The following is an 81,367-nucleotide window of genomic DNA, read 5'->3' on the forward strand; positions in this document are numbered from 1 at the left end:
GGCGAGGCCCCGAAGCCGTCACCACCGATGGCCGATACCGTCGGCGACGAACGTCCCCGGGGCGTGGCCGAGCCCACGCCTACCTCGACCGCAACCGTGCCACCGGCGGTGATATCCCTACCGCAGGATTCACCTCCGGCGACCTCTGCCGATTCTCCGCAGGTCGCCACGCCCAGCGCCGCCGAGGGCGCCGCTGCGGTGGTCTCGTCCGGACCCGAGGCCGAGGCTTTGTCGGACACCTTCGACGTGTCCCCCGTCCTCCCGGCCCGACTCCAGGCCGCCCAGCAAGGCGACTCCATCGCCGCGAGATCGCTGGTGCAGACCTTCTGGCCCGCCGCTCTCGCACAGTCGAGCACCCAGCTGGGCTGGGACACCACGTCCGGCGCACCACTGGATCCGGTGCGGCAGTTGGCTCATGCGATGACCTTCGCCGGATTCCGGGCCGTGGCACTGGACGGGTGGTCGGTGCCCAGCGGTCAGGATCTGGGCGAGTGGCTTCGCGAGAAAACCGGTGACGCACTGCTCGACGGTCTGGGCCGGTTGGATGCCGCCCAACGCGGCTTGGTGGCGCGCGTGCTCCAGGCACCTCCGGGCGCACAGCAGCCGAGTACGGACCAGCTCGACGCACTGGAACAGCTGACCTGCGCCGTGCACGCGCAGTACCGCACCGAGGGCACGCCGGAAACCGGGGTGCCGGCTGCAGATACGCCCTCGCGGACGACGGCGGACGCGCCCGAACCTGCTGCTGTATCGGCGAGTCCCGTCGGCACCACGGCCATAGCACCCGCCGGACCGGCACCGGTCGCGAATGCACCGGCTGCTGCCGACAGCCCGGAGGCAGATCGACCCGATGACATTCCGGTTTCCCCGGTGACCGGTGCGGACGCCATGGCTCCGGCCGCGCCGACGTCGCCGGCCCCGGGGACCCGGTGGGATCTGCGGGCGCTGCAACGAGGAGTAGTGGCCGCCTACAGGTCCCTCGAAGGCCTGACGGACGCCGATCCGGTTGTCGCCGCGCTCGCCGCCTCTCCGGTCGAGCTGTTCGGGCAGTTCGTCGACCAGCTGTATCCGAGTCAGCGCAGGGTCCTCGAGCTCCGCTTCCGTACGGGGCTGAACGAGGAGCAAACCGCCTACGGACTCAATGCCCGGAGCACTTCGCAAGAGCACTGGACCGCGACCACTGTCGGCACTCTGGCCGCGGGTGGGCTGCGTCGCCTGGCGCGCTCGATCGCCGCGGCACACGGTGTCCCGGGGGTCGAGCCGGCCGTCGGAACCACCGAGCTCGCGGTCCTCGATTCGGCGGCCCAGGGTTTGTCCCGCGCGGTGATAGCCCAGCGCTCCAACATTCCGGGGCCAGCGGTGGCGGCGATCGACAGGCGGACAGCGCGGCAACTCGGCGTGGCCAACCGGGCCGCCGCTGTCGCCGAAGCGACTCGCCGCGGCGAACTCGATCCCGCCGCCTTCCCCCTGCCGCAGAACCCTGCGACAGTCCGGTTGTCCGACCGGGAAACCGCGGTGCTGGCGCTCACCGCGAAAGGCCGCCCGCCCACCGCCATCGCCGCGATCCTGTCGCTGGAGACCGCAGATGTGCACACTCACCTCCGCGAAATCGGCCGCGTGCTCGGAACCTACATACCCGCCGCGATGGTCGCGACGGGTATCCGGGCGGGGATTCTGCAGGTCGACGGGCCCCAGTGGTCGAGGTGGGACCGGGCGGCCGGTAAGAGCACCGCGGATGGTGCGGACTCGGACTCCCGCGCGGGGGTCACCGCCGACGGTGCCAATGGGAGGGCGGTACCGGTCGACCCGGCCGCGCTCGGCCGGACCACCGGCGACAATTCGACACTGACCCGCGCCCGGGCCGGCGACGAGGCAGCGCGGCAGGCACTGAACACGCGGTACGGGCATGAGAACATCCAGCGAACGGTGGCCATGCTCGGGTGGGAGCCTGGGCGAGGGACCCCGCCGATCCAATTGACCCGGTTGGCGCATGCACTCCATTTCCGTGTCATGACATTCGCCGCCGACAATCGGTGGCCGGTACCGGCCGGCCGAGACATCGCGGACTGGTTGTTCGAGGTAGCCCAGAACACATTGTTCGAATGCCTCGAGCAGGTGGAAACTTCCGATCGTCGAACGATCGGAGCCGCGGTCACACGATTGCACTGCGGTGACGACGTGACCGACGAGCATATCGCGGCGATCCAGCGACTCGCGACCGTGGCGAAGCAGGAGTTTCGCGCCGCGGAGTCCTCGGATTCGGCACGAGGCGGTAGGCCATCCGGCGGGACCACTTCGTTGCCAGGCGCCGCGCGGCGGCGTTCCCGCGTGCGAGGGGATCGGTCCTATGAGGAGCCGGGAGTTGCCGCAACGGCCAACTCCTTCGACCCCGCTCTGGTGACGGCGGTGAACCCCGACGATCCCGTTGGTTCGCATACGGTCATCGGGCGTGGTGGAGCAGGTACAGATACCGGATCGAAGACTCCGGCAGACGATGGCCGGGCGTCGGTGTCCCGGGCTCTGGGCTCGCCCGCTGCACGGGTGCCCATGTCGGACGGCTCCGAGCCCGGCTACGTCGAGTTGTCCGCGGGTGAGACGCAGGTCGTCCGCCTCGTCGCCGATGTCGCCGATGCCGGCGGTGATCCGGCCCGCGTTCTCGGGGCGGGGCTGGGGCTGCCACCGGCGCGAGTGAACCGGCTGCTTCTGCGGCTGAATGCGAAGCTCGCGGACGCGACGGCGGAACAAACAGCTGCTTTGTCCGGGGAACGCCGTGCCCTGGCAGATCTCGACCTTTCCCCGGCCCAGATCGAGATGCTCGATCTGCTGGCGGACGAATTACCCGGCCGGCCCGTCGAGGGCGAAACCCCGGTGCCCTCGCATACCGTGCGTACCTTCCGAACCCACGTCGCGAATCATATCGATCCTGGATTGACCGACCGTGAGGTAGATGTCCTGGAACTGTTCAGGTTGGGGCAGTCGGCCGGTACAAACCTGCCGACCCTCGGTCTCACACGCAGTGCGATCAATGTCCATCTGGCTCGCGCCCAGCGCAAACTGCGCACATCCGGAGTGATACCGACCGTCCTGGCGGCTGTGCGTGCCGGGGTTCTGGCCGACGAGAATCGCGGGGTCGACGGGATCGAGGTCTCCGAGCCCGAGGCTCGGGCCCTCCGGCTCGTGGCGGAGGGTAGGTCGAACCGGGCCATCGCGGCTGCCCTCGGGCGGGGCGAGCGGTACCGGCAACGACTCATGGCGGAGCTGTACGAGAAATTCGACGCCGACGACGATATGAGTTTGGCGTTGGCCGCCCAGCGGAGAGGGATGCTCGACGACGCGGCAACGGCGCTCGCGCAGCCTCGGGTCGCCGCCCTCACCGGCAGGCCGGTGCGTCACACCGAACGCCCGCTCTCCGATCGCCAGCGAACCGTCCTGGCCGGGATCGTCGCGGGCCTGTCCAACACGGAAATCGCCGACCGATTGAGAATTTCGGAGAGCGCGGTAAAGCAACAGGTCAAGCGAATCTACGACATGCTCGGAATCACCGATCGCGAGCAGCTGGTGGGAGCCGACGGCGCCGCGGTGGCGGGGCCGGCGGATACTCGCAGGTTGTCGACGGCCGAACTCGCTGTCCTCCGGCTCATCGTCCAGGGGATGACGAATCCCGTCATCGCGCAGAGCTTGCACATTCCGGGATCGACCGTAACGTCCTATGTGAAACGTATCTACGACAAGCTGGGCGTGACCGATCGAGACGTCCTGGTCGGCAATATCGGAGTTTTTCTCGCCGAAGTGGTGCAGCGGGCCACTGGTCCGCTCTCCGTGCGCCAGTTCACCGTGCTCCGCCTGATCGCCCAGGGCTATACGAATGCGCAAATCGCCCGGCTGTTCCACATCGGCGAGGAGACGGTCAAGACCTACGTCCGCAGAATTCGCGAGAAACTCGATATCGCCCGGCGCGACGATCTGGTGGCCGCGTCCGTGCGTGACTCCCGGCCGAACGCGGACACCGAGACCACTGCCGCGATATCGGAGATCTCCGACCACCAGTTCCTCCACCTACGACGGGGGTTGGTGCTCGGCTATCTCGTCGGCAACCGAATGGTCGCTCCGGACTCGGCGTCGGTCCTCGACCAGGCCTCCGACGGTGAGCTGGTGGACCGAATCCTCGAGCACCACGACGATTTCGAACTGGTCGATACCGCGCTCACCCTGGCGAGCGCGGACAAGCCCACCGTTTTCCGCGCCGCGCTCCAGTTGGATTCGGTTCAACGGGAGCGTGTGAACCGCGCTGTCGCATCGGTCCGGGCAGGCCGCCGCCCGGACGCATTGAAACTCAGCGCGGTCAACAAGCTCGCCCAGGAAACGGCCGGTCTCTTGGTTCCGGTTCCGGTCGCCGCGGCTTCCGATGACAACCTCTCCCCTCCGGAACTGGATGTCCTGGATTTGCTCGCAGAGAGCAGGTCGAATGGCGAGATAGCGACAAGCCTCGACACGACCGAGGACGCCGTGAAACGGCATGTGTCGAGCATTCTGCAGAAGTTGGATGCCGCGGATAGGACCCATGCGGTCGTTCAGGCTTTGCGCCTGCGTATCCTCCGGCTGGAAGATCTGCCGGAGCCGGATCCGTCCCGCGCGCGACCGCTGAACGACCGGGAGGACCGTGTCCTGGTCCTGCTGGCTGTACACGAGACCTACGAGGACATCGCCACAGCCACAGGACTGTCGGTACCCACAGTGTCGGCAGCAGTCCGAAACATCGTTCGTACTTTCGGCGCACGCAATCAGACCGAGGCGTTGATCCGGGCCCTGCACGTCCGATATCTCCAGCTGGACGAGATTCCGATGACGGAGGCCGTCGCCACCCGCGAACTGTCCCCGACCGAGCTCACGGCCCTGGCACGGGTCGCGGCCGGCGAGTCGGTCGACGGGGTGGGCGAGATCGTCCGCGCGCTGGGTGCGGGCAGCCGGACCGAGGCGGTGGTCCGGGCATTGCGGATGTCACTGCTCGATCTCGACGGCGTTCCGTTGTCGGACCGGCCTCTCCGGTTTTCCCCTCGGGAAACGGAGATACTGACGTTGGTTGCCCTGGGGTGGCCGAACGGTGCGATTGCGGAGTCTCTCGGGGTGGCCGTCGAAACCGTGAAATCCGCTCTGGCACTGCTTTTCCGGAAGCTGCGGGTGGGCGACCGGACCGGCGCTGTTCTCGGGGCACTGCGTCGTGGTGCCCTCGATCTGAACGAGATACCGTTCGCGGCGCAGAACACAACCGGAACACCCAGGGCCAGGACCGGACCGAGGCATCCGGGTGCCGGGGCCACCGGCGGTATCCCGGGACCGGTGACCGGGTTCGACGGCGCGTGGGTGGTCGACGCTTCCGGCAATCGAAATCGTCGCGGGGCGCGAGCCACTTATGTGCCGGGGGACGCTCCGATGGGTGTGCTGGCGTTCAACGTCGATCCGAACACCGGCATCCCCTGGGGTGAGCCGGAGCCCGGGTCGCAGTCCCCGGAGGTACGTGAGTCCGGTACGCAAGGAGAGGCGCCGCGCGAGTTGCTCGCGGCGCCGGACGCGGTCCCGACGCCCCGTACCGATTACCGCCCCCTGCCATGGTCGCCGCCCGCACCGGGCCGGGAACGCCCGCAACGCGGTACTCCGTGGAGCGCCGCGGCGGTGTCGGACGGTTCGGCCGAGCACGGTGAAGGGGATGCCGCGCCGGTACCGGCCGGCGCCTCCACGCTCACACCCTGGAGCGGCGGCCGGTCCAGCTCCCGGAGCGACGAGCAGCCGCAGGTCCTACCCGAAGTGCTGCTACGCGACGTGCTGGAACGGCACGGCATCGACAGCCCGGAAGCACTTCTCAACCCGGTTCCCGGCGCCGACCGGGTCGCCGCGCGGCTGCGCGGGCAGGTGGTTGCCGAGTTGGTCGAGGAGGCGACCCACCGAGGCGTCTACGACGAGCTGCGAGCGCGATACCCGGGTCTGTTCGGGGTGATCGGCGAGCTGGGACAGAATCTGCGGCAGCTTCGTCTCGAATGCCAGGTGGCCGGGGCGGCACTGCACTCGACCCGGGCCGAGTCCGAGACGGTGGGACGGCTGATCGACGGTATTCACGCTCTCGAAGTCGCCGTGACGACCACCCACAGGTACCAGCTCGCGGCCAGGGTGAAGTTCGCGGATCTCAATCGCGAACTCGGCTCCCCGGTAACCGGACCGGAGGCGGTGCGGCAGCTGCGTGATCGGCTCGCCGGGGCGGGTGGTGCCGATCCGCGGTCGGCCGCCGGGCTGCGGAAGCTGATCGATTCGGCCGAGGACCATGCTCGGCGACAGCAACAGCTCGCCCGGCTGGATCTGCACGCAACGGGTCTCGAAGCGCTGGCCGCCGAGTGCCGCGCCGCGAGAAACGAACTGGCCGGGGAGACCGGTCATCGCACCGGGCAAGTCGACGCCGTCACGGCGGCGAGCGGCGCCCGGACCGCCGAGGTCCGCGAACTCGAACAGCGACTGCTCGTGGGTCTGGCCGAAGTGTCCAGGATCGCCATGGGGACAGGCGCCGAGCTGACCGAGGCGCCCGCCGGCGCGACCGACGGTATCCGGGTGGTGCGCCATGTCGCGCGGCCCCGGGCCGTCACCACGATCGCCGACGCGGAGGGTATGGCCGGATACCAGCGGCCGCACGCACTGGAGGGACTCGACGATCAGTGCGGGCGTGCCGCGTTGGCCGCCAACGCGGCACGGACCGGGCGTGATGCCGGGGAGATCGAGCCCGCGGTGCCGGGTGAGGGGACGCTGTCCAGCTATATCGAAGCGCGTACGCAGCGACCGGGCCGGCCGGTCAAGGCGCATCAGGTGCGCACTATGCGGGCGGCCTTCGACGAACTGCACTCATGGGCCGGCGCGGCGGAGCGCCGGCAACCCGGCGCCGGCCACGGCAAGTCGATTTTCGTGCTGACCGCGGGCACCGAGGGCCTCGGGCATATGGTCGAGCTGGTGTCGGTCGTGGACAACGGCACGATCCGCATCGACTGCTGGGACGCGGGGCACGACAGTATCCAGCAGAACTTCAGACCTGCCGACGAAGCCGCCGAGCAGAAGATGGTCGCGGTGTGGGTGGACGAGCACGGATTCTCGGTCGACCCGCCGCCGGAGCTGCTACCGCGGCCGGTGGAACGCGACGAGGACATCGCCGTCGCCACCTCCGACACCGGGGACGCCGCGGCGCGTGCGCGGCAGATAGCGCTGGCGTTGGCGCGCGCGGGAATCGACCATATCGAACAGATGGTGCACCACGACGGCGAGACAGCGGCCGACGCGCGTGCCCGTGGCCGGAGTAACGCCCAGCTCTGGGACTGGGCCGACGATCGGTTACGCGCGGTACTGGAGGAAGAGTATCCCGCGATCCTCGGTGAAGCCGCGGGTATTCCGCGCGCCAAACGCAGCGAGTTGAACGAGCTCGAGTTCCTGCGTGAGTTCGATGACCTGCGGTCCCGCGAAGGCTCTCTCGACGAGGCCGATTACCAGCGGCTGCGGGAACTCGAGACGGTCGGGGCCCTGCGCGACGCGGGCAGGGCGCGGGCGAAGCAGATGGGCGTACCTTTCTATCTGCTGTCGTTCCCGCGCGGCACGGGGCTCGGCGGGGGCACCGGCAGCCTCCTGGTCGCCTACGGCGACGACACCGTGGCCGAGAGCGAGATCTGGCACCCGATCGTCCGCAGTGGTGTTCCGGAGGAATGGACCGAGCTGGTGCAGGCCGGCGCCGACTTCGCCGAGCTCGAGCATCGGCCCGGCCGTCCGGTGACCACGCTCGTGCTGCACTCCTACGGCGACGGTGAATCGCGCAACGCCCGTGAGGCACGTGCCGGGAACGACCTGGCGGCGTGGGTGGCCGCCGAAGCCGGGGCACGGGACGTGTGGGCGCCCAACGGCGAGTCGCCGCGGGTCGAACTGGTGTGTCGCAGCAATACCAACCGGGGCACGCAGATCTGGCGGGAGGTGGCGGACCGCCTGCGGGGCGACGGCCTGGACCTCGCGCAGGTCACCCGGGGCGAAACCGACGACGATATCGTCGGGCGCGCCCAGCGCTGGGTCGCGGACCTGCCGGGTACACCCGAACTGCTCACCCGTTCGGTCGCGCCCACTCGGCATTTTGTCCTCGGTGCGGACCCGCGGACCGCGGACAAGGTGGTGGTCTTGGTCGGAGCCGAAGCCACGGCGGCGTCCCTGCGGGCGGGTCTGCGCCGAGCGGTGGATCTCTACGTGGCAGAAGTCGGTGACCAGGGAACGGTCGCCGTCGTGCTGTGGCAGGGCAACGCGGCGCGGTCACTGGTCACCGAGCTCGCCGAACTGGCGGCGCAACGGGAGAACGCCACAGACCCGGGACGCAGGATCCGGCTGGTTGCCGATCCGCCGGCGCAAAGCCTCATCCAGTCCATTGCCACCGATACGCAGCTGAAACCACACCGGAAGGCTTTCACGAACCTCCCCCGCACGAACCCGGCGCCGCAGGGTCGGCTGTTCACGCCCGCGGCACGCTTCGCGAGCTGGGCGGTGGCGAAGATATCGGATTCGTTGCCGACCGGACAGCCCCGCGACCGGAAGGCTCGCGACCCGGCGACGGCGGCGGTCCCGGCAGCTGTCGAGCCCCGGCTGGGGGAGCTGGATACGGCGCGCCGGTTGGCGCGTGCGAGGCGAGCGGACGTGCACGATCTGCTGGCGGAGATAGCCGCTGACGAGGGCATGCCGGTGGCGGACCTGACGGCGCGCAGAGGTGATCTGGTCGACGAGCGAGCGTACGCCCAGCAGCGCCTGATCGAGAAGATCCTGGAGCACGAGGGATTTCTGCCGCCCGACGAGACCGACTTGCTGCGCGTTCATGCCGAGGATGTGCTGGCGCGGGATGACGCACCCACCGATTTGCGGGATGAAGCGGAAAGGTTCATCTGGTTCTACGATGCGATCGAACTGATCGACGCCGTCCCTTATCTGGACGATCGGATCGATCGGATCGATCGGCTGGAGGCCGCCGTCTTCCGCGCCCACGCGCTCGGCGCGCACGATGAATCGGCAGCCGGAGATCTGGCGCGGCTGGGGTCACACCTGTCGAAGCTCGAGCAGGCGGCCATCGCGATACACCGGAACGAGACGGAGCGGATCCGGGAGCACGACGGCCGGGTCTCGATCGCCGCGGTGCTGGCCGACCCGCTTCGGCGACCGCTGGAGCATGCATTCCGCAATGAGCTGGCGGCGGCGCTGAGCGTCGTTGCCACCATCCGGGCTCTCGACGGCGCCGCGGCTCCGCCGCTGATCGGCGATGAGCTCACTGCCCTGGGCGATAGGGACGCCGCTCGGCGCCGTGAGCTGCACACGGCCCGGGACAGTGCCGCCGAATCACCGGCCCTGCTGATCCAGGACCGGACGGCGCAACGGGAGCAGCGTCGCCGGGCCGCGGAAGAACTGGCGGCGCAGACCGGTACGGCCCTCGCCCACCTCACCCCGGCTCGGGTGCGCCGGATCGCCGAGATGCTCGAGCGCCAACGAGCCCAGGATGCGCGCGCCCGAGCGGCCGCGAGGTGCCGGACGCTGGATGCCGAGATCGAGTCATCGGAAGATCTGCTGGCGGTGACCACGCGGATGCAGGATATCGATCGCCTCCGCGCGGCACTGTTCCAGGCACAGGTACACCTGCCCGTTCTGGAGGGCCGGCTCGTCGCCGCGCAGGACGAGCACCGGCAACTTCTCGATGACTACGAGTACGGGTTCGGCGCCGGTCTCGTCGACACCGAACAGGTGCGTGAGCGGCTGCGCCGGGCAGAGCGATGGCGGGGAGGCCGATACGAACACGAAGGGTATCTGAAAGTCCGGGCCGCGTTGCATGAACTGCTCGCTCTCGCCGGGCAACGGGAACTGCGGCAATGGCAGATCGGACGCCTGCAGGACCTCGGGTACCGGCTCGACGCACTCGCGGGGGAGCGGACCCGCGTGCTGGACGAACGCGCGGCGGTGGAAGAGCGAATCGAGGCGCAGACCGAGCTGGACTTCGGCTGGCTGAGGGACGAGACCGGGCGCGGTGCTCGGTTACGCAGATACCAGGCGGGCCGGCGGGCAGCGCTGGCCGCGACGATCGGCTCGGATACGTTGGCCGAGCACGAGCTGACGGCAGCGGATCTGACTGCCGAACAGATCTCGATGATCACGCTGTCGCGCGCCGACCTGTTCGCCGATGCGGCGTTCCACGACCGGATCGCCGAGCTCCGGCGGCTGGAGCAACTGATCGCGGAGGTCGACGAAGCCGATCTACTCGAAGCCCGGCTGGACCGGATCGACGAGGCTCTGGCGAAGGGGCTCGCCGCCGATGTCGACGCTGTATTCGCGGCGACCGTTGCACCCGATCGAGCCGAGGCCGCCACCGAACCCGCGATCGGCACCGTCGAACACCTGTGGCAGCCGGCGCAGCGAAACTGTTTCGTCGAGTCGGGGCTGGGCGTGTACGAGGCCGCGGGCGGTACCGCGCCGGAGAGGCTACGTGGGCATATCCCCGGGCCTGCCGGAGTCCTCGCCGGGGAGTCGTTCGAGCTGCTCGGCGCCGACCCTCGCGAAGGCGGTTACCGCGACCTCGGCGAGGTCGCCGAGCATGTGGAACGGACCGGTGACGCAGTACTGGTGGTGCTGGCGTTCCGGGGATTCACCGACTCCTCGCGCGCCGGATCGCATGCGGTACAAGTGTTCTGGGACGGCGAGTTCGAGATCCGTGCGGACGGTGGCCGGGTCCCGGTGCCCAGAGCCGGTGAAGTAGTGGTGATCGGCAACGGTGAGCGCGTCGCGTTCACGGAGTGGGCCGCCGAGCAGACGGGGATACGCAGCGTATCGGGTTGGGAGATCATGCAGGGCGGCACACCACGCCGCCCACTCGTCGACGGGAAGTCCCGGGCCATAGCCGGATTGGACTACGACAATGTCGGCATCGCGGGCCGACCGACATCGTTCGCGAGCAATGCCGAGTTGCCGAACCCGGTCGATCGGCTGGGAATCGCGCCACCTGTGATCGGCCGTGATCGGCTGAATTCCGCCTTCCGCGCGGCCGGCCTGCGCAATGAGATCTGTGCCCGCCGCATGGTTCGGGTGCTGCGCGCACTCGGTCTCGCACCCGACCTCGACCTGGACGAGAGCAACCCTGCGTGGGATGCCGTGGACAACTGGCGAATCGTCGAAGACAAGATCGCCGCCGACCTCGTCGATATCGCGTCGCTACCCACCACAGACCACCCCCGCCACCCGGACGATCCCGAAGATCCCCTCGTCGCCCGGGTCGCCGCCACCCTGCGTGCCGGCGGTAGGGATGGCGACTCCGCCGTAATCGTGGCCGACGGCCACGGCCTGCTCCTCACCATGATCGCCGGTGCCCTGTACGTCCATGACACCGCTATCGACACACCCATGCCGGGCAGCACCCCACGAATCCGCCTCTATCACAAGAAGTACTGGACGCCCGAGAACAACCACACACACCTCGTGGACGACACGGGCCGGATTGCCGAGGGGAAGGCCTTCGTCGCCTACTTGACCGAGGCCGACGGCAGTCTCGTCGCTCTGAACGCCCGAGACCCCGACCACGAGAACGCGGCGCACCCATCGGAAAGGATCGAAGGCCTCCGCCGACTATGGACGAGTCGATGGCCGGGGCGCGCCGAGGATATGCGCGATCTCACGCTACTGGCCGACGAACTCGGCACGAACAGGTGGCTCGTGGGCAAACTCGATGCCGCCTTGGAGGTGAATCTCCGGTGGTCGGAGGAGTTTCGTGCCCACGTCGACTCACTGCCCGAAGCGGGCCGCGGCGAGGACCTGGGGCAGGTCGAGCGGTGGATTGCGGAACTGACGGAGATCGAACGCCGGATCCGCCGGTTGGTGGCCGGATCTGCCCGGCACACAATCGACGGCGAAGTGGTGGGTTGGGACGACGGCCTTCGGCTGAGCGCGGTGCTGGGAAAGGACGCCGGGGAGCGTATCCGATGCCTACGCGCATGGAGTGACTATTCGCTGGCGAACTTCACCCCGCGGAAGGTGGATTGGCTCGAGGGTTACTGCACCCTCGGGCAGCACCCGAACCGGGCGTTGGCCTATGCGACGGAATGGATGCTCGAAGCGAACCTCGGTGATATCGCCGCCCCTTTCGGCACGATCACCAGGGCCCGGGCGACAAGGACCGACCTGCCGCCGGTGCTCGACCTCTGGCACGACCTCGACCAGTATCCGGAGCCGGATCCGGACCGTGCCCTGTATCCGGCGACGGACACCGTATTCGCGTGGTCCTGGTTCTACAACCGTGTGTTCTGGACGTCGGGACCCACCGTGCAGCTGCGCACCGCGAAACTGCCGGACGGTGTGGTGGTGAGTGGCCGGTGGATCCACAAGGAGCAGTATGTTCTGGTTGTCGATGAGAAGGCGGGCCGCGAACAGATACGCACCGAACTGGACGAGCGTATGCGCTGGCTCATCGGTGAGGGGTATGTGCCCCGGTTGCCGCCGCCGAGCAACACAGTGGGCGGAAACCTGATCACCGCCGGCGCGGAGAACCTCGGTCATCTCGTAGGGGCCGGAGCATCGGCTGCCCTCGATCTCGGTGTCCTGCTCTGGCCGATGATCGGTTTGGTGGCAGGTAGTGTGGTGCGTCGCGGCGGTGGGATGGTCACCGACTACGCGGCGGCCAACAAGAAAGCACGGCGCGCCGTGTTCGCCGAACTCTACGATGCCGCGACAGCGGGGGGAATGGCGCCGCCCGGTTCGAAGATCATCGGCGACCAGCACCGGACTGCGAGAATGCTGCGGCCGGTTGCGGAAGCCCTCGGCCGCACGCCGTTGGAGTACGAGCCACCCGAGGATTTGGTGCCGCTCTCGGAACAGGAGCGGGCCGAACTCGGGCAACGGGCCGAGCGCCTGATGCGAATGTTCCGGCGGGCAGTGGAAGAGGGCACGTGGACGCTGCTGGTGCCGAAGTCGATGGCGGAAAGTCGCTGGGTGAACTTTCATATGCGGCAGCTGCAGCACACCTCCTTGCCGGAGGAGGACGGCAGGTTCTGCTTCCCGCTGGTCGGCAATGAGTTCGTGAAGAAGGTGACGGCGTACTACACACTCGAGGTCGGCGACGAGGTGCCGAAGAGTTATGTGAAATTCCGCAATACCGGCCGACTCGACGAGTTCGACCTCACCATCGTCTTCTCACCGAATCTCTACTACGCCACCGACGAGCAACTGACGCAACTGTTCTTCGACCAGTTGGCCAGGTCGCTCGCAACGGTGGGTAGCGCCTACGCCGATATGCCCGGGTGGAAGGCCCGCGCCAAGCAACCGGCGATCATCAATGGTGTCCTCTATGCTCCGGCCACTCTGGCGCTGGCGAGTCTGCTCGGCGTCGAATCGCTGGTGGCGCCCATGATCCTGGGGCGGGCGGGCGCGGAATTCGGCGCGATTCCCGGTGCCGTGCGGGCAGAATCGGCGACTGCACATCATCGGAAGAACGCCTTCTATGACATGCAGGGGCGGCTACAGTACCTCACCTCGACCGGCCTGGGTGCGGCCCTGGCCGGCAAGTCTCTCGAGCTGAACCGTGTTCAGCGTGAGCAGCAGCAGCAGATTCTGGATCTTCTGGGTTTATCGGCCGATTCGGAATCCGCGGATATGCTCGCCCCCGGTGAGGATGTCCTCACCGCTGTGGGTCGTGTTGTCCAGGAGTGGGCCGGACAGCAGGCCGAGATCGACGACGTCGAGGTCGAGATTCTCGGTGAGACAACCAGAACCGAGGTTTCCGGTGTTCCGGTGAACGAGGTGGCGGGCGGTGCCGACGATGTGCGGTTGGTAACCCTTCGCACAACCTTGCGGGACGGACGCCGCTTGGTCCTGTATGCCGCGATTTCTGTCAATCCCGACAAGAATTACGCAATGCCGCTGGTGTCCTTCGCGGGCGCCGGTTATCGTCGCGGCCTGTCAACGATCCGGCGTGTGCGCTGGGAGCAGCACCGAGAACGCCTCATCGACATCCGGCTGCCCGCACAGTGGCGAGGACGACTGCCGGGTGATGAACTGGCGACACTGCGTCGCACCCTGGACGATCTGCTCGCTCGTGCGCGGATGATGCACGGCCTGCCGATAGGGCAGCTGATCGAACGGGGGTTGGTGCGGGCCCTCGGCCAGGATCTTGTACCCGGGCTACTCGCCTTTTTCGGTGGCGATCCCGCGGTCGCCCTCCGAGAGCTCACCAACGGGGGGATCACCGTGAGCAACGACGGTCTCAACGTGATCATCAATTCGGTGGAGGAGCAGCGCAGCCTGAACAATCGCGTGATGGCCTACCCCCCGGGGCCCACCGCACGAACATTCGCGGATGACTGGGAACGCTCGCTCCTGCAAACCCACGACAGCATCCGCACGGCCGCGGCTCGGCTGCGACAGTATGCCGACTCACATCCAGACGATGCGCGGCTCCGGCAGCTCGCCGACAAGTGGGTTGCCCGCGCTGCGACGGTCGCCCGTCGGCCATGGGAACAGGTCGAGGACGCTCTGGCTCTGCTGGAACGGGCGGTGGCCGACGACGAGTACGCCGAAGGCACGATCCGGCTCGGCACCACCGGTGTCGTCCAGGTGATTATCGCGCGCCACGGAAAACTGCCGCCCCGCCGAGAGATCCTGGAGATCCTGCCGGGGATTCCGGGTGCCGGAACCTTCATGAGACCGAATCCGGACCAGTACGCCGATGTGGGAACCTGCATCGTGTACGACCCCGCCGATCCCCACACATTGCGTGGGCTGCTCACCGGTTGGTTCGCGGAATGGCACGGTTCTCCACTCGGCGAGGTATCGGTGCGTTCACAGGGACCCGAGGTGGGAGTGGCGGAGGGCAGTGCCCTGGCGAACAGGTGGCCCGCCGGCCGTACCGATAGCGGATCCGGTGTGGGAGATTGGTCGTATCTTGCCGCCGGGGGAATCAACGGCCTGGGACAGGCCTGGGTGGACCGCCAGTTCGCCGACCGGGAAACGCAGGCCGATCGGTTGTTCCAGGCGCTGATGCACCGCGATATCGTGACGCCCACCAAGCCGGTCGAGCAGATCATGGATTGGTTCAGAAGGGCGAAGGAGACACAATTCCGGGAGCTGGTCGCCGACACGGTCGCCGGCGCCGAGTTGGCCGGTGTTGCGGTACCCACAGGAATGACAGCCGTACTCGATGGTTTCCGGCGAGCTCCGCAGGACGACACCGAGTCGCAGGGTGAACATCGCAGGCCACGGGGAATCGCTGACCCGGGTACGGGCGACCCGTCCCTTCAGCCGCGACCGGAGTTGTTTCCGGGGCGTGATCCATGGCAGGAACACGTGTTGGGGTTCGCCGGGCACGGCGTGGATGTACTGGCCCGGCAGTTGGGCATTTCGGCCGAGGACGTGTCCACGATGCTCGGTGCGGCAATGGCGCGCACGAAGTTGCTCACCGAGCGGGAGGTGGAATCCGAGGAACAGGGGTTGGCACCGCATGTGGGTGAATCCCTTGTCGACTGGTCGACCACCACGATCTGGCTGGCGCCGCAGCGGACCGACTGTATGGCGGCAGCCTGGCTGCGGCAGGTGCTGCGGCTGCGGCGCGGTTCTCCGGTGGAGGAGATGGCGCGGACCGGAGAGACGGCCTCGGCGGTGGCGGTGCGGCGGGAACAGGAAATAACCGAGGAGCTTCGGCCGTGGCTGCGCGCGGTGGTGGAACTGTTCGGTGACGAAGGGTCTCGGACCATCCGGGCCGGTTCCGAGGAGCCGTCCGGTCCTGATCGGGCGGAGCAGATCCTGGAGCGGTTCCGGGGACTGGAGAAGTATGCGGCCCGGTTCGAGCTGGATATGGCGGCGGGCCACCCGCCGGTGGAGCTGGACCTGCGGACGAGCGAAATTCCCCTACTGCCGGAGAACCGGAGAGAGACGGAAACCGCCTCGGCCCGGCAGGACGGAGGCAACCACGATCCGGTGCTGCGCGATGCCGCCCATCGCAACGAGATCTGTGCGCGTCGCCTCGTCCGCGTCCTGCAGGCGCTCGGCAACGCCTCCGAGCTCGACGTGGAGGAGGACAATCCCGCCTGGCACGCCACCGACAACTGGCGAATGCTGGAGGACAAGATCGTCGCCGACCTGGTCGACCTGACTTCGCTACCGGTCACGGACCACCCCCCACATCCTGATGATCCGGACGACCCCCTGGCCCAGGTCGCCGCTACCCTGCGCGCAAGCGGCAAGGACGGTGACACCGCGGTGGTCGTGGTGGACGATGGCGACACCTCCCACGGATACCTCCTCACCGTGATCGCCGGAACGCTGTACGTGCACGACACGGCGATCGATACGCCCACTCCGGGCAGCGTGCCGCGTATCCGGCTCTACCACCGAGACCATTGGCAGCCCACCTACGGTCGCGAACAGCTCGCGCGCGGCAAGGCGTTCGTCGCCTACTTCGACGACAAAGGCGGCGAACTGGGCGCACGGGACGCGCGTGATCCGGCCCACGAGGACGCGGCACATCCCGGCCGGACGATCACCCGGTCGGGTACCACCGAGCCGGAGTCCGCCGGCGTCTCGGCCGAGCAGGCCACGCGGGCCCGGCAGTTGTATGCCGAGTACAGCAAACCGGTCCTGGCCCAGGTGGTACCGAGGTCGGGAGGGGACCGGGAACTGGTCCGGGCGGTACTGCGGGATACGTTCCTGCGCTTGGCCGGTGAGGCCGGTGAGCAGGACGGCGGTGCCGTGAATCTGTCCGGCCGGGCGGTGGAAATCGCGCTGGAAACGCTCGAATACGAGCAGTTCCAGCGTGGTTTCGACGAGTTCCGGCAGCGGATGTGGGCGGCTGCGAAGACCGACCGGATCCGCACGGCGCTGGCGGCGGCCACCACGGCCCGGATGTGGCAGGCGATCACCGAGCTGCCTGTTGCCTGGCGGCAGGCCACCCTGCTGCGATACCTGAACGGCATGGACCTCCCGACCGTCGTCGAAGTGATGGAACGCGATGGCCGTCTGGTCGAGGCCATGCTGCGCGACGGCCTGCTGCAGATATCGGCGAGACTCGCCGAACAGACGGACGAGGCGGCCGGCTCGCCGGTGCAGCAGCGGCAACCGAAGGCGCGCCCGCCCACCCTGGCCGATATCGCCCGTGTGGCAGGGGTCGCCATCTCCACGGTCCACTTCGCGGTCAACGGGCGCGATATCCCGAACATATCGAAGGAAACCAGTGAGCGTGTCCGGCGGACAGCCGTGGAGATGGGTTATCCGGTCGGCAAGAAAGTCGACCGGGCGGCCGGAGTCGGCCGGGCGTATACGCTCGTGGACCGGGCCGAAGCGACCGGGGTGAATCTGAGCACGCTGAGTCGTGCACGCTCGGGCCTGCCGATCAGCGAGAAGACCCGGCAGCGGCTGGCAGAGGCTCCGGAAGACGGCGTGGTCGCCAAACCACGGGTCACTCTGGCCGACGTAGCGCAGCGTGCCGGTACCAGTGTGACCACCGCCAGCCGGGTGCTGCGCAACGAACCCCAACCGGCGGGCGTGACGCAACGGGTGATGGCAGCGATTGCCGAACTCGGCTATGCGGCAAGTGTCTACACGCGCCGTGCGGCGGAGCCCGCACCGCCGGCCCGGTGGAGTCCGCCGCGCCGCGGCGGTGGTCGCCGGCCCGGCGCGGGTTTCGACGGTGTCGACGCATTCGAGGAGTCCCGCGATCCGCGGGAAGATCTGGGGCTGCCGATCCGCAGGCGTCGCGTATCGGGGCCGAGGTATGGACCGGAAGTCTTCTTCGCCCGCGATCCGAGAATCCCCCGCGGCCTCGGTGCGCGCGCGGACGAGCAGGTGCCGAGGGACGACGGAGCGAGAACGAACCGTGCCGCCGACTCGCGGCCCGGACGCGAGTCGGTGTCGTCGGCCTCCCCGGAGCAATGGCGGGCACGTTACGAGGTGGACGTGACGCAGCGGGTCGCGGCGGTGCGTAACCAGAGAGTCGTCGCCGAGCTCGTCGGTGAGGTCTTCCGGCGCGCGGGTACCCGCGCCGCCCAGCGGCCCCGTGCCCAGGACATGCGGCAATGGCTGTTGTTCCTGGTCGACGAAGTGCTCACGGTGCCGGTCGAGTTCGTGCGTTTCCGCAATGCTGTCGAGAGAGCGGCCCAGGGTGAGGTGCGCAGGGCGCTGGAGCAGGCGAGCTATCCCGAGTTCCGAAGGGCGGTCGCCGAGCTGCGCAAAGGCCGCCGGCGAATGCTCATGGCGCGATACGGGGCCAATGGTTCGGTTGAGGCCGCAGCCGCCGCTGTCGGTGTGGGTGCGGACGTGGTCGTTCGGGTCCTTCCGGAAATACTGGGTGAGCTGGCCCGTGCACTGAGCGGTGATCTGCCCGCCGAGTCACTCGACGACGCGGAGGGTTTCCCCACCCAGGGCGCGGCGCTGGCGGAGTTGCTCGCGGGGGGAGGGGTGACTCTTGCGATGGCCGCCGGCCGGCTCGCGCCCGCGATCGAGGTATTGCGAACGGCCCGCGACCAGCATCTGGATCTCTTGCGCCGGCTTGTCGAAGAGCTACCCGAGAAGGCCCGCGACACTTTCGTTCCGTGGTTTCTGGGATACTCGGTCCCCGAGATCGCCGAGGGCGAAAAGCGCAGCCGGGACACGATAGAACAGCGGTTGAATGCTCTTGTCCCCGACCTGGCAGCACAGCTGTCCACCGCGATGGCGAATCTGCGAGCCACCGCTCCCGCACCACCTACTCTCGCGGATATTGCACGAGAAGTGGGAGGCTCGAAAACAGGCGTCTCCCTGGTGCTACGCGGAGCGAGGTCGCAGGACACCGAGTACGCACGGAAAGTTGTTGCCGCCGCCGCTCGTCTCGGGTACAGCCCACCTGGTGCGCGTGGCAGCTCGGCCGAGTCGAGGCCGCGCGGCACTTCGCGACGGCCGGGACAGGGCAACAACCGTGACCTCGCGTGGGCGGCCTGGCGTGCCGATGAGCAGCTCTGGGAACGGTGCGTCACCAAAGCTCTGGACAAGCAACAGCAGCGGTGCCTGCGGCTGATCGTCCGCGACGGTCTGTCGATCCGGGATACCGCACAGGTCATGGCCCGGGGGGAACAGGCGATCTCGCGTCTGTACACGGATGCGGTGGATCGGTTGGCGCCTGAGATCCTCGACGCATTCACCGATCGATTCCCGAACCTGACCGAGATCAGAATTCCGTCACGAACCGACGTTGCCCGGGCTGCCGGTGTGGATGCGAAGACCGTCTTCAACGTGTTGCAGGGCAGAAGAGCGACCGACACGGCTGTGGCCGCAGCAGTGCTGTCCGCTGTCGCCCGGCTCGGATACCGGGCGCCTCACTACCGTGGTGCCACGGGTGCCGAGAGTCTGTTGCGATCGGCGGTGAACGGCGACCCCGCGGCATTGGGTCTGCTGCGCGCCCGCTTCGAGTCCACTGTTCACGCTCGACTGCTGGTTGCGGGCGTGAAGGAGAAGGCGGTACCCGAGGTCGTCGAGGAAGTCTTCGGCTATGCGGCACAACAACTCGCCGCTGTGCGGCCGAATCAGGACCTCGAGGAATGGTTCCGGTCGGTCTCCGATAGAGTGCTGGAGCTTCGCCGCCTTCGCGCCCGAGTCGGCAGGGCATCGGCTGCCGACACCGCTTGGGTGTCCACCCCGGAGTACCGGACGGTAACGACTGTCGACCTGGCAGCAATGGAGCGGGCGCTACAACACAGGCTTCCAGAACGACAACGCCTGTGGCTGCTCATGCGTTTCGGCCAGAGGAATGTCGCTTCGCGCACCACGATTGCCGCGAAGGCCGGATTTCTCGCGGATGCGGGCGAGGAGGCGGTCACACGTTTCGAGCGCCGCGCGCTACGCGCCTTTCTCGGCGCGGCTGCCCAGGAAGAGGCCGAGAGCACAAGTGCGGCCGTCTTCCCCGAATCCAGCCGGAAGCTCTACGATCGGCGCTGGCATCATCTCCGGGCCGCTGCCCTGGCAGGCGTTGCGGGTGCGCTAGGGGAACAACTGCGCTTCGCGGAGCTCCGGCAACACCTGCACCATCTGTTCGTGCTCGGGGATGTCGAGCCCGGGGGCGGGGTGTTGAGCCGGGCACTGGCTGCTGCCGGTCGATCGGCATGGCACCGGGCCATGGAACATTTATCGGCCGATCAGTACGCGGCGATATCGGGAATGGCGGAATCGGCCACGGCGGAGGCGGTCACCGCTCGAGATCGAGCGACGCTGCGCCGGCTGGCGTTGACGCTGGCCGCCGAACGGCACAACCCGGCGGTGGCGATGCTGGACGCCGGTCGATACGACCGGCTCCGGCAATGCGTGGACGAATTACCGCCCGCGCTGCAGGAGGTCGGGTCGCACTGGTTCTTATACGGCAGAACGCTCAACGAGATATCGGTGGCGACCGGAAAGAGCCGCAAGCGGGTCCGACAACTCTGCGGTGCCATGGTACGGCAGATGGTCGATCGACTCTCGGGTATCGAATTCATGACTCACACCGAGTCTTCCGAGATCATCGTGCAGGCGCTGAACGAAGACTCCGATGCGCTGCGCTCCTACCGGCGGTCTTTCACGCCGCAGCAGTGGAAATGTCTCGAGCTGGCATACCTGCGCGAAACTCCGGCAACGGACGGTGAAATCGCGGGTGCGCTGAATATTTCGGTCAAAGCAGCGGACAATCTGCGGCGGCGTGCGGTTGTTCGTGCCGCCGAATTGCTGACCGTCGGACGCGCCGATACGGAGATGTCCGCCGAGTCGGCGAAACTCCCCGCCACCGGTGGGCCGGAACTCGACTTGGTCCGCAACACTTCATCGGACACTCTTCGGCTCGCCATCCGGAAATTCACACCTCGCCATCGTGAGTTCATCCGGCTGCGGTTCCTTGTCGATCGGCCGCTGTCCATCCCGGACATCGCGAAGCAGATGGGGGTGTCGGAGGCCGCCGCGGGAGCTCTGCAGGACCGGTTGGTTCCGAAGATCGCGACAGCGCTGACAACCGGCGAAGTCTCCACTGCCGGGGGACGGGCGCTGGCACTGGTGATGTCGGAGTGGCTGGATGCTCGACCCGCGTTCCGGCGTGCCTTACGGAAACTGCCGGCCGACGAGCGCGCGACCATCGAATTGCGGATCGTCCAGGAGAAGACCCGTGACCAGATGGTGGCCGCTCTCGCGGGAACCGGGCGCACCCCTCAGGGCCTCGCCCAGCTCTACAAGCAGGCGGTGCGTCATCTCGCCGAAGAGATCACCGGGTTCCGACGGCGCCTTCCAGGCGACGCGATGGAGCGGATCGAGGCGGCCGAACGTCACGACCGACCAGCGCTCGAGCGATTCGTCCGCGAACTGAGTGCCGAGGCGGTCAGCGAGGACGAGCGGCGATACCTCGAATTGCGTTACCTCGACCGCGCCGCACCGGACGATATCGCCGTCGCGATGGGCAAGACCACGAACTCGGTCAACCAGCTGCGGCGGCGTGCGGTGGTGAAGCTCGCGGATCTGCTCGTCGCCGATCTGCTTCCCGGCCCGGCCGCCGGCAAATACACGGTTCTCGATACCGTCCGCCCGGTAACGGCTGCCGACGTCGCGGCTCTCGCCGGCGTGAGTGTCACCACCGTGCACCGCGTGTACCGCGGCGTGGTCGCTTCACCCGAGGTCAGCTCGGCGATAGATCGGCTCGGCTTCCGGGGTCGGGCCCCCGGAACGCGACCGTGGTCGTTGCCGGACCCCGCCGCGCCGCATACGACAGCTACTCGGACCGCGCCGTCGGTCGTGGCGTCCGATGGGGGCGGCGAGTACGCCGCGCCCGCCGATTCGACCGGTGCGCGCGATGCGGGGCATCTCGCCAACACTCCTACGGCCGGTTCCGACCTCGGCGCGCCGCCGGCGAAACCCGAACCCGTCGCCGGCTCCACGCCGGCGAGCCGTGCGCGCCCGCCGGCCGCACCGGCGGAGGTTCGCGCCGTGCTCGGTCCCCTCGCCCGCAGATTCCGGTTCAGCAGACGTGGGCGCGTGCGTTTTCTCGGTGGCGGCATGGAACGCGCCGAAGCCGAGGCGTTCGAGGCGCAGTTCACCGCCCTGCGGCCACAGTTCGAGGCCGTCGGTGCGCAGGACTGGTACACGCACACGCTGGACCGAGTCCATCGCAACACCGAGACCGCGCCGCTGGCGCGTTATGCCAACAGGTACGGCCTGGAACCCGAGCGTGACGATGAAGGGGAGGCCCTGCATCCGGACGAGGGCATAAACGGACGCGTCGCTGCCGATGGCACGTTGTCGTTCGAGATATACGGCTCGGATCGCACACCACCCGGTCGGACGATGTTCGAAGACCTCTGGAGCGCGGTCGGCGGTGCGGTGACCCGTATAGGCGCCACCTGGCGGGCCGGGACCGGCCTGACCGACAACCTCGACACGTTCAACCGCGGTATCACCGGCGGGCTTTCGATCAGCGAAGCCGCCTTGGCCACCTGGACCGGGAAGATGGCCGCGCGCCGGGGATTCACCGAGGTAGTCGTCGTCGCGTTGAACGGCCCCGAAGGCGCCTACGACGACGTGCGGCTGTTGTTCGTGGCGGAAGGCACATCGGACCGGCACACGGCGGCAGTCCCCTATGACAGGGCCCGGACGGACCCCATGGTTGCCCCGGAGGTGGACACTGACGGGACCGCTCGGCCGGCGGCCGGACTCGAAGCGGAGATGGAAGCCGTGTCCCCGGCAGACGAGACCGAGGCCCGCCGTCGCGGTCTGTCCCCACGAGACCCCGCCGCCACCAGGGCTTCCGCAGCAGAGCAGGCAACAGCGAAGCCGGCTACCGCCGGCGACAGCCGCGCGACACCACCACCGGCGGGGGCGGTCGTTTCCGGGAATGGAACCGGAACGCGGGCGGATTGCGTGACCCGGGCATCGGAGGACTACTGGGCGACACTGGGGGTCGAACCTCCGGCGGGTGTGTACGAGCCGAATCTGGGCGGAGTGCTGCTGAAGGATGTGTCCGGGGTGGTCGGTGCGGGCTGGGATCCCGGCATCACCTCGCTGCAGCAGGCGAAGGATCGGGTGGCGCGGACCGGCAAGCCGATGATCGTCGTGGTCGTGTACGAGGGTGCCGACGGAGAGGCACCGCGTTGGGGGCACGCGGTGAATGTGAAGCGGGCAGCCGATGGTTCGGTGGTGGTGCACGAATCCGGTGTGGACGAGACCGAATGGTCGCCCGCGGCCCCGGTGGCCGCGGTTCTGGGTATGCGGATCGCGGAGGGGCCGCACGATCGGGTCGTGACCGAACTTCCGGAGCATGCCCTTGGTTTCGAGGAGGTGCGGATCGGGCTCCGGGCGGGGCTGGCCGCGCTCGGTCCGGAAACCTTCGCGCGCGTGGACGCCGCCAAAAAGGAACTCGCCGCGTTACCCGGCTATTGGTACATCTCCGACCTGCCGATGCCCGAACCCGGCGACATGTTCGGCGCCGATTGGGTCAGTAAACGGGGAGAATGGCTGAGTGCGCTGTTCGACGGGAAATTCGATGAACTGCGCGATATCGAATTCACCGAGAAGGACATGCTCGAACTCGGCCGGATCGTCGAGCGCTTTCCGGTCTACACCACGCTGGCGTTGATCGTCGCGGCCGGACTGTCGGTCGATCAGCTGGTGCACATTCGCAAGATGGGCTGGGGGCAGCTTTTCATCCGGCAGACGAAGATCACGCGGGAGGGCGAGACGATCAGCGTCTGGAAATTCCGGACGATGCGGAGGGGCAACCCGCTGGAACCGAGCAGTCGGAAGATCGAGGACAAGACCACCCCGGCTTCGAGATTCGCACGCAATACCTCGCTCGACGAATTGCCGCAACTCCTCGCGATCGCGGCCGGGACGATGCAGTATCTCTCCGGCCGCCCGCTCCTGCAGGAGGACCACGAAAGGATGAAAACCGTACTCACTTCCGAGGAGTACGAATTCTGGAACGACCATCTGAAGAACGACCTGTGGTCGGCGCTGCATTTCCCGGGTTGCCGGGCGCACGAACCCGAGAGCGAAACATATCTGCGGGCAAGGTATCTCGCTGCCTATATCTGGTCGAATATCGGCAGCAGAGCCGCCCAGGAATACATGATGAGGATTGTCGACCGCTACCTGGCCGGCGTGGTCGCGCTGGAGGCGCCGAACCTGCTGATCGGCACGGCCGAGGATATTCTCCGGGGCATTGCCGGCCTGCTACCCGGCAGCTCGGGGCAACAGCTGCTGAACGTTGCGGATCACGTGGCCGGTGATCCGTTGAGAAGCATCGCACAGACGATTCGAGGCACCGCGAATCGCCTGGCAAACCTGATGTATCCGATGCCGAGTGAGCCCGAGGCGGCCGGTTTCGAGCGGAAGAAAATGCTCGCGGCGATCGACTTCGTCGAGGGCGAGATCGCGGAAACCGACGGGTCACTCCCGGATCCGGGCAACGGGACCGAAAGGACGAGAACCGAACCGGACGCGGAGTCGAAGATCGGTCGGGATTCGCCGGCCGACGAGGTCGCCCGTTCCGGGCCGGCACCCGGGACACGCGGCGAGGGACTGTATTTCCCGCCCGTGGTCCACGGGAACATCAGCCTGCTCCGACCGGAGGACGTGCTGGATTCGAGCCGACTCGTCCGCCAACGGGACCATGTCGTCGCGGGTGTCGTCACTTCCGCGACGGTGTCGACCGGCGCGGATTCCGCGATATCCCTGGACCTCGAGGCCGTCGAGGTCGAGGGGTCGTTCCATCCCAATGTCGAGCAGGCGCTCGGCGGACCGACCCTGCTGCATCTCCGGGTCGGCGAGCTCGCCGTGGAATGCAAACTCTGGTATCGCATATTCGATTCCGGACGAATCCAGGTGCTCGTCTTCTACAAGGACGCGCCCGATACGACCGATATCGATTTCCGCACCCTGACCAGAGCCGTCGATACCGCGTTCCGTGGCAGGTTTCCCGGCTCATCCATAGAAGTCGAGGAATACCGGGACGACGGAACGGATTTCCGGCGGCGGTATATCGGCCCCGAGGAGACGGCGGCGTCTCGCGCGCAGTGGCACCTGGTCGAAGGAGCCCGCGACCTTCAGCACCGCCGGGCCGGCCTGACCGTGGGTTCGGCGGGACAGCCCGATGAGGTCCGGGCCCGGGGTGCGCGTACCGCCGCCGACGGGGTGTTCGCCCTGCTGAGCGAATGTGGCTGGGGCGATCCGGATCTGCTCGGCACCGTGGAGGACGCTACCTTCGATCTCGTCGACGAAGCGTTGAGCGCCGGCGACGGTGAGGTTCGGGTGACCGTCACTGTGACCGGCCGAGACCGCGCGGTCCTGGTCGAGGTCGCCGACAACGGCGTTGCGGAGCCTGCTCCGAGTACCCTGCGAGGCGTCGGCGACCACGGATTCCGGATGTTGCCGGCGAGCGCCGGCCGGGTCCGCTGGTTCCGGGCCGGGCCGGACGATACGCGGGGGAACGTGGCCGGAGAACCGGCGATTCTTCCCGCCGGGTCCCGCCGCGAACTCGCGCAGGACACCGATCAGGACAGCGATGGCGGCCGGGTGGTCACGGACGGGCGGACCGATAAGCCTGGGGAAGCGGAACCGGCCCCGCCGTCCACGCCGATCCCATGGCGCCCAGGACATGGGCGGACCCGGCAGATGAACGACTGCGTAGCCGCCGCCGCGCGGTTCCTCTGGGCCCTCGGCAACGATCGGGCGGCCGCCCCCGCCGACGGGGCCCGGGACTGGCGGGCGCTACAGACCGCCATCGACGCCGCACTCCAACCGGTGCCCCTCGTCCGGACCGCGGTGGGCTCCGACCCGCTCCGGTTCGTCGCCGACGCCGTGACGGATCCGGCAAACGCGCTCGATTCCGCCGTCGTGCTCGTGGACGACGGCGAGCGCATGCACACCTACGTGGTCACGAATATCGGGGGCATCGCCTTCGTCCACGACACCACGGTCGACCGGGCGGGCACGGAGCCGGAACCGGAGGGAGATCTCGTTCCCAGAGTGCGGTCCGTGGACGACTGGGTGCAGCCCTACACCCGGGTCCGACGTGCCCACGTCGCCTACTTCACCACCGATGAAAGCGGCCGGCTCGAGGATGTCCACCGGGATACCGGGTGGGACACCGGGTGGGCGCCGCCGCGCGACGGAGAGATCACCGGGCCACCCACCGATCCGGACCAGCGCACACCGGAAGAGCCGGAGCCCGAACCGGAGGTCGCCGGAGGACTTCACGATTTCCCGGGCCGGCCGAACCCGCGGTCACCCGAATCCGGGGAGATCGGCGCGCCGACTCCTACGACCGGGCCGGGCCGTGGTGAGCGACCTGGAGCATCGGCGCAGTCGCGGACTACCGGCCCGTCCGAGACCGGCGCGCCGCCGGCTCCGGCGCACCGGCGTTCATCCCTGCCGGAGGATCCGCCGCTCACCACCGCCGAGATCGCGGGAGCCCGTAGCGCCGTGGCGAAACTGCCCGATCATCTCGGACCCGGCGCACGGCCGGAATCGCTGATGGCCCGTGTCGATCCCGGTGCCGTCGTGGACGGCGCGCGGGCGCGCGCGAGCGCGAACGCGCGCTGGTGGCATTCGCTGCTTCCGGCCGAACAGTGGGGCTTCCTCCGGATGTATCCGCACCTGACCGGGAATTCCGATGGAATCCCCTACACGGTGCGTGACCGGGCCAATCGTCTCTTCGTCACCCGTGAGCTGGAACGGTTCCTGCGGCGCAAACCGCCCCACGGACGGCGGAGCCACGAACTGACGACCGTGGAACGGATCCACCTGCGCAATCTGCTCGAAACGCGCAGCCAGCTGGCCGTGATCGAACGTGACTCCCGGGCGGTCGGCGTGGACACGGTGCAGCTGATCGTTTTCGACCCGCTCGCGTACGGAGGCAACGGCAGGATCGCGGTATCACACGGTGACGCCGACACCGCGCAGCTGGTCACCCGCCATATCGGTGGTGTGGGCGCCAGGCTGCGTACGCTCCACAATCGTTCGACGTTCGTGCTGGCGCAGCTCGAGACGGCCATGCGGCTGAATCCGGGCGTTCCGATGGCCGCGATCAACGATATCGGCTACCGGCATCCCACTACCGCTTCCGAAGTCGGCGACCCGCTGCTGGCCGAGGTCGGCGGGTACGTGGTGGCCCGGGACCTGGTCTCCTACAACGCGACCCGGGAAGCGCAGGCCGCGCTCCCCGGTGGAGCGGCGTTGCCGACACTGCACACTCTCACCGGCCACAGTTTCGGGTCGACCACCGTCTGCTATGCCGGGCGGCGCGGGCGCCTGGCCGGCGAGATCGATCAGATCATCCTGTCGGGGTCACCGGGGGCGGGTCCGATCACCCATGCCGAACAGTTCGGCATCGGCGCGAGGAACGTGTACGTCATGGCGGCCTACCGCGACCTGATCACCTGGCTCGGGGCCGAGCATCAGGGCAAGGCGGGACGGCTGTTCAATCGCGGTCTCGGCCCCGATCCGGCGGTCGCGGCATGGGGCGGTCGCCGGGTCGAGGTGGTGCCGCCCGATCTCCCCGAATTCCACGGGATCAAGGGCCTGAAGGCCGTACACCAGGGTTACAACGCCTACGCCGACCCCACTGCTCGTATCCCGGCGGTATCGCTGCTCAACTTCGGGTTGATCACCGTCGGTCGCGGCAGCGAGACAATACCGGCAACACCGCGCGGTGACTCTCCGGCCCGCTGGCGGCGGATCGCCGCCCTGCCGATCGACCCGGAGCGGACCCGGCGCGCCGGTCGCGGTCCGGTCGATCCGTCGCCCGGGCAGTCTCCGGCCCATACCGGGCCGGAATTCCCGGCCGACCCGAAATCGGCCGGGGATCCGGCGGATTCGGCGGAGCCCTCGGGTAACCCGTGGTCCACGCGGGTGCCGGCGGCCACCGAGGCGTCCCGGGGTACACCGGTATCCGAAGACGACAGCGACGAACCGTTGTTCGTCGTGGCACCCGGTACTCGCGACGACCTGCTCGACGGTGAACCCGCGTTCGCGATGGAACCGATGCAACCGGCGAACGAGGTCGATGAAGAGTCCGAATACCGGATCGCCGCGGACGCGCGGGTACTGGCCCATCCGGACCTGGCCGGGCTGTTGCCGGCCGCGGCATACCGGGTGCGCGGTACCTCGGAAGGCACCGTGATGTCCCCCGAGCACGCGGCGGTATTGCGCCGGTTCGCCCTGGCGCACGGTGAATATCGCGACGGGAAGTACAACCGTGTTCACCTGCTCGGTAATTACGCGGTACGTGAGCCGAAACCCGAGGCCGCCTCCGCCGACTATCGCCTGTGGCCGCACGAGTATCGCACGGTCGAAGCCCTGGTGCGGACCGCTGTGCGGTTGGGCCCTTCCCATCTGGTTGCCCGGTTACCACAGATCCTGCACGTGGAGACCGACGATGCCGGCAATGTCCTGTACGAGATTCATCGGCGGATCGCCGGGCAGCCGGTGAAACGACTGTTCCATCCGGAGGTCCGATCCGTACTCGCAGATCTGCAGCCGGTCTTCGAGGAAGTACCCGTACCCCAGGAGCTCCTGCCATTGCCCGCGGGCTATCCGGCATCCGGTGATTCGACGGGTTTCTTCGCGATGCTGGTCGATCACCTGGAGACCCGGTATCAGGCGGCTCTGCGTGACCCGGCAACAGGTCCCGCGCTGCGCGGACTCGGACTCCCGGAGTCACTGGCCCCCAGGCTCACCGCACTCGCCGCCCAGGTGCGGTCCCAGCCCTTCCGCCTGCTACATGCCGATATCACCCGCGCAAATATTCTCGGCATCGGAGACGATGCCGCTGTCCTGATCGATTTCGGCCTCGCGCTGTACGGGCCGCCCGATTTCGAATCCGCGGTAATGCTCCAGCGTGATTTCGACGAGTTCCCCAGCGATTGGCGCCTCCCTGCCGCATTCAGGCCGTTTATCGCGTTGCTCGACACGCAGCGGATTCTCGACGATCTGGTGCGTCTCGTTCAGCAGGCGGAACGCCCGGATCCCGACTTCTTCCAGGCGCAGTTGACGGCGCACTCCCTGTTCATGGCGGTGCCGAGGGTCGAATCCATCTGGTATGAAGACGGATTCACCCTGGCGCAGGTATTCGCCGCGATCGGTCACCTCCTGCAGGCGATCGAGGACCGAGTTACCGGTGGCGGGTCTCCGGTGTAATCGACGGACGCAGCGGGCTCGATCCCGCAAACCGATTCGGAGATAGATTCCGGGAACCGGTGTACATGGTTGCCGAGCGCCGGTCGAGCGGGATCAGCGGTCACCGGGTCGGCGGCAGTACGGGCCGGTCGGTCGAGCCGTGGCCGTCGACGCGTCGCCGCGAATCGGCCGGCCGCGTCCGCACGGGCCGTGAACGAGGGCGACCGACCACTGTGTCGTACGCCTGCCGGTCGTCGTCGGGGCCGGCTGTCCGCGGGGAACGGGCCGCCGACTTTCCACCGCCGAGCTACTCGTACCGGGCCGTCGGCCGGTGCGGACATTCCGGGGCACGGGTTCGCCAGATCGCCGCGACCCGGGGCAGCGTAGGTGCGGTGGGCGCGAATCGGGGTGATTGCCCGATCTTTGCGAAAACGGTCAGGAGATTCGTCGTTTCATCTGGGCGAGCCAGTTTGACCAGAGACTTCCCGGGTAGTTGCCGGTATGTAGCCGAACGGATTCGCGCAGGCGAAATGCCGCCGGCTACAGGTAGGTGCGGCGCCGCTCCCGATCCACACAACCGGGATCGACGGGCACACCGAGCGGCAACGTCGTAGCCGGCCACGAGCCGGAAACCGACCGGGCCGGACTCCGGTCGCGACCGCGCGACTCGGTTCGCCGGCCACGTATCGGACGAGAATCGAGGAAGAATGCCATGGCTCAACATGTGGAAGATCTGATCGGCGACGCAGTCTACGATCTCGGCGGCGCCAAGATCGGAAAGGTCAAACGGGTCTATGTCGACAATGCGTCCGGCGCGCCGACATGGGCATCGGTCAGTACCGGCCTGTTCAGTGAGGACTCTCTCGTACCGCTCGCCGGTGCCCAGTTGCGAAAGGACCCCGCCGAACTCCAGGTACGAGTGCACAAGGAAGCGGTGAAAACGGCCCCGCATCTCGCGCACGACGGCCTGATCACCCAGGATTCCGAGAACGATCTGTTCGTCCACTACGGCGTCGACCCGAACCGGTCCGGCTGGGAGGACTACGGGCGGCACGCCGGCCCACCTACCCGCGGCGAGGCTCGTGCGGCCGCAAACACGGCGACCACCGGCCGGGTCGCGGGGAATGCGGGGACCACCGGCCGGGTCGCGGGGAATGGGGGGACCACCGGCCGGGTCGCCCCCACCGCGGCCGCACCCGACAGAGGCGATACCCGGCGCCCCGACTTCGTCGTGCGCTCGGAGGAGCGGCTGAACATAGGCACCCGTCAGGAGGTGTCGGGGCACGCTCGCCTGCGCAAGTACGTGGTGAGCGAAGAGCAGACGATCACCGTGCCGACCGGTCACGAAGAAATCCGGATCGAGCGCGAACCGATCACCGATGTCTCGGCACTGCCGGCCGACTTCGGTGATCAGGAGCAGGAGGTCACGCTGCACGCGGACCGGGTGACCGTGGAGAAGGAGATGGTCCCGGTCGAACGGATCCGGCTGGTCGTCGATCGGGTCGAGGACGAGCAGACGGTCACCGAGACGGTCCGCAAGGAGCGGATCGAGATCGAGGGGCTCGACCGCGACGACGAACTCCGCTGACCGTGACCGCCGGTGGGTCCGGAATACCCGGGCCCACCGGTTCGCGCTGTCAGGACCGGCCGGCCGGTGCCTCCGCCCGGTCCGGGGACTCCTCGAGTTCGAGTGGGGCCGGGGCCGAATCGACCTGCCCGTCCTGTTCCACACCGGGCAGCAGCCGTGGCAGCACCGTCGCGCCCGCGGTCGCGGCCAGCGCGGAGGTGTTCGCGATGGTCCACCCGACCGGCCCCAGCGGTGTGCAGCCGAAGTACGCGCCGAGACCGGGCGTCATCACGATCACTCCCAATACCGCGCCACTGGCGGCGGTGGTGAGCCAGACCAGCGGGCTGCGGTAGCCCGCCACCAGGGTCTGACCGAGTTGGGTGCCGATCAGTGCCACCAGGCCGATGGTGTCCGCTCGCCGCTGGGTGCCGGTGTAGCGACCGGCCATCCAGGCGACCGAGGCGCCGGTGGCGGTCGCGACCCCGCGGACCCCGATGGTGCGCAACAGGTCGGCGCCGAGGCTGGCCGGGGGGATCGCGGCGAGCTGGCCCGCGCGCTGGGCGACCCAGTCGTCGTCGGGTTCGGGGGTCTCCTGATCACCGGCCAGTGCGAGCGCGAGGGCGGGGAACATATCGGTCAGCAGGTTCACCAGCAGGAACTGGCGGGTTCCCAGCGGGGCGCGACCCCCCACCGCGGTACCGAACAACGTGAACGCGACCTCACCGGCGTTACCGCCCACCAGGACTGCCACCGCGTCGGCCACCCGCTGCCACATGCTCCGGCCCTCGACCAGCGCATGCAGCAGCGCCCGCGGATCCGGTTCGGTGAGGACCAGATCGGCGGCGTTGCGGGCGGCGGCCGAACCGTGTGCGGCGATACCGATCCCGATATCGGCGGTGCGGATCGCCGCGGCGTCGTTGCTGCCGTCGCCGGTCATGCCCACGACATGCCCGGTCCGGCGCAGGGCGGCCACGATGCGCACCTTCTGCTCGGGATCGACGCGAGCGAACACGGTGCTGCGTTCGATGAGTTCGGTCTGCGCGGTGTCATCGAGTTCGTCGAGGTCGGCGCCGGTGGTGACGGTGTCGACCGTGATACCCAGCCGGCGCGCGACGGCCGCCGCCGTAACCGGATGGTCGCCGGTGATCATCCGGACCCCGACACCGTTGTCCTCGAGCGCGCGGACCAGATACGGAGTCTGCGGCCGCGGCGTATCGGCGATGCCGAGGAATCCCATCAGGGTCAGCCCCTCCACCACGTCCTCGACATCATCGGGCGGACCGGACAGGTCACGCCGGGCGACCACCAGCACCCGCAGACCCTGTTCCGCGAGGTCGTGCACCGTGGCCTCGGCCCGCTCCCGCTGTCCGTCGGATAACGCGCGATCCGTCTTACCGGACGCGCCACCGCGGACCCGGGTGCACCGGGGTAGCACGACCTCGGGCGCACCCTTGACGACCAGGCGCAGTTTGTGCGCGGTCCGCCCGAATGCCGCCGCGTACCCCCGGTTGGATTCGAACGGTATCTCGTCGATCGGATCCCACCGGTGCGCGTCCTCGCCCAGGATCTCGGCGGCGTCCAGGACGGCCCGGTCCGTGGCGTGCAGCACCGGTCCGTTGTCCGGGTCCGGGCAGGCGCGCGCCGCGGCCCGCAGCAGCCGCCGGGCGGCGTCGCTGTCGCTGCCGGGTTCCCACTGCTCGTCCAGATCGGCGAGCGCGGTCAGCCGCAACCGTCCCTCGGTGAGGGTGCCGGTTTTGTCGAAGCACAGGGTGTCCACCCGGCCCAGGGCTTCGACCGCGCGGTTGGCGCGGACCAGCACGCCGTAGCGGGACAGCCGCCGCGCCGCGGCGAGCTGCGCCACCGTGGCGACCAGCGGGAGCCCTTCGGGCACCGCCGCGACCGCGACACCCACTCCGTCGGCGATCGCCGCCCGCAGGGTGCGGCCGCGCAGACCTCCGAGCGCGGTCACGATCGCGCCGCCGGTGAGGGTGAGCGGTAGCGCGCGGTCGGTGAGGGCCCGCAACTGGGCCTGGACCCCGCCCTTCTCCGGCGGTACCGCCCCCGCGGTGGCGCGGCCGGCCTGCGTATCGGCGCCGACCGCGACGACCACGGCCACCGCCGACCCGCTCACCACCGTCGTGCCCTCGAACACGAGGCAGGCGCGATCGCCGAGCGCCGCCCCCGGCGTGGCCTCGACCTGCTTGGGTACCGTGACCGACTCCCCGGTGAGCCCGGACTCGTCCATTTCGAGGTCCTCGGCGCGCAACAGACGGGCATCGGCGGGCACCACCTCACCGGCGCGGATCGTGAACACATCGCCGATCTGGAGGCTGTCGGCGGGCACCTCCGTGACGGCGGGATCCTCGGCGTCGATCTCGGCGCGGTCGATCACCCGCCCGGCCAGCCGCTCGCCCTCGATGAGGTCGAACAACTCGTTCTCCGCGGCCTGGCGCTGGCGCGCGGAGATCATCGCGTTCACGGTGAGCACCGACGACAGCAGGACCGCGTCGGAGGGGGAGCCGAGGATCGCGGTCGCCGCGGCGCCGACACCGAGGATCGGGGTCAGCGGATCGGCCAGCTCCCGGCGCATATGGCCGAGAAAGTCGGTGAGCGAGGACATCCGGGCCGCGACCACGCCACGGTCCGCGGGTTCGGCGGTCGCACGTTCGGCCACCGGTGCCGGTTCCGGGAGCCGGGCCAGCACCTCGTCCGGTTCCAGGGCGTGCCAGGGCAGCTGGGGCGCGTGCTCCGCGGACGGGCGGGCCCGGACCGCGCGCGCACCGGATACCGCCCCGTTGAACAGGCCGGCGAAATTCGCCGCGATCATGGGTGCGGTCCGGGAGCGGGTCGCGGGCGAGGCCGCGAGCAGCAACCCGGTCAGACTGCACGCCGACAGCGCCAGGGTGCGGCCGCGTTCGCTGACCTGCCGGGCGGGCCCTACCACCCCGAGGGTGCGTTGCACCTGGCCCAGGTCCCGGCACAGCAGATCGGCCGACCAGGGCACATGGATACCGCCGCCTTCACAGCCGACGATGCCGATCGCCACATCGGCCCGGTCCAGTGCCTTGTGCGCGCGGGTGGCCAGTACCGCGACCACATGCCCTTGTTTCTGGAGCCGGTGGACGTGTGAGCTGAGCGATCCCTGGGCGTTCACGAATTCGTCGGCGAGACTGCGGAGTTCGCCGGCATCGCGATGGCCGGCGAGCACCACCCGCAATCCGGCCCGCCGGGCTGTGCCGAGGACATCGTGTGCCCGCGGGTCGAGTTCCCGCCCGACCAGCACTCGGCCGAGTATCCGCTCACCCTCGCGCAGTTCCCGCCAGACCGGGCGGGTGGTGGCCCCGCGGTCGGGGGCGCCCGACTCGGGGCGCACCAGCCGCACTGCCTTCCTGCCTCCGGGACCCACCTCGTCGGGGGCCGACCACAACAGCCGTTGCGCCGTGCTCCAGACCCGCGCCGCCGGCCAGCCGTCGTCGGTCGTCGCCACCTCCAGCACCACACGCCCGGACGTGGCCAGCGCTTCGCCGTCGACGACCAGGGCGGTGAGCCGGTCGAGCCGCCGCCACGCCGCGGGGTGCAGGGTGAGCACGCCGGCCCCGGCGAGGGCGGTGGACACCGTCGCGGCGAATACTTCCCGTCCGGCGCGCGCGGTTTTCGGCGCGCCCAGCATCAGGGCGTCCGGTACGTCACCGATACGGCCCAGGCCCGCCAGAGTGGCGGCACCCGCCAGGGACGCGGCCGCCGTCTCGTCGGCGACCCGTTCGACCGGCCCCCGCGGCATATCGGCGGGCCGGGTGTAGGACGGGAGCGGTTCGGCGACCCCGAAGTGCTCGGCATCGACGATATCGGTCTCCCATTGCTGCCACTGCCCGCGCCGGGCCAGCGCCTCGGTCAGGATGAATCCGCGCTGGACCGTATCGGCCAGCAGGTTGGTGACTCCGCCGGCAGCGCCCTCGCCCAGGGCGGACCCCGCGGCGTTGGCGATGGCGAGCACCATATCGGTGCGGGCGCTGCCCAGCCGCTGCTCGAGGTGTGTGCGCAGCCGGGGCTGGGCGTCGGTGAACGCCGCCACCGCGCGCACGCCGCGCATCAGTCCGCGCAGCGGAGGCACCGCGCCCACCGCCGATACCGCGATGGCGCACACATCACCGGCCACCTCGATGGCCGCGGCCAGGACCGGTTCGCGGTCGGCCGGGAATTCGTCGGCGCGACTCCAGCCGGTATCGGCGACATCGGATTCCTCTTCGACCGCTTCCACCGCCGCCAGCAGCTTCTCCAGATCGGCGCCGCTGGACAGCGCGGTGACGAGCCGGCCGGTGACCGCGTTGACCCGCCACCATTCCACTCCGCGCAGCCGGCCGAGGTGCTGTTCGAGCGAGCGGTTCACCGCCGAGCCCTGACCGTTGTCCAGGCCGCGCACCTCGATGGTCGCGTGGTCCTCGGTCACCTCGATCCGGCGCTGGGCGCGCCGGTCACGCGGGTCGATCAGCGCCGCCAGATCGTCGCGCAGGCTCGCCGACTCGTCGGATTCGAGCGTCGACAGGCCGGACGCGACCGTCGTGACGACTTTCTCCGCCGCGCGCCACGGCACCTCGACCGCCCGGACGCCGGTGTCGACGGCGCGGCCCGTTCCGGTGCGCACCACGGCTGCCGCGGTGGAAACCGGAGCGGTCAACAAGCGGGGAGACAGCATGCTTCGCACAGAGGGACCCATAGGGGAGCGCCTACCCTGCGCGGGCCCGGTCAAACGCCGCCGAGCGGCATATCCGCCGCTCGGGGCGTCGTCGCGAGGGTCGGCCCGAGTGCGAGCCGGTGCCCGCCAGTGGTGTCGCATGTCCGCGGTGCCGCTTCCGGGCTAGCCTGCAAAGGGTGCGGTGCGCAGGACACGCCCACCCGGCAGGGCACGGCGCGGACCACGAGACCGGCGGCCGCGGTGAGCGCCCAGTAGCGGCGATCGCCGGGCCGCTGTCGCGGGCAGACCTCGACGAAGGAGTCTCATGCGCTGTGTGGTGTTCGGAGCCACCGGTTACCTCGGTGGGCGCCTGGTACCGGAACTCCTGCGCGCCGGTCACACCGTCCGGGTGCTCGCGCGGACTCCGGGTAAACTCACCGACGCGCCGTGGCACGACCGGGTGGAGATCGTGCGCGGTGATGTCACGGTCGCCGCGGACGTGCGCGCCGCGCTGGCGGACCAAGAGGTCCTGTACTACCTCGTGCACTCACTGACCCGCTCGGATTTCGACACCGTCGACCGCGACGCCGCGACCATCGTCGCCCGCGAGGCCGCGGCGGCCGGACTCGGCCGGATCGTCTACCTCGGCGGGATCGCGCCCGCCGGCCAGGACCTGTCCCGGCATCTGTCCTCGCGCGCCGAAGTCGGCCGGATCCTGCTCGACGGTGCCGTCCCCGCGCTGGTGTTCCGCGCGGCGGTGGTGATCGGTTCGGGTTCGGCCAGTTTCGAAATGCTGCGCTACCTCACCGAACGTCTGCCCGCGATGGTCACCCCGCGCTGGGTTCGGTCGCGGATCCAGCCGATCGCCGTCCGGGACGTGCTGTACTACCTCACCCGGGCGGCGGCAGTCCCGCCCACCGTGACCGGCGCATTCGATATCGGGGGCCCGGACGTCCTCACCTACGAGCAGATGATGCGGGTATACGCCGAGGTCGCCGGGCTACCGCGGCGGGTGATCGTGCCGGTGCCCGTGCTCACGCCGTGGCTGTCGGCACAGTGGGTGAACCTGGTGACACCGGTGCCCAGGGCGATCGCCGTCCCCCTGATGGAATCCCTGGTCAATGATGTCGTCTGTGCCGAGCACGAGATCGCCGCACATATCCGCGACCCCGACGGTGGTCTCACCGGGGTCCGGCGCGCCGTGGAGCTGGCGCTGACCCGGATCCGGGATCTGGATGTGCCGACCCGCTGGTCGGATGCCGGCCCCGAGCCCTCCGAGCCGTTGCCCACCGATCCGGCATGGTCGGGCGGGTCCCTCTACCAGGATCTGCGGGAGCGTTCGACGAGCGCGGATCCGGCCGCGCTGTGGACGGTGATCGAATCGATCGGCGGGGAGCACGGCTGGTACTCCTTCCCCCTGGCCTGGTCGCTGCGCGGCTGGCTGGACCGTCTCGCCGGGGGTGTCGGACTGCGCCGGGGCCGGCGCGATCCGCACCGGCTCCACGAAGGGGAGGCGCTGGACTGGTGGCGGGTGGAGCGGATAGAACGACCCACCCTGCTGCGCCTGCGGGCGGAAATGCGGGTTCCGGGACGCGCCTGGCTCGAGTTGGAGGTCCGGCCCGGCGACGGGCGTGCCGGCGCGATCTACCGGCAGCGTGCCGTCTTCGAGCCGCACGGGCTCGCCGGGCATCTGTACTGGAAGTCGATCGTGCCCTTCCACGCCCTGGTATTCGGCGGGATGGCCCGCAACATCACCGGCGCAGCGGAGCAGGCCGACGGTGGTCGCGGCGGGTCCGCTCGTCCGAGGACGCCGGGTCCGCTGCGTCTTCTGGGCCGCAGCGCGCGCTGAATTCTGCTGCTCAGCAGCATTTTCGGAGCCGGTGCGCGCGGGCGGCGCGGTACCGTGTCGGAGGCCGCCGTTACCCTCGGGCCCATGTCGCTGGCATGGTTGCGTTCCCACGCCGTCGCCTGGTCACTGCCGCGCAGTCCGGGCTCACTCGCCGAGGCCCTGACCGAACTGGAGTTCGTGCAGGCCGACCCAATCCGTTCACCCGCCCGGGCCCAGGACCTGATCCTGCGGCACCGGGTGCGCGGCTATCGGGCGGGTGATCTCGACCGTGACTACCGGTCGCTCGGGATCGACGAGGACCTCCTGTACGCGTACGGCTACACCGTGCCCCGGCTGCGTCCGTACCTGCATCCCCGCCACCATCCGCGGGGTACCGACGGCGCATTCCCGCACGACGGGCGATCGGCGGCGGTCCTGGACTTCGTCCGGGAGCGCGGCGTGGTGCATCCGCGCGAGTTGCAAGCGCATTTCGGGCATCGCGGCGTGGTCAACGCATGGGGCGGCACCTCATCGGCCACCACGGTCGCCCTGGAGGAACTCCATCGTTACGGGTTGCTGCGGGTGGCCGACCGCGTATCCGGGATCCGGCGTTACGAGATCGCCGAGCCGCCGGCGGTCGTGCTGGAGCCCGCCGAGCGCCGCCGGGTCCTGGCGCTGCGGGTGGCGCGCACCCTGGCCCCGGCCACGGAATCGACCCTTTCCGCCACGGTCAATCGCATTGTCCGGCCGATCGGCGGCGCCACCGGTTCGGCGACCATCCGCGAGCTTCTGGCCACCGGCGAACTGTCCGCCCTGACCGTCGACGGAGTCCGCTACCTGTGGCCGTCCGATCTCCAGCCCGCCGACCGCGCGCCACAGGCCCGGGTCCGATTCCTGGCGCCCTTCGACCCCCTCGTATGGGACCGGAAGCGTTTCGGCCGGATCTGGGGCTGGGACTATCGGTTCGAGGCCTACACCCCCGTCGCCCAGCGGGTCCGCGGGTACTACGCGATGCCGATGCTGTGGCGCGACCGCGTGATCGGCTGGGCGAATTGCGCGGGCCCGGGCAGTGCGGTCGAGGTCGGATACGTGGACGGTGCCCCGAAGGGCCGGGCCTTCGCCACCGCCCTGGACGCGGAAATCGACCGGCTGCACAGTTTTCTGGGTCCGAATTGAGCCGTACGAGCGTGGCGCCCGCCAGAGGCGTCGCCCCGCGAGTTGCGCGGGAATGTATGTGCAACCGCGCTTTTCGGACAGATCCGCCGTAACGGAGGTACTGCCCGTCTCGATCTGTGAGTGACACATAACACGTTTGAATCGGATCGAGGTGGGGTCGTGACGTCTCCGTTGCTGTCCAAGGGACAGAACCTGCAGCTGCCAGGTGATGTGGCGCAGGTGGATGTGGTGCTCGGTTGGACGGAATCGGAAGTGGAAGTCGATGCCTCCGCGCTGTTGCTGGACCCGGCCGGAAAGGTGCGATCGGATGCGGACTTCGTGTTCTACAACCAGCCGGAATCTCCGGACGGATCGGTCCGGTTCCTGGGCGCCAGTGCGACCGAGGAAGGGGCGCAGGCCCGGATCGCACTCGACCTCTCGGCCGTACCTGCCGAGGTGCAGACGGTCGCGTTGGCCGGAAGCCTCGTCGCGGGCACATTCGGAGACCTCGGCAAGCTCACATTCCGGGTGGTCGATACGGCAGGGCATCTGCTGGCCGAATACGTGACCGCCGACGCCGTGAACGAATCGGCGTTCGTCTTCGGTGAGGTATACCGCCGGGGGGATGTGTGGAAGGTTCGCGCGGTCGGGCAGGGCTGGGATTCGGGACTGGGCGGCCTGGCGACGGGTTTCGGAGTCTCCGTCGACGACGGCACCGTGGAGGAATCGAAGACGCCGACCGATCTGCCGCAGCCGGTGCCGGCTGTCTCCGATGCCCCTGCCGACGATGTGGGGGCAACCGTGGTCCCGCCCTCGCGGCCCGAGCGTCGCGGTGTGCGCACGGCGAAGCGTGCGGTGCGGACGAGCAAACCGATCGAGTTCGTATTGGCGGAGAACGAGTCATGGCAACCGGCGCGATTGTTCTCGGTGGCCGGAGTCGGCGCCGGCGAGGAGCAGGAACGCCGGGCTACGTCGGCGTTGGTCGCCACCATGCAGGCGGTCCGGCCGTTCGCCCGGGCGTTGTGCGCGCGAGTCGGGGCTCCGGCAGGAACATTCGAGGGATATTTCGAAGTCCAGTACGACCGTGGTGACGGAAGGGTTGTCCCGGACGCCGTGTTCCGGGTGGCCCGTGGTGGCCGGCTGTGGACCGGCCTGCTGGAGGTCAAGACCGGAAACGGAAAGCTGCGGCGAGAACAGCTGGAAAGCTATCTCGACGTGGCGCGTAAGAAGAAGTACGACGCGGTGATCAGCCTGTCCAACGACATTCCCGCTGCTGCCGGGGAACTGCCGGTGCAGGTCGACCGTCGCAAGCTGACCAAGGTCGCGCTGCGTCATCTGTCCTGGGCCGAGGTCTCGCACGAGGCACGTCGCCTGCTGGCGCACGGTGGTGTCGAGGATCCCTTGCAGGCCTGGCTGCTCGGCGAATTCCTGCGCTATCTCGACCATCCCCGTTCCGGGGCGACGGAATTCGTGGATATGGGGCGGCACTGGGTCGCGGTGCGCGATGCGGTCACCTCGGGCACCCTGCGAGGTGGTGACCAGAAGGCGGCCGCGGTGGCCGAGCGGTGGGTGTCGCTGTCGCGTCACCTGGCCCTGCGTCTGACCGCAGAACTCGGTGTCACGGTGAAGCACATGCTGCCGCGGCGGCACGCCGCCGATCCGGTAGCCCGGAACGCGGCGGTAGCGGAGCGGCTGGCCACCGACGGCATCTTCGAAGCTGTGCTCCGGATACCGGAGACGGCCGGTGATCTCGTGGTCGTCGCCGACGTCCGGACGAACAGGATCCGTTGCCGTATCTCGGTGGCGGCACCCGGTGAGGGGACATCGTCCCGTCGGCTGTCGTGGCTGCTCAAACAGCTCGAGGAGGCGCCGGGGTCGGTTCAGGTCGAGGCGGAGTTCTCCGAACGCGGCCAGACCACCTGTGAACACCTCGACACGGTGCGCGCGGAGCCCAGGGTACTGACCAGCGGCCGGGCCGGTGAGATCGTCTCCTTCACACTCGAACAGGGCTTCCCGATGGGAAGCCGCCGCTCCGGAACCGCGGCAAGTTTCATATCCAGCGTGACCTCCTCGGTCGATGGCTTCTACGGCCGGGTCGTGCAGCCACTTCGGGAGTGGACCCCTGCCGCTCCGAAACAGGCCGAGCCGTTGCTGCCCGCGGCGGCCGGAGCCGTCGGCGGGTGAGGTGGGGCCGGTTTGTCCCGGGAGACCGCGGGTAGCCGCCGACGGAACGGCCCCGGCAGTCGCGGCCCACTCGCCCCGCCGGGGCCGGTACTCGAGTCCGGAGGTGGCGGAGATGAAGGCAGTGACCTGGCAGGGCAGGCGGGATGTATCGGTCGAGGAGGTACCGGATCCGGGGATCCGGGAGCCGGGCGACGCGGTCGTCCGGGTGACCTCCACGGCGATCTGCGGTTCGGATCTGCACCTGTACGAGCTGCTCGGTGCGTACATGAGCCCGGGCGATGTGCTGGGTCACGAGCCGATGGGCATCGTGGAAGAGGTGGGGCCCGGGGTGCGCAACCTGTCGGTGGGCGACCGGGTCGTGGTGCCGTTCCAGATCAGCTGCGGCGAATGCGAGATGTGCCGGCAGGGTCTGATGACCCAGTGCGAGACCACCCAGGTCCGCGATCAGGGCTGTGGGGCGGCGCTGTTCGGCTACTCGAAGCTGTACGGCCAGGTGCCCGGCGGTCAGGCCGAGTACCTGCGGGTACCGCACGCGGATTTCACCCATATCCGGGTGCCCGAGGACGCGGACGATACGCGGTATCTGTTCCTGTCCGATGTGCTGCCGACCGCCTGGCAGGCCGTGGAGTACGCGGCGGTTCCCGACGGCGGATCGGTGACGGTGCTGGGGCTGGGGCCGATCGGCGATATGGCCGCGCGGGTCGCTCACCATCGCGGGCTGCGGGTGATCGGCGTGGACCTGGTTCCGGAGCGGCTGGACCGCGTCGCCGCGCGCGGGATCGAAACCATCGATCTGCGCGCGGTGGGGGACGGACTGGCCGATGCCATCCGCGACCGTACCGAAGGTCGCGGCACCGATGCGGTGATCGAGGCGGTCGGGATGGAGGCACACGGGTCGCCGCTGGCGGCCACGGCGCAGCGGGCGGTGTCGTATCTGCCGGCCCGGGTGGCGCGGCCCGCGATGGACACCATGAGCGTGGACCGGCTCGCGGCGCTGCACACCGCGATCGATATCGTCCGGCGTGGAGGCACCATTTCGATCATCGGCGTCTACGGCGGGACGGTGGACCCGATGCCGATGCGCACCCTGTTCGACAAACAGATCCAATTGCGGATGGGCCAGGCGAATGTGAAGCGCTGGGCCGACGACATCCTGCCGCTGCTCGACGACAGCGATCCGCTGGGGGTGGATTCGTTCGCCACCCACCGGATGCCGTTGTCGTCGGCGCCGCAGGCGTATCAGATGTTCCAGGCCAAGCAGGACGGCGCGGTCAAAGTGGTGCTCGATCCCGCCGCGTGAGCGGGGTCCGGCCGGCCGGTCAGGCGATCGCCAGGTAGCCGGCGAGCCCGAACCCAAGGAGGGCGACACCGATGCGCATCGCGGTGGGCGGCAGCCGGGCGACCAGCGGTGGTCCGTACCATCCGCCGGCGAACGCGCCCAGGCCCATGGCCACCGCGGCGAGCCAGTGCACCGGCCCGAAGACGGCGAACCCGATCGCTGCGACGAGGTTGGCGACACCGGTCAGCACGCTCTTGAGCACACTGGCCCGCCAGATGGTCTCCGAGGTGCACACCAGGATCAGCGCGAGGAACATGACCCCGACCCCGGCGCCGAAGTAGCCGCCGTAGAGGGCCACGACAGCGGTGGCGAGCGGGTACAGGCGGGGGAAGGTCCGGCCGCCGGCGAGTTCGCGCAGTTTGGGCTGTAGCAGCAGGCTCGCCGAGGCCATGGCGATGAGGAAGGGTACTACGGCGGCGAAGACCTCCGCCGAGGTGGTGAGCAGCAGGACGGCGCCGCCGAGCCCGCCGAGGGCGGCGCAGCCGGCGTGGACAAGCAGCGCGCGGGAATCGTCGTTGACCGACGCACCCGCCTTCGCGGTGGAGCCGACCCCGACGGCGACCATGGCGACGGTATTGGTGACATTGGCCGAGACCGGCGAGAGGCCCGCGGCGAGCAGGGCAGGATAGGAGATCAACGAGGCGATACCGGTCACATAGCCGACGAGCCCGGCGAAGAATCCGGCGACCGTGACGAGGCAGAAGGTGAGCACGGTCAAAGGCGGATCTCCTCTGGAACTGGTGCCGGCGGGGCGCCGCCGCCGAGGTCGGGAGTGGGCGGCCGGTCGCACATCACGGTGCGCCGGCCGTCCCGGCGCCGTTGCCGGATCGTGCCGGGACGATCTGCCGCAGCATAACGGTCGTACGGGTTACCGTTTCGCGGGGCCGCGCCGCCAGGGCGCTGTGCCGGGCCGTGGCCTCACCACCGCGGTATTTGCGACGAATCGAGAAAATGTCTCATCGAGGGGTTGAACTCGTGACCGAAGTGCGGAATACCTATTAGGGACCAGGTGATGTCGCGACGACGCGGCACGGACCCGAGGAGACAGACTGTGCGCACATTCACCGGCAAGGACGAGGTTCTCGCCGCGGTGGGGGAGACCCTGGGCACGAGCGACTGGGTGGAGGTCACCCAGCGGATGGTCGACCAATTCGCCGAGGCCACCGGAGATCATCAGTGGATCCATGTCGACCCCGAGCGCGCGAAACGAGAGAGTCCGTTCGGCGGGCCCGTCGCGCACGGCTACCTGACGCTGTCGCTGCTGCCGCTGCTCGGTTCCCAGATCTTCGGCTTCGCGAACGCGAAGCTGGGCATCAACTACGGCTCGAACAAGGTCCGGTTTCCCAGCCCGGTGCCGGTGGGCGCGAAGGTGCGGTCCACGGCCGTGCTGGCCGACGCGACCGAAGTATCCGGGGGCGCGCTGCAATTGGTCGTGCAGCACACGGTGGAGATCGACGGTGGATCCAAGCCGGCGCTGATCGCGGAGGCGGTGAGCCGGGTCGTGTTCTGACCCGGCCCCGCGGCTCAGCGGTCCGCGTCGGTGAAGCGGATGATTCCGCGGATATTGCGGCCCTCGAGCATATCGGCGACTCCCTCGTTGATCTGCTCGAGGGTGTATTCGCGAGTGACCATATCGCCGAGTCCGAGGTCGCCCAGTTTGTAGAGCGCGAGCACCTCGGGAATGAGGAGCTGCGGGTTTCCGCCACCGAACAGTGTGCCGCACAGACTCTTCTGCTGGAAGGTGAGGGCCGACAGGTTCATGCGCGGATTGGTCTCCGCGGCATCGCCGGTGGCGGCGAGGACGCAACTGCCGCCCTTGGCGGTGATCCGCATCCATTTCGCCAGATCGTGGCCGTCGCACCGCCCGACCGCGACGATCACCGTCCGGCACATCTGGCCGCCGGTTACTTCCTCGATTCCGCCGATCGCGCTGTCGATGGTCGGGTAGATGTGGGTGGCGCCGAATTTCGCGGCCTGCGCGCGTTTCGATTCGATGGGGTCCACCGCGAAGATGCGCCGGGCGCCGGAGATGACCGCCGCCTGGATCGCCGCGGAGCCGACCGCGCCCGCCCCGACCACCGCCACATCCGCCCCGGGGCGGACCGTGGCGGTATTCACCACGGCGCCGTATCCGGTGGTGACGCTGCAACTGGCGAGGCAGGCGATATCGAAGGGGATCGACGGATCGATCTTGACCACCGAGCTCTTGTGTACCACGGCGTAGGGGGCGAAGGCGCCGATCAGCGAGGTGGGGTGCACATCGCGGTCGCGGGCGCGGATGCGGAAGGTGCCATCGGACACCGCTCCCCGGGTGAGCAGATTCTGGCCTCGATCGCACAGATTGTGATGACCGGATAGGCAGGATTGGCACATTCCACAGGCCGGAATGAAGGAGAAGACGACATGATCACCCACCGTCAGCTGTTCCACCCCCGCGCCGACCTCGATGATCACTCCCGCACCCTCGTGCCCGCCCAGAATCGGGAACTCGGCGGTGGGCACGTCACCGCTGGCCAGACGCTGATCGAACTGGCACAGCCCGGCGGTCTCGACCCGTACCTTCACCTCGCCGTACTGGGGGTCGCCGATCTCGATCTCCTCGACCGACCACGGCTGCGCGTAATCCCAGATCAATGCACCCTTGGATTTCATCGGCTTCCCTTACTGTCGTGGCGGCGTCGCGCGTGGGTTCGCGGCAGTACCCAGGTTGCCTGATAATGACGTTCTCGGAAAGTGTTATATCGAATTTTCCGGGAAGGTGTTCTGCCGGGACCACGGCCACCGCGCATGACGCCGTGAACGCAGGTGGGCGGTGAGCCGTGAACCGGAAGTTCAGTACTGCGCCGCGCCCAGGTCGACCGAGATACTGCCGGCGGTGACGAACCGGGATTCATCGCTCGCCAGCCAGCACACCGCGTCGGCGATGTCCTCGGGCTGGGCGATGCCGTCCGGCAGCAGGGGAGTGTTCATCCGCGCGAGGAGCTCGTTGGTCTGCGCGGCCCGGGTGAGCGCGCCGACCATGTCCCCCGAACCCATCGGCGTGGCGACCGGGCCGGGCGCGACACTGTTGACCCGGATCGAATGCTTGCCGAGTTCGGCTGCCAGCGCGCGGGCCATGCCGGTGACCGCGTGCTTGCTGGCGGTGTAGTGCACCATGAACGGCTGCATCGCCACGCCCGAGGCGGAACTGATCAGGATGATCGAGCCGCCCCGCCCGCCCTCGATGATCCGGGGCGCACCGGCCGTCACGGTGTTCCAGGTGCCGATGACATTGGTGTCGAGCACCGCCTGGAACGACTCCGGGGTGATGGCGTCCCACGGTTCGGGGATGCAGATCCCGGCGTTGGCGACGATCACATCGAGCCGGCCGAACGCGGCCGTCCCGGCGTCGACGACGGCCCGTAGGGCGGCCGGGTCACGGGTATCGGCCGCTTCGGCGACGATCTTGCGGCCCGTTTCCTCGACCAGGCGGACGGTTTCGTCGAGATCGCCGGGAGTGGCGGCGTCGTAGGGCACCGCGGGTGGAAGTGGACCGCAGAGGTCCACCGCGATGATATCGGCGCCCTCGGCCGCCAGCCGGACCGCGTGGGCCCGGCCCTGACCGCGCGCCGCGCCGGTGACGAAAGCTACTCTGCCGGATAGTCGACCGCTCACTTGCCGTTCTCCTGTCGTTGCGAACACATCCGACCATTGTGTGCCGTACGGGGCGCGCTCTGCACGCATCGAATCGCGGGCGGGCAGGCCGGACCAGGACGCCCGGGCCCCGGATGAGTTACTCCGACAGCGCCTTCAGGGCCAGTTCGGCCAGCTCCGGGCGGCAGATCAACAGGTCGGGGAGATAGGGATCGGGGCGGTTGTAGACGAGGGGGGTGCCGTCGAGGCGGGAGACGTGCAATCCTGCCGCGGCCGCCACCGCGACCGGTGCGCAGGAGTCCCATTCGTACTGTCCGCCCGAATGGGCGTAGATATCGGCGGTTCCCCGGACCACCGCCATTGCCTTGGCGCCGGCCGAGCCCATCGGGACCTCGGTCGCCCCCAGCCGGGCCACCAACCGCCGGACCTCGAAGGACGGGCGGCTGCGCGACAGCGCGACCCGTACGGTCCCGGGCGGTGGCGGCGGCGGGAGGACCGGCGGCTGCCCGGTGTGCAGCACCACGCCCTCGGCCGGGAGCGCGACCGCTCCCGCGGCGGGCTTTCCGTCCACCGCGAGCGCCACGTGCACCGCCCAGTCCGTCCGCGCGGGTTCACCGTATTCACGGGTGCCGTCGAGCGGGTCGACGATCCACACCCGGGACTGCCGGACACGGTCGCCGTCGTCGGGTGATTCCTCCGAGAGCACGGCGTCCGCCGGGCGTTCGGCGGCCAGCCGCCCGAGCAGGAAGGTGTCGGACCGCCGGTCGCCGACAGCGCCGCCGAGTTCCCGGATGCCGAGCAGCAGCTCTCCGGCTTCGCCGGCCAGTGTCGCGGCGAGTGTGTGGTCGTCCATGAGGATCCTTCCCGGCGAGCGATGCCGCCCAGATCCATATACCACGGTGCGTCCGGTGCACTGCTCACCCGGTTCCGCGGACCGGTCCGCGGAGCACCGGCCCGGGCCGGCGCCGGTGCGGCAGGTCAGTAGGCGATGAACAGGATCTCGTCGCGCGAGTAGTCGTGGCCGGGGTGGTTCTCGGTGAGATGTTTACGCACCACATCCACCAGTTCGTCCTCGGTGGCGCCGGTCAGGTGTTCACCACAGGGGCAGTTGAGCCTTGTCTTCACAGGAATTCCTTTCTTCGCGTACAACGATCGGGAACAGCGTACGTCTCCGGTGGCCGGGGCGACGGCTATCGGCGGCGGCGTCCGGTATCCCCGGCGCTGTGCCGGAAGCCCGACCGATCTCGGCAAGGTCGCCGCGCAGGTGGACCCCGAGGTCTGATCAGGCGCGCCGGACCGGCATCCGTTTGATGCCGTGGACGAAATCGCTGTGCACGTACTCCGGGTCGCCGAGCACCACCTCGGGGATCCGGGGCAGTAGTTCGTGGAACAGTAGCCGCAACTGCATTCTGGCCAGCCAGGCGCCCAGGCAGAAGTGCGCCCCGCCGCCACCGAAACCGGAATGTGGATTCTGGTCGCGGGTGAGGTCGAAGATATGGGGCGCCTCGAGCGCGGCGTCGTCGCGATTGGCCGAACAGTAGAAGAGCACCAGTTTCTCGCCCGCCCGCACCGGGGTACCGGCGACCTCGGTATCGGTCACCGCGTGCCGCGCGAAATGAACGACCGGCGTCGCCCAGCGGATGAACTCCTCGACGGCGCCGCCGAGCCGGGCCGCGGGGTCCTCGAGCAGCCATTCCCGCTGTGCGGGATGGTCCACCAGCGCCTTGAACCCGTGGGAGGTGGTCTGTTTGGTGGTGTCGTTTCCCGCGGAGGCGAGCAGCACCATGAACGCGCCGATCTCTTCGTCGGTGAGTCGATGGCCGTCCACCTCCGCGGCCACGATCGCGGACATCAGGTCGTCGCGTGGGCTGCGGCGGCGGCGCGCGGCGAGTTCGGTTCCGGTGCCGTGCAGGATGGCGAACTGGGTCATGAAGAACCCGGCCCGTTCCTCGAGGCTCGCGTATTCCTCGTCGCTCGAGCCGAACATCGCTTCGGCCGCATGGGCGACGGTCTCCCGATCGGCGCGGTCGATGCCGATCATGTCCGAGACGGTACGCATGGGCAGTTTGCGCGAGAGACTGTCCACGAGGTCCACCGGTTGCCCGCCGTGCAGGTCGGCGAGGAACTCGTCGACAATTTCGGCGGCGTTGGCCCGGATCTGGGATTCGATGCGCCGCACCTGCTTCGGGGTGAACGCCGCGCTGATGAGGCGCCGGTACCGGGTGTGCCGGGGCGGATCCATGGTGAGGAAGAAACTCGTCGGACGCTGCAGCTCCACCGGCATCGGGTCCATGCTGACACCCAGGCTCGAGGTGAACAGTTCGGGATGGCGGCTGATGTAGGCGATATCGCGGTGCCGGGTCACCGCCCAGAAACCGGGTTCGGCATGCGGGAAAACGGTGGGTGCCGGGGCGTGCCAGGTGAGTTCCGGTTCGGCGCGCAACCGGGCGAATACCTCGTCGCGGGCCGCGAAGTCACGGGCCCAGAACTCCGGTCCCGAGATATCGAGCCGGTGGAAGCGGCGGGTGGCGGCCGGGGCGCTGTCGGCAGGATTCATGAGCGGCTCGAGCTCTGCAGACCATGGGTACCGCACGCGGTGCAGGCCGGGGACGAGCGCGCGCCGGTAGGAACACTGTAGTGCGCCCCCCGGCTCCCGACGGCTGCTTCCGGTGAATCGGGAGGCTTTCCCGTGTCCTCGTCGCCGGAGTGCGCCGAACGGTGCCGAACGCAGTGCGCCGGCCGCCCGGCCGGTGGGGGCGCAGCCGAAAACCGGAAGCGAAAGAAGTTTTTCGCGCTTCGGCGGAATGTCGGAGGTGGCCCGGCGCAACCGGGCCTGGGTGCGCCGGGTGGTCCGGTATCTCGCGGGGATCGTAGGCGTGGATCCTGGGGCGTGATTCGGCGGTGTGGCGCTATCTCGACCGGACGCGCCCGGTGGCCCTGATCCTCGGTGCGGTGGTGCACCACATCGAGGACGCGGCGGATCCGGCGGGAATCGTGGCGGGATGTGTGCGGGCGTCGAGCCCGGGATCGTTCCCGTCGACGAGTGGTGGCCCTCGGGTCCGTCGCGATCGCCGCGGACGGCCGAGGAACGCCTGCTCCCGGGCGGGGTGGGGCGTAAGGGCGAGCCTTCGGCGACCGGCCCGGTGGAGGTACCCGGGGCGGGTGAGGCGCGCGGGCGCAGGTCGATCGCCGCCGAAGCGCTGCGGAAATAGCATTCTCATATGAAGAGAACTGCCTTATACTTCGGCTGGACCGGCTGCCTCGCAAGGTGATCCTCCGGGTCGAGGGGCGGCGTGAATCGCGCGGGAACTGGATAGATGCCGTGAGCTCTTCGAACGAACCGTGGACAGTGGCCGACGCGCCCGACCAGTCGGGCCGTATCGCCGTGGTGACCGGTGCGAACACCGGCATCGGACTCGAAGTCGCCCGCGGACTCGCCCGCCGGGGTGCGACGGTCGTGCTCGCCTGCCGCAACGATCCCGCCGCCGCGGCGGCGAAGGCCGATATCGAGGATTCGGTACCGGGCGCCGACATCCGTACCACGCACGTCGATATCGGTGACCTGAGCTCGGTCGCCGCCTGCGCGCGACGATTGCACGGCGAGCTCCCCGGTATCGACCTGCTGGTCAACAATGCGGGCGTGGTGGCCGGTACCTGGACGCCGACCGCCGACGGTTTCGAGAGCGATTTCGGCATCAACTTCCTCGGGCATTTCGCGTTGACTGCGCAACTGGCCGATATGATCACCGCCGCACCGGCCGGCCGGATCGTCAGTGTGGGCAGCCTGAGTAACGGACGCCGCAATGCGGCACTGGATTTCGAGGATCTACAGTCCGAGCGCAGCTTCGGCCGCCTGGTGACCTACTCCCGTTCGAAAATGGCCTCCATGACATTCATGGTCGAATTGCAGCGCCGATTGACGGCCGTGGATTCGCGAGCGCTGTCGGTGGGCGCCCATCCGGGCGGGGTGCGGTCGACCATCCTGCGCGATCAGAGCCTGCTCGTGCGGATCGCCTACAGCGATGTGGTGATGACGCTCGCGCGCTTGGTCACTCAGACGCCGGAGGCGGGCGCCCGGTCCCTGCTGCGGGCCGCGCTCGACCCGGAGGTGCCCGGCGCCGGGTTCTACGGTCCGGTGCAACGGTGGGGACTGGTCGGCCCGCCGGTGCGGTTGGCCGTGCCCGCCGGCGCCGCGGACCCCGCGGCCGGGCGTCGGCTCTGGGCGGTCGCCGAGGAGCTGACCGGTGTGGAGTTCGCGCTCGCCGCGCCGAAACGCCCGGTCGTGGGCGAGGCACCGGTACGCGGCGCCGGGGCGGTCCCGGAGGCGGAAGCGGCCGGCGAGAGCGCGTAACCACGCGGCCGGGCAGCGGAATCAGCGGGCGGTACGGGGACGGATCAGTCCCTCCTGCATCGTGGTCGCGCACAGCCGGCCCGCCCGGTCCACGATCTCGCCGTGTGCGAGCCCGCGGCCGCCACCCGCCCAGCGGCCGTACTGGTCGTGCAGGAACCATTCGTCGACCCGCAGCGGAGCGTGGAACCAGATCGAATGGTTGACCGTGGCGACCTGGAGTTCACGGTCGCGCAGGGTCTCGCCGTGCGGTCCGGTGGTCGACGAGAGCAGCAACAGATCGCTCAGATACATCAGGCACGCCGCCTGCTCCAGATTCGTCTCGGGCACCGGCGCGCGGGTGCGCAGCCACACCCGTTGCCGGGGTTCGGACGCGGCTCCGCGCATGGCGTGCGCGCGGGCGGGGGGATCGGGGAAGCGGGCGTCCACCCCGAGCGCGTCGAGGAATGTCGTGGTCCAGCGCAGTGCTTCGGGGTGCCCGGCGAAGACCTCCCCGAGATCGGGCACATCGTCGGGACCGGGGGTGTCGAGCGCGGCGATCTGGTGGGCCACCCCCTCCTCGGGCCGATGGAACGAGGCGAGCATCGTGAAGATCACGCGACCGTTCTGGATCGCCTCGACCCGCCGGGTGGAGAACGAGCCGCCGTCGCGCACCGGCTCCACCACGAACTCGGTGGGGACGGTGGTGTCGCCCGGCAGCAGGAAATAGGTCTGTGCCGAATGGATGGGCCGGTCCGCCGGGGCGGTCAGCCCTGCCGCCAGCACCGCCTGACCGGCGACTTCGCCGCCGTAGCTGCGCCGTGCGGGTCCGTCGTGGGTGCGTCCGCGGAAACGGTGGTCTCCGACGCGTTCCAGAGCGAGCCGGTCGGCCACCGACTCCACGGGCCGCACGCTGTCCAGGGTCATGGCCACCTCCGTGGGGCACGATACGGCCATGTGCCGCGGTGTCGGACAAGGTCGGATCCCATTATGGTGCGGGTATCCGGTACGGCCGGGCGCCGACTCCCCGCACGAGTCCGGGGCACGGCCCGGCCGTACCCCGGTTCGTGGCGATTCACTTGGGCGCGAAGCGCATTCCGGCATCCAGGCGCAGGCACTGGCCGTTGAGCATGCCGTTCTCCACAATGGCGGCGGCCAGCTTCGCGTACTCCTCCGGGCGGCCCATTCGCTTGGGGAAGGCATTACCGGCGACCAGCGGGGTGACCATCTCCTCCGGCACTCCGGCGAGGATGCCGGTATCGAAGAGCGACGGCGCGATGGCAAGGACCCGGACCCCGACCGAGCCGAGGTCGCGCGCCATGGTCAACGCCATACCGGCGATACCGGCCTTGGCGGCGGTGTAGGCGACCTGCCCGATCTGGCCTTCGAAGGCGGCGATGGACGCGGTGTTGATGATGACGCCGCGTTCGCCGTCGGCATCGGGTTCGCCCTGGCTCATATGCCAGGCCTGCAACCGGTTGAGGTTGAAGGTGGCGATCAGGTTCAGATCGATGATCTGGGTGAACGATTCCAGATCGTGCGGCCCTGTTTTGGAGAGGGTGCGCTTGGCGATCCCGCCGCCGGCGGTGTTGACGGCGATATCGAGGCCGCCCAGTTCGGCCACCGCGTCGGCCAGCACGGTTTCGACTCCCGCATGGTCGGTGACATCGGCCTCGAAGAAGGAACCACCGAGATCGGCCGCGACCTTGTTGCCCTCACTGGCGGTCCGGTCGACGATCACGACCTTCGCCCCGCGCGCGGCCAGGAGCTCGGCGCTGGCCCGTCCCATTCCGGAGGCGCCGCCGACGACGACTGCACGTGTTCCCTGAATCTCCATTGTCCCTGTCTTTCTCGGTGTGATGCCCGGTCGTCGCACGCCGAACGTATACCGGCCTACGTTATAGCGGCGGGGTGCGACCGGGCCACAATTTTCGTAGAAGTCTCGGTGAAAGTGCCGGTCGGGCGCTCTGGGACCGGCCGAGCGGATGTCTTCGGATCGGGGTGGTGTTGCCCGGCTCTCCGGGCTCAGGCGCTCGTCTGGAGATTGCGCGCGGAGAGTCCGACGGTCGCCGGTCCGGAGCCGACCAGCATCCGCTGGAACGCTTCCTGTTCCCGCATGCCCCGCGCTTCGGCACGCGCTCGCGCACCCGGGCTGATCCGGGTGGCCGCGCTGCGGACCAGATTGACCGGCAACCGCAGCATCGGATACCACGGCGGCATGTACGGCCACAGCCCGAGTTTGCGCATGGCGGTGGGACCCAGGTACATGGTGGCTATCGAAAGGTGCTGTGCGCGGGCGATTCTGCCGCGCAGCCACGGCAGGTTGGGGTAGGTCCAGGTGAGTGGGTCGTTCGCCATCGGCAGCGCGAGCCGGCGGGTGGTCTCGTCCGGGTTGGTGATGGCGGTCATGCAGTGGTACAGGATCCGCACACTGTCACGGAACCCGGTGGGTAGCCATTCGTCGGCGACACCGATGAGCCACCCCACATAGCGTGCGAGGTGAGCGGCCGCTTCCCGGTCCGCCCGCGACGGCAGGATCCCCATCGCCATCCCGCCGATGAACGGTGCGATGAGGGCGCCGACCAGTGTCGCCGCCATATCCGTCTGGTTGATCGGCAATCCCCAGGCCTCGCCGTCCCAGTCCGGCATGGCGCCCACGTGCCGGCGGACCAGCGAATGGACGAAGCGCACGTGCAGGGTCGAACGGTACCCGGGACCGAACTTCTCCATTCCGTTCTGGACGTCCAGCGCCCACTGCATGGTTTCGGCGAACCGCTGCGCTGGACCCTTCTCCAGGGCTCCGGTCCGCAGCAGGGTCTTGTTGAAACCCGAAGCGAGATAGCCGCCGAGGAAGGAGACGTCGCGCGCCAGGTACAACCCATCGAATCCGCCACGACGCAGGACCTGTTCGCCGCGGCGTAGTGCCTGCTCGTCCAGCCAGGCCGGCGGTGTCTCCACAGTGGTGAAGAATTCGCGTAGTGGGGCGGGAGCGTCGGGGACCGAATCGATCCCGGCGTGCAAAGCCTGTTCGAACAGCGGCCGGGTGGTGTCCATCCCCGTCGCGATCATCCAGTCGACCAGCGAATCCATCGGTTCGTCCCCGACGAGCAGGGAGGCGCCCATGGCGTCCCACTGCTCGGCGTCGGGCGCGCCGATACCCATCAGCAGTGCGAACGGTCGCAGTCCCGGCACCCGGACCGGAGCGGCGGGGTGGCGGGTAGGAATCGCGGCGCCTGTGTTGTCGGAACCCATGAAACGAATGTATGGACTGCGTTACATTGTGTCAATCATGGGGTTCGCGAGGTCCGGGAGTAGCAGATGAACGATGCCCGTCGATATGTCGTGATCGGAGGCGGGCTCGCCGGCCTGGCCGCGGCGGTATGGCTGGCCGAGGCCGGCAAGCAGGTGACCCTGCTCGAACGGCGGCCCCGGCTGGGCGGCCGCACCCAGGCGATGGAGGTCCCCGAGGTCGGCGACACCCCCGACAACGGTCAGCATGTGGTGGCCAGTGGCTACCGCAGCCTGTTCCGCTACCTCGACAGCGTCGGGACCCGCGAGCACCTCGAATTCCCGGGCGCCGGGACACTGCGCTGGCCCGGCGGACGCGCGGTGCTGTTGCACACCAAGGGTTTCCGCGCGGTGCGGACGCTACTCGGCGCCCACCCCGACGCGGGATTGCTCGACCGGCTCCGGGCGCTGCGCGCGACGATCCGGCTCGGCCGGCAGGCCCTGTTCCAGCCCGCGGATCTGGCCGATATCACCACCGAGCAGTGGTTCGAGCGAGTGGGCATGCCCGCGACAGCGCGGGAGGCGCTGTGGGACTGGCTGGCACTCGGTATCGCGGCCGAACCGGTGCAGCGGGAATCGGCGAAGGTGTTCGCCGACGTGCTGGCGACCGGTATCCGCATCGGAGCGCGGGACCGGGTCGGTGTCACCATCGGGTATCCGACCGTGGACCTGGACACCCTCTACATCACCGGCGCCGAACGGGCATTCGCCCGCTACGGTGTCGACGTCCGCTTCCGGGCGGTGGCCCGCCGGATCCTGATCACCGACGGCCTGGTGACGGGCGTGCGACTGGCCGACGGGACCGAGATCCCGGCCGACGCGGTGGTCTGCGCGGTACCCAATTCGCGGATCCACGGTCTGCTCGACGAGCTACCCGAACACGCCGAGATCTACGCCGCCGCCGACAAACTGGGCGTGACCCCGATCGTCAGCACCAACCTGTACCTGGACCGGCCGCTGCGCACGAAAACCGCGATGGAAGCACTGATCGGCGGGACCGGCGTGATCGACGAGGTCTTCGACCGGCAACGTATGCACGGCCGGGCGCCCGGCGGTGCCTGGCTCTACTGCCTCACCACCAGTGGCGCCTACGAACAGATCCACAAGAGCAACGACGAGATCATCGCGGAGCAGCTGGCACTGATCCGGCGCTACTATCCCGAAGCCGCGGCGGCGCAACTGGTACACGCCCAGGTCGTGAAAATGCCCAAGGCCACGTTCTCACAGGTACTGGGCACCACGGGGCTGCGCCCGGAGCAGCGGACCTCGGTGCCGAATCTGGTACTGGCCGGCGACTGGACCCGCACCGACTGGTCGGCCACGATGGAAAGTGCTGCCCAGAGCGCGGAGCGCGCGGTAGCCGCACTGCTCGAGCATGCCGACGCCGCCGATCGCCGTCGCTGAGGATTGCGGCCGCGCTCGCTGCGGCGTCCGTCTGTGGCTGCCCGGTGGGCGCATTCGCCTGGCCCCCCGGCGCGGGTGCGGCGTCTATTGCGGTGACGGACGCCGCTCGCGCGCTGATCCGCCCGGTGGTCGTGCCTCCCGGGAACGGGCCCGTTCGGTTCCGGTCCGGACGAGACCGTGAGCTCGGCCGGGCCGCCGTCCGTCGCCCTCGGAGCGGACACCGCGGTGCCTAGGATCGACGAGGAGGACGGGGCGACAAGGAGTACGACCGTGGTGAAGATTTCCCGGACCACCCAGGTGTCCGACAGCATCGTGGTGCATATCGATCCGGAGACCGCCTACGATGCGGTGACCGATGTGACGCAGATGGGCAGGTGGAGCCCGGAGAACACCGGGGCCGTGGTCCCGGAGCCGGGCCGGCCGGCGTATCCCGGCATGGAATTCGTGGGCGCCAACCGGCGCGGCGTCATGCGCTGGCACACCGGCTGCACGGTGGTGGTGGCCGAGCGGCCCGGCCGGTTCGTCTTCGAGGTCCGCCGGTGGGGCGTGTGGAAGCCGTTGCTGCCGGTGGCCGTGGCCACCTGGGAGTACCGGTTCGAGGAGGTGGCCGACGGTACCCGGATCACCGAGACCTGGTACGACGATCGTGCGGGCTGGCCGGACACCCCCGCGCTGTGGTTCGACCGGATCGCCACCGGTAAACGCGGCTTCGCCGAATTCCAGAAGGGCAATATCCGGCGGACGCTGGAGCGGATGAAGGCCGAACTCGAGGTCGCCCGCGGGGCCTGAACCAGCCTCTCGCCTGCGATGGACAGGTGTACAGGGCGTTCGTTGCGGGGGCCAGAACAGGCCGCTGAACTGCTGCGACAAGGCGCATCGTGAGCACGGCTCGGTACTCGGCCGAGCGTCCGATTGGTTATTGACACCCGTCCCGACAGGTGTCTACTTTTGACCTCGCCCGGGGGACGCTCCACGGGCACTCCGCTTGTCGGCTGTCCCGGCCGCCGCGTTCCGGGACGCGGCGGAGCGGGGGTGGCTGTCGGCGCGGAGTCGTGCACAGCTGTTCGGAGGTCGTCCTTGTCCGCATTCTCACGGCGTACATTTCTCGGTGGTACCGCGGCGGCGGCCGCCGGTCTCACCGTCGCCGGCACGGCCGTCGCCTCCGCGCAACCCGGCAGCGGCGCCCCGCGGCGGCGCACTCCCGTTGTGCGCGAGGAACATCGGGTGATCGTGGTGGGTTCCGGATTCGGCGGCGGGATCGCCGCGCTGCGGCTGGCGCAGGCCGGTGCCCCGGTTCTGCTGCTCGAACGTGGAAAACGGTGGGCCACCGGGCCGAACGCGGACACCTTCGGCAATCCCCTGAACCCGGACCGGCGACTACTCTGGCACGGTTCGGCCCCGCAACTGTTCGGCAAACCGGTAGCGCTCGAGCCCTACACGGGACTGCTCGACGCGGTGGTGGGCGAGAACATGACCGCGCTGTGCGCGGCGGGACTGGGCGGTGGTTCCCTGCTCTACCAGGGAATGTCGCTGCAACCGAGCGAAGCGGTGTTCAATACCCATTTCCCGCAGGAACTGGACTGGCGGCTGATGGACCGCGTGCACTATCCACGCGTGGCAGCCATGCTGCGGCTGGCGGTGGCGCCCGACGAATTGATCGCCCACCCGCACTACAAGGCCGCCCGTACCTTCGCCAGGAACGCCGCGGCCGCCGGGTTGCCGGTGTCCAAGATCCCGATGCCCATCGACTGGAATTTCGCCCTCGCCGAGACCCGCGGTGAAATGACGGCCTCCTACACCAACGGCGCCGGTGCTTTCGGGGTCAACAACGGCGGCAAGCATTCGGTGGATGTGACCTATGTGGCCGCGGCCGAGGCCACCGGCCTGGTCGATGTGCGGGTGATGCACAACGTCACCGAGGTGGAGCGCGGCCCGGACGGCCGCTGGCTGGTCCATGTCGATCGGACCGACGAGACCGCGCGGGTGCTGGAGAAGAAAATTCTCACCGCCAAGGCCCTCATCATGGCCGCGGGCAGTCTCAACACCACCGACCTGCTGATGCGGGCCGCGGCCAAGGGGCTGGTCCCGGATATGCCCGACGAACTGGGCGCGGGGTGGGGAACCAATGCCGATCGGATCTACACCTGGACCGACCTGGCCGAGGACTTCGGCCCGGAACAGGGCGGGCCGGTCGTGTACGGCAGCCTGAACTGGGACGACCCGGCGACGGCGCATACCGTCATCCAGGCCTCGATTCCACCGCTGGGTATGGACGCGCACACCACCATGCTGGTCGGCTACGGGGTGAGTGAGGCGCGGGGCCGCTTCGTCTACGATCCGGCCACCGACCGCTCCCGGTTGTCCTGGCCCGCGGACGGTGACGCGGCCATCCAGTACGGCCGGATCGAGCAGACCGTGCGCAGGGTGGCCGGGCCGGCATCGGTGATCGGCGATACCAATCGCGCGTTCCCCTCGACCTGGCATCCGCTGGGTGGTGCCTGTATGGGGACCGTGTGCGATCTCGACGGCCGGGTCCACGATCAGCCGGGGCTGTATGTGCTCGATGGCGCGCTGCTTCCGGGTAACGCCGCCGCCTGCAATCCGTCGATGACCATTGCCGCGGTGGCCGAACGGGCCATGGACAACCTGGTCGCCCGGGATGTGGGGCCGGTCATCTGACGGCAGCCTTATTCGGTTCGGCCGGCTCATTCGGATCCGGGTTGTGCGAATCGCTCCACCGCGAGTAGAACAGGTTCTAATCGAAGAATCCCGAACCCGCTCGGGAACGAGACCGTTCCCCTCGACCGGAATGAGAACCGTGCCTGTAGCGCTGACCGCCGACCAGGCGGCACTGGCCGAAACCGTGACCGGATTCGCCGACCGCCGCGCCGGTCGCGGATACCTCCGCGAGAACACCGAACACCTGAAAGCGGGTGAGCGGCCGGATTTCTGGCCCGATCTGGTGGCACTCGGCCTGGCCGGGATCCATCTGCCGGAATCGATCGGTGGCCAGGGCGGCACACTCGGCGATCTCGCGGTGGTGGTCGCCGAATCCGGACGGGCGCTGCTGCCCGGGCCCCTGCTGCCCACGGTGGTCGCCAGCGCGGTGCTTGCCGCCGCGGCGGGGCAGGACCGCGTCGATGCCCTGCTGCGGAAATTCGCCGCCGGGGCGACCGGCACGCTCGTCGCGCCCGAGCACGCGATCACGGTGGACGGTGGTGCCGGCGATGCCGTACAGCTCAGCGGCACCACCGGGCCGGTGCTGGGTGCCGCGTCGGCCGAACTGTTCGTGGTGGCCGCGGCGTCCGGCGCGCAGACCCGGTGGTTCGTCGTCGACCGGACCGCCGCGGGACTCGAGGTCGTGGTGCAGGACGGGGCCGACCTGGGCCGCGATATCGGCGAGATCCGGTTCACCTCGGTCGCCGTCGATACGCCGGTCGCACTGGATACCGAGCGGGCCGGCGCGGTCGCCGTGGCGCTGTCCGCGGTGGAGGCCGCGGGGGTGATCCGCTGGTGTTCGGACACCGCCACCGCCTACGTCACCTCGCGGACCCAGTTCGGCCGGCCGATCGGCGCCTTCCAGGCGGTCCAGCACCGCACCGCGCAACTGCTGATCACCAGCGAACTCGCCACGGCGGCGGCCTGGGACGCGATTCGCGGCCTCGACGACGACGCCCGGCAGCGGACCCACGCGGTCGCGGGGGCGGCGCTCACCACCCTCGGCAACGCCGTGCACGCGGCCGTGGAATGTCTCGGTCTGCACGGTGCGATCGGGTTCACCTGGGAACACGATCTGCACCTCTACTGGCGGCGGGCCATCGCGCTTGCCGCGCTGGCCGGGCCGGTGGAATCGTGGGAACTGCGGCTGGGCGAGACGGCCCTGCACGGTCCGCGCACCTTCACCGTACCGCTGCCCGAAACCGATTCCGCCTTCCGGGAACAGGTTTCGGAGATCCTGGACCGGGCTGCGGAACTGGACAACCCGGGCCCGTCGAAGATCGGCGACACCGATGCGGTGAACCCGGGTCCGCGCCGTACGCTGCTGGCCGACCACGGCCTGGTCTCGCCGCCGATGCCCCGGCCCTACGGCATCGAGGCCGGCCCCCTCGAACAGCTGATACTGCAGGACGAATTCGACCGGCACGGGATCGCCCAGCCGTCCATGGGAATCGGTCAGTGGGTGGTACCCATCGTGCTGCACCGTGGCACACCCGAACAACTGGCCCGGCTGGCCGCTCCGGCGCTGCGCGGCGAAGAGATCTGGTGCCAGCTGTTCAGCGAACCGGAAGCCGGCTCCGATGTCGCCTCCCTGAGTCTGCGGGCCACCCGCGTCGATGGCGGGTGGGAGTTGAACGGTCAGAAGATCTGGACCACGCTCGCCCACCGCGCCGACTGGGGGTTGCTGCTGGGCCGCACCGATCCGGACGCCGAGCGGCACCGCGGGCTCACCATGTTCCTGGTCGATATGCACGGCGCCGGAGTGACGGTACGCCCGATCACCCAGGCCAGCGGTGATGCCGAGTTCAACGAGGTCTTCTTCGACAATGCCTTCGTGCCCGATTCGATGGTCCTCGGCGAACCGGGTCAGGGCTGGACGCTGACCCTGGAGACGCTGGCGCAGGAACGGCTGTTCATCGGCGGCGTCCGGGATCCCGGACACAACAAACGGATCCGGGAGATCATCGAGCGTGCGGAGTACGCCGGCAGTCGTGAGGACGCGCTGCGCACGCTCGGCCGCATCAGCGCCCGAGGGGCGGCCGTATCGGCGTTGAATCTGCGCGAGACGATCCGGCGGCTGGACGGGCAACCGGTCGGGCCGGCCACCAGTGTCGCGAAGGCGGCGGCCTCCATGCTGCACACCGACGCCGCGGCGGCCGCCCTGAACCTGATCGGCCCCGCCGGGGCCCTGGGCGAGGCGGTCTCCGAACCGGTACACCACGAGCTCGATATCCCGACCTGGATCATCGGCGGCGGGACGCTGGAGATCCAGCTCAACACCATCGCGACGCTGGTGCTCGGCCTGCCCCGGAGATAACGCCCGGGCCTCGGCCTGCCCGGAGCCGCGAATCGACTCGCAACTGAGGGCGGGCGCCCCTGTTACCGTCGGTGACGTGACCGAGCGACTACCCGCGATCCTGCGCGCCGACCTGCGCCTACCCGTTATCGCCGCCCCCATGTTCATCGTGTCCGGACCCGAACTGGTCCTCGCTCAATCGAAAGCGGGGATCATCGGCTCCTTCCCGGCGCTCAATGCGCGCAGCACCGAGAAGTTGCGGGAATGGGCTCACCCGGATCACCGGTGAACTGGCCGCCACCCCCGGGGGCGGCGCCGTACGCGGTGAACCTCATCGTGCACAAGAGCAATGCGCGCCTGTTGGAGGATCTGGCGATCCTGGAGGAGTTCCGGGTGCCGACCGTGATCACCTCGCTGGGCGCGCGCGCCGATGTCAACGAGCGGATCCGCGCCTACGGCGGAGTCGTACTGCACGATGTCATCAGCGATGCCTTCGCCCGCAAGGCGGTGGCCAAGGGCGCCGACGGACTGATCGCGGTGGCCGCCGGGGCAGGCGGTCACGGCGGGACGGTCTCGCCGTTCGCATTGATCCGGGAGATCCGGGAGTGGTTCGACGGCCCGCTGGCCCTCTCGGGCGCCATCGCGCACGGTGACAGCGTGCTCGCCGCTCTCGCCGCCGGCGCCGATTTCGCCTATGTGGGTTCGACGTTCATCGCGACCGACGAGGCGGCGGCGGTGCCCGAGTACAAGAAGATGATCGTCGCCGGCACCGCCGGGGATATCGTCTACACGGATTTTTTCACCGGCGTCAAAGGCAACTACCTGCGGCCGAGTATTGTCGCCGCCGGAATGGACCCCGATGCGCTGGGGGACCCGGGGGACGGCTCCGGGTCGCTGGAATTCCTGAACTCCGGCGAGGCCAAGGCGTGGCGCGATATCTGGGGCGCCGGGCACGGTATCGGCGCGGTGACCGAGATCGGTCCCACCGCGGCCGTCGTCGACCGGCTCGCCGCGGAGTACGCCCTGGCCCGGCAGCGGCTCGCCGCACTGGGCTGATCGAGCTCAGCCCAGTGCGTGTGCGCGGAAGAAGTCCCAGATGAGCGTGGTGGCGCCGATCGAGTTCGTATCGTTGCCGACCAGGGCCGCCGGGAAGATCTCCGACGGAGTGCCGAACCAGAGGTGACCGCCGCCGACCACCGACCACAGCTGGACCTCGGCTCCCGCCGGGCACGGATACGCCGAGTGGACCACATCGTCGGTGACCTGCCGGTCGACCGGATCGCTCGCGCATCCGTTGCGCCGGGCCCAGGCGGCGGCGTTCTCCGGAATCGGGTGCGGGCCCGGACCTTCCACCGCCGGCCCTCGATGACCGGGGTCGGCCGAACCGGATCCGTCCGGCGAGGGGAGCAGTCGGGCGTTGGGACCCGTACCGCCCGCGTAGGCGACGATGGGGTCGGCGGTGCCGTGCAGGGCGATGACCGGAATCGGCCGGGCCGGCGCGCACCACGCGAAATCGGTCAGGCCCGCGACCGGTGCGATGGCCGCGATCCGGTCGGCCAGTTGGCAGCCCAGTGATGACGTGGTGAAACCGCCCATGGACAGCCCGGTGGCGTAGATCCGCCGGGTGTCCACGCACAGTGTGGATTCCACCTCGGTGAGCAGATCCGCCAGATAGCCGATATCGGCCGAACCACGGCCGAAGTCCCAGCGCGGCAGGCCCGGCCGCAGCAGTTGCGGGGTGACGGTGACGAAGCCGTGGGTACGTCCGTAGGAGCCGAACTCGGTGCTCGTGTACTGGATGACCGCGGGTTCGAGGTAGCCGTGCAGATCCAGGACCACCGGCAGCGGCCGGCCGGTGTCCGCGGGAACGTCCCGGCCGTAGACACCGGAGATACCGCGGGCGCCGAACAGTATCGCCTCGGTGCCGGGCGGCGGCTGCGGTGCCGAACACCCCGCCGAGGGGAGTGGCGCCGGCACCGCGGGTTCGGCATGGGTGGGGCTCGCCGTGAGACCGAGGGATACGACGACCGCGAGAACGACCGGCACGGCTCGTCGCCCGGCCATACGCAGAATTCGCCCGCGCCCGGCGATAACAGGATTTCCGAACATGGTGACGATCATGGCAAATCGAAGTAATTCGCTCGCCGCAATCGAGAATTCGGTCGATCAGGGGTCTCGACATGCCTCCGTCGACCAGCCGGGATGGGCTCCCGTCCCCGCTTCAGCCGTTGGCGCGGGCCAGCAGATCGTCGAGTTCCGCGGCGGTCATCAGCCCACCCAGGTTCAGCGCGATCCGCCCGATGGGGATGGAACCGATCATCCGCGCCATATCCACTCCCAGATCGGTGCCCGCCGAAGTACCGGGTTCACCGATCAGCGGCCCGAGTTTCGCGCCCAGTTCCGGCCCGGCCACCGCATTCGCCATGACCTCGGCGAACGACGACTCCCTGGTGAGCGGCACCCGGACCTCGTCGCCGTCGATCCGGACGGTCGCGTGCACCGGTAGGTCACGGCTGGAACGGCCGATGGACAGGAGGTATTCGCCGCCTTCGACGACCCAGCGACCGGCGGGTTCGTGCCAGCGGGCGAATTCCCGCCGGGGTATCCGCACGGTCACCTCACCCGCCGCACCGGGTTCCAGCTCCACCGCCGCGAAACCACCGAGCTCCCGGGGCGGGCGCAGCATCGACGAGGCCACCGGACCGGTATAGACCTGGACCACCTCCCGGCCCGCGCGGGCGCCGGTGTTGGTCACCCGCACCGTCACCGTGACCCCGTCGGCATCGGCGACCGCGCGTGGTTCGGCGTAATCGAAGGTCGTATAGGTCAGCCCGTGCCCGAACGGGAAGCTCACCTCGAGCTCGCGGCGGTCGTACCAGCGGTATCCGACGAAAATGCCCTCCCCGTACCGGACATGACCGTGTTCGCCCGGGAAATTGTCGTAGGCGGGCACATCGGCGAGCCGTAGCGGCACCGTCTCGGTCAACCGGCCCGACGGCGCGGCGATACCGAACAGCAGATCCGCGACGGCGCCGCCGGCTGCCTGCCCCAGCAGCGCGGTGTCCAGGATCGCGTCCGCGGCATCGACGATCGGCGCCAGCCGCAGTACACCGCCGTGGGCCAGGACCACCACCACACGGTCCTGTACCGTGCGGACGGCGTGCAGTAGCTCGACCTGATCCGCGGGCAGCTCGATATGGTCACGATCGAAGCCTTCGGATTCCTGTGCGGCCGCGAGTCCCAGGAAGAGTACGGCGACATCGGCCCGGGCGGCCGCCTCGACGGCCTCCGCCCGCAGATCCGCTGTCGCGGAATCGGACCCGGTATCGAATCCGCGCGCGTAGCCGATCGTCGCCGGTCCGGCGTGCGCGCGGATCTCGTCGAGCGCGATATCGACTCGGGTGGCGGCGACATGCGACGAACCCCCGCCCTGGTAGCGCGGTTCGGTGGCGAATTCACCGAGTACCGCGATATGCCCGGTCGGCGACAGGGGTAGCAGGTCGTGCTCGTTCTTCAACAGCACCGCGCAGCGGCTCGCGACCCTGCGGGCGAGCGCATGGTGTTCGTCGGCGTCCCAGCCGGTCTCCGGATCGGCAGTGCCGGCGGCGTGGACGGCGAGGGCGGCGATCCGGCGGGCGGAAGCCTCCAGCACCCGCGGGTCCAGCGAGCCGTCGGCGACCGCGGCGACCACGCGCCCATCACCCGCCTCGTCCGCGCCGGGCATCGCGAGATCCAGTCCGGCGCCCACCGCGGCCACCCGGTCGTCGACCGCGCCCCAGTCGCTCACCACCACACCGGTGAAACCCCACTCCTCGCGCAACACCTCGGTGAGCAGCCAGCGGTTCTGCGCCGCGTACACACCGTTGATCTTGTTGTACGAACACATCACCGTCCACGGGGCGGCTTCCCGCACCACGTGCCCGAACGCGTGCAGATAGATCTCGCGCAGCGGGCGCGGATCGACGTCCGAACTCGAGGTCATCCGCTCGTGTTCGGTGTTGTTCGCCGCGAAATGCTTCAGTGACGCGCCCACCCCCTGCTGCTGGAGTCCGCGGACCCAGCCGGTGGCCAGCGCGGCGGTGAGCCGGGGGTCCTCGGAGTAGTACTCGAAATTGCGGCCGCAGCGCGGATCGCGCTTGATATTGATCCCGGGCCCCAGCACGATGTGCACACCCGCCGCCGCGGCCTCCCGGCCGATCGCCGCCCCCACCAGGGCCGCGAGCTCCGGGTCCCAGCTCTGCCCCAGGCCCACCGCGGGCGGAAAGCAGGTGGCCGGAATGCTCGGACCGATGCCCAGCGCGTCACCGGCCCGGTCCGGATCCTGATAGCGCAGACCGTGCGGGCCGTCGGAGAGGGTGATCGACGGGATATCCCCGATCGGCTCGGTCGACCAGAAGTCGCGTCCACTGCCCAAGCGGGCGCGTTGCTCGACCGACAGCGGGGCGACGAGGTCGTCCGGGGTGGATGCGCTCGGGTCCGGCATACGACTCCTCCTGTGATTCAGCACTGCTGTCGAACCTAGCCGCCGGGCGCGGTGTGGTGGTGGATACGACCTGCGGGGGCGTGACGGCCGGCCACGTGACCGGTACCGATCCGCGGGTCGGCCCCCACCGCCATCACCGTGTCAGGACCCGGCCGGACCGTAGTCCAGATGCACCACGCCGTTGGCGTACACATCGTGGCCTTTGAGAGCGAACTTCGTGGTGGCGCCCCCGTCGGTGAACAGTTTCTCCCCCTTACCCAGGGCGATGGGATAGACGAACAGGTGCAGATCGTCGACCAGGCCGTCGGCGAGCAGCGCCCGCACCAGAGTGCCGCTACCGCTGATGTAGATGATGCCGTCGGTCTCGTCCTTCAGCGCGCGGATCCGGCTCGGATCGTAGGCGCCCAGGGAGACGCTGTTGGCCCATTCGACCTGCGGTTCTCGTGCGCCCACGACGTACTTGACGGTGTCGTTGAAGAACGGGGCGCCCGGATCGTCCTCGACAGTGCGGGTGGACCAGGCCGGGGCGAACATCTCGAAGGTATTGCGACCGAGCAGGATCGCTTTCGCCGCTCCGGTGATCGCCGCCAGTGTCTCACCCATCTGCGGATCGAACCCGAACTCGAAGGTGAACGACGGGTCCTCATACGTCCCGTCGAGGGAGACGAATTCGTGCACGGCGATGGTTCCCATGATGATGTCCTTTCTGGCTGCGGCTCGGCGTCGGCCGGCCCGTCCGGGGTGAGCCGCCGGGGCTCGTCGGTCTCGTTCGGGTAGACGTGACCCGGCGGGATTTCTCATCGGTGCCCGGTGAGCTTCCACGGCGCCCATTCTCAGGAGCGGGAGGGTGGCCGGGTTGCGAGATGGAATCCTGTTATGCAGGTGTCGTATCGGGTCGAGGAAGGTGGACGATGGCTCCGAAAGAGGATTGGGCGCTCCATCGTCCGGACAACGCGCCGATTCTCAATCCCTATATCACCTATGTCGAGAAGGTGCTGAAGGCGCTGGAAGACGGACTGGGTGACAAGAACGCGCAAACACTGAATGCCGGGAAGCTGGTGAAGAAGGCGGGCGAGCGTCCCGGCGAGAGCGCGTTGCGGGAGCAGTACGACCTCAACATGAAACAGGTCGACGGCTACCAGGAGGATTGGGAGTCCCTTGATGACCAGATCGGTTTCATCGCTGGCTTCGCCGCCACAGACGCCAATGCGGTGAGCCGGGAGTTCGAGGAACTGCGCGACACCGCCATCGAGATCACCGAGTCGGTGCCGGACAATCCCACTCCGGCCCGTCAGATCGGTGCCGTGAACGCGCTGGACGACGCGGTCGGCGTCGCCTACGAGGCGATTCTGCGTGCGTATGCGAAGTTGGAAGGCAAATCCACCGAGGTCCCCGCACAGAACTGGTCGGGAAACGGCGGGGCCGCGCCCTACGTTCCCGGTCTCACGAATACCAGCGGTGCCTACAGCGGTGCCTCCCCCCAGCCCATCGGCGAGGGCGAGAAGGCTCAGGTGAAGGAGATGTACGACTACCTGATCAAGAAGGGCTTCACTCCCGCGCAGGCGGCCGGTATTCTCGGGAACCTCCAGGTGGAGTCCGGTTTCGACACCGGCGCCTACAACCCGGGTGAGGGCGCGATCGGTCTGGCCCAGTGGCTGGGCGGTCGCCGGGCGAATCTCGAAGCGTTCGCGGCCTCCCGCGGCCAGGATGTGACGAGTTGGGAGACACAGATCGACTTCATGGTGCACGAACTGGAAACCAGTGAATCGGGCGCCATGAACAGACTGAAGAGCACCACGACCGCCGGCGACGCCGCGGCGGTCTTCGACCAGTACTACGAACGAAGCTCCGGCGCGGCGCGCGGGCAACGGATCGCCAATGCCGAGAGCATCGCGACCAGTATGGCCAACTCCGCTCCTTCCACCGATTCCTCGGTGCTGGCGTAATCCGGCGCATTTTCGGTTCGCACGACGCGAGGCCGGGTCGGCCCCATGCGCAGAAGCGTAGAGGAGGCGGAACGGCCGGTGCCGGATCGTCCATGCCCGCCGTGTTCTCCACGATCACGCCGTGCCGGTTTCCGGCGTGGTACCGCCGACATCCTTGTACAGACTTCTCACCGGCGGGGATGCTCGGCAACGCGCCGAATGGAACTCTGCTGAGAAAGTGGTGGTGTACTGGGCGCGGGACGGAGGGCGATGGTCGTCGCAAAGAGCTGGACACTCCGTCGTCCGTACAACGCTCCGCTGCTGAACCCCTATATCGACTACGCCGAAAGGGTCCTCAAAGCGCTCGAAGACGGGCTCGGCGACCGTACCGCGACGAGTCTCACCGCCCAGCAGTTCGCCCGCCTGGCCGGCGAGCGGCCCGGTGACGGTGACCTCGCGGACAAGTACGAACTGCTGGATCAGCAGGTCGCGACCTATATAGAGGACTGGAACACCCTCGACAACCAGATCGCCGAACTCGCGGCCCTGGCCGCCGACGATGCCAACGGCGTCAGCGGATATTTCGAGGACCTGCGCGACGCGGTCATCGAGATCACCGAAGGTGTCCCGGACAATCCCACCTCCCGGCAGCAGTTCGACGCCGTCGTCGCGATCGACAACACCATCGGCGCCACCGTCCGCAAGATGCAGTCCGCACATAACGAACTGGAGAACAAGTCCCTGCAGGTGCCGCAGGACCGGTCGGGAAGTGCCGGTGGTTCTCCGGCGAGCAGTGGCGCCCCGCTGAGCAGCGGCTCCCCGGTGAGTCCGCTCATGGGCGGGCAGTCCTCGGACGGTGGCGACTCCGGGTCCGATGATGATTCCGGGTCCGGTGGCGAGATCACCGGTACCTCCGGCAGGCCCACCAAGATGCCCACCGGCGACCTGGCCCAGTGGATCGGCCAGGCCATCGAGGTGCTGCGCGAGAACGGCTACGACATCAAGGACTCCGACGCGGCCATCATCGCCACGATGATCGAGAAGGAATCCAGCGGCGACCCGAACGCGATCAACCTGTGGGACAGCAACGCAGAGGCCGGGACTCCGTCGAAGGGCTTGATGCAGACCATCGATCCGACGTTCAACGCCCACGCCCTGCCCGGTCATACCGATATCTGGAATCCGGTCGACAACATCTGCGCGGGAACCGCGTACGCCATCGACCGCTATGGGTCGCTCGAGAATGTGCCCGGAATCGTCAATATGTCCCACGGCGCCGGTTACGTCGGGTACTGATCGTAATCGGCAGGGGGAGAACGAGGTCTGGAGTCACCGGCGGTGTCCGGAAGCGATGTTAACGCCACCTCGTCGTGAGGGAATTAGAAATCGGACGCGTCGCCACTCCGGTGACGCGCAGGAGAGCAAGGATTACAGGACTTCCGTATGGGTCACCCGCAACAGCCCAATCCGTACCAGCATCAGCAGCCATATCCGGGACAGCCCGTGCCGGGACAGCAGCCTTACCCGGGACAGTACGGTCAGCCCTACCCGCCCGGTCAGCCGCAGTACGGAGCCCCCGGAGGGTACGGAGGCCCGCCTCCGCGTTCCGGTGGGAACGGTGGCCGGATCGCGCTCGTCGTCGGTGGTGTCGCAGTAGTCCTGATCGCCGTCGGGGTGGGTGCCTTCTTCCTGTTCAGCGATGGCGGTGGTTCGGTCGTGGGTGGTGGTTACGACGATCCCCGGGATGTCGCCCAGGCCTGGGTGGATCACGAGGGTGATCCGGAGGATCTCGTCTGCGCGGCCGATCTGGACGAGATCTCGCAGTACGAGCAGCAGAACCCGACGAAGCCGACAGACGTTCCCGATGTCGACCTCCCGGAGTCGACGACCACTCTGAAGAGTGTCGATGTACCCGCGGGCAGCGATAAGGGCACCTTCACCATGGAGATATCCATGGAGGTGATGGGCACCTCGACCACCACGACCATGACCTATGACCTGGTCGAGGAGGATGGCGGCTGGAAGGTGTGCGGCATCCTTGATCCGGATATCGAGATGGACGATTCGGGCTTCGGCCTGGGTGGCCGCTAGACCCGCGGCGCGATAATCCCGGCGGAACTCGGCGACGCGGTGCGACCCATCGCCGAGTTCCGCCGTGTCGCGAGGGTTTGTCTCGCCGAACCTCCGTGGCGGTGACGGCCCTCGCCGCACGGCAGGCGTATGCGAATGGAAGGCTGCGGCGCACCCCGCAGCGCCGCAGCCATACATTCCCACACGCTGTCGGTTCCGAGCGGCTGCTGTGCGGTTCGTTGCCGGAGCCCGGCCCGACGATGACCGGCGTTCGCCGTGCCGCACCGGCGGCACGGCGGCGCTCTCGCGCGGTGCCGAGCGTCGTCCACGGACCGGCCTCGCGATCCGGTGGGTCGGCGGTCACGGGTGTGTTCGGTGGCGGCACGCGAACGGTGCCGGCCGCGCGAAGGCGACCGGCACCGTTCTGTGTCCCCGACCCTACGGGCTCGGGCAGGCCGGGTAAGAGGGGCGGATGCGACAGGAAACGCTCGGTTTGCGACACGGCGCGGGTGATCGATGCGCGGCCACCGGATTCTGCCTCCATAGGGACCGTCCGGTTTCTCGAACGACGGACCCGAACCGTATCCTCCGGGCGTGGATGTCGGAATTCTCGTGGTGGACGGTGTGGCCGATTTCGGCCTGGGCGCACTGCTCGGCGCGTTCGGCACCGCCAACGCGCTGCGCAAGGAACTACGGAATCCGCCGCCACCTTGGAATATCCGCACGGTATCGCTGGGTTCCTCGGTGCGTTCGGGCAGTGGAAATCTCGTGCCGACCACTCCGCTGGCCGAGATCCCGGTGTCGCTGGACGCGCTCGCCGTGGCGGCGGTGGACATCCTGGAACCCCAGCCGCTGGTGGAATTGGTCACGGCTGCCGAACACCTGCCGGTCCTCGAGCACATCCGGGCGGCACGGGCCGGGGGTGTGCACCTGGCCGCCGCCTGTACCGCGACCTTCTTCCTGGCGGAATCCGGAGTCCTCGACGACTCCCCGGCGACGACCAGCTGGTGGCTGGGCGCCTGTTTCCGCGGGCGTTACCCCCGGGTCCAGCTGGACGAGAGCTGTTTCGTCTGCCACGGGGACGGGATCACCACTGCGGGGGCTTCGCTCTCGCATATGGATATGGCGCTGTCCCTGATCTACCGGACCAGCCCGGAGCTGGCCGAACGGGCCATGCGGTACCTCACCGTCGGGTCGCGGGCCAGCCAGGCGCCCTATGCGATACCCGAGGTGGTTGCCCGCGGTAATTCGCTGATCGCCGACTACGAACGCTGGGTGCGTGACCATCTCTCGGAACAGTTCCTGATCGCCACCGCCGCACGTGAACTAGGTGTCACCGAACGCAGTCTGCAACGCGCAACCCGCGCCGCGCTCGGCATGTCACCGAAGGATTTCGCCGACGATATCCGGCTCGATCGGGCCACTCAACTGCTACGGTCCGGCGGGCTCACGGTGGGCTCGGTCGCGCGCGAGGTCGGATACGTCAACGCCAGCGCCTTGCGCGCCCTCGCCCGCCGCCGGCGCGGCCTGTCCCTGGCCGAGATCCGCGCCCACCGCCTTCCGTGGTGAGGCCGGTTCGTCCGGTTCCGGTGGCGGTGAGCGTCCTGATCCCTACACTGTCCGCATGTCTGTTCGACGGCTGACCGCCGCCCTCCTGCTCGTTGCCGCCGCGTCGCTGGGGAGCGTGGCCTGCACCGCGACGGGTCCCGGGGCGCGCAGCGAATGCGAGGTCAGCGGCTGCACTGTGACGTTCGAGCGCGGTGTCCAGGCGAAGATCAGCGTGCTGGGCGTGGACACCGAACTCACCTCGGTGCAGGGCGAACTGGTCACCCTGTCGGTGGCGGGCCAGCCGGTCACCATAGCGATGGGCGAGTCGGGCTCGGTGCAGGGGCTGAACCTGACGGTGCAGGAGGTCACCCAGGACCAGGTCGTGGTGCGACTGGCCACCGGTCTGTGAGCCTCTACCGCGCGCGAACTCAGCGGTGCCCGGGTACCCGCTTCTCCCTCCATCGGGGTTCGGCGCGACCGTAGCCCGGCGCGGGGAACGGGTAGTCCGGATATTCGGCCAGGGCCGGCGCTGCGCCGGCAACCCGTCCATGGGTCACACTGTTGCCGACGCCGGGCACCGCCGGCGCCGCATGCTCGGGTGTGCGGCCTCGTTGGGAGAGCAACCAGGTCGCGGTGCGGGCCAGTGATACCCGCACGTCCCGGCCGCGGCCATCGCCCACGCGGCCCGTGAGCGCGTCGACTATGCCGGCCGCGAGCAGGTAGCCCGAGGCGTGGTCCAGTGCCTGCGCGGGCAGCGCGCCGGGCACCGCGGACGCTCCCTCGATCACCGCGATCCCGGTCGCAGCCTGCACGATGCTGTCGAAACCGCGCCGGCCCGCCCACGGCCCGGTGAAACCCCAGGCGCTCACCCGGGCATGTACGAGCCCCGGCCGTCCGGTGAGGCCGAGCCGCTCCAGCGCGCCCGGTCGATAGCCGGTCACCAGCACGTCGGCGGAGTCGAGCAGCGCCTCCCACGTCGCGGCGGACGACCGCAGGTCGAGCAGAGTCGAATATTTGCCCTGGCAGGTATCGGTGTACTGCCAGGGGATCTCCGGCAGCCCGGGCGGGTCCACCCGCAGTACTTCGGCGCCGAGCAGCGCCAGCGCCCGGGTGGCCACCGGGCCGGCGATCACCCGGGTCAGGTCCAGTACCCGCACGCCCTGTAGCGGCTGGTACGGGGTCCCCGATATCGGCAGCGTGTACCGCCGCCGGTCGCTGCGTTCCACCAGCGCGACCAGCGGGCCGGCGCCGGCCGCCGCGGCCTGCGGCTCTGCCCGCCACTGTGCTTCGTCGCGTACCCGGGCCACGATCGCGCCCCGGGCCGCGGCCAGTTCTTCCAGGTCGGCGGCGCGGATCATAGCCATCTGGACTTCGGCCGGTTCACGCGGCGCGTCCGGGGGGAGTTCGAGTGCGGACAGCAGCCGGGCGCGGTGATGTGGATAGTTGGCATGGGTCCGCACCCAGCCGTCGAAGGTGGGAAAGAAGCCGGACAGGTCGGCGAATCCTTCGACGGGGGCATCGTCGATCCGCAACAACCGGTCACTGGAGAAGGACGCCGCGATACGTTCGGGGTTCAGCCGATGCCGGATCGGTGTGGTTCCAGTGGCGCGGCGGTACCGGTCGGCGGCCGCGACGAACGCCTGGACCGATCCCGCGGCCAGCCCCCACACCGGAAGGGTGGCGGCGAGGTACTGCCCGGGGTCGGGCCAGTTCACCGGGCCCGAGCCGCCGACGCCTGCCCCGTCTTCGTAATCACGGACCAGCCGTGCGCCCACGTCCACCGCACCGACAGTACTGGGCCGCGAGCCCGGAGAACGCCCGGTCATCCGATGGCACAGCGATTTTCATCACACCGTCACCGGCGGGCGCGGCTCAGCCGGCGACCCGTGCGCTCGGTCCGTGCGGACGGCGGGCGCGCCACCACAGCCCGGCCCACGACACCAGCACACCGGCCGCCACCAGCAACTGCACTTCGGTGAGCATGCTCTCCGGGTAGACCACCCCGGTCAGGTAGTGGTCGATGAAGCCCTCCGCCGGCAACCCCGACACCCCGGCACGGTGCCGCGCCCAGTTCTCCGCATACGTGAGCGGGCAGTCGTAGCCGACCAGCACCGTGCCGAAACCCCAGGCCGCGGCGGCCCCGTGCAACCAGATCGTGCGGGGGAAACGCCACGCCAGGAAGCCGCCCGCCACCACGTAGCCGATGAACAGCAGATGCAGGGCAGCGACCATATCCGCGATCACCCGATACCACACCCTTCCAGGGTATGTCCTCGGATGCGTTACGGCACCGGGTTTACCACGGCGAGGGACGGTAGTCCTTGAGGAAGCAGCCGTAGAGGTCTTCGCCCGCTTCGCCGCGCACGATCGGGTCGTAGACCCGGGCCGCGCCGTCCACCAGGTCCAGCGGGGCGTGGAACCCCTCGTCGGCGAGCCTGATCTTGGTGTAATGCGGTCGCTCGTCGGTGATCCAGCCGGTGTCCACCGCGGTCATCAGGATGCCGTCGGTTTCGAGCATTTCCTTCGCGCTGGTTCGGGTCAGCATGTTCAGCGCCGCTTTCGCCATATTGGTGTGCGGATGCCCGGGCCCCTTGTAGCCGCGGGAGAACTGGCCTTCCATCGCCGAGACGTTCACCACGTACTTCCGGCGTGCGGCCGCCGCGGCCAGTGCCGGTCGCAACCGGGACACGAGGATGAACGGGGCGACCGAATTGCACAGCTGCACTTCCAGCAGTTCGGTGGGGTCCACCTCGCCCACGGTGTGCACCCAGCTGTTGGTGTGGGCGAGATCGGGCACCAGGCCCCCGGCATCGATCGCCACGCCGCGGGCGATGCGTTCGGGTGTGGCCGACCCGGCCACCAGCGCCAGCTCGGCCACGTCGGCAGCCGCCAAGGTGGGAGTCAGCGAGGCGGTCAGCGCGGTCGGATGGGCGCGGGTCGTCTGCCCGAAGGTCACCTTCTCGGGCAACTCGCCGGAGGGCAGCGGTCCGTCCTCGGCGGCGGCCAGGGCACTGTAGGCGCCGGGAGAGCGGCGTACGGTCTGCGCGGCGTTGTTGATGAGGATATCGAGCGGGCCCTGGGCCGCGACATCGTCGGCGAGCGCCACCACCTGGGCCGGATCCCGCAGATCGATTCCGACGATACGCAGCCGGTGCAGCCAGTCGGCGCTGTCGGGCCGGGCGGCGAAGCGGCGGATCGCGTCGTTGGGAAAGCGGGTGGTGATGGTCGTATGCGCGCCGTCGCGCAGCAGCCGCAGCGCGATGTACATCCCGATCTTGGCCCGGCCGCCGGTGAGCAGCGCGCGCCGGCCGGTCAGGTCGGTGCGGGCCTCGCGGCGACCGTGGCTCATGGCCGCGCAGTCGGGGCACAACTGGTGGTAGAACGCGTCGACGCGGGTGTACTTCTCCTTGCAGATGTAGCAGCCGCGAGGGCGCAGGAGCGTGCCGGCCGAGGCGCCGGTGGTGCTGGAGCTGATCGGGATACCCGCGGTCTCGTCGTCGATCCGGTTCGGTGAACCGGTGGCCGTGGCGGCGACCACCGCGCGGTCGGCGGCGAGTTTCGCCTGCCGGGCGGCGGTGCGCCGCTGCCGTTTGAGTTCTTTGAACATCCGGCCGACCGCGCGCTGCACGGTGGTCGAATCCGGATGGCCGGGATCCAGCTGTCCTGCCTGGTCGAGAACGCGCAAACAGGTGGCGAGGTCGTTCGGGTCGATACTGGGCGCGGCCATCGGTGCGGAGGAATTCCTTCGTGAGCTGGGGAAGCGTGCGCACCATTGTGGCAAAACTGCTGGAGTGTGAGCAGAGCCGGGCCGCCGGGATCACCGGGCGCCGGCTCCGGCCGCTTCGCCACAAGTGGGAACGCACCTCGTTGACATCGCGCCAATAGTGCGGGAAAGTCGTTGCCGGACGATCCGGCGCGTCGGCGCCGGGCTGGGTTTTCACGAACAGAGGACGCGGATATGGCACGCCCCGCATGGAGCGACGACGAGGTCGAGGCGGTACGGGAACTCGCGCGCAACTACTTCGAGAAGGAAGTGGTGCCGCATGAGGAGAAGTTCATCGAGCAGGGCCATCCGGACAAGGAACTCTACCGCCGCGCCGGTGAACTCGGTCTGCTGTGCCCCGCGGTCCCGGAGGAATTCGGTGGTGGGGGCGGCAGCTTCGCCCACGAGGCCGCGATCATCGAGGAACAGGTGCGCGCCGGTGACGGGGCCCTCGGAATCCCGGTCCACAGTTCGATCATCGCGCCCTATCTGGCCGAATTCGGCTCCGAGGAGCTGAAGAAGCGGATTCTGCCCAAGGCGAGCAGTGGCGAGATGGTGCTGTCCATCGGGATGACCGAGCCGGGCACCGGATCGGATCTGCAGGCGATCAAGACCCGGGCCGTCCGCGAGGGCGACGAGTACGTCATCACCGGTTCGAAGATCTTCATCTCCAACGGCTGGCTCTGTGACGGCATCATCATCGCCGCCAAAACCGACCCGGAGAAGGGCGCGGCCGGTGTCTCGCTGCTCTTCGCCGAAGTCGGCGACGACACCCCCGGCTTCACCCGCGGCCGCATCCTGTCCAAGATCGGCGGCAAGGGGCAGGACACCGCCGAACTGTTCTTCGACGGATTGCGGGTTCCCGCGGCGAACCTGCTCGGTGGCACCGAGGGCCAGGGCTTCTACCAGATGATGCAGCTGCTCGCCCAGGAACGGCTGGTCACCGCCATCATGGCGGTGGCGATGATGGAACGCGCGGTCGAACTGACCGTCGAATACACCAAGGGCCGGGAGGCCTTCGGCAAACCGCTGTTCGCCATGCAGAACACCAGGTTCGAACTGGCCGAATGCGCGACCATCGCCCGGACCAACCGGGTCTTCCTCGACGACTGCATCAGCCGGCACCTGCGCGGGGAACTCGATATCCAGTCGGCCGCCATGTCGAAGTACTGGTCCACCGATCAACTCGGTGTGGTCGTGGACCGTTGCCTGCAGCTCTTCGGCGGCTACGGGTATATGACCGAGTACCCGATCTCTCAGCTGTACACGGGTGCCCGGGTGCTGCGCATCCTCGCCGGCAGCAACGAAGTGATGAAGGACCTCATCGCGCGTGGACTCTGACCTCGAACCGCCGGCCGCCGCCGTCACCGCCGCCGCGCCCGGCCCGGGCGGGGTCGGCGGGAGCGGCGGGAGCGGCACGGATGAGCAACCTCGGCGGCGCCGGCTCGAGCCCGACGAGCGCCGCGCCCAGATCCTCGCCAAGGCCATCGAGATGTTCGGCGAACGTCCGTACGCGGCGGTGTCCACTGCTGAGCTCGCGCAGCGCGCCGGTGTGGCCCGCGGCCTGATCAACCACTATTTCGGCAACAAACGCGACCTCTATCTCGCGGTCGTCCGCCGGATGGTGACCCTGCCGCGCGCCGACGAGCTGGCCGTGCCCACGGGCACCACCCGGGAGCGGGTCGAGGCCAGTGTGCGCTGGTTGCTGGACACGATCTCCGAACACGGCAACACCTGGGTGAAGGTGACCAGCCACGAGGGGGTCGGTGACGACCCGGAAGTGCAGCAGATACTCGACGCGGCCGACGACGCGGCCGCGCAGCGGCTGCTGGTGATGATCGGTCTGGCCGACGGTGCGGCGTCGGAAGAGCCGCGACGAGCGATGGTCCGCGCCTACGGCGGCCTGGTGAAGGTCGCCGGCCGGGAATGGCTGACCCGCGGCACCATGACCCGCGAACAGGTCCACGCGCTCCTGGTGGACATGCTGAACACCCTGGTCACCGAATCGCTACCACGCGTGCGACGAGGGGGCTGAGCAACTGTGGCCCGGCCCAGCGGAGCGGCCGGGTGTTTCGGATGGTGCCGGCCGAAGCGAGCCCGCGGACAGGGGGATTTACCGGGACCACCGGCGGGTCGCGGCTTATTCTTTCGGGTGCCGGGCGCAGTCCACTGCTCCAGGATGCGCCGACGGCGGCTCGAAGGGATCGGTCATGGCATATACACAGCGCTGGGCGGGTGAGCGCTGGCCGGAAGTCCCGCCGGACCGCGACCAGGAACCACCGCGTAGCGGGCGGCGGGGCGACGACTACGACGACTGGTCCGAGGAGCCCCCTCGCTACGACGAGCGTCCGATCGTCAATCCCTACGCGATCGTCGCACTGGTGGCTGCCCTCGTCCTGGTCTTCCCGGTGGCGATCGTTTTCGGGTTCATCGCGTTCGGGCATCCGCGCGGCCGTTTCATGGCCGTGACCGCCATAGTGCTCGGCGTCGGCGAAGTGGCGCTACTGGCGGCACTGATCCTGCTGCCGCGGGAGACGCCCGGCGTGTTGTCCCGGGTCGGCGCCGCGATGGACGAGGCGACCGGCGGACCGCGGCCTACCGAGCCCCCCGCCCCGGCTGTCTCCGGGACCTCCGAAAGTGCACCGACCTCCTCACCCGGCCGGAGCGCGACGGCGGAACCCTCGGTCCCGGCGAGCGGATCCACTGTGACCCCGCCGGCCGCGGAGGTCGACACCGCCTGTCCCGAACCGGCGCTGCTCGGTGTCGCCACCGGCGGCGACACCCTGCTGTGCCTCACCGACTCGGCGTCGGTCACCGGCTATCAGTGGTCGGGCCCCTACCGGGTGGCCGAGACCGTCCGGTCAGCGGATACGAGCTGTACGGGCACGGGCACGGGCACCGCGCGCACCGCCGCGGGGTACGCCCTGGTCTGCGAAAACGGGGTCTGGACGTTCTGGACCTCCTGAGCCGGGCCCGGCCTCAGCCGTCCGTCGCGGGTTTACGAGCGCGGCTGGGCTGTACCCGCGGCGGCTCGTTCGGCATCTTCGGGTACTGCGGCGGCCACGGCGCGTCCATGAGACCGGAGGCGAGGTCGCGTTCGGACATCCGCAGCAGCGGTTCGATGCTCTGCGGTGGGCGGTGCTCCCAGGGATCGCCGGACTCGGCGAGCCGGGCCGGTACCGTCGCGATCGTCAGGTCCTCGGGGATCACGGTGTCGAGTTCTTCCCAGGTCAGCGGGGTGGATACCGGTGCACCGACCTTGGGTCGCACGCACCAGGCGCCGAATACGGTTTTGTGTGGCGCGTTCTGGTTGTAGTCGACGAAAACCCGGCGGCCGCGTTCCTCTTTCCACCAGTGCGCCGTGATGTCGTCGGGGTGGCGGCGTTCCAGCTCCCGCGCCAGGGCCACGGCCGCGGCGCGGACCTCGTACCCGTCCCAGCGGGGTTCCAGCGCGATGTAGAGGTGCAGGCCGCGCGACCCGGAGGTTTTCACCCACGTCTCGATACCGAGCTCGCCGCACAGCTCCCGGGTCCGGACGGCCGCGGTCCGCAGTTCGTCGAAACCGATACCGGGGGAGGGATCGAGGTCGATCCGGAGCTGGTCGGCGACCCGCAGATCAGGCACGGTGTTGGGCCAGACGTGGAAGCCGAGGCAACCCTGGTTCACCGCCCACAGCACATGGGCCAGATCGTGTGCCACCAGCGCGTCGCTGGTGGTGCCGTTCGGGGTGGTGACCTCGACCGTGCGCAACCAGTCCGGGGCGGATTTCGGCACCCGCTTCTGGAACCAGGACTTCCCGGACGCGCCGTCCGGGTATCGCTCCAGCAACAGCGGCCGCCCGCCGTTGACCCGGAGAAAGGGTTCGGCGACGCTCTCGTAGTAGCGCACCAGATCCAATTTGGTTTCGCCCCGGCGCGAGAAGTACACCTTCGCGGGGTTGGTGATGGTGAGCACTCGGCCGGCGGCCTCGATTTCCACCGCGTCGCTCATTTCGCCACCGCCGTCCCGAAGATCTCGCGCAACTCGGCGGGCGCGGCCTCTTCGAGCTGTGCGTAGGTACACGACTCGGGGGTGCGGTCGGGACGGAACCGGACCAGCCGTCCGCCGTGGCGGAACCGGCCGGACTGGAGATGCTCGTATCTGACCTCGGCCACCAGTTCGGCGCGCAGCGGCTCCCAGGACAGGTCCTTACCACCGCTCCAGCGACTGACCCCGCCGGGCATGGAGCCACCGGACTCGGCCTGGGCCACGGCGTCGGCCCATTCCCGCCACGGATGGTCCGCCAGCGCGTTCTCCCGGTACGGAGCGAGTTCGCCGATCAACTCGGTGCGCCGCGCGGCGGTGAAACTGCTCGCCACCCCCACATGGTGCAGCCGGCCCTCGTCGTCGTACAGGCCGAGCAGCAGCGAACCCACGCCCTGACCGTCCTTGTGCCAGCGGAAACCCGCCACCACGCAATCGGCGGTGCGTTCGTGCTTGACCTTGAGCATCACCCGCTTGTTCTGCTGATACGGCTGATCATCGGCTTTGACCATCACCCCGTCGAAGCCCGCACCCTCGAACCGGGTGAACCAGTCGCGGGCGACCGCCGGATCTCCGGTGAGCGGGGTCAGCTGTACCCGGCCGGGCTCGGTCCGCAGGATGGTTTCGAGCAACCGGCGGCGTTCGGCGAACGGTGCCCCGGTCAGATCGCGGTCGTCGAGGGCGAGCAGGTCGAAGGCCACGAAACTCGCCGGCGTCTCCACCGACAGTTTGGCCACCCGCGACGCCGCCGGGTGCAGCCGCTGCTGCAGCACATCGAAATCGAGTCCGTGTTCGGTGACCACGACGATTTCCCCGTCCACGACGCACCGATCCGGCAGCGCGCCGCGCAGCAATTCGGCGACCTCGGGAAAGTATCTGGTGAGAGGCCGATCGTTGCGGGACCCCAACTCCACATCCGCGCCGTCGCGGAACACCACGCAGCGGAACCCGTCCCATTTGGGCTCGTAGCTCAGGCCCGGCCCCGGCGGTATGCCGGGGGCGGATTTGGCCAGCATGGGCCGGACGGGCGGCATAACCGGTAGGTCCACGCGATCCTCCTCGGGTCGATCCTCACCGGTATCGACGCCGCGGCCGGCGCCGAATCATCGCCCCCGATGATAGGAGTTCGAACCGACAGATCCCCGGATCCGGCCGTCAGCCGTCGACCCAGCCCTGTTCGATCGCGAAATCGGTGAGCCGCTGCCGGATGGCCACGATCTCCCCGGCGGTCAGCGCCGGGGAGGCCTCCAGGAGGAGTTCGGTGACCAGCCGGGTGTGTTCCTCGGCGGTGAGCCGGCCGCCCTCGGCAACCGGTTTGGGTCGCGCGTGCTGGCCGCGCGGGGACCTGAGGTTGATCGCCTTGGGGCCCCGGTCGCCCTCGGTGACATCGAATTCGAACACCCGGCCCTGCCGGAGTTCGTCCTCACCCAGGCCGATATCGTTGACGTGGACGAACACGTCGGGTCCACCGTCCTCGGGCCGGATGAAACCGAAGCCCCGTGATCCGTCGAACGACACCAATTTCCCGCTGGCCACCACACCGCTCCTCGCCGCAGTTCTGCCGGTCACTCTATATCCGGTTTTTCCTCACCGGTGGTCGAAAGCGCCTTTTGCAGCGAGTTGAACACGGTCAACCCCTGTCCGACCATGCCGTTGAGCAGTTCGCCCACCCCGTCCGGTCCGTTGAGAACGGTCAGATTGGCGTTGGACAGGCCACGCGCCGCCTGCTCCACGATGAGCGGCAACTGCTCGATGAGCATCTGATCGAGCGCGATGCGATTGTTGGAGGCCGCCGCCTCGGCCTGGATCCGGGTGCGGTCGGCCTCGGCTTCGGCGAGAATCCGCACCCGCTCGGCCTCGGCCTGCGCCGGTTTCACCACCTCGGCCTGCAACTGCTGTTCCCGCAGTTCGGCCTCCTTGCGGGCCTGGGCGGCCTGGGCGCCGAGCACTTCCTGCTGGGCGAGCGCCGCGGCGAGCGGTCCGGCGGCCGCGGCCTCGGCCTGGGCCTTGTCGATATCGCGCTGGTAACCGGCCTTGAGGATCGCCGTCTCTCGCGCGTACTCGGCCTGCTTGCGCAGGGATTCCTGTTCGGCTTCGGCGGAACGCTGGGCGGCCTGTGATTCGGCGATCTGCGCGTCCCGGTGTACCGCCGCATTGTGCGGCGCGGCCAGTGCCGTGATATATCCGAGATTCCCGTCGTCGATGGACTGGATCTGGAACGAGTCGACCCACAGTCCGATATTGCTCATCTCCACTTTCGACGCGACGAGTACCTCATCGGCCAGCCGCTGGCGCTCCCGGATGATCTCCTCCACCGTCATGGAGCCGACGATGGACCGCAGATGACCGGAGAAGATCCGTCCGGTCAGCACCGACATCTCCTGTTCCTGTTCGGACAGGAAACGCTGGGCCGCGTTCACGATCGAGGCGGTGTCGTTGGCGACCTTGAAGGCGATGACCGCCCGAACCTGCAGCACGATGGCCTGTTTGGTGACGCAGCGCTCGCTGATCTCGGCCTCGAACATCGCCAGCGACAGATACCGCACCTTGCGGAAGAACGGCATCACCCATGTACCGCGGCCGATGATCACCCGGAATGGGGTGGCGTCGCTGCTCTTGGCGCCGCTGACCAGCATCGCCTCGTCGGGATCGGGTACGTGATAACCCAGCACGGATGACTCCTCGCGTCGTGTTGCTACGGCGCCGGGTCCGGTGTGAGCGGTATCCAGGGCACCACGTCGGCGATACGACCGGAATCGACAGCGATGACCAGCACGGTGCTCCCGGCCGGGATCGCTTCGGCAGCGCGCGCGATATACCCTTCGGTCCCCCCACGTACGGCCACCAAGACCTCACCCAGCGTCCCGGGGCCTCGGATCGGCGAGATCAGCTTACCGGTCGATCCGACAACTTCGTCGTGCAATTCTTCCCAACCTCCTTGCCCGGGCAAGGTTTCCCGGGAACGGCTCCCGGCCTGCCCCGGCCTACCGGTAGAGGCCGCGGTAGGCACCCAGCATGGCGACGAGGTGATCGACGATCTCCGCGCGGGTGGCCCGCAACGACCCGTTCAGCCAGGCCGAGAACATGCCGGCGTTCCCGCTCGCCATGGTGACGGCCGCGAGCCGGCGGCGGACCGGATCGTCGATCCGGTGGAAGAGATGGTCCTGGATCAGCCGGGTGAAGGCGGGCATCACGGCGATGGTGGTCTGACCGAGACCGGTGCTGGAGTACGGCTCCACCAGGAACAGGCGCGATTTACGGGGATCCTCGAGCACCTTGTCCACCAGCGCCTCGGACAGCGCACGGTCGCGCGAGGCGTCGTCGGCGACCGTGAAGGCGGTCATCGGATCGAGAAAATCGTCGGCGATCTGCCGGTACAGAACGTCGAGCAGTTCGTCGCGGCTGGCGAAACTCTCGTAGAAATATCGATCGGTGAGATTGGCCCGGCGGCATACCGCCCGCATGGTGACGCCGGCGGCGCCGGATTCACCGATCAGATCCAGTGCGGCCTCGAGCAGCGCGCTGCGCCGTGCCTGCTTCCGCTCGGAAAGCGTGGTGCCACCCCAGATCCGGGGTCCGCTGTCGTCCGATCGCTGATCTGAATGCACCCGTACACAGTAGTGGGCTCGCGCAATCCGCCGTGCCGGGTGGTCACGGCGCCGTCGAGGGCGGCGCGGGCCGGTTCCGGGCGTCGTGATCCGACGGACGGGCCACCAGCACCGCCCGGCCGGCGGCGAGATCGATCCGATCCCGCGGCGGCGCCCCCTCGGATTCCTCGTCGCGCAGCATGGTCTGCGCGGCACGGTGGTCCAGCTGGTCACGTTTGCTCCCGTACCAGAAGGCGGTGATCTCCTCCACGCCCGCGGCCGCGAGCCGAGTGGAGGTGCGCCGGCCGGTCGAGCGTCCGGTCCTGGGGAAGCGGGTGTACACCCACCGCAGCGCGGCGGCGGCCCCCAGCAGCAGCATGGCGATCGGCGCACC

45 protein-coding genes and 1 pseudogene are annotated in these 81,367 nt (G+C 68.9%); 22 read left to right on the forward strand and 24 right to left on the reverse strand.

What is annotated here, in order from left to right:
• On the reverse strand, positions 1–239 hold a 239-nt coding region (locus ON38_RS37020; RefSeq protein WP_218000759.1), incomplete at its 3' end, for a hypothetical protein.
• A gap of 7 nt (positions 240–246) precedes the next feature.
• Here ON38_RS37020 and ON38_RS10305 point away from each other — a divergent pair.
• Together ON38_RS10305 and ON38_RS10310 are read left to right on the forward strand one after the other, a co-directional pair.
• The gene (locus ON38_RS10305) at positions 247–29,184 is read left to right on the forward strand and encodes a LuxR C-terminal-related transcriptional regulator (protein WP_218000760.1); all 28,938 of its coding nucleotides are present in this window, start codon (positions 247–249) and stop codon (positions 29,182–29,184) included.
• 691 nt (positions 29,185–29,875) lie between these two features.
• Positions 29,876–30,751 carry a DUF2382 domain-containing protein gene (locus ON38_RS10310; RefSeq protein WP_039824329.1) on the forward strand — a complete coding sequence of 292 codons (876 nt, stop codon included), beginning with the start codon at positions 29,876–29,878 and terminating at the stop codon, positions 30,749–30,751.
• Between the two features lie 49 nt (positions 30,752–30,800).
• Here the strand turns inward: ON38_RS10310 and ON38_RS10315 are convergent, their stop codons facing one another.
• Positions 30,801–35,423, reverse strand: coding sequence for a cation-translocating P-type ATPase (locus tag ON38_RS10315; protein ID WP_157181720.1), 4,623 nt, complete (start codon positions 35,421–35,423; stop codon positions 30,801–30,803).
• Positions 35,424–35,727: 304 nt separating this feature from the next.
• Here ON38_RS10315 and ON38_RS10320 point away from each other — a divergent pair, with 304 nt between their 5' ends.
• The 4 genes from ON38_RS10320 (at position 35,728) to ON38_RS10335 (ending at position 41,869) form a co-directional block, all read left to right on the forward strand.
• On the forward strand, positions 35,728–37,251 hold the full coding sequence (locus ON38_RS10320; protein ID WP_051164574.1) for an SDR family oxidoreductase: 1,524 nt from the start codon (positions 35,728–35,730) through the stop codon (positions 37,249–37,251).
• 84 nt (positions 37,252–37,335) lie between these two features.
• Positions 37,336–38,406 carry a DNA glycosylase AlkZ-like family protein gene (locus ON38_RS10325; RefSeq protein ID WP_039824330.1) on the forward strand — a complete coding sequence of 357 codons (1,071 nt, stop codon included), beginning with the start codon at positions 37,336–37,338 and terminating at the stop codon, positions 38,404–38,406.
• A 159-nt stretch (positions 38,407–38,565) separates the two neighbouring features.
• Positions 38,566–40,569, forward strand: coding sequence for a TerD family protein (locus ON38_RS10330; RefSeq protein ID WP_039824332.1), 2,004 nt, complete (start codon positions 38,566–38,568; stop codon positions 40,567–40,569).
• A gap of 112 nt (positions 40,570–40,681) precedes the next feature.
• A complete protein-coding gene (locus ON38_RS10335) occupies positions 40,682–41,869 on the forward strand; it encodes a zinc-dependent alcohol dehydrogenase (RefSeq protein WP_039824376.1) in 1,188 nt (395 codons plus the stop codon).
• A gap of 19 nt (positions 41,870–41,888) precedes the next feature.
• Here ON38_RS10335 and ON38_RS10340 read toward each other — a convergent pair whose 3' ends face one another.
• Positions 41,889–42,626 carry a sulfite exporter TauE/SafE family protein gene (locus ON38_RS10340; protein ID WP_039824334.1) on the reverse strand — a complete coding sequence of 246 codons (738 nt, stop codon included), beginning with the start codon at positions 42,624–42,626 and terminating at the stop codon, positions 41,889–41,891.
• A gap of 333 nt (positions 42,627–42,959) precedes the next feature.
• On the opposite strand from ON38_RS10340, the gene ON38_RS10345 reads away from it, so the two are divergent.
• Entirely contained in the window at positions 42,960–43,418 is a 459-nt protein-coding gene (locus ON38_RS10345) for a MaoC family dehydratase (RefSeq protein ID WP_039824335.1), read from the forward strand.
• 14 nt (positions 43,419–43,432) lie between these two features.
• On the opposite strand, the gene ON38_RS10350 is transcribed toward ON38_RS10345, so the two are convergent.
• The 5 genes from ON38_RS10350 to ON38_RS10365 form a co-directional block, all read right to left on the reverse strand.
• Positions 43,433–44,560 (reverse strand): NDMA-dependent alcohol dehydrogenase, encoded by a 1,128-nt coding sequence (locus tag ON38_RS10350; protein ID WP_039824337.1) that lies wholly within the window; start codon positions 44,558–44,560, stop codon positions 43,433–43,435.
• 180 nt (positions 44,561–44,740) lie between these two features.
• Positions 44,741–45,562, reverse strand: coding sequence for a mycofactocin-coupled SDR family oxidoreductase (locus ON38_RS10355; protein ID WP_039824339.1), 822 nt, complete (start codon positions 45,560–45,562; stop codon positions 44,741–44,743).
• A 118-nt stretch (positions 45,563–45,680) separates the two neighbouring features.
• Entirely contained in the window at positions 45,681–46,394 is a 714-nt protein-coding gene (locus tag ON38_RS10360) for a 3'(2'),5'-bisphosphate nucleotidase CysQ (protein WP_039824340.1), read from the reverse strand.
• A gap of 125 nt (positions 46,395–46,519) precedes the next feature.
• The gene (locus ON38_RS34790; protein WP_063814553.1) at positions 46,520–46,666 is read right to left on the reverse strand and encodes a DUF1059 domain-containing protein; all 147 of its coding nucleotides are present in this window, start codon (positions 46,664–46,666) and stop codon (positions 46,520–46,522) included.
• Between the two features lie 157 nt (positions 46,667–46,823).
• Entirely contained in the window at positions 46,824–48,098 is a 1,275-nt protein-coding gene (locus ON38_RS10365; protein WP_039824342.1) for a cytochrome P450, read from the reverse strand.
• Positions 48,099–48,442: 344 nt separating this feature from the next.
• Between ON38_RS10365 and ON38_RS38175 the strand changes: the two genes are divergently transcribed.
• Both ON38_RS38175 and ON38_RS10375 read left to right on the forward strand, forming a co-directional pair.
• Complete coding sequence (locus ON38_RS38175; RefSeq protein WP_169333262.1) at positions 48,443–48,766, forward strand: SAM-dependent methyltransferase; 324 nt, start codon at positions 48,443–48,445, stop codon at positions 48,764–48,766.
• A 97-nt stretch (positions 48,767–48,863) separates the two neighbouring features.
• Positions 48,864–49,892 carry an oxidoreductase gene (locus ON38_RS10375; protein WP_083872513.1) on the forward strand — a complete coding sequence of 343 codons (1,029 nt, stop codon included), beginning with the start codon at positions 48,864–48,866 and terminating at the stop codon, positions 49,890–49,892.
• Between the two features lie 21 nt (positions 49,893–49,913).
• Here the strand turns inward: ON38_RS10375 and ON38_RS10380 are convergent, their stop codons facing one another.
• The 3 genes from ON38_RS10380 to ON38_RS10390 all read right to left on the reverse strand — a co-directional run bounded on the left by ON38_RS10380 (position 49,914) and on the right by ON38_RS10390 (position 53,120).
• A complete protein-coding gene (locus tag ON38_RS10380; protein ID WP_039824378.1) occupies positions 49,914–50,795 on the reverse strand; it encodes an acyl-CoA thioesterase in 882 nt (293 codons plus the stop codon).
• 148 nt (positions 50,796–50,943) lie between these two features.
• On the reverse strand, positions 50,944–51,705 hold the full coding sequence (locus tag ON38_RS10385) for an SDR family NAD(P)-dependent oxidoreductase (protein ID WP_039824346.1): 762 nt from the start codon (positions 51,703–51,705) through the stop codon (positions 50,944–50,946).
• A gap of 188 nt (positions 51,706–51,893) precedes the next feature.
• Positions 51,894–53,120, reverse strand: coding sequence for an oxygenase MpaB family protein (locus tag ON38_RS10390; protein WP_039824347.1), 1,227 nt, complete (start codon positions 53,118–53,120; stop codon positions 51,894–51,896).
• Positions 53,121–53,186: 66 nt separating this feature from the next.
• Here ON38_RS10390 and hpnE point away from each other — a divergent pair, with 66 nt between their 5' ends.
• The 5 genes and pseudogenes from hpnE to ON38_RS10415 all read left to right on the forward strand — a co-directional run bounded on the left by hpnE (position 53,187) and on the right by ON38_RS10415 (position 60,630).
• Positions 53,187–54,560, forward strand: coding sequence for a hydroxysqualene dehydroxylase HpnE (hpnE, locus tag ON38_RS10395; RefSeq protein WP_039824348.1), 1,374 nt, complete (start codon positions 53,187–53,189; stop codon positions 54,558–54,560).
• Between the two features lie 270 nt (positions 54,561–54,830).
• On the forward strand, positions 54,831–55,349 hold the full coding sequence (locus ON38_RS10400; protein WP_306306664.1) for an SRPBCC family protein: 519 nt from the start codon (positions 54,831–54,833) through the stop codon (positions 55,347–55,349).
• A 288-nt stretch (positions 55,350–55,637) separates the two neighbouring features.
• The gene (locus ON38_RS10405) at positions 55,638–57,239 is read left to right on the forward strand and encodes a GMC oxidoreductase (protein WP_051164576.1); all 1,602 of its coding nucleotides are present in this window, start codon (positions 55,638–55,640) and stop codon (positions 57,237–57,239) included.
• Positions 57,240–57,369: 130 nt separating this feature from the next.
• Complete coding sequence (locus tag ON38_RS10410) at positions 57,370–59,595, forward strand: acyl-CoA dehydrogenase family protein (RefSeq protein WP_051164577.1); 2,226 nt, start codon at positions 57,370–57,372, stop codon at positions 59,593–59,595.
• Positions 59,596–59,734: 139 nt separating this feature from the next.
• Positions 59,735–60,630, forward strand: a pseudogene (locus ON38_RS10415) (NAD(P)H-dependent flavin oxidoreductase).
• A gap of 6 nt (positions 60,631–60,636) precedes the next feature.
• Here the strand turns inward: ON38_RS10415 and ON38_RS34050 are convergent.
• The 3 genes from ON38_RS34050 to ON38_RS10430 form a co-directional block, all read right to left on the reverse strand.
• Positions 60,637–61,683, reverse strand: a complete 1,047-nt coding sequence (locus ON38_RS34050; protein ID WP_157181721.1) for a CE1 family esterase — start codon at positions 61,681–61,683, stop codon at positions 60,637–60,639.
• Positions 61,684–61,795: 112 nt separating this feature from the next.
• A complete protein-coding gene (locus ON38_RS10425; protein ID WP_039824349.1) occupies positions 61,796–64,057 on the reverse strand; it encodes a glycoside hydrolase family 3 C-terminal domain-containing protein in 2,262 nt (753 codons plus the stop codon).
• Positions 64,058–64,198: 141 nt separating this feature from the next.
• Complete coding sequence (locus ON38_RS10430) at positions 64,199–64,750, reverse strand: dihydrofolate reductase family protein (RefSeq protein ID WP_039824350.1); 552 nt, start codon at positions 64,748–64,750, stop codon at positions 64,199–64,201.
• Between the two features lie 218 nt (positions 64,751–64,968).
• On the opposite strand from ON38_RS10430, the gene ON38_RS34055 reads away from it, so the two are divergent.
• The 5 genes from ON38_RS34055 to ON38_RS10460 all read left to right on the forward strand — a co-directional run bounded on the left by ON38_RS34055 (position 64,969) and on the right by ON38_RS10460 (position 70,009).
• Positions 64,969–66,003: a phage tail tip lysozyme gene (locus ON38_RS34055; protein WP_051164579.1), complete on the forward strand. Its 1,035-nt coding sequence runs from the start codon at positions 64,969–64,971 to the stop codon at positions 66,001–66,003.
• Between the two features lie 249 nt (positions 66,004–66,252).
• Complete coding sequence (locus tag ON38_RS37440; protein ID WP_051164580.1) at positions 66,253–67,278, forward strand: transglycosylase SLT domain-containing protein; 1,026 nt, start codon at positions 66,253–66,255, stop codon at positions 67,276–67,278.
• Between the two features lie 147 nt (positions 67,279–67,425).
• Positions 67,426–68,073: an Rv0361 family membrane protein gene (locus ON38_RS35945; protein ID WP_157181722.1), complete on the forward strand. Its 648-nt coding sequence runs from the start codon at positions 67,426–67,428 to the stop codon at positions 68,071–68,073.
• A gap of 573 nt (positions 68,074–68,646) precedes the next feature.
• The gene (locus tag ON38_RS10455) at positions 68,647–69,621 is read left to right on the forward strand and encodes a GlxA family transcriptional regulator (protein ID WP_039824354.1); all 975 of its coding nucleotides are present in this window, start codon (positions 68,647–68,649) and stop codon (positions 69,619–69,621) included.
• A gap of 55 nt (positions 69,622–69,676) precedes the next feature.
• On the forward strand, positions 69,677–70,009 hold the full coding sequence (locus ON38_RS10460; protein ID WP_039824355.1) for a hypothetical protein: 333 nt from the start codon (positions 69,677–69,679) through the stop codon (positions 70,007–70,009).
• A 19-nt stretch (positions 70,010–70,028) separates the two neighbouring features.
• On the opposite strand, the gene ON38_RS10465 is transcribed toward ON38_RS10460, so the two are convergent.
• The 3 genes from ON38_RS10465 to ON38_RS10475 form a co-directional block, all read right to left on the reverse strand.
• Positions 70,029–71,381 (reverse strand): CoA transferase, encoded by a 1,353-nt coding sequence (locus ON38_RS10465; RefSeq protein ID WP_245563990.1) that lies wholly within the window; start codon positions 71,379–71,381, stop codon positions 70,029–70,031.
• A 91-nt stretch (positions 71,382–71,472) separates the two neighbouring features.
• Entirely contained in the window at positions 71,473–71,856 is a 384-nt protein-coding gene (locus ON38_RS10470; RefSeq protein WP_039824358.1) for a DUF2784 domain-containing protein, read from the reverse strand.
• A gap of 40 nt (positions 71,857–71,896) precedes the next feature.
• Positions 71,897–73,327, reverse strand: a complete 1,431-nt coding sequence (locus ON38_RS10475; protein WP_039824359.1) for an SDR family NAD(P)-dependent oxidoreductase — start codon at positions 73,325–73,327, stop codon at positions 71,897–71,899.
• A gap of 231 nt (positions 73,328–73,558) precedes the next feature.
• Here ON38_RS10475 and ON38_RS10480 point away from each other — a divergent pair, with 231 nt between their 5' ends.
• From ON38_RS10480 to ON38_RS10490, 3 genes are all read left to right on the forward strand, one after another.
• Positions 73,559–74,704 carry an acyl-CoA dehydrogenase family protein gene (locus tag ON38_RS10480; protein ID WP_039824360.1) on the forward strand — a complete coding sequence of 382 codons (1,146 nt, stop codon included), beginning with the start codon at positions 73,559–73,561 and terminating at the stop codon, positions 74,702–74,704.
• 130 nt (positions 74,705–74,834) lie between these two features.
• Positions 74,835–75,398, forward strand: coding sequence for a TetR/AcrR family transcriptional regulator (locus tag ON38_RS10485; RefSeq protein ID WP_051164583.1), 564 nt, complete (start codon positions 74,835–74,837; stop codon positions 75,396–75,398).
• A gap of 175 nt (positions 75,399–75,573) precedes the next feature.
• Positions 75,574–76,329 carry a RodZ family helix-turn-helix domain-containing protein gene (locus ON38_RS10490; protein ID WP_039824361.1) on the forward strand — a complete coding sequence of 252 codons (756 nt, stop codon included), beginning with the start codon at positions 75,574–75,576 and terminating at the stop codon, positions 76,327–76,329.
• Positions 76,330–76,342: 13 nt separating this feature from the next.
• Here ON38_RS10490 and ligD read toward each other — a convergent pair whose 3' ends face one another.
• The 7 genes from ligD to ON38_RS10525 all read right to left on the reverse strand — a co-directional run.
• Positions 76,343–77,353, reverse strand: a complete 1,011-nt coding sequence (ligD, locus tag ON38_RS10495; RefSeq protein ID WP_039824363.1) for a non-homologous end-joining DNA ligase — start codon at positions 77,351–77,353, stop codon at positions 76,343–76,345.
• Positions 77,350–78,435 carry an ATP-dependent DNA ligase gene (locus ON38_RS10500; protein ID WP_218000761.1) on the reverse strand — a complete coding sequence of 362 codons (1,086 nt, stop codon included), beginning with the start codon at positions 78,433–78,435 and terminating at the stop codon, positions 77,350–77,352. The genes ligD and ON38_RS10500 overlap by 4 nt, the downstream gene beginning before the upstream one ends.
• Before the next feature lie 106 nt (positions 78,436–78,541).
• Positions 78,542–78,925 (reverse strand): cold shock domain-containing protein, encoded by a 384-nt coding sequence (locus tag ON38_RS10505; protein WP_039824365.1) that lies wholly within the window; start codon positions 78,923–78,925, stop codon positions 78,542–78,544.
• A 26-nt stretch (positions 78,926–78,951) separates the two neighbouring features.
• On the reverse strand, positions 78,952–80,058 hold the full coding sequence (locus ON38_RS10510; RefSeq protein ID WP_039824367.1) for an SPFH domain-containing protein: 1,107 nt from the start codon (positions 80,056–80,058) through the stop codon (positions 78,952–78,954).
• 23 nt (positions 80,059–80,081) lie between these two features.
• Positions 80,082–80,309: an NfeD C-terminal domain-containing protein gene (locus ON38_RS10515; protein WP_039824369.1), complete on the reverse strand. Its 228-nt coding sequence runs from the start codon at positions 80,307–80,309 to the stop codon at positions 80,082–80,084.
• A gap of 61 nt (positions 80,310–80,370) precedes the next feature.
• Positions 80,371–80,994 (reverse strand): TetR/AcrR family transcriptional regulator, encoded by a 624-nt coding sequence (locus ON38_RS10520; protein WP_051164581.1) that lies wholly within the window; start codon positions 80,992–80,994, stop codon positions 80,371–80,373.
• Positions 80,995–81,037: 43 nt separating this feature from the next.
• On the reverse strand, positions 81,038–81,367 hold a 330-nt coding region (locus ON38_RS10525), incomplete at its 5' end, for a DUF6191 domain-containing protein (RefSeq protein WP_157181723.1).

Origin of the sequence: Nocardia testacea NBRC 100365 (assembly GCF_000308775.1) — a bacterium.
Classification (GTDB): Bacteria; Actinomycetota; Actinomycetes; order Mycobacteriales; family Mycobacteriaceae; genus Nocardia; species Nocardia testacea.

What these genes read in the sequence shown, in the direction of transcription:
- ON38_RS10310 (WP_039824329.1), top strand. Translation starts at nt 29,876, where the DNA reads ATGGCTCAACATGTGGAAGATCTGATCGGCGACGCAGTCTACGATCTC.
- ON38_RS10315 (WP_157181720.1), bottom strand. Translation starts at nt 35,423, where the DNA reads ATGCTGTCTCCCCGCTTGTTGACCGCTCCGGTTTCCACCGCGGCAGCC.
- ON38_RS10320 (WP_051164574.1), top strand. Translation starts at nt 35,728, where the DNA reads ATGCGCTGTGTGGTGTTCGGAGCCACCGGTTACCTCGGTGGGCGCCTG.
- ON38_RS10325 (WP_039824330.1), top strand. Translation starts at nt 37,336, where the DNA reads ATGTCGCTGGCATGGTTGCGTTCCCACGCCGTCGCCTGGTCACTGCCG.
- ON38_RS10335 (WP_039824376.1), top strand. Translation starts at nt 40,682, where the DNA reads ATGAAGGCAGTGACCTGGCAGGGCAGGCGGGATGTATCGGTCGAGGAG.
- ON38_RS10350 (WP_039824337.1), bottom strand. Translation starts at nt 44,560, where the DNA reads ATGAAATCCAAGGGTGCATTGATCTGGGATTACGCGCAGCCGTGGTCG.
- ON38_RS10360 (WP_039824340.1), bottom strand. Translation starts at nt 46,394, where the DNA reads ATGGACGACCACACACTCGCCGCGACACTGGCCGGCGAAGCCGGAGAG.
- ON38_RS10365 (WP_039824342.1), bottom strand. Translation starts at nt 48,098, where the DNA reads ATGAATCCTGCCGACAGCGCCCCGGCCGCCACCCGCCGCTTCCACCGG.
- ON38_RS10380 (WP_039824378.1), bottom strand. Translation starts at nt 50,795, where the DNA reads ATGACCCTGGACAGCGTGCGGCCCGTGGAGTCGGTGGCCGACCGGCTC.
- ON38_RS10385 (WP_039824346.1), bottom strand. Translation starts at nt 51,705, where the DNA reads ATGGAGATTCAGGGAACACGTGCAGTCGTCGTCGGCGGCGCCTCCGGA.
- ON38_RS10390 (WP_039824347.1), bottom strand. Translation starts at nt 53,120, where the DNA reads ATGGGTTCCGACAACACAGGCGCCGCGATTCCTACCCGCCACCCCGCC.
- hpnE (WP_039824348.1), top strand. Translation starts at nt 53,187, where the DNA reads ATGAACGATGCCCGTCGATATGTCGTGATCGGAGGCGGGCTCGCCGGC.
- ON38_RS10410 (WP_051164577.1), top strand. Translation starts at nt 57,370, where the DNA reads ATGAGAACCGTGCCTGTAGCGCTGACCGCCGACCAGGCGGCACTGGCC.
- ON38_RS34050 (WP_157181721.1), bottom strand. Translation starts at nt 61,683, where the DNA reads ATGTTCGGAAATCCTGTTATCGCCGGGCGCGGGCGAATTCTGCGTATG.
- ON38_RS10425 (WP_039824349.1), bottom strand. Translation starts at nt 64,057, where the DNA reads ATGCCGGACCCGAGCGCATCCACCCCGGACGACCTCGTCGCCCCGCTG.
- ON38_RS10430 (WP_039824350.1), bottom strand. Translation starts at nt 64,750, where the DNA reads ATGGGAACCATCGCCGTGCACGAATTCGTCTCCCTCGACGGGACGTAT.
- ON38_RS34055 (WP_051164579.1), top strand. Translation starts at nt 64,969, where the DNA reads ATGGCTCCGAAAGAGGATTGGGCGCTCCATCGTCCGGACAACGCGCCG.
- ON38_RS37440 (WP_051164580.1), top strand. Translation starts at nt 66,253, where the DNA reads ATGGTCGTCGCAAAGAGCTGGACACTCCGTCGTCCGTACAACGCTCCG.
- ON38_RS35945 (WP_157181722.1), top strand. Translation starts at nt 67,426, where the DNA reads ATGGGTCACCCGCAACAGCCCAATCCGTACCAGCATCAGCAGCCATAT.
- ON38_RS10460 (WP_039824355.1), top strand. Translation starts at nt 69,677, where the DNA reads ATGTCTGTTCGACGGCTGACCGCCGCCCTCCTGCTCGTTGCCGCCGCG.
- ON38_RS10475 (WP_039824359.1), bottom strand. Translation starts at nt 73,327, where the DNA reads ATGGCCGCGCCCAGTATCGACCCGAACGACCTCGCCACCTGTTTGCGC.
- ON38_RS10480 (WP_039824360.1), top strand. Translation starts at nt 73,559, where the DNA reads ATGGCACGCCCCGCATGGAGCGACGACGAGGTCGAGGCGGTACGGGAA.
- ON38_RS10490 (WP_039824361.1), top strand. Translation starts at nt 75,574, where the DNA reads ATGGCATATACACAGCGCTGGGCGGGTGAGCGCTGGCCGGAAGTCCCG.
- ligD (WP_039824363.1), bottom strand. Translation starts at nt 77,353, where the DNA reads ATGAGCGACGCGGTGGAAATCGAGGCCGCCGGCCGAGTGCTCACCATC.